103 protein-coding genes, 3 tRNA genes and 1 pseudogene (1 of these 107 only partly in view) are annotated in these 113,550 nt (G+C 64.9%); 46 read left to right on the forward strand and 61 right to left on the reverse strand.

Annotation, left to right across the window (positions count from 1 at the left end; all coding sequences use genetic code 11):
- Positions 1-7: 7 nt before the first annotated feature.
- The 9 genes from EV669_RS06860 to EV669_RS06900 all read right to left on the reverse strand — a co-directional run bounded on the left by EV669_RS06860 (position 8) and on the right by EV669_RS06900 (position 7,347).
- Complete coding sequence (locus EV669_RS06860; RefSeq protein WP_207913813.1) at positions 8-337, reverse strand: Arm DNA-binding domain-containing protein; 330 nt, start codon at positions 335-337, stop codon at positions 8-10.
- A 216-nt stretch (positions 338-553) separates the two neighbouring features.
- Positions 554-1,645 (reverse strand): redox-regulated ATPase YchF, encoded by a 1,092-nt coding sequence (gene ychF / locus EV669_RS06865; protein WP_132098239.1) that lies wholly within the window; start codon positions 1,643-1,645, stop codon positions 554-556.
- Positions 1,646-1,704: 59 nt separating this feature from the next.
- The gene (gene pth / locus EV669_RS06870; protein ID WP_132098240.1) at positions 1,705-2,286 is read right to left on the reverse strand and encodes an aminoacyl-tRNA hydrolase; all 582 of its coding nucleotides are present in this window, start codon (positions 2,284-2,286) and stop codon (positions 1,705-1,707) included.
- A 73-nt stretch (positions 2,287-2,359) separates the two neighbouring features.
- Positions 2,360-2,959: a 50S ribosomal protein L25/general stress protein Ctc gene (locus EV669_RS06875; protein ID WP_055433249.1), complete on the reverse strand. Its 600-nt coding sequence runs from the start codon at positions 2,957-2,959 to the stop codon at positions 2,360-2,362.
- Between the two features lie 58 nt (positions 2,960-3,017).
- Positions 3,018-4,001, reverse strand: a complete 984-nt coding sequence (locus tag EV669_RS06880; protein ID WP_054286521.1) for a ribose-phosphate pyrophosphokinase — start codon at positions 3,999-4,001, stop codon at positions 3,018-3,020.
- 76 nt (positions 4,002-4,077) lie between these two features.
- Positions 4,078-4,152, reverse strand: a tRNA-Gln gene (locus EV669_RS06885).
- A 14-nt stretch (positions 4,153-4,166) separates the two neighbouring features.
- Positions 4,167-5,018 (reverse strand): 4-(cytidine 5'-diphospho)-2-C-methyl-D-erythritol kinase, encoded by an 852-nt coding sequence (ispE, locus tag EV669_RS06890; protein WP_132098241.1) that lies wholly within the window; start codon positions 5,016-5,018, stop codon positions 4,167-4,169.
- Positions 5,019-5,029: 11 nt separating this feature from the next.
- On the reverse strand, positions 5,030-5,575 hold the full coding sequence (lolB, locus tag EV669_RS06895; protein WP_054286523.1) for a lipoprotein insertase outer membrane protein LolB: 546 nt from the start codon (positions 5,573-5,575) through the stop codon (positions 5,030-5,032).
- Positions 5,572-7,347, reverse strand: coding sequence for a tetratricopeptide repeat protein (locus EV669_RS06900; protein WP_245622673.1), 1,776 nt, complete (start codon positions 7,345-7,347; stop codon positions 5,572-5,574). The genes lolB and EV669_RS06900 overlap by 4 nt, the downstream gene beginning before the upstream one ends.
- A 111-nt stretch (positions 7,348-7,458) precedes the next feature.
- Here EV669_RS06900 and mutM point away from each other — a divergent pair, with 111 nt between their 5' ends.
- Together mutM and EV669_RS06910 are read left to right on the forward strand one after the other, a co-directional pair.
- The gene (mutM, locus tag EV669_RS06905) at positions 7,459-8,274 is read left to right on the forward strand and encodes a bifunctional DNA-formamidopyrimidine glycosylase/DNA-(apurinic or apyrimidinic site) lyase (protein WP_132098242.1); all 816 of its coding nucleotides are present in this window, start codon (positions 7,459-7,461) and stop codon (positions 8,272-8,274) included.
- 36 nt (positions 8,275-8,310) lie between these two features.
- Complete coding sequence (locus EV669_RS06910; RefSeq protein WP_318271350.1) at positions 8,311-9,159, forward strand: lysophospholipid acyltransferase family protein; 849 nt, start codon at positions 8,311-8,313, stop codon at positions 9,157-9,159.
- Here EV669_RS06910 and EV669_RS06915 read toward each other — a convergent pair.
- A complete protein-coding gene (locus tag EV669_RS06915) occupies positions 9,098-9,916 on the reverse strand; it encodes a symmetrical bis(5'-nucleosyl)-tetraphosphatase (RefSeq protein WP_054286526.1) in 819 nt (272 codons plus the stop codon). The genes EV669_RS06910 and EV669_RS06915 overlap by 62 nt on opposite strands.
- A 135-nt stretch (positions 9,917-10,051) precedes the next feature.
- Between EV669_RS06915 and EV669_RS06920 the strand changes: the two genes are divergently transcribed.
- Entirely contained in the window at positions 10,052-12,085 is a 2,034-nt protein-coding gene (locus EV669_RS06920; RefSeq protein ID WP_054286527.1) for a UvrD-helicase domain-containing protein, read from the forward strand.
- A gap of 219 nt (positions 12,086-12,304) precedes the next feature.
- Here the strand turns inward: EV669_RS06920 and EV669_RS06925 are convergent, their stop codons facing one another.
- Positions 12,305-13,036, reverse strand: coding sequence for a c-type cytochrome (locus EV669_RS06925; protein ID WP_245622675.1), 732 nt, complete (start codon positions 13,034-13,036; stop codon positions 12,305-12,307).
- A gap of 145 nt (positions 13,037-13,181) precedes the next feature.
- Between EV669_RS06925 and EV669_RS06930 the strand changes: the two genes are divergently transcribed.
- Positions 13,182-13,258, forward strand: a tRNA-Arg gene (locus tag EV669_RS06930).
- Positions 13,259-13,552: 294 nt separating this feature from the next.
- On the opposite strand, the gene EV669_RS06935 is transcribed toward EV669_RS06930, so the two are convergent.
- The 5 genes from EV669_RS06935 to recC form a co-directional block, all read right to left on the reverse strand.
- Positions 13,553-14,437: an NUDIX hydrolase gene (locus EV669_RS06935; protein WP_054286529.1), complete on the reverse strand. Its 885-nt coding sequence runs from the start codon at positions 14,435-14,437 to the stop codon at positions 13,553-13,555.
- 92 nt (positions 14,438-14,529) lie between these two features.
- Positions 14,530-16,230, reverse strand: a complete 1,701-nt coding sequence (gene recD / locus EV669_RS06940; protein WP_132098243.1) for an exodeoxyribonuclease V subunit alpha — start codon at positions 16,228-16,230, stop codon at positions 14,530-14,532.
- Positions 16,227-17,717, reverse strand: a complete 1,491-nt coding sequence (gene pap, locus EV669_RS06945; protein ID WP_055433257.1) for a polyphosphate:AMP phosphotransferase — start codon at positions 17,715-17,717, stop codon at positions 16,227-16,229. The genes recD and pap overlap by 4 nt, the downstream gene beginning before the upstream one ends.
- 24 nt (positions 17,718-17,741) lie before the next feature.
- Positions 17,742-21,329 (reverse strand): exodeoxyribonuclease V subunit beta, encoded by a 3,588-nt coding sequence (gene recB / locus EV669_RS06950; protein WP_132098244.1) that lies wholly within the window; start codon positions 21,327-21,329, stop codon positions 17,742-17,744.
- Complete coding sequence (gene recC / locus EV669_RS06955; protein WP_132098245.1) at positions 21,326-24,562, reverse strand: exodeoxyribonuclease V subunit gamma; 3,237 nt, start codon at positions 24,560-24,562, stop codon at positions 21,326-21,328. The genes recB and recC overlap by 4 nt, the downstream gene beginning before the upstream one ends.
- A gap of 98 nt (positions 24,563-24,660) precedes the next feature.
- Between recC and EV669_RS06960 the strand changes: the two genes are divergently transcribed.
- The 5 genes from EV669_RS06960 to EV669_RS06980 all read left to right on the forward strand — a co-directional run bounded on the left by EV669_RS06960 (position 24,661) and on the right by EV669_RS06980 (position 27,892).
- Positions 24,661-25,035, forward strand: coding sequence for a SirB2 family protein (locus tag EV669_RS06960; protein ID WP_132098403.1), 375 nt, complete (start codon positions 24,661-24,663; stop codon positions 25,033-25,035).
- 92 nt (positions 25,036-25,127) lie between these two features.
- Positions 25,128-26,135: a ubiquinone anaerobic biosynthesis protein UbiU gene (gene ubiU, locus EV669_RS06965; protein WP_054286534.1), complete on the forward strand. Its 1,008-nt coding sequence runs from the start codon at positions 25,128-25,130 to the stop codon at positions 26,133-26,135.
- 44 nt (positions 26,136-26,179) lie between these two features.
- Positions 26,180-27,085 (forward strand): U32 family peptidase, encoded by a 906-nt coding sequence (locus EV669_RS06970; protein ID WP_054286568.1) that lies wholly within the window; start codon positions 26,180-26,182, stop codon positions 27,083-27,085.
- 1 nt (position 27,086) lies between these two features.
- On the forward strand, positions 27,087-27,518 hold the full coding sequence (gene ubiT, locus EV669_RS06975; protein ID WP_054286535.1) for a ubiquinone anaerobic biosynthesis accessory factor UbiT: 432 nt from the start codon (positions 27,087-27,089) through the stop codon (positions 27,516-27,518).
- An 86-nt stretch (positions 27,519-27,604) separates the two neighbouring features.
- Entirely contained in the window at positions 27,605-27,892 is a 288-nt protein-coding gene (locus tag EV669_RS06980; RefSeq protein ID WP_054286536.1) for a hypothetical protein, read from the forward strand.
- Positions 27,893-27,935: 43 nt separating this feature from the next.
- Here the strand turns inward: EV669_RS06980 and EV669_RS06985 are convergent, their stop codons facing one another.
- A complete protein-coding gene (locus EV669_RS06985; RefSeq protein ID WP_132098246.1) occupies positions 27,936-29,222 on the reverse strand; it encodes an NAD(P)/FAD-dependent oxidoreductase in 1,287 nt (428 codons plus the stop codon).
- A gap of 147 nt (positions 29,223-29,369) precedes the next feature.
- Positions 29,370-30,335, reverse strand: coding sequence for a LysR family transcriptional regulator (locus tag EV669_RS06990; RefSeq protein WP_054286538.1), 966 nt, complete (start codon positions 30,333-30,335; stop codon positions 29,370-29,372).
- Positions 30,336-30,640: 305 nt separating this feature from the next.
- Here EV669_RS06990 and EV669_RS06995 point away from each other — a divergent pair, with 305 nt between their 5' ends.
- The 9 genes and pseudogenes from EV669_RS06995 (at position 30,641) to EV669_RS07040 (ending at position 40,301) form a co-directional block, all read left to right on the forward strand.
- Positions 30,641-31,813, forward strand: coding sequence for an NAD(P)H-dependent flavin oxidoreductase (locus EV669_RS06995; RefSeq protein WP_132098247.1), 1,173 nt, complete (start codon positions 30,641-30,643; stop codon positions 31,811-31,813).
- Positions 31,814-31,966: 153 nt separating this feature from the next.
- Positions 31,967-33,904 (forward strand): annotated as a pseudogene (locus EV669_RS07000) (ribonucleoside triphosphate reductase).
- Positions 33,885-34,592, forward strand: a complete 708-nt coding sequence (locus tag EV669_RS07010; protein ID WP_132098249.1) for an anaerobic ribonucleoside-triphosphate reductase activating protein — start codon at positions 33,885-33,887, stop codon at positions 34,590-34,592. The pseudogene EV669_RS07000 and the gene EV669_RS07010 overlap by 20 nt, the downstream one beginning before the upstream one ends.
- A 49-nt stretch (positions 34,593-34,641) precedes the next feature.
- Positions 34,642-35,997: an aldehyde dehydrogenase family protein gene (locus EV669_RS07015; protein ID WP_055433262.1), complete on the forward strand. Its 1,356-nt coding sequence runs from the start codon at positions 34,642-34,644 to the stop codon at positions 35,995-35,997.
- Positions 35,998-36,038: 41 nt separating this feature from the next.
- Positions 36,039-36,254 carry a DUF485 domain-containing protein gene (locus EV669_RS07020; RefSeq protein WP_054286543.1) on the forward strand — a complete coding sequence of 72 codons (216 nt, stop codon included), beginning with the start codon at positions 36,039-36,041 and terminating at the stop codon, positions 36,252-36,254.
- Positions 36,251-37,747: a sodium:solute symporter family transporter gene (locus EV669_RS07025; protein ID WP_132098250.1), complete on the forward strand. Its 1,497-nt coding sequence runs from the start codon at positions 36,251-36,253 to the stop codon at positions 37,745-37,747. Before EV669_RS07020 ends, EV669_RS07025 begins: the two co-directional genes overlap by 4 nt.
- Positions 37,748-37,756: 9 nt before the next feature.
- Positions 37,757-38,380: a glutathione S-transferase family protein gene (locus tag EV669_RS07030; protein WP_132098251.1), complete on the forward strand. Its 624-nt coding sequence runs from the start codon at positions 37,757-37,759 to the stop codon at positions 38,378-38,380.
- Between the two features lie 18 nt (positions 38,381-38,398).
- Complete coding sequence (locus EV669_RS07035) at positions 38,399-38,911, forward strand: cupin domain-containing protein (protein ID WP_132098252.1); 513 nt, start codon at positions 38,399-38,401, stop codon at positions 38,909-38,911.
- A 1-nt stretch (position 38,912) separates the two neighbouring features.
- Positions 38,913-40,301: an FAD-binding oxidoreductase gene (locus EV669_RS07040; RefSeq protein WP_132098253.1), complete on the forward strand. Its 1,389-nt coding sequence runs from the start codon at positions 38,913-38,915 to the stop codon at positions 40,299-40,301.
- A gap of 81 nt (positions 40,302-40,382) precedes the next feature.
- On the opposite strand, the gene EV669_RS07045 is transcribed toward EV669_RS07040, so the two are convergent.
- From EV669_RS07045 to EV669_RS07080, 8 genes are all read right to left on the reverse strand, one after another.
- On the reverse strand, positions 40,383-42,260 hold the full coding sequence (locus EV669_RS07045) for a methyl-accepting chemotaxis protein (protein ID WP_054286548.1): 1,878 nt from the start codon (positions 42,258-42,260) through the stop codon (positions 40,383-40,385).
- Between the two features lie 677 nt (positions 42,261-42,937).
- Complete coding sequence (locus tag EV669_RS07050; RefSeq protein ID WP_054286549.1) at positions 42,938-44,569, reverse strand: 3-(methylthio)propionyl-CoA ligase; 1,632 nt, start codon at positions 44,567-44,569, stop codon at positions 42,938-42,940.
- A gap of 120 nt (positions 44,570-44,689) precedes the next feature.
- On the reverse strand, positions 44,690-45,217 hold the full coding sequence (locus EV669_RS07055; RefSeq protein WP_132098254.1) for a response regulator transcription factor: 528 nt from the start codon (positions 45,215-45,217) through the stop codon (positions 44,690-44,692).
- Complete coding sequence (locus tag EV669_RS07060) at positions 45,214-46,482, reverse strand: ATP-binding protein (RefSeq protein WP_318271353.1); 1,269 nt, start codon at positions 46,480-46,482, stop codon at positions 45,214-45,216. Before EV669_RS07060 ends, EV669_RS07055 begins: the two co-directional genes overlap by 4 nt.
- A 118-nt stretch (positions 46,483-46,600) precedes the next feature.
- The gene (locus EV669_RS07065) at positions 46,601-47,992 is read right to left on the reverse strand and encodes an ATP-binding protein (RefSeq protein ID WP_318271354.1); all 1,392 of its coding nucleotides are present in this window, start codon (positions 47,990-47,992) and stop codon (positions 46,601-46,603) included.
- Positions 47,989-48,651: a response regulator gene (locus EV669_RS07070; protein WP_055433268.1), complete on the reverse strand. Its 663-nt coding sequence runs from the start codon at positions 48,649-48,651 to the stop codon at positions 47,989-47,991. The genes EV669_RS07065 and EV669_RS07070 overlap by 4 nt, the downstream gene beginning before the upstream one ends.
- Before the next feature lie 33 nt (positions 48,652-48,684).
- A complete protein-coding gene (locus tag EV669_RS07075) occupies positions 48,685-49,242 on the reverse strand; it encodes a cytochrome b/b6 domain-containing protein (RefSeq protein ID WP_132098406.1) in 558 nt (185 codons plus the stop codon).
- 46 nt (positions 49,243-49,288) lie between these two features.
- A complete protein-coding gene (locus tag EV669_RS07080; RefSeq protein WP_054286553.1) occupies positions 49,289-49,555 on the reverse strand; it encodes a PepSY domain-containing protein in 267 nt (88 codons plus the stop codon).
- A gap of 195 nt (positions 49,556-49,750) precedes the next feature.
- On the opposite strand from EV669_RS07080, the gene EV669_RS07085 reads away from it, so the two are divergent.
- Both EV669_RS07085 and EV669_RS07090 read left to right on the forward strand, forming a co-directional pair.
- Positions 49,751-50,590 carry a UDP-2,3-diacylglucosamine diphosphatase gene (locus EV669_RS07085; protein WP_083460584.1) on the forward strand — a complete coding sequence of 280 codons (840 nt, stop codon included), beginning with the start codon at positions 49,751-49,753 and terminating at the stop codon, positions 50,588-50,590.
- Positions 50,578-51,612, forward strand: a complete 1,035-nt coding sequence (locus EV669_RS07090) for a glycosyltransferase family 4 protein (protein WP_054286554.1) — start codon at positions 50,578-50,580, stop codon at positions 51,610-51,612. Before EV669_RS07085 ends, EV669_RS07090 begins: the two co-directional genes overlap by 13 nt.
- A gap of 636 nt (positions 51,613-52,248) precedes the next feature.
- Here EV669_RS07090 and xth read toward each other — a convergent pair.
- Positions 52,249-53,022 (reverse strand): exodeoxyribonuclease III, encoded by a 774-nt coding sequence (gene xth, locus EV669_RS07095; RefSeq protein WP_054286555.1) that lies wholly within the window; start codon positions 53,020-53,022, stop codon positions 52,249-52,251.
- A 608-nt stretch (positions 53,023-53,630) separates the two neighbouring features.
- Positions 53,631-55,673, reverse strand: a complete 2,043-nt coding sequence (locus tag EV669_RS07100) for a M3 family metallopeptidase (RefSeq protein ID WP_132098255.1) — start codon at positions 55,671-55,673, stop codon at positions 53,631-53,633.
- Between the two features lie 72 nt (positions 55,674-55,745).
- On the opposite strand from EV669_RS07100, the gene EV669_RS07105 reads away from it, so the two are divergent.
- Both EV669_RS07105 and EV669_RS07110 read left to right on the forward strand, forming a co-directional pair.
- Positions 55,746-56,297, forward strand: a complete 552-nt coding sequence (locus tag EV669_RS07105; RefSeq protein WP_055433272.1) for a gamma carbonic anhydrase family protein — start codon at positions 55,746-55,748, stop codon at positions 56,295-56,297.
- A gap of 84 nt (positions 56,298-56,381) precedes the next feature.
- Positions 56,382-58,049 carry a methyl-accepting chemotaxis protein gene (locus EV669_RS07110; RefSeq protein WP_132098256.1) on the forward strand — a complete coding sequence of 556 codons (1,668 nt, stop codon included), beginning with the start codon at positions 56,382-56,384 and terminating at the stop codon, positions 58,047-58,049.
- A 63-nt stretch (positions 58,050-58,112) separates the two neighbouring features.
- Here EV669_RS07110 and tpx read toward each other — a convergent pair whose 3' ends face one another.
- The 7 genes from tpx to rplU form a co-directional block, all read right to left on the reverse strand.
- Complete coding sequence (gene tpx, locus EV669_RS07115; protein WP_054286560.1) at positions 58,113-58,610, reverse strand: thiol peroxidase; 498 nt, start codon at positions 58,608-58,610, stop codon at positions 58,113-58,115.
- Between the two features lie 77 nt (positions 58,611-58,687).
- Complete coding sequence (locus EV669_RS07120) at positions 58,688-59,089, reverse strand: carboxymuconolactone decarboxylase family protein (protein WP_054286561.1); 402 nt, start codon at positions 59,087-59,089, stop codon at positions 58,688-58,690.
- A gap of 18 nt (positions 59,090-59,107) precedes the next feature.
- A complete protein-coding gene (locus EV669_RS07125) occupies positions 59,108-60,004 on the reverse strand; it encodes a DMT family transporter (RefSeq protein ID WP_082446358.1) in 897 nt (298 codons plus the stop codon).
- Between the two features lie 66 nt (positions 60,005-60,070).
- On the reverse strand, positions 60,071-61,282 hold the full coding sequence (locus EV669_RS07130; protein ID WP_132098257.1) for a hypothetical protein: 1,212 nt from the start codon (positions 61,280-61,282) through the stop codon (positions 60,071-60,073).
- A gap of 131 nt (positions 61,283-61,413) precedes the next feature.
- Positions 61,414-62,592: a GTPase ObgE gene (obgE, locus tag EV669_RS07135; protein WP_055433276.1), complete on the reverse strand. Its 1,179-nt coding sequence runs from the start codon at positions 62,590-62,592 to the stop codon at positions 61,414-61,416.
- Positions 62,593-62,717: 125 nt separating this feature from the next.
- Positions 62,718-62,993 (reverse strand): 50S ribosomal protein L27, encoded by a 276-nt coding sequence (gene rpmA / locus EV669_RS07140; protein ID WP_054286912.1) that lies wholly within the window; start codon positions 62,991-62,993, stop codon positions 62,718-62,720.
- A 13-nt stretch (positions 62,994-63,006) separates the two neighbouring features.
- Positions 63,007-63,318: a 50S ribosomal protein L21 gene (gene rplU / locus EV669_RS07145; protein ID WP_054286911.1), complete on the reverse strand. Its 312-nt coding sequence runs from the start codon at positions 63,316-63,318 to the stop codon at positions 63,007-63,009.
- A gap of 239 nt (positions 63,319-63,557) precedes the next feature.
- On the opposite strand from rplU, the gene ispB reads away from it, so the two are divergent.
- The 4 genes from ispB (at position 63,558) to EV669_RS07165 (ending at position 66,469) form a co-directional block, all read left to right on the forward strand.
- On the forward strand, positions 63,558-64,529 hold the full coding sequence (ispB, locus tag EV669_RS07150) for an octaprenyl diphosphate synthase (protein ID WP_318271355.1): 972 nt from the start codon (positions 63,558-63,560) through the stop codon (positions 64,527-64,529).
- A gap of 103 nt (positions 64,530-64,632) precedes the next feature.
- Positions 64,633-64,707: transfer RNA gene (locus EV669_RS07155), tRNA-Arg, on the forward strand.
- A 176-nt stretch (positions 64,708-64,883) separates the two neighbouring features.
- Positions 64,884-65,981, forward strand: coding sequence for a catalase family protein (locus EV669_RS07160; RefSeq protein WP_055433277.1), 1,098 nt, complete (start codon positions 64,884-64,886; stop codon positions 65,979-65,981).
- 8 nt (positions 65,982-65,989) lie between these two features.
- On the forward strand, positions 65,990-66,469 hold the full coding sequence (locus EV669_RS07165) for an MgtC/SapB family protein (protein ID WP_207913814.1): 480 nt from the start codon (positions 65,990-65,992) through the stop codon (positions 66,467-66,469).
- A 69-nt stretch (positions 66,470-66,538) separates the two neighbouring features.
- On the opposite strand, the gene EV669_RS07170 is transcribed toward EV669_RS07165, so the two are convergent.
- A complete protein-coding gene (locus EV669_RS07170; RefSeq protein WP_082446335.1) occupies positions 66,539-68,914 on the reverse strand; it encodes a penicillin-binding protein 1A in 2,376 nt (791 codons plus the stop codon).
- Between the two features lie 110 nt (positions 68,915-69,024).
- On the opposite strand from EV669_RS07170, the gene EV669_RS07175 reads away from it, so the two are divergent.
- The 8 genes from EV669_RS07175 to EV669_RS07210 all read left to right on the forward strand — a co-directional run bounded on the left by EV669_RS07175 (position 69,025) and on the right by EV669_RS07210 (position 76,212).
- Positions 69,025-70,137, forward strand: a complete 1,113-nt coding sequence (locus tag EV669_RS07175) for a pilus assembly protein PilM (protein ID WP_083460612.1) — start codon at positions 69,025-69,027, stop codon at positions 70,135-70,137.
- Positions 70,137-70,724: a PilN domain-containing protein gene (locus EV669_RS07180; protein WP_054286908.1), complete on the forward strand. Its 588-nt coding sequence runs from the start codon at positions 70,137-70,139 to the stop codon at positions 70,722-70,724. The genes EV669_RS07175 and EV669_RS07180 overlap by 1 nt, the downstream gene beginning before the upstream one ends.
- Positions 70,721-71,338, forward strand: a complete 618-nt coding sequence (pilO, locus tag EV669_RS07185) for a type IV pilus inner membrane component PilO (RefSeq protein ID WP_054286907.1) — start codon at positions 70,721-70,723, stop codon at positions 71,336-71,338. The genes EV669_RS07180 and pilO overlap by 4 nt, the downstream gene beginning before the upstream one ends.
- A 10-nt stretch (positions 71,339-71,348) precedes the next feature.
- Positions 71,349-71,864 (forward strand): pilus assembly protein PilP, encoded by a 516-nt coding sequence (locus EV669_RS07190; protein WP_054286906.1) that lies wholly within the window; start codon positions 71,349-71,351, stop codon positions 71,862-71,864.
- Entirely contained in the window at positions 71,861-74,062 is a 2,202-nt protein-coding gene (gene pilQ, locus EV669_RS07195) for a type IV pilus secretin PilQ (RefSeq protein ID WP_132098259.1), read from the forward strand. The genes EV669_RS07190 and pilQ overlap by 4 nt, the downstream gene beginning before the upstream one ends.
- Positions 74,063-74,097: 35 nt before the next feature.
- Positions 74,098-74,652, forward strand: coding sequence for a shikimate kinase AroK (gene aroK / locus EV669_RS07200; protein ID WP_132098260.1), 555 nt, complete (start codon positions 74,098-74,100; stop codon positions 74,650-74,652).
- The gene (gene aroB / locus EV669_RS07205) at positions 74,649-75,758 is read left to right on the forward strand and encodes a 3-dehydroquinate synthase (RefSeq protein WP_132098261.1); all 1,110 of its coding nucleotides are present in this window, start codon (positions 74,649-74,651) and stop codon (positions 75,756-75,758) included. Before aroK ends, aroB begins: the two co-directional genes overlap by 4 nt.
- A 76-nt stretch (positions 75,759-75,834) precedes the next feature.
- Positions 75,835-76,212 (forward strand): type IV pilus assembly protein FimV, encoded by a 378-nt coding sequence (locus EV669_RS07210; protein WP_318271356.1) that lies wholly within the window; start codon positions 75,835-75,837, stop codon positions 76,210-76,212.
- Between the two features lie 27 nt (positions 76,213-76,239).
- Here EV669_RS07210 and EV669_RS07215 read toward each other — a convergent pair whose 3' ends face one another.
- From EV669_RS07215 to cysG, 14 genes are all read right to left on the reverse strand, one after another.
- Positions 76,240-77,307: a glycosyltransferase family 9 protein gene (locus EV669_RS07215; RefSeq protein WP_132098262.1), complete on the reverse strand. Its 1,068-nt coding sequence runs from the start codon at positions 77,305-77,307 to the stop codon at positions 76,240-76,242.
- Entirely contained in the window at positions 77,285-78,466 is a 1,182-nt protein-coding gene (locus EV669_RS07220; RefSeq protein WP_132098263.1) for an O-antigen ligase family protein, read from the reverse strand. The genes EV669_RS07215 and EV669_RS07220 overlap by 23 nt, the downstream gene beginning before the upstream one ends.
- 139 nt (positions 78,467-78,605) lie before the next feature.
- On the reverse strand, positions 78,606-79,715 hold the full coding sequence (locus tag EV669_RS07225; protein WP_132098264.1) for a glycosyltransferase family 9 protein: 1,110 nt from the start codon (positions 79,713-79,715) through the stop codon (positions 78,606-78,608).
- Position 79,716: 1 nt separating this feature from the next.
- Positions 79,717-80,922: a glycosyltransferase gene (locus EV669_RS07230; RefSeq protein WP_132098265.1), complete on the reverse strand. Its 1,206-nt coding sequence runs from the start codon at positions 80,920-80,922 to the stop codon at positions 79,717-79,719.
- The gene (locus tag EV669_RS07235; RefSeq protein WP_132098266.1) at positions 80,919-82,067 is read right to left on the reverse strand and encodes a glycosyltransferase family 9 protein; all 1,149 of its coding nucleotides are present in this window, start codon (positions 82,065-82,067) and stop codon (positions 80,919-80,921) included. Before EV669_RS07235 ends, EV669_RS07230 begins: the two co-directional genes overlap by 4 nt.
- Entirely contained in the window at positions 82,067-82,888 is an 822-nt protein-coding gene (locus tag EV669_RS07240) for a polysaccharide deacetylase family protein (RefSeq protein WP_132098267.1), read from the reverse strand. The genes EV669_RS07235 and EV669_RS07240 overlap by 1 nt, the downstream gene beginning before the upstream one ends.
- Positions 82,885-83,985, reverse strand: a complete 1,101-nt coding sequence (locus EV669_RS07245) for a glycosyltransferase family 4 protein (protein WP_132098268.1) — start codon at positions 83,983-83,985, stop codon at positions 82,885-82,887. The genes EV669_RS07240 and EV669_RS07245 overlap by 4 nt, the downstream gene beginning before the upstream one ends.
- The gene (msbA, locus tag EV669_RS07250; RefSeq protein ID WP_132098269.1) at positions 83,978-85,738 is read right to left on the reverse strand and encodes a lipid A export permease/ATP-binding protein MsbA; all 1,761 of its coding nucleotides are present in this window, start codon (positions 85,736-85,738) and stop codon (positions 83,978-83,980) included. The genes EV669_RS07245 and msbA overlap by 8 nt, the downstream gene beginning before the upstream one ends.
- A 60-nt stretch (positions 85,739-85,798) precedes the next feature.
- Complete coding sequence (locus EV669_RS07255) at positions 85,799-86,920, reverse strand: glycosyltransferase family 4 protein (protein WP_235445704.1); 1,122 nt, start codon at positions 86,918-86,920, stop codon at positions 85,799-85,801.
- The gene (gene rfaQ, locus EV669_RS07260; protein WP_054286913.1) at positions 86,920-88,008 is read right to left on the reverse strand and encodes a putative lipopolysaccharide heptosyltransferase III; all 1,089 of its coding nucleotides are present in this window, start codon (positions 88,006-88,008) and stop codon (positions 86,920-86,922) included. Before rfaQ ends, EV669_RS07255 begins: the two co-directional genes overlap by 1 nt.
- 16 nt (positions 88,009-88,024) lie before the next feature.
- Entirely contained in the window at positions 88,025-89,764 is a 1,740-nt protein-coding gene (ptsP, locus tag EV669_RS07265) for a phosphoenolpyruvate--protein phosphotransferase (RefSeq protein ID WP_132098270.1), read from the reverse strand.
- Positions 89,765-89,806: 42 nt separating this feature from the next.
- Complete coding sequence (locus tag EV669_RS07270) at positions 89,807-90,076, reverse strand: HPr family phosphocarrier protein (protein ID WP_132098271.1); 270 nt, start codon at positions 90,074-90,076, stop codon at positions 89,807-89,809.
- Positions 90,069-90,473, reverse strand: a complete 405-nt coding sequence (locus EV669_RS07275) for a PTS sugar transporter subunit IIA (RefSeq protein WP_054286892.1) — start codon at positions 90,471-90,473, stop codon at positions 90,069-90,071. Before EV669_RS07275 ends, EV669_RS07270 begins: the two co-directional genes overlap by 8 nt.
- Positions 90,474-90,547: 74 nt before the next feature.
- A complete protein-coding gene (gene cysG / locus EV669_RS07280; RefSeq protein WP_132098272.1) occupies positions 90,548-91,942 on the reverse strand; it encodes a siroheme synthase CysG in 1,395 nt (464 codons plus the stop codon).
- A gap of 162 nt (positions 91,943-92,104) precedes the next feature.
- Here cysG and EV669_RS07285 point away from each other — a divergent pair, with 162 nt between their 5' ends.
- Together EV669_RS07285 and EV669_RS07290 are read left to right on the forward strand one after the other, a co-directional pair.
- Positions 92,105-94,255: a sensor domain-containing diguanylate cyclase gene (locus EV669_RS07285; RefSeq protein WP_165922720.1), complete on the forward strand. Its 2,151-nt coding sequence runs from the start codon at positions 92,105-92,107 to the stop codon at positions 94,253-94,255.
- Positions 94,256-94,288: 33 nt separating this feature from the next.
- Positions 94,289-95,140 (forward strand): DUF3025 domain-containing protein, encoded by an 852-nt coding sequence (locus tag EV669_RS07290; protein WP_318271360.1) that lies wholly within the window; start codon positions 94,289-94,291, stop codon positions 95,138-95,140.
- Here EV669_RS07290 and EV669_RS07295 read toward each other — a convergent pair.
- On the reverse strand, positions 95,053-96,255 hold the full coding sequence (locus EV669_RS07295) for a YihY family inner membrane protein (protein WP_054286888.1): 1,203 nt from the start codon (positions 96,253-96,255) through the stop codon (positions 95,053-95,055). The two genes, EV669_RS07290 and EV669_RS07295, sit on opposite strands and share 88 nt — an antisense overlap.
- A 94-nt stretch (positions 96,256-96,349) precedes the next feature.
- On the opposite strand from EV669_RS07295, the gene wrbA reads away from it, so the two are divergent.
- On the forward strand, positions 96,350-96,952 hold the full coding sequence (gene wrbA, locus EV669_RS07300) for an NAD(P)H:quinone oxidoreductase (RefSeq protein WP_054286887.1): 603 nt from the start codon (positions 96,350-96,352) through the stop codon (positions 96,950-96,952).
- A 148-nt stretch (positions 96,953-97,100) separates the two neighbouring features.
- Here the strand turns inward: wrbA and EV669_RS07305 are convergent, their stop codons facing one another.
- The 3 genes from EV669_RS07305 to metX all read right to left on the reverse strand — a co-directional run bounded on the left by EV669_RS07305 (position 97,101) and on the right by metX (position 100,198).
- On the reverse strand, positions 97,101-98,378 hold the full coding sequence (locus EV669_RS07305; RefSeq protein ID WP_055433293.1) for an AmpG family muropeptide MFS transporter: 1,278 nt from the start codon (positions 98,376-98,378) through the stop codon (positions 97,101-97,103).
- Positions 98,379-98,441: 63 nt separating this feature from the next.
- Complete coding sequence (gene metW, locus EV669_RS07310) at positions 98,442-99,059, reverse strand: methionine biosynthesis protein MetW (RefSeq protein ID WP_054286885.1); 618 nt, start codon at positions 99,057-99,059, stop codon at positions 98,442-98,444.
- Positions 99,056-100,198: a homoserine O-succinyltransferase MetX gene (metX, locus tag EV669_RS07315; RefSeq protein WP_132098274.1), complete on the reverse strand. Its 1,143-nt coding sequence runs from the start codon at positions 100,196-100,198 to the stop codon at positions 99,056-99,058. Before metX ends, metW begins: the two co-directional genes overlap by 4 nt.
- A 162-nt stretch (positions 100,199-100,360) precedes the next feature.
- On the opposite strand from metX, the gene EV669_RS07320 reads away from it, so the two are divergent.
- From EV669_RS07320 to EV669_RS07330, 3 genes are all read left to right on the forward strand, one after another.
- A complete protein-coding gene (locus EV669_RS07320) occupies positions 100,361-100,540 on the forward strand; it encodes a protein MIGRI (RefSeq protein WP_055433295.1) in 180 nt (59 codons plus the stop codon).
- Positions 100,541-100,620: 80 nt separating this feature from the next.
- A complete protein-coding gene (gene msrP / locus EV669_RS07325) occupies positions 100,621-101,532 on the forward strand; it encodes a protein-methionine-sulfoxide reductase catalytic subunit MsrP (protein ID WP_132098275.1) in 912 nt (303 codons plus the stop codon).
- On the forward strand, positions 101,532-102,158 hold the full coding sequence (locus EV669_RS07330) for a protein-methionine-sulfoxide reductase heme-binding subunit MsrQ (protein ID WP_082446340.1): 627 nt from the start codon (positions 101,532-101,534) through the stop codon (positions 102,156-102,158). The genes msrP and EV669_RS07330 overlap by 1 nt, the downstream gene beginning before the upstream one ends.
- A 70-nt stretch (positions 102,159-102,228) precedes the next feature.
- Here EV669_RS07330 and EV669_RS07335 read toward each other — a convergent pair whose 3' ends face one another.
- The gene (locus EV669_RS07335; protein WP_055433297.1) at positions 102,229-102,657 is read right to left on the reverse strand and encodes an Hsp20/alpha crystallin family protein; all 429 of its coding nucleotides are present in this window, start codon (positions 102,655-102,657) and stop codon (positions 102,229-102,231) included.
- 188 nt (positions 102,658-102,845) lie between these two features.
- On the opposite strand from EV669_RS07335, the gene ybaK reads away from it, so the two are divergent.
- Positions 102,846-103,328, forward strand: coding sequence for a Cys-tRNA(Pro) deacylase (gene ybaK / locus EV669_RS07340; protein WP_132098276.1), 483 nt, complete (start codon positions 102,846-102,848; stop codon positions 103,326-103,328).
- 78 nt (positions 103,329-103,406) lie between these two features.
- Here ybaK and EV669_RS07345 read toward each other — a convergent pair whose 3' ends face one another.
- The 5 genes from EV669_RS07345 to EV669_RS07365 form a co-directional block, all read right to left on the reverse strand.
- Complete coding sequence (locus EV669_RS07345) at positions 103,407-104,780, reverse strand: 4Fe-4S binding protein (RefSeq protein WP_132098277.1); 1,374 nt, start codon at positions 104,778-104,780, stop codon at positions 103,407-103,409.
- Entirely contained in the window at positions 104,777-105,595 is an 819-nt protein-coding gene (locus EV669_RS07350; RefSeq protein ID WP_054286720.1) for an FTR1 family iron permease, read from the reverse strand. Before EV669_RS07350 ends, EV669_RS07345 begins: the two co-directional genes overlap by 4 nt.
- Positions 105,596-105,607: 12 nt before the next feature.
- A complete protein-coding gene (locus tag EV669_RS07355; protein ID WP_054286719.1) occupies positions 105,608-105,931 on the reverse strand; it encodes a cupredoxin domain-containing protein in 324 nt (107 codons plus the stop codon).
- A 96-nt stretch (positions 105,932-106,027) separates the two neighbouring features.
- Positions 106,028-106,564 carry an iron transporter gene (locus EV669_RS07360; RefSeq protein ID WP_054286718.1) on the reverse strand — a complete coding sequence of 179 codons (537 nt, stop codon included), beginning with the start codon at positions 106,562-106,564 and terminating at the stop codon, positions 106,028-106,030.
- 115 nt (positions 106,565-106,679) lie between these two features.
- Positions 106,680-107,882, reverse strand: coding sequence for a multidrug effflux MFS transporter (locus tag EV669_RS07365; protein WP_132098278.1), 1,203 nt, complete (start codon positions 107,880-107,882; stop codon positions 106,680-106,682).
- 146 nt (positions 107,883-108,028) lie between these two features.
- On the opposite strand from EV669_RS07365, the gene arsC reads away from it, so the two are divergent.
- From arsC to EV669_RS07390, 5 genes are all read left to right on the forward strand, one after another.
- Entirely contained in the window at positions 108,029-108,394 is a 366-nt protein-coding gene (gene arsC, locus EV669_RS07370; RefSeq protein WP_132098409.1) for an arsenate reductase (glutaredoxin), read from the forward strand.
- 44 nt (positions 108,395-108,438) lie between these two features.
- The gene (gene mprA / locus EV669_RS07375) at positions 108,439-108,933 is read left to right on the forward strand and encodes a transcriptional repressor MprA (RefSeq protein WP_054286717.1); all 495 of its coding nucleotides are present in this window, start codon (positions 108,439-108,441) and stop codon (positions 108,931-108,933) included.
- A gap of 111 nt (positions 108,934-109,044) precedes the next feature.
- Entirely contained in the window at positions 109,045-110,487 is a 1,443-nt protein-coding gene (locus EV669_RS07380) for an efflux transporter outer membrane subunit (protein WP_318271363.1), read from the forward strand.
- A gap of 1 nt (position 110,488) precedes the next feature.
- A complete protein-coding gene (locus EV669_RS07385; RefSeq protein ID WP_132098279.1) occupies positions 110,489-111,634 on the forward strand; it encodes an efflux RND transporter periplasmic adaptor subunit in 1,146 nt (381 codons plus the stop codon).
- 18 nt (positions 111,635-111,652) lie between these two features.
- Positions 111,653-113,197, forward strand: coding sequence for a DHA2 family efflux MFS transporter permease subunit (locus EV669_RS07390; RefSeq protein ID WP_054286715.1), 1,545 nt, complete (start codon positions 111,653-111,655; stop codon positions 113,195-113,197).
- Positions 113,198-113,256: 59 nt separating this feature from the next.
- On the opposite strand, the gene EV669_RS07395 is transcribed toward EV669_RS07390, so the two are convergent.
- Positions 113,257-113,550: the 3' portion of a type IV pilin protein gene (locus EV669_RS07395; protein ID WP_132098280.1), read on the reverse strand. Its footprint extends 156 nt past the window's final position; 294 of the gene's 450 nt are visible here — the last part of the coding sequence; the start codon falls outside the window, past its right edge — the gene reads right to left on this strand; its stop codon occupies positions 113,257-113,259.

The raw sequence follows: 113,550 nt of genomic DNA on the forward strand, positions 1-113,550 counted from the left end.
ACCAGTCCTATTTCTGAAGCCAATCATTTTCGACGAAATAGAATGTGTTCTTTGATTCGCTGGCTTTCCTTATTATGTCTAGCTGCCTTAGCTGGGCGGGATTGATGCCTTGCTTGACCAGTTTGCGTGCGGCCTCGCTGCGTTCCCTGGCTTCAGAGAGCGTAACAGCAGGGTATTCGCCAAGCGCAAACATGCTGGCCTTGCCATTCAGTGTGAAGCGGTATCGCCAAGCCTTGACTCCGTTGGGCTTGACTTCGAGGTAGAGCCCGCGCTGGTCATTCAAGCGGTAGAGCTTTTCCCTGGGCTTGGCGTTGCGGCAGTGCGTGTCGGTAAGCATGTGGCTGACTCCTTGTCATGGCGACAGCGGCACTATACTCACTTATTCGCACATACTCCAAGAGCTGTACTCGCTAGCGTACTCAGGCATGCATTGACTGCTCGGGAAACTTGAAGCAGCGCTATGAAACAATAAAACCGCGCAACTGCGCGGTTTTATTGAGGTTTTCATGCTTTCCTGGTGTTTCATGAAACATCAGGAAAACGGCTTGGCGACTCAGACGTTGAACAGGAAGTTCATCACATCTCCATCCTGCACAACGTATTCCTTGCCTTCTGAGCGCATCTTTCCAGCCTCTTTCGCTTTGGCTTCGCCACCGTAGGTGATGAAATCGTCGAAAGAGATGGTCTGCGCACGGATGAAGCCGCGCTCAAAGTCGGTATGGATGACGCCGGCCGCTTGCGGGGCGGTGTCGCCGACATGAATGGTCCAGGCCCGCACTTCCTTCACTCCTGCCGTAAAGTAGGTCTGCAGGCCGAGAAGCTTGTAGGCGGCACGGATCAGGCGGTTCAAACCGGGCTCTTCCAGGCCCATTTCTGCCAGGAACTCGGCCTTGTCCGCATCGTCCAGATCTGCAATCTCGGATTCGATGGCGGCACACAGGGCCACGACCGGGGCGCCTTCGGCTTCGGCCAAGGCCTGGAGTCGCGCCAGGTGCGGGTTGTCACCGAAGCCATCCTCGGCCACGTTGGCGACGTACATCGCAGGCTTGACCGTCAGCAGGCAAAGCGGCTTGAGCAGGGCTCTGTCATCGTCGGACAGTGCGGCGCTGCGTACCGGCTTGCCTTCGTTGAGGTGCGGCATCAGCTTTTCCAGCAGTGCAACAAGCTTCTGTGCCTCCTTATCACCGGACTTGGCTTTTTTGTTCTCGCGGGCGATGGCCTTTTCCACCGAGGCGAGGTCGGCCAGGGCCAGCTCGGTGCCGATGGTCTCGAGGTCGGCGATCGGATCCACCTTTCCGGCCACATGGACGATGTTCTCGTCGTCAAAGCAGCGCACTACGTTCACGATGGCATCGGTCTCGCGGATGTTGGCGAGAAACTGGTTGCCGAGGCCTTCGCCTTTGGAGGCGCCGGCCACCAGGCCGGCGATGTCCACGAACTCCACGATGGCGGGTTGAACCTTCTGCGGGTTAACGATCTTGGCCAGTGCATCCAGGCGCGGGTCCGGCACTTCCACGATCCCGACGTTGGGTTCGATGGTGCAGAAGGGATAGTTGGCGGCCTCGATGCCGGCCTTGGTCAGCGCGTTGAACAGGGTCGACTTGCCCACATTGGGCAGGCCGACAATGCCGCATTTGAGACTCATGTCCGCGTTCCTTCAAAAACGAAAAGGTTGGCCGAAGCAGGCGCTTGCGGCGGGGTCATTCATTTGGCTGCGGTATGCAGCGTTTTCATGGCGCCGGCCATGTCACCGGCCAGCACAGCCGGAAAGACCGACTGGGCCGCACGGATGGCATCCTCGATGGCCTGCATCTCCTCGGCCCGGGGCTTCTTCAGCACGAAGTTGACCACTTCGTTGCGATCCCCGGGGTGACCGATACCCAGCCGCAGTCGCCAAAAGTTGGGCGTGCCCAGCCGGGCGATGATGTCCTTGAGGCCATTGTGGCCCCCATGGCCGCCACCCTGCTTGAACCGTGCCACACCAGGCGGCAGATCGAGTTCATCGTGCACTACGAGGATCTCCTCGGGGGCAATCTTGTAAAACCGGGCCAAGGCGGCAACAGCCTGCCCAGAAAGGTTCATGTAGGTCATCGGCTTGAGCAGCCAGATATCCTGCCCGTTCACCGAGGCACGGCCGGCCTCACCAGAGAACTTCGTCTCTGGGCGCAGACTGGCCTTCCACGTCCAGGCCAGTTCATCCACCAGCCAGAAGCCGGCGTTGTGCCGGGTTTTCTCGTAATCCGGGCCGGGGTTGCCCAAGCCCACAATCAGTCGCATACCAGACATGACGGCTTTCCAATGAAAAAGCCCGCTGCGACCCGCTCAAGGCGCGCAACGGGCTTTCAGGTCGAAGGGCTGCTTATTCTGCAGCAGCTTCTTCTTCACCGGCCGGGCCGTGGCCGCTGGCGGCAGCTACGGTCGAGTTCTCGCCACGCAGCAGCGCGGTGATCTCTACGCCTTCCGGCAGTTTCAGGTCGGACAGGTGCAGCGACTGGCCAGCCTTCAGGCCGGACAGGTCCACTTCGATGAAGGACGGCAGCTGACCCGGCAGGGCACGCACGTCCACTTCGGTCATCACGTGCGAAACCAGGCCACCTTGCAGCTTGACGGCCGGGGATACGTCGGCGTTCACGAAGTGCAGCGGCACCTTGACGTGCATCTTCTCGTTAGCGTCCACGCGCTGGAAGTCGATGTGCATCACTTGCTGCTTGTACGGGTGCATCTGGAAGTCACGCAGCAGGACCGGCTGCTTGGCACCATCGATCACCAGGGTCAGGATACCGGTGTGAAACCCTTCTTCCTTCAGTGCATAGAACACCGGGTTGTGCTCCAGTACAATAGACTGGGCGTCTTGGTTGGCACCATAGATCACGCCCGGCAGTTTGCCAGCGCGACGCAGGCGGCGGCTCGCACCAGTACCCATCTCTTCGCGCTTGGCGGCATTGAGTTCGTAGGCCATTGAAATTACTCCATCAAGTTTAAAGGCACCGCGCCCACCGCGACCAGCGGGCACGATGTTACGGCAGGCAAGCGCCTGTCGAAACCAGGTCCTCGTTAAAGAGGTAAGAAACCGATTCTTCGTTGTTGATCCGGCGCAGCGTCTCGGCGATCAGGCCGGCGATCGAGGCGACCCGAATGTTAGGACAGGCCTTGGCCTGTGCCGAAAGCGGAATGGTGTCGGTCACGACCACCTGGTCGATGTCCGAATTGGCAATGCGGTCCACAGCCTGGCCGGAGAACACGGCATGCGTTGCATAAGCCAGCACGCGCTGGGCACCGCGCTCTTTCAGCGCCGAAGCAGCCTTGCACAGGGTGTTGGCGGTGTCGATCATGTCGTCCACGATCAGGCAGGTACGACCCGACACATCGCCGATGATGTTCATCACTTCGGCCACGTTAGCCTTCGGCCGACGCTTGTCGATGATGGCCAGGTCGGTATTTAGCGCCTTGGCCACCGCACGGGCCCGCACCACGCCGCCCACGTCCGGGCTGACGACGATCAGGTCTTCGATACGCTGGGCGCGGATGTCCTTGAGCAGCACGGGGGTCGCGTAGACGTTGTCCACCGGCATGTCGAAGAAACCCTGGATCTGGTCCGCATGCAGGTCCACCGTTAGCACCCGGTCGATCCCGGCCGAGGTCAACATGTTGGCAACCAGCTTGGCGGTAATGGGAACACGCGCCGAACGCGGACGACGGTCCTGTCGGGCATAGCCGAAGTACGGGATCGCAGCGGTGATCCGGCCGGCCGAGGCACGCTTGAGCGCATCGGCCATGGTCAGGATTTCCATCAGGTTGTCGTTGGTGGGATTGCAGGTGGACTGCAGGATGAACACGTCACGGCCCCGGACGTTTTCCAGCAGTTCGACGGCCACCTCGCCGTCGCTGAAACGCCCCACGTCGGCTCGGCCGAGGGAGATATCCAGGTGTTTGACAACGTTTTGTGCGAGCTCCGGGTTGGCTGTCCCGGTAAAGACCATCAGACTGTCGTAAGCCGCCATGGGTAGAACTGCCTATCGTTGGATAAAGAAAAAGCGTGTAAGTACGAGTCTTACACGCTTGTTTTCTTGAAAACGGTGGCTGGGGAGGTAGGGATCGAACCTACGAATGCCGGAATCAAAATCCGGTGCCTTACCACTTGGCGACTCCCCAGTAAAACCTGCTTGTCAGACCCTGTCGTACAGCGGATGCACATTCAGCCCACGGGCAACGAAACCATCCCACCTACCGGACAAGGCCGTCAAAATTCTGTTTGACTGGTCTTGCGTCTCGCACGCCAGAAACACGCAACTTCCGGACCCTGTCATCAGGGGGGCGCCGTAATTTTTCAGGCTTTTCAGCGCCTCGGCAACCACCGGAAACATTTCGCAGACCGCGTCTTGCAGATCGTTTCGCGATCGCTGCGTCGTTTCGAGGGTTTGCATTATGTCGACCCCGCTTTCGCGCGTCAAGCCCTTCCTCGAAAAAAATTTGAATGCATCCACTGTGGGGACATGTACCGGTGGCCGCAATACCACATACCAGGCTGCAGGGGCTGGCAGATCGCCAAGAATTTCGCCGATACCGGTTGCCCGTGCACTGCGGCCGAAGATGAAGAAAGGCACATCCGCGCCCAGACCGACAGCCAGTTCCATCAGCGCCCGCCGGTCCAGCCCGGTCTCCCAAAGACGGTTGAGTGCCATCAGCACGGTTGCGGCGTCCGAACTGCCACCGCCCAGGCCAGCGCCCATGGGGATGCGTTTGGTCAGCCGCAGGCTCGCTCCGAGCCGGGTACCAGTGGCTGCCTGCAAGCAGCGGGCCGCACGCACGACCAAATCGTCCTCGGGCGCAACACCGGGGGTGGGGGTTTCCAGTTCGATGTGGCCGTCGTCACGCACGGCCACCTCCACCGTGTCTGCCAGGTCGATGAGGCGGAAGTGACTGTCGAGCAGGTGGTAACCGTCGGGACGGCGCCCCACGATATGAAGGTAAAGATTGAGCTTGGCGGGTGCGGGGAAAGCCAGGAAGTTGCGCGACATCGGAGCGATCCTTACTGCCAGGCGTGGACCACGAGCCGCATCGACAGACGATCGCGGCTAAGCTCGACCCGCCGGGGATACGGGCCCGGCGCTTCGGCATCGCTGACGAAGCGGATGGTCCAGCCTTCCTGACGCACACTGCCGTCTGGCAGGCGCTCCACAGCCAGCCCGGGAGCGGTCTGGCCGCGTATCCACCAGACCAGGTTGGACAGCGGCAGCCGCCACCCCAGGGTTTCCTCGGTGAGAGCCTCCACATCCGTCGCGGTGCGGCGCTTGCCGTCCGCTTCCAGCGTTACCCCGGCTGCATCGCGCGTGAGCCGGGCGACCGTGCTGCCCACGGGCGTAGTAACCGAAAGCGTATCTCGCTCCGGGGCGTGCTGCCAGTCGAAATTGGCCACGTGCCCCTTGCCGTCCACGTTGACCGAGAGGCGCCCCGCGGCAGTGAAAGGCTGGTCTGCCACGGCCTGAACCGCGGGCTGGAACGGTACGTCGCGTGTGGCACACGCTCCCAGTAGCAGGGAGGAGGCCAAGAGAACGGGGGTCAGGAATCGTTTCATTGCGGGATCAGGCGTCTGAGAGTTTCCGTAAGGACGGGATTGCCAGCTTCTCTGGCAGCCCCGGCGTCAAAAATGCGGCGCGCTTCGTCGGTTCGGCCGAGGGTCCACAGCACTTCGCCGTAATGGGCAGCCACCTCGGCGTCCGGCAGGGCACGCCAGGCACGCTCCAGATACGGAAGAGCGGCCTGGGCCCGCCCCATGCGGAACAGCACCCAGCCCATGCTGTCGAGCACCATTGGGCTATCCGGCTCCTGCTTGAGAGCACGCTCGATCAGGGCCAAGGCTTCGGCATGGCGCGCGGTGCGATTGGCGAGGATGTACCCCAAGGCGTTGAGGCCTTGGGCATCGTCCGGTTTGAGCCGCAGAAAGCGGCGCAGATCGGCCTCCGCCTTCTCTACCTGGCCGAGATGGTCGGCTACGAGCGCACGCTCGTAGAGCAGTTCCGGCGCTTCCGGGTCGGAAAGCAGGGCATTGTCCAGCACCTGCATGGCTAGGTCGTAGCGACCGGCATCGCGTGCAATCTGGGCCTGTGCCAGTACCGCCTCGCTCTTTTCCTGCGGGTTGGCCGAAGCTGCGTCACCCAGCCCAGAGAGGCGGGCCATGCCGGCTTCGAGGTGCCCTTCCCTGGCGTCGAGCAGGGCCAGCCGGGTCTGGGCGGAGACATATTGCGGTCCCGGGCCGATGCGCTCGTACCACTGGCGGGCGACCGCAGGCGTCTTGCGCAGTTCGCCCATCTGGCCCAGCGTCAGGCGAATGAAGTCGCTTTCGGGATGGTTGCGGGCGATGGCCGCTTGCAGGTAGCGGTCGGCCGCTGGGTAATCCTGCTGCTGGAAGGCCAGAAGGCCGGCCCCGTACAACAGGTCGGGCACGCCCGGATTGGCGGCCAGCAGGGTCTCGTAGGCATTCCGGGCCTCCGCGAAGCGATGCGCCGAAACCAGCAGACGCGGATAGGCGGTCTGCAGTTCCAGACTCAGTCCCGGGCGGCGGTCCAGCTCGCGCCGCAGGAAAGCTGCGGCGACCGCAGCACTCTGACGGCGAAGACGGTCCGTCTGCCAGGCGACCGGCAGCTCCCACTGTGGCGCCAGCACCGCGAGACGGTCGAAGGCAGTGTTGACCGTGGCCTCGTCGCCGGTCTCGGCCGCTATGGCGGCCAGGGCAAAATGCGCCTCGGGCAGGTCGGGGAAACGTGCAGCCAACTGGCTGACCACGCGATAGGCCCCTGCCTTGTCGGGCTGGTTGGCGCTCAGACGCGCCAGCTGGAGGAACAGGGCGCGTGCTCGTGCTGGCTGGTTGTGCAGCAGCGAATCCACCAGTGGCAGGCTTTCGGCCAACCTGCCGGTGCGCAAGTAGGCAAGGAACAGCTGCTCGCGCGCGGTGTCCGAAGCAGGGTTCAACTCCGTCCACAGACGCAGTGCCGCGAGTGCCGCGTCGGTCTGGCCGGTATAGAAGGCCAGCTCCGCAGCACGACGGGCCAGGCGGGGGTCGCGGGTCTTGCGCGCCAGGTCCATGAAGGTGGCCACCGAGGCCCCCCCCGAGCCGCGCTGGGCAGCGACCTCCGCTGCCACGATGCCGTAGAGCAGTTCGGGCGTCAGGGGCACCTCGGGGGCAGCCGCCTCGTCCTCATCGGGCCGCGGGGCCGGGGCGTCGTCGTCGCCTTCATCGGGGGCGGCCTGTGCCACGGGCGTGGCCGGGACGGCGGCTGAGGGTCGCAGGCTGCCGCACGCGGCGAGGAGGAGCGTCAGGAGCAGGGGAAATAAGGGAGTGGGCTTCATTGCCATAGGGTTCGCACCGGTTGAAGGCGTAGAATAGCACGCCCGCCGCCCGTGGCGTGCTGAGCCGGCCACGGCGCCTCCGGCGCCCGTTTTCTGTCAGGAAATCTGTGCATGCCCGAATTACCCGAAGTAGAAACCACCCGTCGGGGCGTGGCCCCGACACTGGAAAATGCCGTGATCGAAACAGTGACGGTGCGGCACACCGGCCTGCGCTGGCCGATTTCTGAGACGCTGGCGGCCGTGCTGGCCGACCGTCGCGTCCGCAAGGTAGAGCGACGGGCCAAGTATCTGCTGGTGCGCTTCGACCACGGAACGCTGCTGATCCATCTGGGAATGTCCGGCAGCCTGCGCTTCGTGCCCCCGGGCACTCCGCCCACAAAGCATGACCATGTGGACCTGCACCTGCACGATACCGTGCTGCGCTATCGCGATCCGCGGCGCTTTGGCGCCCTACTGTGGCACGAGGGCGACCCGGCCACGCATCCCCTGCTGGCCCGACTGGGGCCGGAACCGCTGGAAGACGCGTTCGACGGCGACTACCTGTACCGCGCCACGCGCACACGCCGGCAGGCGATCAAGCAGGTACTGATGGATAACCACATGGTGGTGGGGGTGGGCAACATTTATGCCAACGAGGCACTGTTCCTGGCAGGCATACGGCCAGACCGTCCCGCCTGCCGTCTTGGCACCGAGGAGACCACAAGGTTGGCCGAAGCCATCCGTGGCGTGCTGGCCCGGGCCATCGACGCGGGAGGAAGCACGCTGCGCGACTTTGTGGGAGCGGGCGGCGAGCCGGGCTACTTCCAGCAGACCTATGCGGTGTACGCCCGGGCAGGCGAACCCTGCCGGGTCTGCGGCACACCGGTAGTACAGATCCGCCAAGGGCAGCGCAGCAGCTTCTATTGCCCCGGTTGCCAGCCGTGCTAGAGTGTCCCGCTGTTTCTACGCCGCACTGACCTGCCCGTGTCCCTGAAGCCCACCGACCGCCCCGTTCCGCCCCTGACCCCCGCCCCCTGGCCTGTCCGCCTCCTGCGGCTGGGCCGTCTGGCCCTGCATCTCGTGCGCGGCCTGTGGCTGGTGGGCACCCGTTACCATCGCCTGTCGCTGGCTGGCCGGGCCGTAATCACCCAGCGCTGGTCCTGTCACCTGATGAAAATCCTGGGAATGGAAGTGCGCATCGTCGGCACCCCGCCGTCGGATGTATTCCCCCCCAATACCCTGCTGGTGGCCAACCATGTGTCGTGGCTGGACATCTTCGCGCTCAACAGTGTGACGGTATCGCGCTTTGTAGCCAAGAAGGAGATCCGTGACTGGCCGGTGGTGGGCTGGCTGGCCAAGAACGCCGGCACCATCTTCATCGACCGCAGCAACCGTCGCGACGCCAGCAGGGTGAACACCCAGCTGGCCCGTGCCCTGGAAAGCGGCGGATGCATGGCAGTGTTTCCGGAAGGCACCACCAGCGACGGCAGCGGCCTGCTGCCCTTCAAGGCTTCGCTGTTCGAGTCGGTGCGCCTCTCCCGCGGCATGGTACAACCGGTGGCGATCCGCTATTTCGACGCCGCCGAACGCTTCACCACCGCCGCGGCCTACGCCGGCGACCTGAGCTTCATCGCCAGCCTGGGCAACGTGCTGCGGATGCGCCACATGACGGTGGAACTGGCCTTCGGCCAACCCCTGCAGGCCGGCAGCAGCCGCTACGACAGCCGCTTTGCACTGTCCGAGGCTGCCCGCGGCGAAGTGGCACGCCGGCTCATGTTATTGCCCGCTCCGCCGGACATGGCAGAGACGTTACCGCCCTGTCCTCCAGTCTGAAAGCTGTAAGGCTGCCGCCCCACAGGCAGCCCGAATCGATCATCGCCACATCCTCCGTCAGATGCAGCCCTAGGGCAGACCAGTGCCCGCACACCAGTGGCGTGCCGGCGCTGCGTCGACCCGGCGCCTCGAACCAAGGCACCAGGCTGGACGGGGCATTGTCGCGCTCGCCCTTGTAGGAAAGGTCCAACTCACCCTCACGGGTCAGAAAGCGCATCCGCGTCATTGCGTTCACCACCAGGCGCAGACGATCGATACCCTTGAGCTCGTCGCTCCAGCGTGCCGGCTTGTTGCCGTAGAGCCGCCCCAGAAAGCGGCGGTGATCGCGCCCCGACAGTTCTGCCTCCACTTCTTCGGCCAGATCCAGCGCCCGGTCGATCGTCCACTCTGGCATCAGCCCGGCATGCACCATGGCGTAGTGCCGGTCGGCGATCATCAACGGCTGACAGCGCAGCCAGTCCAGCAGCAGCTTGCCGTCGGCGGCGTGGATCACATCAAGCAGGGTGTCATCCGGATTGACCTTGCCGAAACCTTCGGCCACCGCCAGAAGATGAATGTCGTGATTGCCCAGTACGATCTGCACGCTGTCCTGATGACGGAACACCCAGCGCAGCACTCCGAGCGAGTCCGGCCCGCGGTTGACGAGGTCCCCCGTCAGCCACAGGGTATCGCGGCCAGGATTGAAGCCGATCAGTTCCAGAAGACGCTGAAACGGGCCGAAACAGCCCTGAATGTCGCCGATTGCGTAGGTGGCCATGGTTGTTCCTTGTTCTCGTTCGGGCACCGCGCCGCCCGTGGCTGGGCGCCCATGATACCGCAGCGCCCGTGATACAATGCATCGCCCCTGTGACAGGTCGGCGCTCCCCTTGCCGGCCACCTTGCCCCCATGCCCATGTCCGCTCCGCAACTCAATCCGCCGCAGCGCGCGGCCATCCACTATCTTGACGGCCCCTTGCTGGTCCTGGCGGGCGCCGGCTCTGGCAAGACGCGCGTGATCACGCACAAGATCGCCCACCTCATCCGCGAGGGGGGCATATCCGCCCGCAACATCGCCGCCATCACCTTCACCAACAAGGCCGCACGCGAAATGATGGAGCGTGTGGGCAAGCTGCTGACGCCGGGCGAGCTGCGCGGCCTTACGGTCAGCACCTTTCACTCGCTGGGAATGCAAATGCTGCGCCTGGAGGCCCCCCACCTCGGCTACAAGCCCCAGTTCTCCATTCTGGACGCGTTCGATGCTGGCAAGATCATCGCCGACACGCTCGGTACCACCGCACGCGACGAGATCCGCAAAGTGCAAAGCCGCATCTCGCTGTGGAAGAACGATTTCAAGAGCCCGCAGCAAACGCTCACCGAAGCGGACAACGACTGGGACCATGTCTGCGCACGCACCTATCTGGCCTATCAGGATACGCTGACCGCCTACCAGGCGATGGACTTCGACGACCTGATCCGCCTGCCGGTCGAGCTGTTCCGGCGTGAGCCTGAAGTACTGGAGCGCTGGCAGAACCGGCTGCGCTACCTGCTGATCGACGAATATCAGGACACCAACACCTGTCAGTACCAGCTGGTGAAGATGCTGACCGGTGTGCGCGGCATGTTCACCGCCGTGGGCGACGACGACCAGAGCATCTATGCCTGGCGCGGTGCCAACATGGACAACCTGCGGCTGCTGCAGGAAGACTTCCCGCGCCTGAACATCATCAAGCTGGAACAGAACTACCGTTCTACGGTGCGCATTCTGCGTGCCGCCAATGCGGTCATTTCCAACAACCCAAAGCTGTTCGAGAAGCAGCTTTGGAGCGAGCTGGGGCTGGGCGAGCCCATCCATGCGGTGCAGTGCAAGGATGACGAACACGAAGCCGAAGTGGTAGTGCAGCGGCTGCTGGCACACAAGTTCGAGCATCGCACCGCCTTTAAGGACTACGCCATCCTCTACCGCGGCAACTATCAGTCACGCATCTTCGAGCAGGCACTGCGCAACCAGAAGATTCCGTACCAGATGGCAGGAGGGCAGAGCTTCTTCGACAAACCGGAGATCAAGGACGTGCTGGCCTACCTGCGCCTTCTGGCCAACCCGAATGACGACCCGGCCTTCATCCGCGCGGTCACTACGCCCAAGCGGGGCGTGGGGGCAGGTACGCTGGAAAAGCTGGGCGCCTGGGCGGGAGAACGCAAGAAGAGCCTGTTCGCCGCCGCGCATGAGGAAGGCTTCCGCATGCAGGTGCAAGCCGCCCAACTCGAGCCCTTGGGCCAGTTCTGCGACTTTCTCTCGGCCCTGCAGGCTCGAGCGCCGCGTGAACCGGCCGGAGAGCTGGTGGAGGAACTGCTCAAAGCCATCGGTTTCGAGGCTTGGCTGTATGACAGCGAGGACAGCCCACGCATTGCCGAGACCAAATGGAAGAATGTGCAGGAACTGGTGGCCTGGCTGGCGCGCAAGGCCGAGGCCGATGGCAAGAACCTGCTGGAGCTGACCCAGACCATCGCGCTGATCACGATGCTGGAAGGCCGCGAGGAGGGCGAGGTCGATGCGGTGAAGATGTCGACGTTGCACGCCTCCAAGGGCCTGGAGTATCCACATGTTTTCCTGGTGGGGTGTGAAGAAGGCATTCTGCCGCACAGCGAATCCGTGGACAACGGCATGGTGGAGGAAGAGCGGCGCCTGATGTATGTCGGCATCACCCGGGCCCAACGCAGCCTGACGCTCTCTTACTGCGTGAAGCGCAAGCGGGCCGGCGAGTGGCAGTTCGTGGAGCCATCGCGCTTCCTCGACGAGATCGGCGGCGAGGACATCCGGCACTTCGGTCGTCCCGGTGCCGAACCGATCGTCAGCAAGAGTGAGGGCAAGTCGCGCTTGGCCAACCTGAGCGCCATGCTCGGCGAGAAGGGCAAGGCACGCGCGGCAGGGCTGTCCGACCCAGACTGACTCTCCCCCGCCCGGGCCAGCGACCTAGCCGGGTCCATCGCGCCGACTCTTCGGCCAAGCGGCGCCCGGTCGGAATACCGGAATTTCCCGGCGCCTCCCTGCCCTGGCACCGATACGCCCCACGCACCTTGTACCCCACTTGGGCCGGCCTTTGGTGTAGGGCGGACATGAAAAAGCGCCACCCTCAGGTGGCGCTTCTCACAGGACCGGGCGACCGGATTACTTGCCCGAATTGCTCAGGTATTCCACGGCCGCATGGAACTCGGCGTCGGAGCCGGTATACCCCCCCTTGGGCGGCATGGCATTCAGGCCCTTGGTCGCCGAAGCCACCAAGCCTTCCAGCCCTTTGGACAGGCGCGGCCCCCAGGCAGCCTTGTCGCCGAACTTGGGTGCGCCTGCTGCGCCCGAGCCGTGGCAGGCCACGCAAACGCTTTCGTAGACTTTCTTGCCCGCAACGTTCGGATCGAGTGCCGCGCCGGCATCGCCGCCAGCACCGCCACCGACGGCCGGCTCGGTGAATTTGGCACCGCCCGCGTTGCCCATGTAGGCCACTGCGCGCTTCACCTCGTCGTCGGTCAGATCGGCAGCGCCACCCTTGGCGGGCATGGCGTTGAAGCCCTGCAGCGCATGGGTGACCAAGGTATCGTAGCCCTTGGCGATGCGCGGCGCCCAAGCGCCTGCGTCACCGAACTTCGGCGAACCGGCCAGGCCGGCACCATGACAGGACAGGCAGATTGCCTTGTACACCTGCTCGCCGGTGCGCTGTCCCGGCGGCGCATCGCTGGCCACCGCTTCACCAACCGGCTTCAGGCGGGCCGCGACAGCTTCCTTGCTCATGACCTGGGCGTCCACGTTAAAGCCACTGGTTGCGAGCCTAGCCAGAAGCCAGATCGCCACCACCAGAAAAACTACGGCGCCCACCAGGAATTTAGCCACCTGGACCGGCGCCATACCGTTCTCCTTACTCATTCGAGCCTCGCCTGAAATTAACGACAATCAAAATAGGGTGATTATACGAGAACCCCTGCGCCAAGGCAAAAGCGCATGCTGGACGACACCCACTTCTTGCGCTATCATCCGCCAGCACTTGAGGCATGCACCCGTAGCTCAGTTGGATAGAGTGTCAGTTTCCGAAGCTGAAGGTCACAGGTTCGATCCCTGTCGGGTGCGCCACCCTCCCCGCCTCGTGTTCTCCCCCCCTCCAGGCGCCCTAGCGCTGACTGCAGTTCCTCCCGATTTTTCCAGCACTATTTCTTCCAGCACTATACCGTCCACGCCTGGCATGCGCGATATCAATGCCGCGTGCGCCAAAAAGAAAACAGACCGGCAGGGGCCGGTCTGAAGGCTAGAGCAATGACGCAGGCGAAACGACCGTCTGCCGGGCGGATGCGCGGGGGAAGCCTTCCCGGGCCCTCCGGCAGACACGACGGATTCTAGCCGTTCGCGCCCCCGCAGCCTTGATAAAGGTCAAACGCCGCCAGCCGTGTCGGCCAGCGCTGCGGGGGCCATCAGCGGCGCCAGCGCACTGCGGATGCGATCCCCGGCCTCGCCCCAATAATTCAGGCGGCACAGGCAGTCGATGGTGACGAGCGCGGCATCGATCATGAAGCGCTCTTCCACGATCAGGGCCTCCACTTCCGGCAGCGTCAGGCAGACGTGCTCGGCCACTTCGCCATCTTGGTTGGCCGGCCGTTCGTGCGCCTGCAGCCATAGATCGAATACGTACAGCCATTCGCGGTGCAGGCCGCGCTGCACAGGCCGCTGCGCCAGGATGCGGCCGACGGGCTGGAGCAGTTCCAGCCGCTCGGCGGGAATGCCGGCCTCCTCCCACCCTTCGCGCTCCAGCGCCACCTCCAGCGTTTCGCCGGCTGCGATGCCCCCGCCCATGAGGTTGTCCATGCGGTTTGGATCCACCGCCTTGTCAGGACTGCGGCGGCCCACCCACATGCGCACCGACCCGTCCCCCGCCCGGGTCAGGCCGTTGAGATGCACCGCACGACTCAGCAGGCCCAGCGGCCGGAAGGCAGCCCGCTCCAGTTCGAAAAGCGGCGTGCCGTCTGCTCCGAAGGCGGTGAAGTTCTCGTTGCGCCAGCCATTAAGCCAGCCGGCGTCCCGCCAGCCCACGGCCATCTCATGCAGGGTACGGCTGAGTGTGGCGTAGTCACCCCCTGCGGTACAGGCCAGGCCGTCCGGGGTCTCTTGGAACAGCCCTGCCGGGTCGGCCAGGAGACGCGCGCGCCAGGTGGCGTTGACCAGGCCGAGCGTTTGGCCCCGAATGGAAAGCGGCGTGAAGGCTGCGCGGTCATAGCCGCTCACCTTCGCCAGATACTGCACCACGGCGTCGATACTCATTGCGGTGTTCCTGTCGCGGTTTTTTGCGAAGGCGCCATCTTAAGGGGTTTGCCACGGTTTGCCCATCGACGGCAACGGGTGGGCGTACCGCCTCAGGCAAGCCGGTCCGCAAGCCCTGAAAAACGTGCCGGGCGACTCTCGATCGCAGCACGCAGCACCTCGGGCGCCCCCAAAACGCGGAAGTGACGACGTGCCCGGGTGAGCGCGGTATAGACAAGCGCCCGGTCGAGTTGCGCCCCAGCCGTTTCCGGCAGCACCAGCAAAACGGCATCGAACTCCGAGCCCTGACTCTTGTGCACCGTCATGGCAAAGACCGTCTCGTGCGCTGGCAGACGACCCGGGGCAATCTCGCGCCAGGCAGGGCCGTCCGCAAAGGCGACGCGCAGCCCTTCGGGGCGCTGCACCACGAAGCCGATGTCACCATTGAACAGGCCGACGCCATAGTCATTTTCGGTGATCATGACCGGTCGACCAGGGTAATGATCGCTGTCGGTCCGCTTGTGTCCGTCGCCCTCCAGCCGCGCCTCGATGGCCCGATTGAAGGCAGCCACCTCACGCCGCTCGGCCGCCAGCACCATGAACCGCGACAAAGCCTGGGCCAGAGCCGCCGGATCGGTGCCCTGCGCGAGCGCCGCCCAGTATGGTGCGTGCGCCTGCCAGGCCACCTCGAGCGGCACGGCGCGCTCCCAGCCGATGTCATCCCCCGGGGGATGGACCAACAGGTCGAGCACACCGGCGCCATCGCCCTCGTTGACCCGACGCGCCATCTCGCCGATGCCGCTGCCGGCAGCGAAACGGTGACTGTGCGTCAGCAGCATGACTGCATCGGTCAGTCGCCCGGTGTCGGTAGCGTCGAGCGCGGGCAGCGGTCCGGCCACCCGCTCCAGCCAGGCCAGTGTTTCCGGGCGGAAAGCGACACGCTGGCACAGGTCGCCCAGCACGGCCCCTGCTTCCACCGAGGCCAGCTGGTCGCGGTCCCCGAGCAGGATCAGCCGGGCATGCGCCGGCAGGGCATCGAGGGTGCGCGCCATCAGGGAGAGGTCGATCATCGAGGCTTCGTCGATCACCAGCACATCAACCGGCAGCGGGTTGCCCGCGTGGTGCCGCGGACGTCCGGCGCCCGGAAACAGACCGATCAGTCGGTGCAGAGTCTGGGCCGTGGCAGGCAGGCTACGGCGCACGCTGTCGCTGACCGGCAGCCGGTCGCGGGCGGCCGAGACCGACTCGCTGAGACGAGCGGCCGCCTTGCCGGTGGGTGCAGCCATGGCCATGACCAGCGGCCGCGACGACAGCGAGGCCAGCACCGCCATCAGGCGCACCACGGTGGTGGTCTTGCCAGTGCCTGGGCCGCCAGAAAGGATCAACAGGCGCTGGCGGGCGGCCAGCGCGGCGGCCAGTTTCTGACGGTCGGGCTGTGGCTGCGGCGAGGCCTGCGGGAAGAGCGCGTCCAGAAGAGGAATGAGGGCAGCCTCATTCACCGGCCACTGGTGGCGGGCGAGCTGGGCCAGTCTTTCGGCCAACCTTGCCTCGTCGTACCAGTGCCGGGCCAGATACAGCCGGCCGGCCTCGTCGAGTACCAGGGGGGCATAGCCGCCCGGCCGGCAGACAAGCGGCGAAGCGCGCAGCGCTGGCCGCTCCGGGCGATGGGCAAACGGCAGGCAGACATGGCCGGCCTGGCTGGCGGCCACCAGCTCATGCAGCACGGCAAGCACCGTGTCAGACACTGCCGGGTCCAGCCGCAGGGCAAGTTCGGCCAGTGCATCGGCCAGGCTGGGCACCGGAGGGGTGCTCATGCGCCCGCCTCCAGCCGGGCTTCCAGTGCATTGCAGACCGTGGCCAGGATCTTGAGCCGCGCATAGTGCTTGTTGTTGGCCTCCACCATCGTCCACGGTACCGCGGAGGTGCTGGTTCGGTCGATCATGTCGCACACCGCCAGCTTGTAGTCCTCCCACTTCTCGCGATTGCGCCAGTCCTCCTCGGTGATCTTGAAGCGCTTGAAGCCGGTTTCCTCGCGCAGCTTGAAGCGCTGCAGCTGCTCGTCCTTGCTGATGGCCAGCCAGAACTTGACCACGATGGCCCCGTTTTCCACCAACTGATGCTCGAAGTCGTTGATCTCGTAATAGGCCCGCATCCAGTCGCCCTCGCTGGCGAAGCCTTCCACCCGCTCTACCAACACCCGCCCGTACCAGGAGCGGTCGAAGATGGCCACCTTGCCCTTGCCCGGCACATGGCGCCAGAACCGCCACAGCCAAGGCTGGGCGCGCTCCTCCTCGGTGGGGGCCGCCACCGGCACGATACGGTAGCGGCGGACGTCCAGCGCTTGGGTGATGCGACGGATGGCGCCGCCCTTGCCCGCCGCATCGTTGCCCTCGAACACCAACACCAACGAACGCTGCGCGAAGCGCGGGTCGCGCGTCAGACCGTTGAGCCGCCCCTGCAGCCGGTCCAGCTCGGTCCGGTAGTGTTCCTTGTCCACCGTCTGGTCCAGCGTCAAGGTGTCGAGCAGCAGCTTCTCGTCGATCGGCCGCGCCAGCAGCGGGGTGTCGCTGCGCGCCACGAAGACATGGTCGCGCGCCTGCCGGTTGCGGATCGCCTCCAGAAGGGCCTTGCCCACGGCCAGGCTGCGGTAATGCGCATCGCTGCCATCCACCACGATCCACGGCGAGAAGGCGGTGTTGGTCAGACGCATCATGTGCTCGGCATTCTTGCGGATCTTGTCGTAGAGCTCGTAGTGCTGCCAGTCCTTCTCGGTCACGCGCCAAGCGTTGGCCGAATCCTTTTCCAGCGCCTTGAGCCGCTTCTTCTGCCCTTCGCGCGAGAGGTGGAACCAGAACTTCAGGATCAGCACGCCGTCGTTGGCCAACATGCGCTCCAGACGAAGGATGTCGTGGATGCGTGCATCGAAGTCGTTGCGCTCGGTTTCGCCGTACACCCGGCTGAACAGCACGTCCGAATAGTACGAGCCGAAGAACATGCCAATGCGGCCCTTCTGCGGCAGTTCACGCCAGTACCGCCACATCCAGGGACGCTCGCGTGCCTCATCGTTGATGTCGCCGAACGCCACCGCCCGCACCAGACGCGGATCCAGCCATGCGTTGAGCAGGTTCATCGTCTCGCCCCGACCGGCCCCATCGAAGCCGTGGATGAGGATCAGCACCGGAAAGTCCGGCTTCTGCTTGAGTTCGTACTGCGCATCCAGTAAGGCCTCGCGCAGTGGCGGTACCGCCTTGCGGTAGGTTTCCTTGTCAATGCTGTGACCGATTTCTGCCGATTCGAACATGGCTTCTCCCTTCTTTTCTCGTTGTCAGGCCTGGCCACCCAGGCAGGCGTCGATGGCATCGAGCAGGTCCGGCGCGGGCAGGTCCGCCCACACGCCCTCGCCCGTCGATGACACGCCGCGCAGGAACAGGTAGCGCACCCCGCCGAACACCGCGGCAAAGTCCAGGCCGCGTGCGCTCAGGTAGCGCCGCAGCGCTACCGTGTAAAGCAGGTACTGCAGATAGTAATGCGCACTGGCCACGGCATCGGCCAGGCGGTCGGAGCTGTAGTCTGTGGGCTGATTGCCAAGATGGTTGGACTTGTAGTCCACCAGATAGAAGCGCCCGTCGATGCGGCAGACCAGGTCGATGAAACCCTTGAGGTAGCCACGCACCGTGGAAAAGTCGAGTGCCGCCGCAGCCCGGCGCAAGGGCGCCGCAAGCCCACTCTCCGGCCGGGACAGTATGCGCACCAGCGCAGCCACATCCAGACGGCCCACCGGCAGCGTAAATTCCAGCTCGATCAGCCGCGCTGTGGCCGCCACCTGCCCGAGGCAGGCCCCGGTGTCCGACAGCGGAACAGCCAGCGTGCGTGCCACCATGTCGCAGGCGGCGTCTTCCCAGCGGGCGTCAAAACCGTGACGCGCCAGCTGCTCGCGCACCACCTCGCGGTGCCGCTGCGGCGGGTCGGTGAAATCGATGCGCTCGAAGATAGCATGCAGGCAGGTGCCCGCCCGGGCACCGCGCGGAAAGGCAAAACGGTCCGGCACCAAGGGCGCGCCATCGGCGGCGACGGGCTCGGTCACCGCCGCTACCACCGCGGCATCGTGGTCCGGGGCTTCGGCCAACGGTGCCGGCAGATGACCGCTGCGGGTCAGCGAGGTGAAGCTGGCCACCCGCCACGGAGTGTACAGCGCGCGCTCGAAGCGCCGCGCGGACAGGGTACGCGCATCCAGCAGAGAGCGCGGCACCGGCTCGACCGCCGTCTGCAGTGCCAGCCTGCCGGCACAGTCATGGGCGTCGCCCAGGAAACGCTCCAGGTCGGCCTCGACACAACCGGCGTCCAGCGTGCGCTTTTCCAGTGCCTCCAGCGTGTTGATGCCTTCGCCATGGAGCAGCCAGGCAAGCGCCGCGGTCTCCATACCCTGCACATGCCCCCAGGCGATGTACTGCCTGAATCGTGCCCGGGTGAGTGCCACGTAGAGCAGGCGCAGCTTCTCGGCCAGGATCTCGCTGCGCGACAGCAGTTGCACCCGCTCGTCCGCCAGCGGGGCGGGCGTCAGCCAGGCGGTGTCGGCCTCACGATAGCGCCAGAAGGCGGTGTCGCGCCGCTCGAGGCGGCCATCCCATAGGAAAGGACAGAACACCAGAGGGTACTCCAGTCCCTTGGAAGCATGCACGGTGACGATCTGTACCAGCGCCGCGTCACTCTCCAGCCGCAGCACGGCGTCCTCGCCCTGAGGCGGGTCGGCCACTCGGCCTTCGAACCATGCCAGAAGCGGAGCGATGCCTGGCCGATGCTCGCTCTCGTTCTGGATCAGCTCGGCCAGATGCGCGAGGTTGGTCAGGCGCCGTTCGCCATCCGGCAGCGGCAGCAACCGTGCCGCCAGCTGTTCACGGGCGAAGTAAGCACGCCAGGCTGCCATGAAACCGCGCGCCTGCCAGCGGGCATGGTCCGCATGGTTGGCCGAAAGGCGTTCTTCCCAGGCGGTATCATCGTTGACCAGCGTCGTCAGCTGGCGCGCGTCGAAGCCACCCAGCTCGGTGGCTAACGCCGCCCGCAGCCGCGATTCCGAGGCCGGCTCGGCCCAAGCCCGCAGCAATGCCAGGAGTTCGCCGGCTTCGCGACTGGCGAACACGCTCTCCTGTGTCAGCGCTACGCTGGCCACACCCCGGACGGACAGCGCCTGCCGGATACGGTCGCCCTGACTGTGGGTGGCCACCAGCACGGCGATGTCTCCGCCGTTCAGGGGCCGGCTGCCGCCCGGGCCTTCGATGCGCGCCCCGCCCTCGGCGGACAGCCGCAGCAGCCGAGCGATCTCGTGTGCCGCACCCTCGGCAGCCAGGTCGGTAGCGGCCAGCCGGGCGTGCCCTTTGGCGCTGGTCACGGGCAGCCACTGAAACGATACGGCACAGCGGTCATCGTCCACCACCAGGGTTTCGCCGCTGGCGGGACTGGCCTTGACCGGCTGATAGTCGATACCGGACAGCACAAAGGGCAGGGGCCGGGCGAACAGGCGGTTCACGAGGCGGACCAGTTCCGGCTGCGAGCGCCGGTTGGTGTCCAGCGTGTAGTGGTGCTGGGCATCGCGCCGGGCATCGAGATAAGCAAAGATATCGGCCCCGCGGAAGCTGTAGATAGCCTGCTTGGGGTCGCCCACCAGAAACACCGGCCGCCCCTGATGCACGAAGCCATCCCGGAAGATGGCGTACTGTACCGGGTCGGTATCCTGGAATTCGTCGATCAGGGCAACATGGAAGCTGCGCGCCATGTGCGCCGCCAGCATCGGCCCGGTGGCGGGGTCGGCCAGCGCCCGCGCCAGATCGGTGAGCAGGTCGTCGAAGCTGCGGGTACGCTCACGCTGGCGGCGTCGGGCCAGCTCCGCGTTTACCCATTCGATCAGGTCGATTTTCAGGCCGGCGAGGTGATGCACCACCTCGCGCAGGTAGACATCCCACGCCGCCAGCCAGGCGTCCACGGCCGCAAAGACCGGGTGCGTCGGCGGCTCGCCACCCTTCTTGGTGCCACGCACCAGCTCGGCCGGCGTGAGACGACCCAGCAGCTTGCGCGCCTCCCCATCGAGCACCGGCAGGCGCCCCGGCGTCTGCAGAAGCCGTGTCAGCAAGCGTCGCAACCGGACCATGCCGGAAGCGGTATAAATGTTGCCCTTGAGCGTGCCTGCGCCTTCCATCCGTTCCAGTCCCTCGAACAGCGCCGCCGGGGTGGCGGAGAGTGCCTGCCAGGCTGCCTCGACCGCTGCCCGGGCGGTGTGCAGCGCCTCGCTCTCTGGACGGCGGGCCTGCAGGTAGGGTTTGGAGAGGTAAGGACGGATCTCTCTTAGCCATACGTCCGGCGTTTCCTGATTTTCCGCCAGCACCCGCGAGAGCACCGGATCGGGTACCACCTCGCGGCGCCAGAAGTCGTCCACCACCTCGGTAAGGCGTTCGATGTCGTCCGATACCAGTTCAGCGGTGAAGGTTTGACCCGATTCGAACGCGGCATCGGTCAGCACCCGCTGGCAAAAGCCGTGAATCGTATAAATGGCAGCCGCATCGAAACCGCTCAGTGCGGCCTTCAGGCGGCGCCGCGCATCGCGTCGGGCAGGGCCTTCCGGAAAGCGTGCCGCCAGTGCAGCCAGGAAAGGATCCCCCGCGGGCTCGCCCTCGAACACGCGCGCCATCTGGCTCAGCCGTGCACGCAGCCGGTCGCGCAGCTCGGCGGTGGCCGCCTTGGTGTAGGTCACCACCAGCACCTGGTCCACGGTTGGCGGCGGCAGGCCGTCCCGGCTTTCGAGCAGCAGTCGCGTGAACAGGGCGGCAATCGTCCAGGTCTTGCCGGTCCCGGCCGAAGCCTCGATCAGGTTGACACCGGTCAGCGGGCAGGCCAGCGCATCCAGCGGCAGGGCGGTGCTCATGCTTCGTCTCCTGGGCGTGCGATTTCGATCCGCTCAGCCAAGGGCACCAGCAGCGAGCGCGCAAGCTCGGCAAAGGCCGGATCGGCCAGCGGGTCTGCATGGCGGAAGGCGAGAGCAATGGCGGGCTCATCCCGCTGCGGCACCTTGCCATTGCCGGAGAAGGACGGTGCCCACTCCTTGAGGGCTGCGGCCAGCGCCGCAGCGGGCGCCTCGGGTTCGCGCGTCCAGGCCCGCGCCCAAGCAAGACTGGTGCGTGCGAAGAAAGGAAGCGGCGCACGTTGCCCGGCCTGCCAGGCTTCCGCCCAGGGCGCCAGCAGGGACAGGGGATCCTCCACCGGCTGCAGGTGCAGGATCAGGTCCTCGCTGAAGTAGCGACTGACCGGGTCCACCCCGGCAGGCCGCACCGCGCACAGCACCAGATGCGACAGCCACAGGTCGATTAGCTCGCCGGCACGCGCGCGGCGCGGCAGGGCACGCATCAGCCCCCCAGGCCGCAGGTCGTTAAGCGCTCCGGCCAGGGTCAGCCCGGCCACGTCCAGCCGAACCGGCTGCGGCGGCAGTGCCGGCGTGGCCAGCTCCGGCGGCAGCACCACGGCCCACTGGCGCACTCTCCTTTCCTCATCCTCGAGCCAGGCGGTGCCCAGTTCGGCGGGAGGAATCACGCCTTCGGCGGCCAGCTGGGCACGCACCGCGGCCATCGGCCGCCGCGTCAGGATGGCCTCCAGCACCGGCTGCCGCACGGCGAAGCGGCTTTCTCCCGCGAGCGCAAAAGGCTCGCGTACCGGCACATCCTCCTCGCTGTCGCTCAGGCGCAGCCCCAGCCGGTCACGCAACCAGGCGCGCACCGGATTGCGCCAGAAGCGTACGAAATCCGACAGATGTACCACCTCCGGCAGGGCCAGGTCCTCAAGAGGTTGGCCGAAAGGCCGTGGCTGAACAGGACCGCTTGCCAGCGCGGTGGCATAGCTCGGCTCGAAGCTGGCACCACCCGGCAGGTCCGCCCGGTAGCATTCGGGCGAAAAGGGCTGCAGTGGATGACGGGTCACCAGCCGCGCCACCAACGCCTCACGACTGAGCGGAGCATCGGCGGTATGTGTCATCAGGTGCAGGGTGTCGATCAGCTCGGAGACCAGCGGCGAGGGCGGCAATGGTTCGTTGGTGCGGGCCGACAGGCCTACATAGGACAGGTAAAGCCGCTCGCGCGCCGACAGCAGGGCCTCCAAAAACAGGTAGCGGTCGTCGAAGCGGCGCGAGCGATCGCCCCGCCGCGGGTGCCGCGCCACCAGGTCGAAGCTGACCGGACGTTCATCGCGCGGGTAGGCACCGTCGTTCATGCCGATCAGGCAGATGACGCGAAAGGGGATCGACCGCATCGGTACCATGGCACAGAAGGTGACGCCTCCGGTCAGGAAACCGGCCGAGGAGGCGCTGGCCAGCCGGCAATCGAACCAGTCGCGTGCCACCGCCAGCGGCACCGGCGCGTTGAAGCCGGCCAAGGCCGTGTCCTCCGTCAGGCACACTGCTGCGCGACGGATCACATCCAGCGCTGCCTCGCCGGCATCGTCCACCCAGAAGAGTGCGTCAGCCGCCTCGATGAAGCGCTCTCCCCAGGTTCGGGGCGAGGCTGGCTCGGCCCAGGTGTCCGCCAGGCGCTCCAAGGTGGCGAAGAGTGCGGCGAACCGTGCCAGGATGTCTGCCATCTGCCCGTCGGCACCGCCTGCAGGCATCAGCGTGCCGAAGAGCGGCGAGCCTTGGCCAGCCATGCCGGCGGGCAGCACCGTGCCCAGCAGCAGGCGGTCCAGCCCCCAGCGCCAGGTGAAGCGGGCATCGCCCGGCAGGCCCAGCGTCGCCTTGTGGCGGGCATCACGCCCCCAACGGATGCCGGCCTCACGCACCCAGGCATGGATGAAAGGCACGTCGGTCTCGGCAAGGTTGAACCGCGCCAGCAGCGCCGGACAGTCCAGCAGCCCCAGCACAGCGTCTGCGGCAAACCGCGAGTCGGCCAGCGCCAACACAGCGGAAAAGGTAGTCAGCAGCGGCTCTTCCCGCTCCACCCGCCGGTCGGCGATCGAATAAGGGACGTTCGGCGCGTCCTCACGTTGGCCGAAGACCGCATCGACATAGGGTGCATAGGCGTTGATGTCCGGGGTCAGCACTGCCACGTCGGCCGGGGTGAGCGTGCGGTCGTCAGCGAACAGTGCCAGGAGGCGGTCCTTGAGGACCTCCAGTTCGCGCATGGGTCCATGGGTGGCGTGGATCTCGATCGAGCCGTCATCCTGCGCCAGTGGGCAGGCCCGGCTGGCCGGCGAGGACAGATCAAGGATGTCGCGCTGCAGCCGGGCCAGCAGGCGGTCATGCCCGGGCTCGATGAAAAAGGGATGGGTATGCGGCAGCTCCTCGGCCACCTGATCGAAGAAGTCACGCCCCTGCTTGCCCAGCGAGGCGAGCAGCGGATGATCCGGCAGGGCCTCATCTTCCTCCAGGCCGCCTTGGAACAGCTTGAGCTGGCCACGCGCATCGACGATGTTGCCCCAGTATTCGCGGCTGGGATTGAGAAGGAAGACGCCGACCTCGGTATGCGTGGCCAGACGTTGCAGGAGATGCAGATACATCGGCGCCAGGCTGGCGATGCCAAACACGCTGATGCGTTCCGGCAGCCGCGCGCTGCCCAGCCGGGCAAGCAGATGATCGAAGAGCCGAACGCGGTGTGTGCCGGGGTCCTGCTGCGCCAGGCGCTGCCACAGAGCGGCCTGCCAGGCTTCGTCGGGACCCAGGCCCAACTGCTCTCCCGCCTCCCACGCACGGATCCAGTCCGGCCGGAACACCAGATACTGGTCGAAGACGTCCGCCACCTTCCCCGCCAGCTCGAAGGCGGCCGCCTCGCCCCCTTCCAGATAGCGCTGCAGCGGCTCGAAAGGCGGTTCGGTCAGCCCTGGCAGCATCGCCATCAGCCGCCAGCTCATGATCTCGGGCGCAAAGCGCGAGCGTTCGGGCAAGTGCCCGAGCACCTCCCGCATCAGCCGCCAAGCGAACGAAGCCGGCAACACGTAGTCCAGATGGGCAGCGATGCCGGTATGCCGTGCCAGCTCGAGCGTCAGCCAGCGGCCCATGCCTTGGCTCTGCACGATGACGGTTTCCGGGCGGAACGGATCCGCCAGCGGCGGGTCGTTGAGGGTATTGGCCAGCACGATGGCCAGCGCCTCGAGCCGGTTGGATTCGTAAAGATGCAGCATGGCGGCCATAGGGGGCGACAGACGAAAGCCAGTGTACCATTAGCAGCCGCGCCGGCCCCATGCGCCGGCATGCTTCTTACATGAAACGGAACGATGCCATGTATCTTGCCCTCAAGCATGCCCATGCAGGGTTTGCCTACCTCTCCATCCTGTTCTTCTTCGCCCGTGGCGGCATGATGCTGCTGCGGCCGGCCTGGCTGCAGGCACGACCGGTACGTATCCTGCCGCACGTGATCGACACATTCCTGCTGGCGCTGGGTGTGAGCGTGGCGGTGCTGATGCACTACAGCCCGCTCTCCCAGCCGTGGCTGATGGCCAAGATCATTGCCCTCTTCTTCTACGTGGGCTTCGGCACCCTGGCGCTGCGCCGAGGCCGTACGCCAGCCGTGCGCGCCACCGCCTTTGCCGCGGCGCTCGGCACCGTGATGTACATCGTGGTGGTAGCCAAGACCAAGCTAGTCTGGCCCTTCTGAGGACGGCGCTGCACAAGGCTTGATGCAGGGCAATTTGTGGTCGGGCCGGCTCTGCTAGTGTTGCGCGGTTTTCCGTTCAACCGAGCGACACGATGGCCCGATTACCCGAACTCGTCTGCCCGGCCGGCAGCCTGCCCGCCCTCAAGGCCGCGGTCGACAACGGGGCCGATACCGTTTACTTCGGCCTGAAAAACGAGACCAATGCCCGCAACTTCGCCGGGCTCAACTTTGACGACAGCACCGCCCGTATGGGCATCCGCTATGCGCACGAACGCGGCCGCAAGGTGCTGATGGCCATCAACACCTACGCCCAGGGACACGACATCAGCCGCTGGCAGCGGGCCGTGGACGAAGCCGCCGATCTGGGTGTGGATGCGGTCATCCTGGCCGATCTGGGCCTGATGGATTACGCCTGCCGCCGTCACCCGTCGCTGCGCCTGCACCTGTCGGTGCAGGGGTCGGCCACCAACTACGAAGCCATCAACCTGGCACGCGACCTCTTCGGCGTGCGACGCGCGGTGCTGCCGCGAGTGCTGACGCTCGACCAGGTCAAGCATGTGATCGACCACACCGACGTGGAGATCGAGGTCTTCGGTTTCGGCAGCCTGTGCGTGATGGTGGAGGGGCGCTGCCTGCTCTCTAGCTACGCCACCGGCGAATCCCCCAATACTCATGGTGTCTGTTCGCCGGCCAAGCATGTACGCTGGGAACATGGCAAACAGCACCTCAACGCCCGCTTGGGCGGCATCCTGATCGACCAGTATGGCCGGGACGAGCCAGCCGGCTACCCTACCCTGTGCAAGGGCCGCTTCGAGGTCAACGGCGTGACCGACTATGCACTCGAGGAGCCAACCAGCCTCAACGTCATCGAGATGCTGCCGGACATCCTGGCCATCGGCGTGGCTGCCATCAAGGTAGAAGGCCGCCAGCGCAGTCCGGCCTATGTGGCGCAGGTGACGCGCACGCTGCGCGAAGCACTGGATGCAGCGGGGCGCGAACACCTGCGATTCTCGGTCAAGCCGGCCTGGCAGCAGGCGCTATCCAAGGTGGCCGAAGGACAGCAGCAGACGCTGGGCGCCTACAGCCGCCCCTGGAAATGACCGGACCGGGCGGACCGGCCGCCCTCCGCACGACTGGACACCGCATGACTCAGCTCCCCCTCAAGCTCGCGCTCGGCCCCATTCTTTATTTCTGGCCGCGCCAGAGCGTGTTTGATTTCTACGCCGAAGCCGCCGGCTGGCTGGTGGATACCTTCTATCTGGGCGAGGTGGTGTGTTCGCGCCGCCAGCAGCTGCGTACGCAGGACTGGATTGCCCTCGCGCATGACCTGGCCGATACCGGCAAGGAAGTGGTGCTGTCGTGCCAGGCCCTGCTGGAAAGCGAATCGGATCTCAAGCGGCTGCGGCGTCTGGTGGAAAACGGCCGGGTGCGGATCGAGGCCAACGACCTTGGTGCCGCACGGCTGGCCCATTCCGCCGGACTGCCCTTTGTGGCTGGCCCCCACCTCAATGTCTACAACAGCGAGACGCTGGCGCTGATGAAGCGGCTGGGGGCATGGCGCTGGGTGCCGCCCGTGGAAATGCCCGCCGACGTGTTGGGTACCATCCTTTCGGCCAACCCCGACATCGAGACCGAAGTATTCGCCTGGGGCCGCCTGCCGCTCGCCTTCTCGGCGCGCTGCTTTACAGCCCGGCATTACCATCTCAACAAGGACGATTGCCAGTTCCGGTGTCTGGAACACCCGGACGGGCTGACGCTGGCCACCCGCGAGGCGCAGGGCTTCCTCACCATCAACGGCATCCAGACGATGTCCGACGGCTGTCAGGCGCTACTGCCCCACCTGAGCGACATGACGGCCATGGGGGTGACCGGCGTGCGCATCAGCCCGCAGTCGCAAGGCACGGCCCAGGTTGTGGCCGCCTTTGCAGACGTTGTGGCAGGCCGGCTCAGCCCGGTCGACTCATTGTCCGCACTGCCCGGCTTTACCACCGGCCCGCTGGTGGACGGCTATTGGCGCGGCATGGCCGGCATCGCCGCCCTGGAGGTTTGACATGCAGATTCCGGAATTCACCGTTCCTTCCGCGCTGGCGCACATTGCCCGTCGCCTGCCGGCCACCCCGCCAGCCTGGGTACTGGTCCAGGGGCTCAACCAGCTGGTACGGCGGGGCGTACTGCCTGCCGACATGAGCCTGCTTGCCGGGCACACCTTCGAAGTGGAAGTGCGCGATGCGGGGCTGACGCTGCGGTTTGCCGCCGACGCCCGCGGTTTTACCACTGCCGGCAGCGGCAGTGCCGACCTGCGCTTTTCGGCCAACCTTGCCGACTTCATGCGTATGATGCTGCGCGAGGAAGACCCGGACACGCTGTTCTTCAACCGCAAGCTGGTGATCGAAGGTGACACCGAGCTTGGGCTGGTGGTCAAGAACCTGCTCGACAGCGTGGACTGGAGCAGCACCCCGCTCGCCCGGTTCATGGCAGCGTGAGCGTGGCGCAGGCCGGCTGCGCGACCGGCGCTGCCATGGCGTAGCGATCTACCGTAGAATGACCGCTCGCCCCCACTCCGCCCGCCATGTACCAGACGGTCCATCTCCACCGCCAGGCGCCCGCCAAGCCTGCCTTCGGCCAACCCTGCAATGGCTGCGGCGTCTGCTGCGCGGCCGAGCCTTGCCCGCTGGGCATGCTCCTCAGTCTCAGACGTTACGGCCCTTGCCGTCTGCTGCGCTGGCAGCCGGATGGTAAGGCCCGCTGTGGTCTGATCCCGTCGGAAGGCCCCCGCCACGCTGGCCATCGCTGGCTGCTGCAGCGCATTGGTGCCGGCCGCGGCTGCGACTCGGATGCCCGGGTCGAGGACGCATGAAAAACGCCGGCAATTGCCGGCGTCCGGTTTTCTTTCCTTCCCTTCAGATACCCAGACGGTCACGCATCCCGTACCACCACGCCCCCATCGTCAGCATCGGCACCCGGAAGGTACGCCCGCCCGGGAAGTCGTAATGTGGCAGGGCCGCGAAAGCATCGAAGCGGCCGGCCTGGTTGTCGATGGCTTCGGCCATCAGGCGCCCCGCCAGATGGGTGTAGGTCACGCCGTGGCCACTGCAGCCTTGTGAGTAGTAAAGGTTGGCGCCGATCCGGCCCGCTTGCGGCAGGCGGGTCAGGGTCAGCGAAAAGTTGCCTGTCCAGGCAAACTCGATGCGCGCATGCGCCAGCTGCGGAAAGGTCTTGAGCATCTTCGGCCGGATCAGGGATTCGATCTGGCCGGGGTCGCGTGCCCCGTACACCGTGCCACCCCCATAGAGCAGGCGGTGGTCCGCAGTGAGCCGGTAATAGTCGAGTAGGTAGTTGCAGTCCTCGATGCAGTGGTCGGTGGGCAGCAGACTGCGCGCCAGCGCCGGATCCAGCCGCTCGGTGGTAATCACCTGAGTGCCGCAGGGCAGCGTCTTTTCCGCCAAGGCCGGAATCAGGCTCCCCAGATAGGCGTTGCCGGCCATCACGACAAAGCGCGCCTTGACCGAGCCTTCGGCGGTATGCACCACTGCAGGGTCACCCTGCTCCACCCGCACCACCGGCGAGTGCTCGTGGATGCGTCCGCCACGGCTTTCGAACGCTGCCGCCTCGCCCAGCGCCAGGTTGAGCGGATGGATATGGCCACCCCAGTGGTCCAGAAGCGCACCGACATAGCGTTTGCTGTCGACGATGCGCGGCATGCCGGCCGCGTCCACCATCTCCAGCGCAGTGTGTCCGAAGCGCTCCCACAGGGCCTTCTTGTGCTCCAGTTCGGCCAGTTGCTTGCCCGTCAGTGCGGCAAAGACGTTGCCTTCCTTGAAATCGCAGTCAATCCCATACTGCTGGATGCGCTCGCGGATGATGCGACTGCCCTCGAAGGCCATGCCGCCGAGTGCCTCGGCTGCGGTCCGGCCGTGGCGGGCTTCGATCACGTCCATATCCCGGCTGTAGCTGTTGACGATCTGGCCGCCGTTGCGTCCGGAGGCTCCCCAACCCACCATCACTGCTTCCAGGAGGATGACCGAAAAGCCGCGCTCTGCCAGTGACAGCGCCACCGACAGGCCGGTGAAGCCCCCGCCGACCACGCACACGTCCGCAACATGCGCACCTTTCAGGGGCGGGCGCGGCGGGGAGGGATGACGGGTGGCGGCGTAATATGACGGGGCATGTTCGGATGGGTAGTGCATGTTCTCTCTCCTCGGGCCATAGGTGCGGGCAAGGGTCGTTATTCATATGATTATGGACACTTACACTACACACGTTTAATTTTTTAGACAACTTTGCCCATGAAAAACCCGGCACGCGGCCGGGCGGATGTGTCGGGGCAGCCGGGCTCAGGCGAGTGCAGGCTGGGCCGCCAGCCGTTTGGAAGCCAAATCCAGCCCCGGCAGATCGGCCATGATGTCCGGATGATGGGCCAGGCGCTCGGTGATGAAGTCCACGAACACGCGGGTGCGGGGCGCCACATGCTCCCGGTGGGGGAAACAGATGTAGATCGAGCGCTCCAACGATACATACTGGGTCAGCACTGCTTCCAGTTCGCCACGGCGAATGTAGGGCATCACCTCATGGCCGGGCAGCTGCGCCACGCCCATGCCAAGGCGTGCCAGCTCGCACACCGCCTCCATCTCGTTGAGGGTGTAGGTGCCCTGAACGTCCACCGGTGTACGCTCGCCGTCCTTGTCGAATTCCCACTTGAACAGCCGGCCTGAGGTGGGAAACTGAAAGTTGATGCAGTCGTGGGCGGTCAGATCCTCCGGCACGGTCGGCCGCCCATGCCGGTCCCAGTACTCGGGCGAAGCCACCACATACAGCGGGATCTGGGCCAGATGGCGCGCCACCATGCGACTGTCGGGCATCATACCCACACGGATGCCTACGTCGTAGCCATCCTCGATCAGGTCGCTGAAGTGATCGTCCAGGCCGAAGAAGATGCGCACCTTGGGGTAGAGCGAGCAGAACTCATCCATCAGCGGCAGGATGAAACGTCGGCCGAAGGAGTTGGGCATGCTCACCCGCAGGTGGCCTGCCGGCTCGTCACGGCTGGCCTTGAGCTGGCTGATGGCGGTGTCCAGGTTGTTGACCGGCCCCCGGCACTGGGCATAAAAGCGCCGGCCGTCCTCGGTCAGCGTCAGCTGGCGCGTGGTGCGGTTGAAGAGGCGCACTTCCAGTTCCTGCTCCAGACGGGCAATGCTCTGGCTGATTGCGGCGGGCGACACCCCCAGCTTCCGGGCAGCATCGGAAAAGCTGCCGTTCTCGGCCGTGGTGAGGAACACCATCAAGGCTTTCAAAGTATCCATACAGAGTCGAGCGGATGGCCCTTGGGCCGGAGCCAGAGGGCACTGATATTAGAAAGAAAAACTTAAAAAAGGGTACAGCATTATCTTAAAGCGCGGTAGCCGAATCTGGTACAGGTTTAATCTATGTCATATGCCAATGGCGTTTAGCCATGCATTTTTGCCACAGCAGCTGTAGAAATGCTGAGTCCGCCTAGAAGAGCCGCCTCTTTAAAGCACAGGCGAATTTGCCCGTTGTTGACTCAGGTCAACAACGTTTCGGTTCAGGGTGCCGAAAATAGGTGTTTTACTCGAAGACCCCCACCTGTATGACCACCCTATCCCAGTTTTCCCCGCTGACCATCCGCGGCCGCACTCTCCTGCCTATCGTGCAGGGCGGCATGGGGGTCGGCATCTCTGCCAAGCGCCTTGCCGGCGCCGTGGCTGCCACCGGAGCCGTCGGCACAGTGGCCAGCGTCGACCTGCGTCATCTGCACGAAGACCTGATGGCCGAGTCCGAACATGCTCGCGGTCAGGACGACCTGAACCGCCTCAACCTGATCGCCCTGGACCGCGAGGTGAAGGGCGCGCTGGAAAATGCCCACGGCAACGGCTTGGTCGCCGTCAATGTGATGAAAGCGGTGGATTCTCATGCTGCGCTGGTGCGCCAAGCCTGCGAATCGGGCGCTCACGCCGTCGTCATGGGCGCGGGCCTGCCGCTGGACCTGCCCGAGATGACGGCCGACCACCCCGGCGTGGCGCTGATTCCTATCCTGTCCGAGTCGCGCGGCATCAGCATCGTGCTCAAGCGCTGGATGAAGAAGAACCGCCTGCCGGACGCCATCGTGATCGAACATCCGAATCACGCCGGTGGCCATCTGGGCGCTGCCCGTATCGAAGACCTGGGTGACAGCAAGTTCGATTTCCGGCGGGTACTGGAGGAAACCTTCGATGTGTTCAAATCGCTGGGGCTGGAACGGGAAAAGATCCCGCTCATCGTCGCCGGTGGCGTGAATACCTTCGAGAAGGTGAAGACCTACCTTACCGAGTTCGGTGCTTCGGCCGTGCAGATCGGCACCGCCTTCGCTGTCACCCGTGAGGGCGACGCGCACGAGAACTTCAAGCGTACCTTGGCCGAAGCCCGTCCGGAGGACATCGTCGAGTTCATGAGCGTAGCCGGTCTGCCCGCTCGCGGCGTACTGACGCCGTTTCTGAAAAGCTACCTCAAGCGCGAGTCCAAGCTGCAAGCCAATGCCAAGGCCGATCCGGCACGCTGCACGCAGGGGCTGAACTGCCTGTCGGTATGCGGACTGCGCGATGGCCTGGCCAAGGTAGGCCAGTTCTGCATCGACCTCAAGCTGTCGGCGGCCTTCCGGGGCGAGACGAGCAAGGGCCTGTTCTTCCGCGGTGCGGATCCCCTGCCCTTCGGCCCGGCGATGCGCAGCGTGCGGGAGACCATCCACTACTTCATGACGGGCGAGAAACCGCTGGACCTGGCCTGAGGCCACACCCGCCCGCGCCCTACACCCCGCCGCTGGCGGGGTTTTTCTTGTCCGGCACGGCACCGCCTGATTTGCATCAAGCTTTCCTGTGCTGACTCACCCGGCTCAACAGACACCATATATAGTGCCAGAAAAACAAACAGGCACCATATCATGGAAGAAAAACCGTATAGCCGCCCCGTCGCGGCAGTCGATGCCGTCAGCACGCTAGAGGAATACCTGAGCCGGGAAGACTGGCGGGTGCGGGCCAATGCCAACCAGGGCTATAGCTTGGGCGGCCTGATCCTCAATGCTGCAGGCAAACTGACGGCCGAGTATTGGCTGACCCGGGTCTTCCCGGCCGAAGCCGCGATTGCGCATCGTCAGGGAGACCTGCACATCCACGATCTGGACATGCTTTCCGGTTATTGCGCCGGCTGGTCGCTGCGCACGCTGCTGCAGACAGGGTTCAACGGCATTCCCGGGCAGGTGGAGTCCGCAGCCCCCCGGCATCTCTCCAGCGCCTGCGGACAGATCGTCAACTTCCTCGGCACGCTGCAGAACGAATGGGCGGGGGCCCAAGCCTTTTCCAGCTTCGACACCTATCTGGCACCGTTCGTGAAGAAGGACGGTCTTGCGTATGCCCAGGTGAAGCAGTGCGTTCAGGAACTGATCCATAACCTCAACGTCCCCAGCCGATGGGGCACGCAAACGCCCTTCACCAACCTGACGTTCGACTGGGTGTGCCCGCCGGATGTAGCCACGCAGATTCCGGTGATCGGCGGCGAGGAAATGCCCTTCACCTATGGCGACTGCGCTGCGGAGATGGCGCTGATCAACCGCGCCTACATCGAGGTGATGCTGGAAGGCGATGCCCGGGGTCGCGCCTTTACCTTCCCCATCCCCACTTACAACATCACGCGCGACTTCGACTGGCACGGCGAGAACACCGATCTGCTGTTCGAGATGACGGCCCGCTACGGGCTGCCGTACTTCCAGAACTTCGTGAACTCTGATCTCGAACCCCACATGGTGCGCAGCATGTGCTGCCGCCTGCAGCTGGACCTGCGCGAACTCGTCAAGCGGGGCAACGGACTCTTCGGCAGTGCCGAGCAGACCGGCTCGGTGGGGGTGGTCACGCTCAACTGCGCGCGACTGGGGCACCGCTTTGCCGGCGACGAAGCGGGTTTGCTGGCCGAAACCGACCGCCTGCTGGCCCTGGGCCGGGACATTCTGGAAAAACGCCGCACCGAAGTGCAGAAACACATCGACGGCGGACTCTACCCCTACACCCGGCACTTCCTTGGCAGTCTACGCAACCACTTCTCCACCCTGGGCGTGAACGGCATCAACGAGATGCTGCGCAACTTCAGCGCAGACCGGTGGGACATCACCCATGCCCAGGGCCATACGTTTGCCTGCCGGTACCTAGACCACATCCGTGCGCGACTGGTGGCCTTTCAGGAGGAAACCGGCCACCTGTACAACCTGGAAGCCACACCGGCCGAAGGCACAACCTACCGCTTTGCCCGCGAAGACCGTAAGCGTTATCCCGGCATCCTGCAGGCAGGCAGTGCGGAGCAGCCTTACTACACCAACTCCAGCCAGCTGCCCGTGGGCTTCACCGACGACCCCTTCGAAGCCTTGGCACGGCAGGAGACCCTGCAGCGCAAGTACACCGGTGGCACGGTGCTGCACCTGTACATGTCCGAGGCGGTCTCGAGCGCCGAAGCCTGCCGCCGGCTGGTGCGCCGTGCCTTGGAACGCTTCCGTCTGCCCTACATCACCGTTACCCCCACCTTCTCGGTCTGCCCGGTGCATGGCTACCTGAGCGGGCGCCATGACTTCTGCCCCAAATGCGATGCCCTGCTGATCGAGAAAAAACGCCAGGCCGCGGCCTGAATCCCAACCTCTTCACTCAGGAGAACCGTCATGTCCGTCCCACCGTCCCATCCGTCTACCTCCAGCCCGACGCTGGCCGACCACGAGCGCACACGCTGCGAAGTCTGGACCCGGGTGATGGGCTACCACCGCCCGGTAGCGTCATTCAATACTGGCAAACAGGGGGAGTTTGCCGAGCGTACCTGGTTCGATGAACGCTGCACCGGCTGAACAGGCCCGCATTGGCGGTTTCGTGCCCTTCTCCGCCTGCGACTGGCCTGGACAACTGGTCGCGACGGTATTTCTGGCCGGCTGCCCCTGGCGTTGCGGCTATTGTCACAACCCGCATCTGCTGGAACGCCGGTCGGGCCGCCCCCTGTGGCCCGAGGTCGCCCGCCACTTGGCCAGCCGGCAGGGTCTGCTCGACGGCGTGGTGTTTTCAGGCGGAGAGCCGCTAACCGAGCCAGCGCTGGGCAGCCTGCTGGAGGCTGCACGTACCCTGGGGCTGGCAACCGGGCTGCACACCGGCGGCGCCCTACCCGACCGGCTGAGGACGCATCTGGCCCAGGTCGACTGGGCCGGCTTCGACTTCAAGACCGCGTGGGACGCCTACGGCGGCCTGACCGGGCAGGGCACCAGCGGGCAAAACGCTCGTCGCGCGCTGGAGCTGCTGCTGGCCCACGGCACGCCGCTGGAGGTACGCACCACCCTGCATCCACGCTGGCATGATGGGCCCACGCTGGAGCGCATGGCCCGCCAGCTGGCTGCGCTTGGCATCCGCCAGTGGACCTGTCAGCTGGCACGCAGTCAGCCGGCGACGCTGCACCCCCTCTCGCCCCCCCCGGCGGGCTGGCCTGATGCGGCGCTACTTGAAGGGCTGCGCGCGCATGTGCCCGGCTTGGTGCTTCGGCCAAGCTGACCTGGCAGGCGCTGCCGACCTGCGCCAGTTTTTGCTAGAGTGTCGGCCTATGACAGCTTTTACCAGTTGCAACCCTGCCACCGGCGAGGTGGTGTTCACCCGCCCCGTCTGGCCAGCCGGCCGGCTCTCCGAAACCGCAGCGCGTCTTCGCGAAGCCCAGAAAGCCTGGGCGCGCCAGAGCGTGGCCGAGCGTGCCACCCGAATGATGGGGCTGGCCGACGTGCTGACCGCCGATCGCGAAGCACTGGCTGCCTGCGTTACGCTGGAGGTGGGCAAACTCACCGGTGAGTGCTTGGCCGAAATCGACAAATCGGTGCAGCTGATCCGCTATTACGCTGATCTGGCGCCCCAGCTCCTGGCGCCGGTGGACATTCCAACCCAGGCCAGCAAGAGCGGCGTGGCGTTCGAGGCCCTCGGGACGGTACTGGCGGTGATGCCGTGGAATTACCCGGTCTGGCAGGTACTGCGCTTCGCAGTGCCCGCGCTGATGGCCGGCAATGCCTGCCTGGTAAAGCCGGCCCCGTCGGTGCCCCAGAGCAGTGCCCGTCTTCTGGAAAGTGTGCGCAAGGCCGGACTGGACGTGCTCGAAATGGCATGGATCGCTCACGAGGAAGTGGAGGACGCCATTCGACTGAGCGATGCGGTGGCCTTCACCGGCTCCACCTCCACCGGGCGCGTCATCGCCTCGCTGGCGGGCCGGCACATCAAGAAAACCGTGCTCGAACTCGGAGGCAGCAATCCCTTCATCGTGCTGGCCGATGCCGACGTGGAAGCGGCTGCCCGGGATGCCTGTCACTCACGCTTTCGCGATGCCGGGCAGAGCTGCAATGCGGCCAAACGCATGATCGTGGTGCCCGAGGTGGCCGAAGCCTTCATCGAGGCGTTCCTGGCAGAAGCCCGACGGCTGGTGCCAGGGGACCCGCGCGATGCCGCCACCACACTGGCCCCGCTCACCCGCGCCGACCTGCGCGAGCACCTGCATGCCCAGGTGCTGGATGCTACGGCCCACGGCGCCCGGCTGCTGCTGGGCGGGCAGATGCCGACTTCGTCCGGGTTCTTCTATCCGGCCACCGTACTGGACGCTGTCACGCCGGCTTGTCGCGTCTACCACGAGGAAGTCTTCGGCCCAGTGGCGGCCATCCTGCGCGCGCGCGACGAGGACGATGCGCTGCGCCTGGCCAACGATACCCCCTTCGGACTGGGGGCCTCGCTCTACAGCGCCGACACCGAGCGCGCCTGGGACCTGGCCGCACGGCTGGAAGCCGGCAGCGTCTTCATCAATCGTCACACCAGCTCCGACCTGCGTCTGCCCTTTGGGGGAGTGAAGGCTTCCGGCTACGGCAGGGAGCTGTCTGAGTTCGGTCTGTACGAGTTCGTTAACGTCAAAACCTACTGGCAAAAGTGAGCCCAGCCGCCACGCGGCGGGCGCTCTGCCCGGAATGCCCAATGTCCTACCGTCTGCTTCTTGTGATGCTGCTGCTGGTTCCGGTGGCGCTCTATTACGGTGTGGTGGCCTTTGCCCCCGCTCTGCTGGCCGGCACCGTCGGCCCTTGGCCCCGTTCGCTGTGCGTGGGGCTGGGCCTGTTTGTCTGGTGTGTGGCCGTCACCTTCGCCTACTGCCTGAAGGCTCCGGCTGACGCGCCGGCAGGAGAGCGTGCATGAGTCCCGCTCTGCTGTTCTTTCTGTTGTTCGTGGTGATGACGCTTTCCATTACCGCCTGGGCGGCACGCCGCACGCGCTCGGCCGGTGACTTCTACACCGCCGGCGGCCGCGTGCCGGGCTGGCAGAACGGGCTGGCACTGGCCGGTGACTACCTGTCGGCCGCAGCCTTCCTGGGGGCCGCCGGCATGTATTTCGGCCAAGGTTACGATTCGCTGGTGTATGCAGTGGGTACGCTGGCAGGGTGGCCACTACTGCTGCTCCTGCTGGCCGAGAAGCTGCGCGCACTGGGCCGTTACACCGTGGCCGACGTGCTGGCCAGCCGCTTCGACGACACCCGCCTGCGTCTGACGAGCACCGGTAGTGCACTGGCAGTGACGCTGTTCTACCTGATTGTGCAGATGGTGGGGGCGGGTAAGCTGGTGGAACTGCTCTTCGGCCTGCCCTACCTGCTGTCGGTGCTGATCGTGGGCGGACTGATGGTGGTGTATGTCAGCATAGGTGGCATGCTGGCCACCACCTGGGTACAGATGATCAAGGCCACGCTGATGTTTGCCTGTGCCTTGGGGCTGGGCATGGGGGTACTGGCACAGTTCGACCATTCGCCCGCAGCCCTATTCAAGGCCGCAGCGGCGGCACACCCGGCAGGCTCGGCCCTTTTCCTGCCCAGCCCGGCACTGTCCGACCCGGTCGAGGTGCTGTCGCTGGGGGTAGGCCTGACCTTGGGTCTGCTTGGGCTACCGCATGTGCTGATGCGTTTCTTCACGGTGCGCGATGCCCGCGCGGCCCGCCAGTCGGCGGCCTGGGCAACACTTCTGGTCGCGCTGTTCTTTGCGCTCAACATCGTGATTGGGTATGGGGCCGTGGCGCTGGTCGGACCGGAGCCGGCCTTTCATGATGCGACGGGCAAGCTGGTGGGAGGGGGCAATATGGCCGCCATCCATCTGGCGGGGCTCGTCGGAGGAGAGGGCCTCAAGGGATTCGTGTCAGCGGTGGCGTTTGCCACCATCCTGGCGGTGGTCGCCGGGCTGACGATGGCGGGCGCCAGCGCCGTCAGCCATGACCTGTACGCCGGCTGGCTGCGTCGCGGCCGGGTGGACGAAAAACGCGAACTGGCGGTCTCGCGTGCCGCCACGCTGGGGCTGGGCCTGATGGCCATCGCCCTGTCCACCCTGTTCCAGAACCAAAACATCGCCTTTCTCATGGGCCTGGCGTTCGCGCTGGCAGCTTCGGCCAACTTCCCCGTACTGGTACTGACGCTGTTCTGGAAGCGCCTGACCGCACGCGGCGCTCGCTGGGGCGCCCTCTCGGGTATTCTGGCGGCACTGGCAGCCATCCTTACCGGCCCGGCCGTCTGGACGGGCGTGCTGGCCCTGGGGCCGGCGCCCTTCCCCTATGCCAACCCGGCACTCTGCACTGTACCCTTGGCCTTTGCCGCAGCGTGGCTGGGCACCCTCACCGACCCGACGGCCAAGCGCGCCTTGGCCCAAAGCTGAAGGACGACCATGGCTTCGCTCACGCTCTACGGCAACCGCAACTCCGGGCACAGCTACAAGGTAAGGCTAGCCCTCGTCCTGGCCGACCTGACCCACGACTACATCCACGTGGACCTCTCTCTCCCGCGCGCCCAGCGGCCGGAGGCCTTCCGGGCCGTCAGCCGCTTCGGTGAAGTGCCGGTGCTGGTGGTGGACGGCGAGCCCCTGTGTCAGTCCAATGCCATCCTGCAGTGGCTGGCCGACAGCTACGGCCATCTGGACGGCACTGGCGGTGAGCGCCAGCACATCCGCGAATGGCTGAGCTGGGAAACCAACCGCATCGGCTTCTCGGTGCCCAACCTGCGCTTTTACCGCCGCTTCGCACCGGCAGAGCCTGCAGTGCTGGCCTGGCTGACCGAACGGGCGCGGGCCGATCTGGACACACTGCAGGCCACGCTGACCGGGTGCGACTGGCTGGCCGGCAGCCGCGCCACCATCGCCGACGTGTCCGTCAGCGCCTATCTGTGGTGGTTGGCCGAAGCCGGCCTCGACATCCGGCACTGGCCTGCGGTAGAGGCTTGGCTGGCGCGCCTCGCCGCTCTGCCGGGCTGGGAACACCCGGACACGCTAATGGCCTCCGAAATCCCGGACTGAGCCGCCCAAGGATCCCTGATGAGCCACCACCCCGCCACCCTCCACCGGCAGGACATTCGTCAGGCTGACCACGCCTGCTACCCCGGTAGTACCGAACGACGGTCCCTCGGTTCGCCGCTGGGTCAGCACTCCGGCTTTGCCCGCCTCGGCATCCATCACGAACTGCTGCCCCCGGGGCGCCGCACCAGCTGGCCACACGCGGAAGAGACAGACGACGAATTCGTGCATGTGCTGGAGGGCACGCCGGACGTCTGGCTGAACGGCGTGCTGTACCGGCTGCAACCGGGCGGTTCAGTGGGGTTTCCCGCAGGCCGTGGTCTGGCCCACACCTTCATCAACAATACCGAGCGCGATGTGCGATTGCTGTGCGTGGGCGACCGCGACCGGGACGACAACCGCATTCATTATCCGCAGCACCCGGCGCGCAATGCCCTCATCGGCGCGCATCACTGGCACGACTGCCCCTGCACGCCGCAAGGCGGGCACGACGGGCGGCCAAACGTGCAACGGACTGAAAGAAAGGCGGGCTGAAATGGAACAGCTGCTGCATGAGCTTGCGGCCTTGATCGGCCCCACCCACCTGCTGACCGACCCTGCCGACACCGAGCCGCATGCGGTGGACTGGCGCGGTCGCTACCATGGCCGTCCGCTGGCGGTGGCGCTGCCGGGCAGCACCGCCGAGGTGGCAGCGCTGGTGGCGCTGTGCAGGGACAGAGGAGTCGCCATCGTTCCTCAGGGCGGCAACACTTCCACCTGTGGTGGCGCAACGCCCGATGGCTCCGGCCGACAGTTAGTGGTCAACCTTCGCCGGCTGCGCGCCGTGCGGCGGCTGGACCCGGACAATAACAGCCTGACCGTGGAAGCCGGCCTCACGCTGGCGGAAGTGCAGGCCCTGGCCGAAGGCGCGGGCCGGCTGTTTCCGTTATCGCTGGCCAGTGAGGGCAGCTGTCAGATCGGGGGCAACCTCTCGACCAACGCCGGTGGACTGGCGGTGCTGCGCTACGGCACGATGCGCGATCTGACGCTGGGCCTGGAAGTGGTCTTGCCCGATGGACAGGTACTGAATGCATTGCGGGGGCTGCGCAAGGACACCAGCGGGCTGGACGTCAAGCAGCTCTTCATCGGTGCTGAAGGACAGCTCGGCCTGATCACCGCCGCAACCCTGAAGCTCTTTCCGCTGCCGACGGCGCGCGCGACCGCCTGGGTAGGCGTGGACAGCGCCCGAACCGCGATTGCCTGGCTGGCGGCGTTGCAGGCCGCCTTTGGCGACCGGCTCACCACCTTCGAACTGATCTCGGAGGTCTGCCAGAAGCTGCTGGACCACCACCATCCGGGGCAGCTGCCTTTCGTCGCCCCTTGGGCACTGCTGATCGAACTCTCCGACAGCGGAGAAACTGCCGCGCTCGAAGAGCGGCTGGTGAACTGGCTCTCCGAACAAGCGATGGTGGACGGCGTAATGGCCCAGTCCGAGAGCGAGCGGCAACGTCTGTGGCAACTGCGCGAAGCCCTGTCAGAAACACAGAAGCGCGACGGCCCCAGCATCAAACACGATATCGGCGTGCCCACCTCGATGATTCCCGCGTTTCTCGAGCAGTGCGGCCAAGCGCTAAAGACAGCCTTTCCCGGGGTACGCATCGTCGCCTTCGGCCATGCGGGCGACGGCAATCTGCACTACAACGTCAGCCGCACCCGGCCCGACCCTGCTGCCCTGTTCGATGACGAGCCGGCGGTCAACGCCATCGTCTATGAATGGGTCGACCGCTTCGGCGGCACGCTCGCGGCCGAGCATGGCGTAGGCCAGCTCAAGACGCCTTGGCTGGAGCGTTACAAAGACCCGGCGGCACTGGCGCTGATGCGCGGCATCAAGCAGTTGCTGGACCCGCGCGGCCTGATGAACCCGGGCAAGTGGCTGGCCCCCTGAGCCCCAACAGAAAAGCGCACCGTATGGTGCGCTTTTTCGCAGGCAGGGCGGAGGTCTTCGGCCAACCCCTGCCAGACCACTCTAGAGCTTGAACCGCGAAAAGGCGGTATCCATATTGCCCGCCGAGCCCGATAGCTGCTGCAGCGTACTGCTGACGGTGTGCAGCGCCTCGTCGTTTTCGATCACGCGGTTGTTGATCGCCTCGGTACTCTGGGCAATCAGCGTGGTGGCATTGTGCTGCTCGGTGGTGGAGTGGGCGATCTCGTGCATCTTGTCCACCACGGCCTGCATCGAAGCGCGGATGCGACCGATGTTCTCCACCGCGCTGCGCGTCAATTCCACGCCCTGATCCACCGCTCCCACCGTCTGGTTGACGTCGCCCACCGCACGCGATGTCTCGTCCCGGATGGCGTTGACCATGCCGGAAATCTCCAGCGTGGCCTGTGCCGTACGTTCGGCCAGCTTGCGCACCTCGTCGGCCACCACCGCAAAGCCGCGGCCCTGCTCGCCGGCGCGCGCGGCCTCGATGGCGGCATTGAGTGCCAGCAGGTTGGTCTGGTCCGCAATGTCTCGGATCACGTTGGTGATGCCCGAAATCTCCTGGGAGCGCTTATCCAGCACGCCGAGCATGCTCTCCAGGCCCCGTACTGCGCCCACAGTGCTTTCCATGCCTTCGGCCAAGCGCTGCATATTGCTGGCGCTCGATTCCAGCTCGCGTCCGGTGTCCTGCACCAGTTGGTCTGCCTCGCGCGAATTGTCGGCAATGTGTGAGATGCTGACGGTAATTTCCTCCAGCGTGGCGGCATTGGAAGAGGACACGTCCGCCATCTGGCGCGAACTGTCCGCCACCTGTCCCACCAGGCTGCTGGCCGACTGCACACCACGGATCACTCCGCCCGCCTCATCGCGCAAACCGCGGAACAGCGTGTTGAGCTGTGCCACGAACTGGTTGAATGCCCGGGCGGTGTCGGCGATCTCGTCCTGCCCGCGCGCCTCCAGCTGCCGCGTCAGGTCGCCCGCGCCCCGGGCGATGTCCTCCATCGCGCTCTTGAGCACAACCAGCCCCTTGAGCATGCGTCCGATGATCGCGCCGGCAAACGGCACCATCAGCGCGAACACCAGCAGCGACAGCCCCACCAGGGTGTAGAGCAGTGTCCGCAGCGGCGCCATGATCTCGTCCTTGTCGGCCACCAGACCCACGTACCAGTCGCTGCCGGCAATCGGCTTGAGCGACAGCAGCATCGGCGTGCCATTGAACTCCATGTCCGCCAGCGTGTTGTCCTGGGCCAGCGCTGCAATGCGCTCCGCAGTCAGCGCCGGGGCGACCGACGAGACCGGCTTGAGCGTGAGCTTGGCGTCGGGGTGGGCGATCAGGCGACCGCTGCGATTAACCAGGAAGGCATAGCCGCTGCCGCGGACCTTCAGCGACAGCACATTGCGAACCAGTTCGTCCACGAACACGTCCCCGGCCGCCACCCCAGCTGTGGCCCCTGCGGCGGTGAACGGCACGGCGACCGTCACCGTCAGGCGCTTCGAGGCCTCGTCGACATAGGGCTCGGTTACGATGGCCTTGCCGGCACCAATGGCCGCCTTGTACCAGTCGCGCTCGGTAATGCGGTAGTCGGCCGGGGCCTGCCAGTCATCCGAAAACAGCGAACGGTTGTCGGCATAGCCGATGTAGTTGACGAAGAAGCGGCCGGCGCGCGCACCCTGCTTGAGGAAGCGGATCGCATCCGGCTGCAGGGCCGTTTCGGCCTGCGCGCTGATCTGCTGCTTCTTCTCATCCATCCAGGTACGCACCACGGCCGCCTGACCTTCCAGTGCGGAGCCGAATTCGTACTTCAGATCCAGAAGGATCTGCTGGCGCATCTGGGTGAAGGTCAACACCACCAGCACCAGACCGAAGAGCGCCATCATCAGCACATTGAAGGCAATCAGTCGGCTTCGTAACGATTTCATGCATCCCCCTTGAAAATACAGCGACATGACACACGGCATTTGATGCCGAATGCTAACACCTCACCTTGATTTGAGGCAGAGTGCGTTACCTTCGGGTGAAAAAAGCACACCTCGACAGGCCCGACCGTCGTTTTCCTGTTCCCGGACCAGCCCCTCACCGCCCCCCCTGCCTGGCGCACGTCCCGCGAGGTTAACCACCTCTGGGCGGCGCTTCGGCCACGGTACGGCCAAGGTTGGCCGAAGCGGTGCCCGCCCCGCCTCCCGAATAGCCCAGCACATGCGCAGACATCCGGGCGCACCACCGACAACGGTGGCCGTTGGGTGTTTGCATTGCCTGAAGGTTAAGAGGCGGCAGAGTGAGACGGCCTCAGGCTGTCAGCCACGTGGCCGGGATGCCCCCTTCTGGCCTCTCGGGCGGGGCCAGGAAACCGGGCCGAGCCCCTGGCTGGCGAGCAGGCAAAAAAAATCCCCGGGCGGGTAACCGCCAGGGGCCAACACGAGGAAGAAACACCTCGCCGGTTGACCGGCTTGATGCTTCGAGGGGCTAACACCACAAAAACCTTTCGGTTTTCAGTGCGCTGCACAATTTAGCGCAAAAGCTCTATTCTGTCCAATTTATCTACAAACGTGCGCTTGTTCGGCCTCCCGCAGGGGGCTTACCGCCTCTGTTTCGGGGCTCACTCCGGCCAGCGGAAGTCGCGAAACTGCTCGCGCAGCTTCATCTTCTGCAGCTTGCCGGTGGCGGTATGCGGCAGTTCTTCCACAAATACCACCTCATCCGGCGTCCACCACTTGGCGATCTTGCCTTCGTAGAAACCGATCAGCTCGTCGCGGGTGGCCGAAGCGCCCGGCTTGAGCACTACTACCATCAGTGGCCGCTCGTCCCACTTGGGATGGGTGATGCCGATGGCGGCGGCCTCGGCGACCGCCGGGTGGCCCACCAGGATGTTTTCCAGCTCGATCGAGCTGATCCACTCGCCGCCGGACTTGATTACATCCTTGGTGCGGTCGGTGATCTTCATGTAGCCATCCGGATCAATGGTGACCACGTCCCCGGTGTTGAACCAGCCGTCCTCGGTATGGCTGGCATCCAGGTCGCGGCGGAAGTACTGGCTGAGCACCCAGGGCCCCTTCACCTGCAGGTTGCCGAAGGCCACGCCGTCGTGCGGCAGCGGCTCGCCGGCATCATCAACGATGCGAATCTGCACACCATAGATGGGGCGGCCCTGCTTGGTCTGCAGGCTGCGCAGTACCGCCGTGGCGCTGTCGCGGTGCTTGAACTTGGGGGTGCTGGTGGTGCCGCAGGGAGAAAGCTCGGTCATGCCCCATAGCTGGCGTAGTTCGGCACCGTGTTCGGCCAGCTGGTCGATCATGCTTTCCGGTGCCGCGGAGCCCCCAACGATGACGCGCTTGAGGCTGTGGATGCGCAGGCGGTTCTTCTCGCAGTGCTGCAGCAGCATCATCCACACCGTGGGCACGCCCGCGGTCATCGTCACCCCCTCGCTTTCGATCAGTTCGTAGAGGCTGATGGCATCCATCTTCGGCCCGGGCAGCACCAGTTTGGCCCCATTCATGGTGCAGCTGTAGGGCAGGCCCCAGGCATTGACGTGAAACATCGGCACAACCGGCATCACACAGCTTTCGGCGGAAATGTCGAGGCTGTCCGGCAGTGAGCTGGCAAAGGCATGCAGCACGGTGGAGCGATGCGAGTAGAGCACCCCCTTGGGGTTACCGGTGGTACCCGAGGTGTAACAGAGACTGGAGGCCGTCTCCTCGTCGAACTCGGGCCAGGCGTAGCGGTCGCTGTGGCTGTTGACGAGGTCTTCGTAGCACAGCAGGTCGGGAATGGCGGTATGGGCCGGCATGTGGGCCCGGTCGGTCAGCAGCACGAAATGGCGCACGCTCTTGAGGTGGGCGGCCAACTGCTCGACGACGGGCAGGAAGGTCAGGTCAAAGAGCAGAACGGTGTCTTCGGCATGCTCAATGATGTAGGCGATCTGCTCGGCAAACAGGCGCGGATTGACGGTGTGACACACCGCGCCCATGCCCGACACTGCGTAGTAGATCTCGTAGTGACGATAGCCGTTCCAGGCCAGGGTGCCGACGCGGTCACCCGGACGCACCCCGAGGGAGATCAGGCCGTTGGCAAGCTGACGGGCACGCTTGGCCGCGTCCCGGTAGGTGTAGCGATGAATCGGCCCCTCCACAGTGCGCGACACGATCTCGGTGTCACCGTGGTAGGTCTCGGCATGCGTGAGCAGGGCCGAGATCAGCAGGGGTTGGGTCATCATCTGTCCGCGTAGCATCATCGTTGTTTTCCCCTCTATGTTGGTTGCGGCGGTGGCAGCCTCCAAGCGTAGGAAAACTGGAGCATAAGCTCCAATCAATTTTATTGATGCAATGCGGCAAGTTTTGCTGATGGCATAAGGCTATTCGCGCACGGGGCGCTTGGCGAGCATGCGCTGCAGGGTGCGCCGGTGCATGTTGAGTGCGCGCGCGGTGGCCGAGATATTGCCGCCGTGCTCGGCCAGCACCCGCTGCAGATGCTCCCAGGTGATCCGCCGTAGCGACATCGGCTGCGGGTTGACTGGCAGTGCAGGGTTGGCCGAAACCTGGCCGAAGGCCGCCATCAGCTCGTCGACGGTCGCTGGCTTGGCCAGATACTGCACCGCCCCCAGTTTGACTGCCTCCACTGCGGTGGCAATGCTGGCGTAGCCCGTCAGCACCACAATGGCTGCGTCTGGGAAGCGGGCGCGCAGAGCGGGGAGCAGGCGCAGGCCGCTTTCGCCCTCCAGATTGAGGTCGAGCACGATGCGGACCGGCAACATGGGTGCCTCGGCCAGGGCCTGGGCTGCATCGTGCGCTACCGTTACTGTGTGGCCCCGCCGGCCAAGGGCACGCGCCAGAACGGCACAGAAGGCCGCATCGTCATCCACGATCAGGTAGTGTTCGGTCATTCTTGCCTCCGCTCAGGCAAGGGCAGGCGCACACGGGCCACCACGCCGCCCTCGGGCCGGTTCACCAAGGCCAGGTGCCCGCCCAGGCGGCTGAGCGTTGCATGGGTCAGCAGCACACCCAGCCCCAGCCCGGCGGGCTTGCTGGACTCCAGCGGCGTGAGGCCGGCCCGCGCCAGCCGGGCCGGATCAAAGCTGCCGTGGGTGTTGGTGATGTCCAGGGTCAGCCAGCCTGCCTGCCAGGCGGCGTCCACCACCACCGGCGCGGTACCTGCGGCCTCGGCTGCATTGTTGAGCAGGTTGTAGAAGGCGGGCCAGAAAGCGGGAGGCACCGATACCGCCGGGCCTTCTCCGGCAGGCAGGGTCGTCTCCAGCGCCACCTCCGGCCGCAGGGCACGCCAGGCCGCCAGCCGCAGTTGAAGCAACCCGTGCAGGTCCGCGGGGCGGGCCTCGGTTTCTGCGCCTTCCTTGAGGCGAGAAAGCGCGGTGCGGCAGGTGGCAAGCTGCGTACGCATCACGTTCAGGTCAGCGGCCTGTTCGGGGGCAGGCGCTGCTGGGTCCCACTCGTCCACCAGCAGCGTCAGCGTGTTGAGCGGGGTGGAGAGCGCGTGCGCGGCCGCGGCCGCCTGCACGCCGAGCGCCACCAATTGCTCATCCCGCAGCAACGCCTCACGCGCCGACGCGAGGGCTGCGCGCTCTTCGGCCAACTGTTGCGCCAGCCGTGAGACAAAGCCCGCCAGCAGGAAGGCAGAGACGGCGAAGGTAAGCCACATGCCGCCCAGATGAAGGGAGAAGGCGTAGGCCGCATCGCCTCCGGCGGTGGGCCAGGGCAAATGCCAGAAGAAGAGCAGACCGTAGAGGCTGGCAGCCAGCCCGGCCAGCAGCCAGGCAAATCCACCACCAGGCACGAGCAGTGCGGCGAACAGTACCGGCAGCAGGTACAGCGTGGCCATCGGATTGGCCGCCCCGCCGGTTAGCGCCAGCAGTTCGCTCAGCACCACGACATCCGCCAACAGACCGACACGCACCAGTCGCTGCGGTGGCTGCCCCCGGCGTGCGCCCCATTCCAGCACGCCGTTGACCAGCGCCAGCGTCAAGAGGGCCTGCAGCACCCCAAGCCAGGGCAAGGCCACGCCGGCCACGGCACAGGCCGCCAGCACCAGCAGGGCAAGCAGCAGCGCCCCCCAGCGCAGCCTGCCCAGCCTTGCCAGAGCGTGCATCGGCGAAGAGGTGGCCAGGGCATCGGTAACGGACATCGGCAGCAACATGCGCACACTCTAGCACCTGCCGCAGCCGCACGAGGGACGGACCAAGGCAGGGAGGACAAAAAAAGGCCCGTGACCGGCACGGGCGCAACCTTGGAAAGCAATTCGATGAGTGTACAGCCTAGCGCGTGCTGCCTTTGGGGGGAATGCGACCAATTGTCGCAGCCTGCGCGAGCCGCGCCGTCAAACCGCCCTCGGGCCGGTTGGCCAGCGTCAGGCAGAGTCCATGCAGCTCGGCCACGCGCAGGCTGATGGAGAGGCCCAGTCCGCTGCCAGGCGCCTCCTGCCCCGGTGGGCGGAAGAAGCGCTCGCCCAGACGCGCCAGGTGATCCGACGTCATCCCGGGACCATCGTCCTGCACCTCCACGGCGTCTTCGGCCAACACCAGCTTCACGGTAGCGCCTGGTGGCGCATAGCGCACGGCATTGTCCAACAGGTTGCGCAGCAGCAGTCCGAGCAGCAGTTCGTCCCCCGCCAGCGGCAATACCCGGCCGGGCACGCCGTGCAGCTGGGTCTCCACCGTGATGCCGCGCTCCGCCGCGCTGTCGGCCACCTCCTGCGTCGCAGCGGCCGCCACCCGCTGCCAGTCCACCGTCTGGACGGAGGGCAAGGCGTCCATCGGGTCCAGCCGCGACAGGGCCAGCAGCTGGTCCACCAGACGGGTGGCGCGGTCGATGCCGTGCTCGAGGCGCTCCAGCGCGTGGCTGCGCACGGCCGCATCAGTGGTCAGTTGGGCCACCTCCGCCTGCACTCGCAACCCGGCCAGAGGCGTGCGCAATTCGTGCGCCGCATCGGCGGTAAAGCGACGCTCGTGTTGCAATGTCTCGCTGACCCGCTGCATCAGCCGGTTGAACGCGGCCACGAGCGGGGCAATCTCGGCGGGCACCGGCGCGGTCAGCGCACGCGCGTCATCGGGGCGACGCGTGGCGATCTCGTCGGAGAGCGCTTTCAGCGGCTTCAGGCCACGGCGCACGCCCCACACCAAAGCCAGCATCAGTAGCGGTAGCGTCAGCAGCCAAGGCAACTGCTGCGCGCCTACTACTTCCCACATCGCCTCGCGGCGCAGCTCCTCGCGCTGGCCGACCGCCACCAGACGGCTGCCGTCCGGAGCCGGCAGATAAAACATCCGCCACACGTCGTGTCGCCCGTGCTCGTCCAGCGTCATCTGGTAAAAGCCGCGCTTGTCCTCGAAGGTGAAGTGGTCGCCGTCGCCGTCGCTCTGCAGCAGCCGGCCCTGTCCGTCCCATACCGCCACGCCCAGGTCGTGGTCTTCGAGGTCGGCATGCGCCCCGCCGTGAATCAGGTCCTTCACCGGGGGCAGCGGCGTGGCCGGGCCGCCGCTCAGGCTGAGCGACAGGAGCTGGCGCGCAAAGATGGAAAGTTGGGTGTCGTAGAGTTCGCCCAGTTCGTGATGCGTCTGGTAGATCGCCACGGCGGACGAGGCGGCCCACAGCAGGGGCGACACCACCAGCAGGATCAGCACCAGCCGGCGCTGCAGGCTGCCACCGTTCACAAGGGTTCTCCCAAGGTGTAACCGATGCCGCGTACGGTGCGGATCGCCTCGCTGCCCAGCTTGCGGCGCAGGTGGTGGACATGCACTTCGATGGTGTTGCTTTCCACTTCCTGGCCCCAGCCGTACAGCTTTTCCTCGATCAGGGTCTTGGGCAGGATACGCCCGCGTGCATTGAGCAGCAGTTCCAGCAGGCCCAGCTCGCGGGCGGTCAGGTCAAGCGGCTGCCCGTTCAGGGTGGCGCTACGTCCCACTGGGTCCAGTTCCAGTGTGCCGTGTTTCAGCCGGTTGGCCATCTGCCCGTGACGCCGCCGGATCAGCGCCCGAAGGCGGGCAGCCACTTCGGCCAAAGCAAATGGCTTGACGAGATAATCGTCGGCCCCGGTGTCGAGCCCGGTCAGGCGATCTGGCAGGGCATCGCGGGCCGTGAGCACCAATACGGGTTCGCTGCGGCCGGTACGCCGCCAGCCAGCCAGGATGTCCAGCCCGTCGATGCCAGGCAAGCCCAGGTCCAGTACCACCGCATCGTAGGGTGCGGCGTCGATGGCCGCCTGGCCCTGGCGTCCGTCGCGCACCCAGTCCACGGCAAATCCCAGCGCCGTCAGCCCGCTCTTCAGGCCATCGCCGATCAGCGTGTCGTCTTCAATCACCAGTATGCGCATCGAAGCACACCCCGTTTCTTTGACGCCAGCACTTCAGTGCGGCGTGCGGTTCGCGGGATAGCGTTTGACCCCGGTGATCATGGCGCGCACCAGGTTCACCCGCTCCAATCGGCCCATCATCACGGCCGCGAGGACATGCATGCCAGCCAGACCCATCAGCGTATTGGCGAGCCCCTCGTGCAGCGATTCCAGCCATTCCTCACCCCAGTAGGCGTCGGTGCCCATCAGCCAGCCGGTGAAGCCCAGCGCCAGAACCAGCGCCATCAGGGCCAGCATCATCAATGCGCCCATCGGGTTGTGCCCGGGCGATGGATCGGCCTGATGGGCTCGCAGCCGTGCCAGATGGGCTCGCAGGCGACGGCGGGTTGGCCAGAAGTCTGCAAAGCGCGCGTGGTGCGTGCCGATAAAGCCCCATACGATGCGGGCCAGCACCAGCGCGGTGGCCACATACCCTACCCAGCGGTGTGGCGGATCCCCTTCTTCCAGCACGAACAGGTTGGCCGAAACGCCTGCCACCAGCAGCCAGTGGAACAGGCGCACGAAGGGGTCCCAGACCCGGACCTCTACGGTAGGTGCGTGCACGGTACTCATCATGTCCTCCCTGCAGCCGGGGCCAAGTGGCCCCGGCCTTGGCGCATCAGTCCTCGATCTCGCTCTTCACCGGCTTGCCGCTGACGGTGTCGAAGTAGATTTCCACTTTCTTGCCGTCCTTGTTCTTGCCGTAGATCTCGTAGCAGTTGCCGTCCACCTTGAACTTCTTGATCTTGTAGCCTTGGCCTTCCAGCTGCTTCTTGAAGTCGGCTTCCTTGATCCACTTGTCCTTGGGGTGCGGCTCGCACTTGGCGGCGGCAAAGGCAGACCCGGCAAACGAAGCCATCAAAACGAGCGCGGCAAATTTTTTCATCGTGCATCTCCTTGTGAAGTAAGCCCGGGCCATCCCGGTACGGTGCATGAAAACACGCTGCCATTAAGGCAGGCTTAAATCCAGGCAGCAAGCCTGCCCCTGTGCCCATCTGTCACCGGCCGGTCATCAAAACCACATTGCCCTGTCATCGAACCCCCGCAGCATGGGCGCGTCGCCCTATTGCGGAGATCTGCGATGCCCCACGAGACCGCCCCGCCCCGGTACTACCCGGCCATCTGGATATCCGATGTACATTTGGGTACCCGGGGCTGCCGTGCCGAAGCCCTGCTGGACTTCCTGCGCCACCACGAATCGGACTACCTCTACCTGGTGGGCGACATCGTCGACGGCTGGCAGATGAAGAAAAGCTGGTTCTGGACGCAAAGCCACAACGATGTGGTGCAGAAGATACTGCGCAAGGCACGCAAGGGCACCCGGGTAATCTACGTGCCGGGCAACCATGACGAGGCCGCACGGCCCTACTGCGGGCTCGACTTCGGAGGCATCGCCATCCGCAGCGAGGCCGAACACACCGCCCGCGACGGGCGACGCTATCTGGTGGTACATGGGGACGCCTTCGACGGGGTCATCCAGCATGCCAAGTGGCTGGCCTATCTCGGGGATTCACTCTACACCTTGGCGCTATCGCTCAATCGTGCCTTCAACGCGGTGCGCCACCGGATGGGCCTGCCATACTGGTCGCTGTCGCAGTACCTCAAGCACAAAGTGAAAAATGCCGTCAGCTTCATCAGCCGTTTCGAGACGCTGATGGCCGACGAGGCACGGCGGCGTGGCTTCGACGGTGTGATCTGCGGTCACATCCACAAGCCGGAGGTGCGTGACATCGACGGCATCCGCTACGGCAACAGCGGTGATTGGGTGGAAAGCCTCTCGGCCTTGGTGGAGCAGGCGGACGGTTCTCTGCAAGTCGTCTATTGGACCCACCATCCCCGGGCGCGCCACGCCTCCACCGAGCCGGACCTGCCGAACACGGCGCCTGCCCCGGCGGCCAAGGAAGAAGCATGCGCATCCTGATCGTCACCGACGCCTGGCAGCCGCAGGTCAACGGCGTGGTCCGCACCCTGACCGAAACCTGCCGCGAGCTGACCGGCTTCGGGCATGAGGTGGATCTGCTCACCCCGCAGGAATTCCGTACCTTCCCCTGCCCCACCTACCCAGACATCCGTCTGTCGGTACTGCCCTACCGTAAAGTGGCCGCCCGCATCCGCAGCACCCGCCCCGAGGCGATCCACATCGCCACCGAAGGCCCTCTGGGGCTGGCCACCCGTCGTTACTGCCTAGAGCACGGCCTGCCGTTCACCACCGCCTATCACACCCGCTTTCCGGAATACATCCATGCCAGGGTCCGGCTACCCGTCGCGGTCAGCTATGCCTGGATGCGACGCTTCCACAACCGGGCCCGCGCCATCATGGCCCCCACCCGCTCGATCGTACGCGACCTGACCGCGCGCGGCTTTTGCAATGTGGTCCTGTGGAGCCGCGGCGTGGACACCGCACTGTTCACCCCGGGCGAGCGCGACAGGTTGGCCGAAAGCGCCCCACCCCGGTTCGTCTACATCGGTCGGGTGGCAGTGGAAAAGAACATCGAGGCCTTCCTCAAGCTGGATCTGCCGGGCAGCAAGTGGGTGGTGGGAGACGGCCCACTCCTGCCCCGCCTGCGGCGCGAATACCCGGACGTACACTTTGCCGGCGTCTTCCCCCAGCACGAATTGGCCCGCTTCTACCGTGCGGCGGATGTCTTCGTCTTTCCCAGCCTGACCGACACTTTCGGGCTGGTGCTGCTCGAGGCGATGGCCTGCGGCACACCCGTAGCGGCCTATCCTGTGGCAGGCCCCCTGGACGTGGTGGGCGACAGTGGCGCAGGCGTGCTGGACTGGGATCTGCGCAGCGCCTGTCTGCAGGCACTCAGCCTAGATCGTGTACGCGTGCGCCAAGTGGCCGAAGGCTTTTCGTGGCGTATGGCCGCACGCCAGTTCGAAGCCCACCTGTGCCCGCAGACCTTGCCGGCTGGGACTTCGCTGCAATGCGCCAACTGAAAAACTTGCCTTTTGCGCAACAGCGGCTACGCTAGAAACATGACATTGAAGGGAGGGCACGCAATGCACCAGCGGTTGTATATTGGCCAGCCTCCGTTCACGCAATCAGGCGCCTGCCCGACGGATCCTTATTTGCGGTTCTGACACCAAGGCCCGGAGTCTTCATCCCGAAGACAGACGGAGTATGGCCGACAACCAGGCTGACCCTTGCTTTTCACCAGCCATTCACGTACGCGGTCCGGATGCCCCTTTCGCAACGGCTACATGCCGTCAGTCGCGCCGACCAACGGCAGGTGTCTTCATCGCGGTGTTATATGTGCGAAGGAAAGCAAGGCTGACTTAAAGACCAGAGACGCGATCAACTTTCTCCGCCATCCGGCGCAGCAAGGGTGGTTCCAGATGAGGCCATGTCCACACGGGACCGTTTCGTAGTTGAACACTCAAGACTCTCGTTCTTTACAGCTTGTTGCAGTAGATCGACAACGTTTGTTGCAGTAAACGAGTTCAGACCGTTTCCTCCTCAACCCGTCCGGGGCCAAGCTTTCGCTTGGCCCCGTTTCGCATCCAGCTTCAGCCGTAAAAAAGGCAGCCGCATGGCTGCCCGGTCTACCTCTGCATTGCCCAGGCTTGGGGCGCTCACTGGGACAGCGTCAGCACCACCGGCGTATGGTCGGAAGGGCGTTCCCACTTGCGCGGCGTGCGGTCAATCTCGCACCCGGCGGCGCGCGCCTTCAGGGCCTCGGTGATCAGGATGTGATCGATGCGCAATCCCAGATTGCGCCGGAACATCATCGCCCGGTAGTCCCACCAGCTGTACTGCTTATCCTCTTGGTTGAAGAGCCGGAAGGCATCGCTCAGTCCCAGCGCGCACAGGCGCTGGAAGGCGGCCCGCTCGGGGGTAGAACACAGCACCTTTTCGTGCCATGCCTCCGGGTCGTATACGTCCCGGTCTTCCGGAGCGATGTTGTAGTCCCCGAGCAGCGCCAGTGCCGGGTGGCGGGCAAGCTCCTCGGCCACGTACCGCTCCAGCGCCGCCAGCCAGGCCATCTTGTATTCGAACTTGGCCGAACCCACCGCTTCGCCGTTGACCACGTATGCGCAGATCACCCGCACCCCATTGACGGTGGCAGCGATCACCCGCCGCTGCTCGTCCTCGAAACCCGGGATACCCGTCACCACTGCCTCTCCTTCCAGCGGGGCGCGGGTGAGGATGGCCACACCGTTGTAGGTCTTCTGGCCATACCACACCGCACGGTAGCCAGCGGCTTCGATCTCGGCCAAAGGGAAGACCGGATGATCCATCTTCAGCTCCTGCAGGCAGAGCACATCCACCGGATTTTCGGCCAACCAGGCCAGTACGTGCGGCAGGCGCACCTTGAGCGAATTGACGTTCCAGGTGGCAAGTTTCATCGTAAGAACCAATCCATTAAACAGTTATGTTTAAGCAAATAAACAACAGTCGTGACTGCGGCGATTTGGCAAAGTACGCAGGTACTGACTAGAATCAAAATGTGTTCATCACCGGAGCAACATAAATGTTCAGTAAAAACAAGATCATCGGCAGCGGCAATCCGCCGTTGTGCCCGACGCGAAACCCGCATCGTAACACCCTGGCCCCGATCGTACCTTCCTTCACTGTCGGCACGCCTCGCCTCTCGAAGTCCTCCGCCCGCTCTTCGCAGTCCTCCGGCACCGACCTGCCGCCTCCCGACAAATAACCGTTACCCCGCCTGCCTTGCTGGCCGCTTTCGCCTGCGTGCACGATGCGCGTACGCGAAGCGACCGGCGTGCCGTGTCCTCTTCTGTACACCATCCCCCAGCCCGTCCGCATCGCCCGGCCATAAAAAAACCCCCGGGAGTCCCCGAGGGTCGAAAGGACACATCGCTGAACACCGTGGCCCTCCACGGCGAACTGATGCGTCTGGCTCGCTTGCTGCCGGACCACATGGCCCAGCACTGATTCGAACCAGACCTGCGCGAATGGTTCCGGAAGCACCGCTTTATTTTGGGGCGTGTGCTCAGGCGTCAGCCGTCTCCACCATGCCGGAGTGCCGCAACAGCGCGTCGATCTGCGGATCGCGGCCGCGGAAGGCACGAAACGACTCCAGCGCCGGACGGCTACCGCCCACGGCCAGGATTTCGTCCCAGAAGCGGCGGCCAATGTCGGCATTGGCCCCCCCGGCTTCCTCGAAGGCTGCGTAGGCGTCGGCCGACAGCACCTCAGCCCATTTGTAGCTGTAGTAGCCCGCGGCATACCCTCCGGCAAAGATGTGGCTGAAGCTGTTGGGGAAACGGTTGTAGGGCGGTGGAAAGTTGACGGCCACTTCCTGGCGCACGGCATCCAGCAGCGCCATCCAGTCGCCGTTATCCGGATCCAGCTCGCTGTAGACACGCAGGTCGAACAACGCGAACTCCAGCTGACGTACCGTCATCATCCCGCTCTGGAAGTTCTTGGCGGCCAGCATCTTGTCGAAGAGCGTGCGCGGCAGCGGTTCGCCGGTATCGACGTGTGCGCTCATGCCTTGCACCACGTCCCACTCCCAGCAGAAGTTTTCCATGAACTGGCTGGGCAGCTCCACCGCGTCCCACTCCACACCGTTGATACCGGACACCCCCAACTCGTCCACTCGAGTGAGCATGTGGTGCAGGCCGTGGCCGAACTCGTGGAAAAGCGTGATCACCTCGTCATGGGTGAACAGGGCTGGCTTGCCGCCCACCGGACGGGTGAAGTTGCAGGTAAGGTAAGCTACCGGCGTCTGCACCGTGCTGCCCTTGAGGCGTCGGCCACGGGCGTCGTCCATCCAGGCACCGGAGCGTTTGCCTTCCCGCGCGTAGAGGTCGAAGTAGAAGCTGCCGATCACCGTGCCGTCCTTGCACAGCTCGTAGTACCGCACGTCCGGATGCCATACGGGCGCATCGGTTTGGCGTACCGTCACGCCGTACAACGTCTGCACCACGCCGAACAGGCCTGGCAGCACGCGGCTTTCGGGGAAGTACTGCTTCACCTCCTGCTCGGAGAAGGCATAGCGCGCCACCCGCAGCTTTTCGGCGGCATAACCGATGTCCCACGCCTCCAGCGTGTCGATACCCAGTTCAGAGCGGGCAAAGGCTTCGAGTGCCTCCCGGTCGCGACGGGCAAAAGGTTTGGCGCGCGCGGCCAGATCCCGCAGGAAGTCGATTACCTGCGCCGGGCTTTCGGCCATCTTGGTGTACAACGACAGCTCGGCATAGTCGGCAAAGCCCAGTAGCTGCGCCTCCTCACGGGCCAGCTGCAGCTTCTCGCGGATGAGTGGGGTGTTGTCGAGTTCGGCCGGGCCGAACTCCGAGGCCCGCTTCACGTAGCTTTCGTAGAGCTTCTGGCGCAGCGGCCGGTTGGCGGCGTACTGCATCACCGGCAGATAGAACGGTGCCTGCAGGGTGATCTTGTACCCGCTCCGCCCATCGGCCTGGGCCGCTGCGGCGAACAGGGCCAGCGCATCCTCGGGGACCCCCTCCAGTTCGGCGACGTCGTCAATATAGAGGCTGAAGGCATCGGTGGCATCCAGCAGGTTCTGCTCGAACTTGGCCGAAACCTCGGCCAGCCGGCTCTGCACTTCGGCAAACCGTGCCTTTTGTGCATCGGGCAGCTCGGCGCCCGACAGCCGGAAGTCACGCAAATTGTTCTCGACGATACGCTTACGGGCGGCGCTGGCGGCGTCGAAGCCCGGGTCAGCCGCCAAGGCCTTGAAACGCTCGTACAACGCCAGGTTCTGTCCCAACTCGGTCCAGAAAGCGGAAATCTTGGGAATGTTGGCGTTGTAGGCTTCCCGCAGTTCCGGCGTGTTGACCACCGCGTTCAGGTGCCCCACCACACCCCAGGCGCGTGACAGCCGTTCAGTGGCATCGGTCAGCGGCTCGACCAGGGTCTCCCAGTGGACAGGCACGTCCCTGGCGCCCGTCAGGGTGTCCACCGTGGCGCGCGCTTCGGCCAGAAGGGTATCGATGGCGGGCGTGATGTGGGCGGGCGTGATGTCGGCGAAGCGGGGCAGGCCGGAGAAATCAAGAAGCGGGTTCTGGCTCATGGTTTGGCATCCTGTCGGGGCGGTTGGGTATGATTATCGACCAACTGAACCCACTAGATAAGGACGCGTACCATGAATCGCAATATCCGCCCCTTCGACGGCATCGTGCCTCAGGTGCCCGAAAGCTGCTTCGTCGACCCCGCTGCCGTGGTGGTGGGCGAAGTGGTGCTGGGCGAGCACGCCTCGGTCTGGCCGTGTGCGGTGGTGCGCGGCGACGTGAACCGCATCACCATCGGCGAGGGCAGCAACGTGCAGGACTTTGCGATGCTGCACGTCAGCCACAAGCGCGAATCGGACCCGGAGGGCGCGCCGCTCTCGATCGGTCGGCACGTCACCATCGGCCACCATGTGACCCTGCATGGCTGTACCATCGGCGACGAGGTGCTGGTCGGGATCGGCTCTACCATCCTGGACCGCGCGGTGGTGGAGCCGCGGGTGCTGATCGGTGCGGGCACACTGGTGCCACCCGGCAAGCGCCTGGAGTCGGGCTGGCTGTACTTGGGCAATCCGGCCAAGCCGGTGCGACGGCTGAGCGAGGAGGAACTGGCTTACTTCCGCTACTCGGCCGAGCATTACGTACGTCTGGCGGCACGCCACAAGGCCAGTCTGGCTGCGATGGACTAAGCCTTCGCGCTTTATGTCCTGTCATCAGCCGGTCATGATGGCTGCCTAGACTGCGGGGCGTTCCAACCGCCCCGTACCTGAGCCATGACCCTGGTAACCCGCCTGCGCCTGACGGTGGTGCTCACCGTCACCAGCCTCATCGTCGTCTTCTTTCTTACCGGTTTTCAGCTCTTCCGCCTCACCGATGGTTTTGATGCCTACCGGCAGCGACAGACGCTTTCGGCCAACCTGTATGCCTTGAAGGCAGCCGTGCTGTCGCTTGCGCGCGCCGATCCGTTGCTGGCGGATACCGCGCCCCGGCTGGCCGCCACCGACAGGGCAGTAGGCAGCCTGCTAGAGGCCATCGGGCCGGCCCTGCCTGCGGACCGCGCGCAGGCCTTCGACAAGGCGGTGCGTGCGCCCTGGCAGGAGTTCGCCCGGCAGCTGAAGAGTGCGCTGCGCATCGCCGAGACCGCCCCGCAGGATGCGCTCTCCATCCCCGAGCAGGCCTACGCGCTGCACATCGCTCCGCTGGTGGCCACGCTGGACCAACAGATTGCCGAAGAGGCCCGCGCGCAGCAGGCCGCCGAGCAGGCGATGCACGCACGCATGCGCACACTGGCGTTATCGGTGCTGGGCCCGCTGGGGCTGGCCAGCCTGCTGCTGATCGTGGCGCAGTCCAGCCTGGCCCGCAGGGTCCGGCTGCAGATGCGAACCATGCTGGAGGCGGTCGACCGCCTCGGCGAAGGTGACCTGACCATCCGCCTGCCGGAAGCGGGCCACGATGAGCTGGCCCAGATGGCCACCCGCTTCAACCGATTTCTGGAGCGCTTGGGCGGGCTACTGGAGGCGGTACGGCGTACCGCGGCCGAGGCCGGAGAGGAAAGCCGCCAGATGCTGCAACTGACCAGCCAGGTGTTGGGGGTGACCCGGGCGCAAGCAGAGACGAGCGCCCGCAGCAACGACGCCGCCGGCGAAGTGGCCGAAGCTGCAGCCGAAATCGCCCGCCACGTGAGCCGGGCCCAGACCGGGACGGGGGAGGCCAGTCGGCGCACCGAGCACGCCCACCATTTGGGCGAGGACAGTCGCCGCACCATGCAGGCCCTGGCCGGGCGCATCGACGGTGCAATGCTGGAAATGCGTGCACTGGAGGACGCCATCGGCGACATTTCCTCCATCAGCACCCTGATCCGCGACATCGCCGACCAGACCAACCTGCTTGCGCTCAATGCCGCCATCGAGGCTGCCCGAGCCGGCGAGACCGGCCGTGGCTTTGCGGTGGTGGCAGACGAGGTGCGCAAGCTGTCGGAGCGGACAGCCGGAGCCACCACCCGCATCTTCGAGGCCTTGGGCCATGTGGGGCACGCCACCGACGGGATGGCCGCGGCGATGGAGGCCGCGCGCGAGGCCAGTGGCAGCAGCGTGACGGCGCAGGCAACGTTGGCCGAAGCGCTGGAGGGAATCGACGGGACCCTGTCGGCCCTGACCGAATGGATGGCAGAGATCGGTGCCGCCACCGAGGCCCAACGCACCAGCGGCGAGCAGATCCGCGCCTTTAGCAGTGAGGTGTCCACCCTGGCCACCGACATCTTTGGCCGCATGCAGGGCATCGAACCGTCGATGCATCACTTGGCCGAAGCCGCCGCTGCACTCAACCAACGGCTGGCGTGGTTCCGCCTGCCAGAGGCGGGCGCTGCCCTGCCTCCGGCACCCACACCGGCCGCACCGCGTGCTGCGCCCGGTCTGCCGCAGGGGGCGCTGGCTGCTGCCTGAAATCTTGGGCCGTACATGAAAAAACCGGCACACAGGTGCCGGTTTTTTGCAGCGTGACGCGCCTTACAGGGCAGCCAGTGCGGCCTGATAGTCTGGTTCGTCGGCGATCTCGCCTACCAGCTCGCTGTGCAGCACCCGGTTCTCCTCGTCCAACACCACCACCGCACGGGCGTTGAGCCCGGCGAGCGGGCCGCTGGCGATCTTTACCCCCAGCGCTTCGGAGAACTCCGGATGGCGGAAAGAGGAAAGCATCTTCACGTTTTCGATGCCCTCTGCGCCGCAGAAACGCTTCTGCGCGAATGGCAGGTCGGCCGAAATGCACAGCACCACGGCATTTTCGAGCGCGGCGGCCTTCTCGTTGAACTTGCGGACCGACATGGCGCAGGTGCCGGTGTCCACGCTCGGGAAAATGTTGAGAACCTTCTTCTTGCCGGCCAGATCGCTTAGCGCAACCTCCGACAGATCGCCGCCAGTCAGGATGAAGTCCGGTGCCTGGCTGCCCTTGGCGGGCAGTGCTCCGGCTACTTCCACCGGATTGCCTTGCAGGGTAACGCTTGCCATATGAGCTCCTACGTCAGGGAAAGATGGATCCCAGTGTGCCGCAACGGTCGGCAAATTCAACCCCGGACGCTTCAGGGTCAGGCCTCGTCATCGTCGGGCAGTGGCACGCCCATCTCCGCCAGCACCTCCCGTGCGCAGCGGAAGGCCTCGACCGCAGCCGGGGCGCCGGCATACACCGCCACATGCAACAGCACCTCGCGCAATTCCGTTACGCTGGCGCCGTTGTTAAGCGCCCCGCGCACATGCCCCTTGAGTTCGTTACTGCGTCCCAGGGCGGCCAGCATGGCACAGGTGACCAGGCTGCGGGTGCGCAAGTCGATGCCTTCGCGCTGCCAGGTACTGCCCCAGGCATGCGCGTTGAGCCAGTTCTGCAGTGGCCGGGAAAAGCCGTCGAGGTTGTCCATGGCGCGGCTGACGAACGCCTCTCCCATCACGCGGGTACGCATTGCCTGGCCCTGTTCGCGGTCTTCGGTACTCATGGTTTCTCCTTTATCAGACTATTTCCCGCCGCGCGCAGCCAGGGCCACGCCCGCCAGGATCAGCAGGATGCCTACCAGATGGTAGGCATGGATGGCCTCGCCGAGAAACAGCCAGGCCAGCAGCGCACCAAACGCCGGCATCAAGTGGATGAAGCTGCCGGCCCGCGCCGCGCCCACGCGCGCCACGCCAAGGTTGTAGAAGTGATAGGCTGCCACCGAGGGCAGCGTGCCCACATAGGCGAAGGTGGCCAGGGTGGCGGCGTTCAGCGGCGCGATGCGGCCATGCGCCAGTTCCAGCAGGAAAAAAGGCAGGATACCCACGAGGCCCACGGCGACCAGCACCGTCAATAGGCCGATACGGTCCAGTCCGGCAGGCAGGCCCCGCAACAGCAGGGTGTAGAAGGCCCAGGCCACCATCGCCAGAAAGACGATGGCGTCCCCCTGGTTGATATCCAGCGCCAGCAGGCGGGCCGGCTCGCCATGTGCCACGATCGCCAGCACCCCGGCAAAGGAGATAGCGATCGCCACCATCTGGCGTGCGCCAAGGCGCAGGCCGAAGAACAGAGCGCCGAACAGCGCGATCAGGATGGGAATGAACGAATTGAGCAGTACCGCGTTGGTGGCTGCGGTGTACTGCAGCCCCCAGTAGGCCAGCGAGTTGAAGGCGGTCACGCCCAAGAGCGCCAGCAGCAGGATACGTCGCCAGTGCGGCAGCCACAGCGCCCGCTGTGCCAGCGCAGGACGCAGGCCGAAGGGCAAAAGCAGCAGCAGGGCGATGGTCCAGCGCGCGAAGGAGAGCGTCATGGGGGGCACGCTGGCGTGCATCGCACGCGCCAGGACAAAGTTGCCGGACCAGAACAGAGCGGTCAACACCAGAAGGACAGTGGCCAGGGTGGCCGGGCGAGTGGGAAGCATGGGGGATGTCATGCTGCCAACATGCCATGCGGTGGCCAGACACGGCAAGCACCGGGCGCGGTCGGTTCAGTCTTCCGGGGTCGGAAACAGGCTTTCCACGTCCAGCTTGTGTCCGGCTTCTGCAATGTTTTCGGCCAACCTTGCGAGCGGGGCCGGCAGGGTCGCCCGTTGCAGGGCGGCCAGCGCGGCGCGGTCGATCTCGTCAAGCGGGCTGCCACCCTGTGCCAGCGCCACTGCCTCCACCTCCATCCGCCACGGCTGCCAGCTGCAGCCGGCCGTTGCGGCCACCTCCCCTGCGTCCAGTGCGGTGCGAATACCCACGGGCGAGGCCGCACACACCACCTGAACCGGCGCAGCCGCCAGACGGAACAGGCGCTCAGCCGCCCGTCGCCAGGCGAGCGAGGGCCGACCATCCAGACGCAGCAGCAACATCGGCAGGCCTTCGGCCACCAGATGCTCGAATACTGGGGCTCCTTCCACGACGCGCACTGCCCTTACCGTCCCCAGCATCTGGCGCACGCCCGCCAGCACTTCCGGTCGCAGCGCCAGGCCGCCGCGCAGCAGCGAAGCCGGCAGCACCGAGCCATCCGCACACTGCAGCGTCACCGGGCCCGACAGGTAAAGCTGGGGCGCGGCATCGCTTACGCCCGCTGCGCCCAAGTCCACACCGGCCACCGCCAGCCAGTGCCGGTCGGCTTCAGTGAACGCCCGTTCCCGCCCCAAGGCAAAGCGGGAGAACTGGCGCACCGACCCCTGCCGTTCGGCGGTGATCCAGGCATCCAGCGCCTGGGCGATTTTGAGGCGACGCTCAAGCGGCGCACCGGGCTGACCGGCACACAGGCTTTCGGCCAACCCCGCCAGTATCGGCGAGGCCGGTTGCCATCCGCGCCAGACCGCTACAGGTGGTACGGGCTCTCGTGGCCGGGCTTCGCTGGCGAGCGCACGCAGGCGGTACATGTCGCGCCAGGTCACCCACACCGGCTCGGGAATGGCCTCTGCACCGGTCGGCTGCAGCTCCACCTCGCACCAGCCACACTCCACCAGACGGCGCAGCAGGTCGTCCGCCAGCGTCACACGCTCTGCCTGGGACCGCAGCAGCGACCAGCGCATGCGGCTGCTGCGCGGCGCCAGCCAGGCATGCACCAGCGTCTTCTCATCATCGGAAAGGTCGAACGGAACAGCCCCACCGGCCGGAGTCACGGCCAGGTTGTGGCCGCGTACCCCCAGTGGCGTGGCGCGTATCTTGCGGGCATCGAGCGAAGCCAGCCAGCGGGACATGCCGCATCTCCTTCAAGCCGGGCAGGCTACATGATTCCTGCCGAAAACGGTCGGGGCCGGACGATGCCGGCCCCGCTGGTTGCCGGGCTCAGGCTCCGGCAAGGCTGGCCCGCATTCTCGGGCCCGGCCGTTTACTCGTCAACGCTGGCAGGCGGTGCCGGCGGCGCCACCGGAGTGATGACGGTCTGGCGCTTGGCCGAGTCCGCCAGCGTCTTCTGACGCTCCGCCTCGGCTTCGGCCGCTTCCCGCTCCTGCTTACGACGCACGTCCAGGTAGCCCATGATCGCGTACACCAGATCGCGCGTGCCCTCGCCGGTCAGTGCCGAGATGGTGAAGACGCGCGGCGCATCCATGTCGAAGCCGTAACGGTCGTCCGGCTCAGTCTTCGGCCAACCATAGGCTTCCAAGAACGCCGATACCGTCAGCGCCCGCTCCTCTTCCGGCAGCATGTCCAGCTTGTTGAGCACCAGCCAGCGCGGCTTGTTGTAGAGGCCTTCATCAAACTTGCGCAGCTCCTCCACGATGGCGTGCGCCTCACGGACCGGGTCCACCTCAGGATCGAACGGAGCCACATCCACCAGATGCAGCAGCAGGCCGGTGCGCTGCAGGTGCTTGAGGAAGCGGTGGCCCAGCCCGGCACCCTCGGCCGCCCCCTCGATCAGGCCGGGAATGTCGGCAATCACAAAGCTGCGGGTATCGTCCAGCCGTACCACCCCCAGGTTGGGATGCAGCGTCGTGAACGGGTAGTCCGCCACCTTCGGCCGTGCGGCGGAAACCGAGCGGATGAAGGTGGACTTGCCCGCGTTGGGCATGCCAAGCAGGCCCACGTCGGCCAGTACCTTCAATTCGAGCTTCAGCGTGCGCTGCTCGCCCGGCTCGCCCGGCGTGCTCTGGCGCGGCGCACGGTTGGTGGAAGACTTGAAGTGGATGTTGCCCAGCCCGCCCCGCCCGCCCTTGGCCAGCACAATGCGCTGGCCGTGGTGGGTGAGGTCGGCCACCAGTTCGCCGGTGACGGCATCGGTGATCACCGTCCCCACGGGCATCCGCAGCTCGATGTCATCCCCGCCCTTGCCGTAGCAGTCCGCACCACGGCCGCGCTCGCCGTTCTGCGCCAGGTATTTCTTGACGAAACGGTATTCGACCAGGGTATTCACGTTTTCGTCGGCGACCGCGAACACGCTGCCACCCCGGCCACCGTCGCCGCCATCAGGACCGCCGAACGGCACGAACTTCTCGCGGCGGAAGCTTGACGCCCCGTTGCCGCCCTTGCCCGCCATGACTTCGATGCGGGCCTCATCGATAAATTTCATTGCTCTCCTCCGTAGCAGTGAGGAATCAGACGCAAACAGGCGCGCACGCCCCCGCTTGCGTCTGACACCCCAAAAATAAAAAAAAGCCCCATCCGAGGACAGGGCTTCCTTCGGCAGAAGGCGAATTACTCGCCGTCTACGCCGGTATACGGAACCACGTTCACGGTCTTGCGGTTCTGTGCACCCTTAACGGTGAACTCAACATAACCGTCAACCTTGGCGAACAGGGTGTGGTCCTTGCCCATGCCGACGTTCTCGCCAGCGTGGAACTTGGTACCGCGCTGACGCACGATGATCGAACCGGCCGGAATCAGTTCGCTGCCGTAAACCTTAACGCCAAGGCGTTTGGCTTCGGAGTCACGACCGTTGCGGGAGCTACCGCCTGCTTTCTTGTGTGCCATGACTGTTTACTCCTTACTTCGAAATCTCGTCGATGCGGATTTCGGTAAAGTTCTGACGGTGACCCTGGTGTTTCTGGTAGTGCTTACGGCGGCGCATCTTGAAGATGCGTACCTTTTCGCCGCGACCGTGGGCTACGACGGTAGCCTTGACGGTGGCACCAGCAACGCGCGGGGCGCCCACAACAACCTGTTCACCGTCAGCGATCATCAGCACTTCTTCAAGTACGATCTGGCTGTCGATGTCTGCAGGTATCTGTTCTACTTTAAGTTTTTCGCCGACGGCAACTTTGTACTGCTTGCCGCCAGTTTTTACGACCGCATACATTCGCTTAGCTCCTAATAAAACTTCCGTATTGGAAAACGGAAGACCGGCCACTATACGCACGTACCGGAAAGTTGTCAATTTTCATTGACTTAGCCCGCTACCCTGCCAGCATGCACGCCACACTCCCGCACCCGGCGCACCCTTCCCCGCGGCGGAGCCCGCGTGCGCCCCGAGGCCTTTCTCTGCTAATATTCGCGGGTTTACACACCGACCAACTCCAACGAACGCTGGCCTGCACTGTGTCCAACACCCCGCTCTTCCGCACCCTGATTGCCGATGACATGCTCTCTGTCGACCGTGTGATTCGGTCGCGCCTGCACTCCGACGTGGTGCTGATCCGCCAGGTGGCGGAGTACATCATCTCCGCCGGGGGCAAGCGTTTGCGCCCGGCACTGACGCTGCTTGCGGGCAAGGCGCTCGGCTTCGAGGGCCCGATCCTGCACGAGCAGGCCGCCATGGTCGAATTCATCCACACCGCCACCCTGCTTCACGACGACGTGGTGGACGAGTCGGGCATGCGCCGTGGCCGGCAGACCGCCAATGCCCTGTTCGGTAATGCCGCCAGCGTTCTGGTCGGGGACTTTCTCTACACCCGCGCCTTCCAGATGATGGTGACGACGCAGAACATGCGTGTGCTGGAGGTCATGGCCGAGGCCACCAACATCATCGCCGAGGGCGAGGTGCTGCAACTGCTCAACATCGGCAACACCGATGTGTCCGAAGAACAGTACCTCCAGGTCATCCAGTACAAGACGGCCAAGCTCTTCGAGGCAGCCGCCCGCGTGGGCGCCCTGATTGCCGGCGCCACCGAGGCCGAGGAGGCCGCCCTTGCCCGCTACGGCATGTATCTGGGTACGGCCTTCCAGATCATTGACGACGTGCTGGATTACTCCGGCGATGCCGAAACCATCGGCAAGGCGCTGGGAGACGATCTTGCGGAAGGCAAGCCCACCCTGCCGCTCATCTACACCATGCGCCAGGGGCCCGAGGCTTCGGCCAAGGTGGTCCGTGAGGCGCTGGAGCAGGCCAGCCGCGACCGTTTCCCGGCCGTACTGACCGCGGTACAATCCTGCGGCGCACTCGACTATGCCCGTAGTGAGGCTGAAAAAGCCGCCGAACAGGCCGCTGCTGCGCTTGCACCGCTTCCGGACACGCCGGTCCGTGCCGCACTGGCAGAGCTTGCGCGACTGTCTGTCGAACGCGACGCCTGACAATTCCGTCCCTGTAGTTAATAGGGCGTATTAAGAGAAAAAATGAAGTAGATTCACTATACTATGCAACGCAAAAAATGTTGCGTAGCACTTTTGTACCACTGCTGCCGTAGTTCAACGGATAGAACGGCCGCCTCCTAAGCGGCAGATGCAGGTTCGATTCCTGCCGGGAGCGCCATTCTTTCCCTCTTCATGGGACTTTCTGCGCCTGCACCCGCGGGCAACCCTGACCGCACCGGTTAAGCCGCCTGCTGCCTGGCAGTTTTCCTATCCCCTTAACCTAACGCTCTGTCCGGGCGCCTTTCTTGCTGCACGGTTGCGCACGCCAACCGGCCGTTGGCCGAAAGGAGGGATATGAGCGCCACAACGCAGTATGTCCGTTACCGGGACGACATCGAAGTGATCCAGCCGGATGAAGAGCACATCATCCGGCAGATCGTGGAATCCATGGGCCGGGTCAACCGCAAGGTGTACGACCGTCACCGGCATGCCATCCGTGATGCGCACGCCAAGAGCCATGGCATCGTCACCGGCACACTGGAAGTTTACGACGGCCTGCCGGCCCATCTGCGGCAAGGAGTGTTCGCCGTGCCGCGCCGGTACCCGGTGATCGTGCGTTTTTCTACGGCACCAGGCGACATCCACAGCGACAGCATTCCGGCGCCGCGGGGCATGGCCATCAAGATGCTGGACGTGCCCGGCCCCAAGCTTCTAGAGGGCCAGGAGACGGCAAGCACCCAGGACTGGCTGCTGGTGAATCACCCCACCTTGCCGTTCGGCGACATTCAGCGCTACCTGAAACTGCAGGCGGCCCTGGAAAAGCACGCCGACGATTCGGAAACCGTGCTGAAGATTGCCAGCAGCCTGGCTCAGGGGGCGCACAAGGCCCTGCAGGCGGTAGGACTGGACTACCCCAAGGGCGAGATCTTGGGCGCGGGTTTCACCCATATCCTGGGAGAAACCTTTCACAGCATGGCAGCCGTCCGGTACGGCGAATACATCGCCAAGCTGAGCGCGGCTCCGCTTTCGGCCAACGTGCGGGCGCTGACCGGACAGGCGATCGAGTCGGACCAGCACTCCGCCCTGCGTGATCTGGTAGTGGCATTCTTCTCCGGTGAAACAGCGGAGTACGAATTGCGAGTACAGCTGTGCACCGACCTTGAGCGCATGCCGGTGGAGGATGCGTCGGTAAAGTGGCCGGAAGAGGCTTCGCCGCACCAGCCCGTCGCACGGCTGGTGCTACCGCCTCAGGACGCCTACAGCGCGGCACGTCAGGTATACGGCGACGACATCCTCAGCTTCACCCCTTGGCACACTGTGGCTGCACACCGCCCGCTCGGCTCCATCATGCGCGTACGCAAGGCAGCCTACGAGCGGTCCTCGCTTTACCGGCACACCATGAACCAGCAGCCTCGCATCGAGCCCGCCAGCCTAGACGAGGTTCCGCAATGAGCAGCAACATGGCTCTGGACATCTGGTATACGCTGCAGCAGGAATTCGGGGACCTGCCCACGGTGGCCGAGGCCACGCGCGTGGGTGTCCGGCTATTCATGGCGGTGCTTTTGGGTGGACTGATCGGTTACGAGCGCGAGCGGCGTGCCATGGCGGCTGGCCTGCGTACCCACATGCTGGTCGCACTGGGTGCGGCGTTGTTCATGGTGGCCCCGATGCAGGCGGGAACCCCGATCAACGACATGAGCCGGGTGTTACAGGGTGTGGTGGCCGGGATCGGGTTTCTCGGCGCCGGCGCCATCATCAAGCTACGCGAGGAAGAGCAGGTGATCGGCCTGACCACGGCCGCCAGCATCTGGCTGACGGCGGCCATCGGCATCACCGCTGGCATGGGGCGGCTGGCCACTGCCATCGGCGTCACCGTACTGGCCCTGACCATCCTGGTTCCTCTGCGTCGCCTCTCCCGCGCAATCAACCCCAAAGGCTAGGCCAGCCCTTGGTTCTGGCAAAGAAAAAGCCCCGCCAAGCGGGGCTTTGATTCATCTTTATAAAACAGATCAGAACAGCAGTTCCTTCACATCCTCCACCACATCGGCCGGTGGTGGCTGGTCGGGGTCGGTGTTCTCTTCATCCCCAGCACTAGTGCCCGAGCCGCCTCCCGGCCGCGAGCCGCTGTTGTTGATCCGCAACTCCGGATTGGTGCGCTGGAACTCTTGATAATAGTACTCGTCGTTGCCGCGCAGCCCAGCGCCCTGGCGCACCACCAGGCCTGCCGGCAGCGGGGTGTCGACTTCCGGCACACCCTTGAGCGCGTTGGCCATATAGTTGATCCAGATAGGCAGGGCCGCCGTGCCGCCATAGCCGTAGCGTCCAAGGCTCTTGGGCTTGTCGTAGCCGACCCAGGTAATGGCCACCAGCCCCGGGTTGAAGCCGGCAAACCAAGCATCTCGGAACTCGTTGGTGGTCCCCGTCTTGCCCGCCAGATCCTGGCGGCCCAGCGACATCGCCCGGTTGGCCGTACCGTAGCGCACCACATCACGCAGCATGCTGCTCATGATGTAGGCGTTGCGCGGATCGATCACCTGCGGAGCATTCTTGCCCGCCTGCGCCGGAGCGGTGCGGGCAATCAGGCGACCGTTGGCATCCTCGATGCGGTCGATGAAATAGGCACGTACCCTGGCCCCGCCGTTGGCGAACACCGCATAACCCTCCGCCATCTGGAGTGGTGTGACCGAGCCTGCGCCCAGCGCCATCGTCAGGTATGCCGGATGTTGCTTGGGCGAGAAGCCGAAGCGCTGGATGTACTGCTGGGCATAATCCGTCCCGATGGCCATCAGAACCCGGATCGACACCAAGTTCTTCGACAAGACCAGGGCGCGCCGCATCGTCATCATGCCGTAGAACTTGCCGTCGTCGTTCTTCGGCTCCCACTTCTGCCCGGAGATCGCCTGCGGATCAATGGCCAGCGGCGCATCGTTGACCATCGTCGACGGAGTGAAGCCACGCTCGATGCCGGCCGAATAGATGAACGGCTTAAAGGTGGAGCCAGGCTGGCGCCACGCTTGGGTAACGTGATTGAAGCTGGTGCGGTTGAAGTCGAAGCCGCCAATCAAGGAGCGGATGGCCCCGGTCTGTGTGTCCAGCGACACGAAGGCACCTTCCACCTCCGGCATCTGGACAATTTCCCAGTAACCCTTAGGGTTGGCCCGCACGCGGATCACTGAGCCCACCCGGATGCGCTGGGCGGGCGTCAGTCGAGGGTTGAGTCCGCTGCGTGCAAAGGAGAGTCCGGTGCCCTTGATCACGGCCATCTTGCCCCCCCGCAGATAGGCCTTCACTTCATCCGGCTTGGCCGAAAGCACCACTGCCGGCTGCATGTCGCCGCTGTCCCGAATCTCCGACAGTGCATCGTCGAGCGCCTCGCCCCGTTCATCCTCATTAATGGCGGAAATGTCGATGAAGCTCTCCGGCCCGCGATACCCATGCCTGCGGTCGAAGTCGATCAGGCCAGCACGCAGGGCATCGAAAGCCCACTGCTGATGACGCGCATCGATCGTGGTGTACACGCGGTAGCCTTCGGTATAGGCCTTGTCCTTGTAGCGTTCGTACATCGCCTGGCGCACCATTTCCGCAACATACTGCGCGGGCAGGCCGCCGCTTTCCTGCACTTGGCTGGCCAGTACCATCTTCTCGGCCTTGGCCGCTTCGTACTGTTCGGGCGTGATGAAGTTCAGCTCGCGCATGCGGCGCAGCACATACAGCTGGCGCAACCGCGCCCGGTCAGGGTTCACGACAGGGTTATAAGCCGAAGGTGCCTTGGGCAAGCCGGCCAGCATGGCCATTTCCGCGATGGACAGGTCCTTCACCGGTTTGCCGTAATACGCCTGGGCTGCCGCTGCGAAGCCATAGGCCCGCTGCCCCAGATAAATCTGGTTGAAGTACAGTTCGAGGATCTGGTCCTTCGAAAGCGTGTGTTCGATTTTGAAAGCGAGCAGCGCTTCGTTAAACTTGCGCGTGAAAGTCTTTTCACTGGAAAGGAAGAAGTTCTTCGCTACCTGCATCGTGATGGTGCTGGCACCGGACCGGGCGTGGCCCGAGACCAGGTTTCCCGCGGCGGCACGCATTACCCCGACGTAGTCGACCCCACTGTGCTGGTAGAAGCGTTCGTCCTCTGCGGCCAGCACCGCCTGCTTCATCAGCAGGGGAACGTCCTGGATGCGCACGAAGGAACGACGCTCCTCGCCGAATTCGCCGATCACCTGACCATCGGAAGAGAAAACGCGCAAGGGGATTTTCGGACGATAATCCGTAAGTACATCAAGACTTGGCAATCTGGGGTAGGTTATGATGATGGCAATTGCGAGCGCACCGGCCACGAGCACGGCCCCACCCACCACCAGGCCAGCCAGAATTGCAAGGAATCGTTTGAGCATGGTCGCTTAAGACTTTCGCAGAAGTGCGGATTATACCGCCTTGTCCGCAGGCACACGGCAAACTTTGAACAGGCAGCCGAGACTGCCAGACATCCGGACGTGGAAAACTGATGCTATCCGACAAACTGGGAATGCCGGCCGGCTGGCTCGCCCGACTGGGCATGGGCGGCAGCGGCGGCGGGAGCCTGCTGGGGCTCGATATCAGCACGACCTCGGTCAAGTTCGTGGAACTGTCCCGTGCAGGGAAGAACATCCAGATCGACCGCTACCTGATCGAACCCCTCCCCAAGGATGCGGTCTCCGACGGGAACTTGGTCGACATCGACGCAGTAGCCGCCACCATTCGGCGCGGATGGAAGCGCCTCGGCAGCCCGGTCCGGCACGTCGCCCTGGCGCTACCCACGCCAATGGCCATCTACAAGAAGATCCTGATTCCGGCTTTGCAAGCGGACGACATGGAGGGCATGGTCGAATCCGAAGCCAGTCAGATCATCCCCTTCCCGCTGGACGAAGTGAACCTCGATTATCAGGTGCTCGGCCCGTCTCCAGCCAGTGCTGACGACCTGGAGGTGCTCCTGTGCGCCGCACGCAAGGAGAAGGTGGACGAGCGGGTCGCCTCGGTGGAGATGGCGGGTCTGTCGGCACGGGTGGTGGATGTGGACTCGTTCGCCATGATGACCGCCTTCGAGCAGATTCAGTACCAGCTGCCTGACCAGGGCATGAACCAAACCTTCGCGCTGTTTGACATCGGTGCGAGCAAAACGCACTGCAGCGTGATCCGTAACGGCCAGCAGCTCTACTACCGTGAGCAGGCGATCGGCGGCCACCAGCTCACTCGGGACATTCAGCGGCGCTACGGCATCTCGCTGGACGAGGCCGAGTCCGGCAAGCGGATGATGACGCTGCCAGACGGCTACGAATCCGAGCTGCTGCATCCCTTCGTGGACGCACTGGCGCAGGAAATCCAGCGGGCGCTGCAGTTCTTCTACACCACGGTCAGCGTGTCGCAGTACTTGCGGGTGGACTACATCCTTCTTGCCGGCGGGTCGAGCATGCTTTCCGGGCTGGATGATGCAGTGGCGGCCCGCACGCAGATCAGTACGATGATTGCCAACCCCTTCACCAGCATGGTGCAGTCCCCTTCCATCCGGCTCAAGGAACTCCTGCTCGACGCACCCTCGCTGTTCGTCGCCTGCGGCCTGGCCCTGCGGAGGTTCGACTGATGATCCGGATCAACCTGCTTCCACACCGTGAACAGCGCAAGGCGGCCCACCGCCGCCGCTTCCAACTGCTGCTCGTGCTCTTCATGGCAGGCAGCCTGCTGCTCTTGGGCCTGGCGTACTTCTATGTCACTGGGCAGACCGAAAGGCAAAACCTGCGCAACGAGCACCTGCAGGGAGCGATCAACGGCCTCAACCAGCAGCTCAAGGACATCGAAACGCTCCGCAACGAGCGCGACACCCTTCTTGCCCGCAAGCAGCTGGTGGAACGGCTGCAGCAGGGCCGAAACGATGCCGTCAAGCTCTTCGACCAGCTGATCCGCCTGACCCCGGACGGCGTCTACCTGCGCGAAATGCGCCAGAGTGGCACCACCCTCACCCTCTCTGGATATGCGCTGTCCGGTGCCCGGGTGTCCGGCTACATGCGGGCCCTGGCCGCATCGCCTCTGTTCCTCGAACCGGTTCTCATCGAGGTGAAGGCAGGGCAGGTCAACAACCAGCGTGTCAATGAATTCAGCCTGAACGTTGGCCAGCGCCCGCCCGAGACAGCGCCTTCGGCCAACCCTGCCGCGCAAGGACAGCCGCAATGACTCTCGACGAATTCCGTACCCTTGACCCGAAGGACATGCCGAACTGGCCCTTGCCGGCCCAGCTGGTGGGGTTGGCCTTCCTTGCCGGTGTGCTGCTCTTTCTGGGCTACTTTCTGCTCCTTAAGGGTGAGCTGGAGGTCCTTGATCAGGCACAGCAGCAGGAAGCCGTCCTCAAGCAGACCTATGTCGACAAAAAGCGTCAGGCGGTCAACCTGGAGGCCTTGCAGCTTCAGCTGAAGGAAATCCAGCAATCGACAGGGGCGCTGCTCAAGCAGCTGCCCACCCGCTCGGAGATGGAAGCGCTGCTGACGGAAATCAACCAAGCAGGGATCGGACGCGGGTTACAGTTCGAACTCTTCCGCCCCGCTGGCGAGGTCAAGAACGCCGAAATGGCCGAAGTTCCGATCAGCATCCGCCTCAACGGTACTTTCGAGGAACTGGCAGCCTTTACCAGCGATGTGGCCCAGCTGTCGCGCATCGTCACCCTGGGCGATATCACGCTGACCCCGGTGGACGGCAAGTCGAACCGCCTGACGATGCAGGCTACCGCCAAGACCTACCGCGCGCTGGACCCCGAGGAACGGGCAGCGATGCAGCAGCCCCCGGCAAAGTGAGCCCCGCACGATGAAACCTTATCTTGCACTCCTGCTGCTGGCTCTGGCCGGATGCAGCAGCAACGACACCGAGGACCTTGACCAGTGGATGAAGGAGGCGAGCCAGAACCTGCGTGGCCAGGTGGAGCCCGTGCCGCAGGTTCAACCCTACACGCCGTTCGTCTACAACGCGTCAGGCCTGCTGGATCCCTTCAATCCGCAGAAGCTACAGGTGGCGCGCAGGCAGAACAGTGCGAGCGCGCCGGACCTTTCCCGCCCGCGCGAGCTGCTTGAGAACTTCGAACTGGAAAAACTCAGCATGGTGGGGATCCTGCGGCGCAACGGCACCACGTACGCACTGGTACGTACGCCGGATGGCGCGATCTACCGCGTTCAGCCGGGCAACTTCATGGGCACCAACTACGGCCTGATCAAACGTATTACCGAAACCGAGATCGAGCTTGCGGAAACGGTGGAAGACCTGAACGGAGAATGGGTGCAGCGCACGACCAGCCTGTACCTTTTGGAGCAAGGGCAAAAACAATGAAGCATCTATCGATCAAACTGCTGTCCGCCCTCGGTCTCATGATGGCCTACAGTGCCGGCTGGGCTGGGCCGGCACTGACCGGCATCGAGGTGGCCCGCCTCAGCGGCGATGAGGAAGTGTTGCGGCTCAACTTCGACGGGCCGGTCACCCGGCCCAACAGTTTCGCCATCGCCAATCCGCCCCGGATCGCGCTGGACTTCCCGGGGGCAAGCGTGCGTCTGCCTTCCCCAGCCGTCGACCTGGGGAACAACCTGGTCCGCTCCGCCACGGCAGTCGAGGCGGGTGGGCGCGCGCGCGTAGTGCTCAACCTGCTGCGCAATGCGTCCTATAGCACAACGCCCTCGGGCAACACGGTCACCATCAGCCTGAATGGCAATGCCCAGGCAGCCCGCGAGGCCACCCCCGCCGAGTCCGTTCCTGCCCCCCGAACGGCAGTGACCGATCCGGCGGGCGCTGTGGACCTCGGCCCGGTCAGCCTGGACTTCAAGCGTGGCCGCAACGGAGAGGGCCGCCTCGAGCTGGTGCTGCCCTCCAGCACAGTTTCGGCCAACGTTCGCCGCGAGGGGCGCGCCATCGTGGTGGACCTGCCCGGCGTCACACTCAGCCGCGCACAGCAACGCAAGCTGGATGTGACCGACTTCGGCACGCCAGTGCGCAGCATCGATGCCAGTAATCAGGGACGCGGCAGCCGCTTGGTAATCGAACCTCAGGGTGACTGGGACTTCTCCTCCTATCAGACGGACAACCGGCTGACCGTTGAAGTGCGCCGCCCGGTAGTCGATACGGCCAATCCCCAGGGGGCGGACGTCAAGCCGGTCTACAAGGGCGACAAGCTCTCGCTCAACTTCCAGAACATTGAGGTGCGCACGGTGCTCCAGGTGATCGCCGAGTTCACCGGCCTGAACATCGTTACCAGCGATTCGGTCACCGGCAACATCACCCTGCGGCTGAAGGATGTACCGTGGGATCAGGCGCTGGACCTCATCCTCCAGACCAAAGGGCTGGACCAACGTCGCAGCGGCAACATCATCCATGTGGCGCCGCGTCAGGAACTCCTCGATCGGGACAAGCAGGTTCTGGAGGCCCGGCAGCAGCTGACCGCGCTCGAACCGATCCGCTCCGAAACCTTCCTGCTGCGCTACAAGAGCGTGGAAGAGTTCAAGAACGTGCTGGACACGCCGGTGGGCGACAATGGCGGCCGCCGGCAGACCCTGCTGTCCGACCGCGGCAGCGCCCTGATCGACAGCAAGACCAACACGCTGATCATCAATGACACCCCCACGGTGATCGAAAAGATCCGCACGTTGGTGGACAAGCTCGACGTGCCCATCAAGCAGGTGCTGATCGAGGCACGCATCGTCGAGGCCAGTGACAACTTCAGCCGCGACCTTGGGGTGAAGCTGAATTTTGCCCGGGTGGGCCGCAACGTCTATGGCGGCAATCTGGAAAACGTTATCAAGAACAGCAACACGCGCAACACCAACAGCCTGAACGAGGCCAACCGGGCGATCGCAGCCACCAACGCCTACAATAGCTGGCTGGCCAATCCCACGGGAGCGCCTCCAGCAATTCCGCCCCTGACGGCCTCACTTCCCTACGAGTTGGCGCCGGGCGTGAACCTGCCGATCAGCAATGCGGCCGGGTCGATCGCGGCCCTGTTCAAGGCCGGGGCCAGCAGCCTGATCGGTTTGGAGCTACAGGCCATGCAGGCCGAAGACAAGGGCAAGGTGGTGGCCAGCCCGCGCGTGATGACCTCAGACCGGACCGAAGCCTCCATCGAAGAAGGGGCGGAAATTCCATATCAGGAGGCATCGTCGAGTGGGGCCACGTCCGTGTCCTTCAAGAAGGCGGTGATGAGCCTGCGCGTGAAGCCGCAGATCACCCCGGACGACAACATCCTGATGGACATTCAGGTCAACAAGGACACGCCCAACTTCAAGCAGCTGGTAGGGGGGACACCGGCACTGGACACCAAGAAGATCAACACCCAGGTGCTGGTGGAGAACGGTGGCACGGTGGTCATTGGCGGCATCTACGTGCAGGAGCAGAGCAACGTCGTGAACAAGGTGCCTCTATTGGGGGATATTCCCTATCTGGGCGCACTGTTCCGCAGCAAGCAGGAGCGTAACGACCGCCGGGAACTGCTGGTGTTCATCACCCCGCGGATTGTCGACAATCTACGCATAACGACGCCCTGAGCGCTCACAGACACCAGCGCCAAGCATCAGTTACAATGCCTGCCATGGAGAACCTGGCAGGCAATTTTTTTCTCGTCGGTCTGATGGGCGCTGGCAAGACCACGGTGGGGCGGGCCCTTGCACGACGCAGTGGCAAGACCTTCTATGACTCCGACCACGAAATCGAACGGCGTACCGGCGTCAAGGTGGCCACCATCTTTGACATCGAAGGCGAGACACGCTTCCGGGACCGAGAAAGCGCAGTGATCGCCGACCTCGTCCGCCTGAACGATATCGTGCTGGCCACGGGGGGAGGGGCCGTGCTGCGCCCGCAGAACCGCGAGGCCTTACGTGCGCACGGCACGGTGATCTACCTGCGCGCCAACATCGAAGACCTGCTGGCCCGCACCCAGCACGACAAAAACCGGCCTCTGCTGCAAACAGCCAACCCTCGCGCCAAACTCGAGTCCCTGTTTGCCGAACGCGACCCCTTGTACCGCGAGATTGCCGACATCGTTGTCGACACCACCCAGCAGAACGTCAATCTGCTGGTCTCACGCCTGGAACAGCAGCTCCAGAAGCGCCAGCGCCGTACCGAAAGCCTGTCATGATCACGCTCGACCTCGTCCTGCCCGACACCGCCTATCCGATCCACATCGGACGGCACCTGCTGACACGCACTGACTTGCTGTGCCCTCACCTGCCCATCCACGATGCCGTCATCGTCACCAATACCACCGTGGCTCCGCTGTACCTGGCCCCGCTTCAGAGCGCACTGGAGGCCAACGGTGTACGGGTGACCCCGGTCATCCTGCCTGATGGAGAGGCCTACAAGACCAGCGAGACCCTGAACCTGATTTACGATGCACTGCTGCAACGGCACTGTGAACGCAAGACCACGCTGATTGCGCTGGGCGGTGGGGTGGTCGGCGACATGACGGGGTTTGCTGCCGCCACCTATCAGCGGGGCGCGCCCTTCATCCAGATTCCCACCACGCTGCTCGCCCAGGTGGACTCTTCCGTGGGGGGCAAGACCGCCATCAACCACCCGCTCGGCAAGAACATGATCGGCGCCTTCTATCAGCCACGAGTGGTGCTGGCCGACCTGGCACTGCTAGACACTTTACCGGAACGCGAGCTGTCGGCAGGGTTGGCCGAAGTCATCAAGTACGGACTGCTGGGCAATGCCGAATTCTTCCAGTGGCTTGAGACACACATGCCGGCCCTGCGTACCCGTGACATGGGGGCTTTGCAGGAAGCGGTGCGCGTAGCCTGCCGTATGAAAGCAGATATCGTCGCGGCGGACGAACGGGAAACTGGCCAGCGTGCCCTGCTGAACTTGGGGCACACCTTCGGACACGCCATCGAAGCCGGGCTTGGCTATGGTGCGTGGTTGCATGGCGAAGCCGTGGCCGCCGGCATGGTATTGGCCGCAGAGACTTCTGCCGCGCTCGGCTGGCTTTCACCTCGGGAGGTAGACCGCATCACCGCCCTGATTGCTGCGGCCGGCCTCCCCGTCACTGCGCCTGACCTTGGGGTGAACACTTGGCTGGAACTGATGGCGCATGACAAGAAGGTGGAGGCCGGCAAACTGCGCTTCGTGCTACTGCATGGAATCGGGGATGCCCGGATCGAAAGCGGTGTACCGACAAGCGTGCTGGAGGCAGTGCTCACCGGCCGGCGCATTACTGGAAGGGGCAGGACGACGCCCGCCTAAGGATTTCTACGGATGCGGGCTGCCCCTGAAGCCAGAATAATGGGTGGCAAACAACAGCCAAGCGGGAGAGGTTTTCATGGAAGTGTTTGCAGCATTCGCAGCCAGCCTGGGACTGATGGTGAGCTACTACCTCATGCGCCGTCTCTGGCGCCAGCTCCGTTACGTCAAGCCGCGCGACCGCGGCATCGACCCGGTGGGAGAGGCAGAGGTCTTTCTCGCCTACGGTAAGGTCAGTGAAGCAGTGCGGGTACTGAAGGCCACCGTCCGCGAGGAGCCGGACAACCTGCCGGCAAAGATCACCCTGCTGCGGGCCTACTCGCATAGCGGAGACAGCAAGGCCTACAGCCTGCTCGCACGTGATGTGGAGAGCCGGCTACAGGGTCAGCCGGTGTGGAAAACCATCCAGCAACATGGAAGGGAACTGGACCCGGCCAACCCTCTTTTCAACCGCTGACCTCACCGTCCAGCCGGCCGTGCCTTCTCAGGCACGGCCTTTTGCCGTCCAGGCATCGCTCTCCTCAAGCAGAGCGAGGCAGCCCTGCAGCACGCTGTCCAAGGAAATATGGGCCACCTGCCAGGCCGAGCGGTCCTGCGAGGTGAGGACACGCTTCGGAACGCCCCAGGGATACCAGTGCAGGTACTTCTTTTCCAAGTGCTCGAAGAGCCCGACGACCGGTGTACCCGCCGCCGCGGCCAAGTGCAGCCCACCACCATCGGAGCAGACGGCCACATCTACGGCGGCGAACGCCCCCAATAACTTGCCGAGCCCGTTGGTGGGACAAGCAATGGCGTCGGTTTGCCCAAGAATGTGATGCGCCTTCTCGTCATCCCCAGGGTGCCTGGGGTCCTCCTGACTACCTGGGGCCCATAGCAGCAAAGTCTGCACCCCGCGGGCTGCCAAAGCCTGGATGAGGGCAATGTGGAGGGCCACCGGCCAGACCCGGGAAACCTCACGGGCACTGATGTGCAGCCCGATCACAGGCCGGTTCCCGGGCAGCAAGGCGGCCACCGCCGCCCGCTCACGGGAGGGAATGGTCACCGACAGCGGGCCCGGTGGTGACGTCACCCCCAACGGTCGCAGCAACTGTTGCAGCACTTCAACCTCATGGCACTGCGTGCCTTTGGCATGGGGCGGAGCCGGATGCGTGATGCGTGGGTCGGCAGGAGCATTGTTCGGCTGGAAGCCGATGAGCGCGCGCGGCCGCGCAGCCATTGCCAGGCGCACCGCATTGCGGGCATAGCCGGACGACGCAACGATGGCGTAATCGAACCGCTCCCGGCGCAGGGCCCGGTACATGCACAGCCGCTGCCAGACGGTTGCCATCAAGGACTGCCCAGGCCTCCGGTGCTTGAGCTTGGTGTAGACGTAGACCCGATTCACCGCAGGGTGCTCATCAAGGACCTGGGCATTGTAACTGTTGACCACGACCGCAATGCGGCTGCCGGGAAAATGCTGCCTCAGCGCATCCAACAAAGGGGTAGTGCAGACGAGGTCCCCGATGTTGTCGCGCCGGATGACAAGAATGCTAGGAGGGGTACGTGGTTTCATTTTCTTTCCGTGCCAAGGCGCCCGCCACCAGAATCAGCAACCAGCCAGCCGGCCATAATCCGTTTGTGAGTCCTATGGCAAGCTGGGCTGTGGCCAGCGCCAGGGTCAACAACCACCACATTTCCCCGTGGAGGGGCAGACGCGCACGCCACCCCGACCTGAAAAAGCTGCCCATGAAGGCAAGATAAGCGAGTAGGCCCAAGAAGCCTGCCTCCAGCAACCAGTTCAGGTAGAGATTGTGGGGATTGGCCTTGCCATAGGTAGCGCGCCGGTGAAAGTAATCATAGGCCAGCTGCCGCACCCGATCTGGATGTTGTCTCGCCTCGTCCATCAGCCCGCTCTCTAGCGCCAGCGGCGAAAGCTTGCGCCATCCTGGCCCATAGCCCAGCCATGGTTGTCGCTCCACCAACCTGAGGGTCACCCACCAGATCGCCCGCCGTTCTACCACAGAAAAATCCTGCGCATAGGTCTGCTCGTCAAAAATGGTTTCATAGCGATCAAAGATCTGAGGTCGGGAAAGCGCCAGGCCAGCAAGCAAAGCCGCCAAGGCAAGTACGCCTCCCAAGAGTAGCCGCCAACGCCGGGCTGCCACGACGGCCAACCCCACGGCTAACAGGATCACAAGCAGCGGCGAGCGGCTACCGTGCAGGAGGAGAGGCACCACCTGCACCGCCAGTGCCGCCCCCAGCAATATTCTGCTGCGCCTGGAAAGGCCTCGGTCGAGCAAGAAAAGGAGCAGTCCGGCGGAGAAGCAATAGATGGCATCCAGGGCAAAGCCCTTGCGGTAGCTCTCGAGCACAGCCCAGTCGGAAAGATAGAACCCCAGCACCAGCAGCGCCCGGAGCGTGAAACCGGCTACCGCAGCCAGAAGGAGCCTGCGTACGTCTTGGTAGTCTCGGCAGACCCAGAAAGCCAACGGAAAGAGCAGGAACAGCCGTAGATGATCCTTGCGAAATTCGGTCAGGTTGTTTGACCACCAGCCCGGATTGACGAGCCAGGCAGCCGCGAGGACCAGCAGCAACATGCCCAAACAGGCTGTCAGGGGCCGCCAGTTAAATAGTCGCAATATCGCACAAGGCGCCCGCAAAAATGTCACTATTCCAAGGAGCACGGCGCTCCAGTACGACAACTGGGCGGCAGCCGTCAGGGCATCCGACATCTGTGCAAAGAAAAAGAGTGTCAGGCAGAGTAGCCCCCAAGACCGCAACCGGACAAGCGCATCCGTGGAGCCTGATACAATAACGCTCGCTGTTTTATCCCTTCTCAATCCAGTCTCCACGGGTCTGCAGCCAACAGCCTCACCACTTCACCTCCAGCGCATCCGCCTCTCGCAGGATGTCTTCGGCAGAAACGGTATCAATGCAGGCGCGCGTCCCAGTGTGGCAGCCGTAAGGAGCATTGAAGACAAAGGCACAGGGATAACAGGGCAGACGCTTGATAACAAAACGCACCTGCGGCCCCATGGGGCGTTGCTCACGTGGATCGGTAGGACCCACGACGGACACTAGCGGCACGTTGAAAGTGTCGGCCATGTAGGTCAGTCCGGAGTCCACGCCGATGAACAACTTACAACGGCGCATCAGGGCCGGCAGCTCATCGAGACGGAAGGCGCCGGCGCTGTTGACGAGTCCGGGCACAGACGGGAGCCGTGCGACGATGGCGTCGGCCACCGGTCGGTCTTCGGGCCCACCCACCAGCACGATAGGCGAAGCAGTACGCTGACGCAGTCCGAGGATCAGGGACACAAGCTTGTCCTCGCCCAGTTCCTTGAGTTTGTTGGCACTTGAGATCGCCAACCCGACGCAACGGGGGCTGGCAGGCAACCCTAGCGCATCGCAGAGCAACTCGCCCTGCGGAGATTCGGCCATGATCTTGACGTAGCGCAGGACAATGTCGTGCCGTCCCAGCAAGCGCGCGGTAGTGTCAAGAACCAGTTCCCCATGACGGTGCGGCTCGCTGTCGGCAAGAAGGGGGCTGATCCAGCGAAACGTTCGGCCAACCCGTGTCGGCAGCAGTGACCAGCGTATCGGCACCCCCGCCCATACCAGGGCCAACAGCACCGGGAGCGACGGAGAAAGAACGACCGCAAGATCATGTCGGCCGCTGCGCACACGCCGGGCGAGCGCCAGCTTCCCACGCAAACCTTTCCAACCGGCCGACTGCACTGGCAATCGTGCATCGACTTCGGGCAGACCCTCGATGATGGGGGCCGTGACGGGCGCATGCATAACGGTGATCCGGGCTGCGGGAAAGGCCTGGCGCAAGGCGCGCAGCACCGGCGTGGCGCACAGCATGTCACCGATCTTGGCTGTCTGGATCAGCAGGATACGCTGCGGTTGCGTCCGTCTGCGCCCTTGCAGCAAGAGCAGGACCGGATAGAGGAGCCAAGTTATGAGAAGGTAGGCCATCTCAGCGCGCGGCCTTTTCCAGAATGGCCTCGACCCCACGCACGTAGCGGTCGATGGTGTAATGCTCCAGAACGCGCGCCCGCCCCGCCTGGCCCATACGCTGCCGCAGGGCCGGATCGCGGCACAAGACGGTCATGGCCTCGGCCAACCCGACCGGATCAGCAAAAGGTACGAGCCGTCCGGTTATCCCTTCGTCGACCAGTTCGCGCGAACCGACCACCCGTGTGGCGATAACGGGTTTGCCCAGAAGCATGGCTTCCAGCAGAACGCGCGGCAGTCCCTCGCTCTGAGAAGCCAATACGCATACATCCATGGCCGCAGTATAAGGCAACGGCTGGGTCTGGAATCCGGTAAACACCACATGCGACTGCAGACCCAGCCGTGTAGTCAGCGCCTCCAGCTCCGCACGCTGGGGGCCGTCGCCAACCAGAAGCAGGCGCACCGGCAGCCCCTGCTCCACCAGTCGTGCGGTGGCCTGCAGCAGATAGCGCAGGCCCTTGCGCTCGGTCAGTTGCCCTACGGCGCCGAACACCACGTCACGGTCGGCCAGACCGAGGCCTTCGCGGGTGGGCGCGCCGTCGGGCAGTGGCTGGGTCGGGTCGATGCCGTTGAGCACCGCCATGCATTTCTCTGGCTGGACCCCGGCCCGCACGAGCGCCTCTACCACACCATTTGAAACACCGATGACCTTGCGAGCTACGCGGTTGACCAAGGCCACATCCTGTGGATCCATAACCGGTTCGATGCGGCAGTGCTGAACGACCGGAACCCCTGTCCGATCGGCAGCCAGATACCCCTCCAGATTGGACCGAGGCTGGTTGTTCATGTAGAGAAGATCGAAACCGCCATCCTGCAGGTACTGCATCAGGCGCTGTGCATTGGGGCGTACCCGCCAGCCCTGTTCGATGCTTCGCACGGCGGCAGTGCGCAGATCCGGGTGCCACGCCAACACACCCCGTGCCAGTTCCTTGGCAAGTTTGGCCCAAAGCGGCTGCCGGCGCTGCGGCATCAGCACCAGCGGGATGCCGATAGCAGCCAGTTCGGCGGAAAGGCAGCTGTCGCGGCCTTTCGGATAATCGCGGTAGAACAGGCAGGTGACGTCGAAACGGCTACGGTCGATCCGCTTGAGCAGCTCGAACATGCTGTTGGTGCCGCCACCCCACTCGTTACCGGTATCAAGGAGCAGGATGCGTTTGGGTCGGGTCATGCCTGAGGCTCCGGATGAGCGCGAAGCTGCCGCTGGCAGGCGTCGAACACCTCATCGGTAAGGATATTGTCCATGCAGAGGGGGGCCGCGTACGGGCAGCGCTTGCCAAGGCAGGGGTCACAGGTACGGTGCTTTTGCAGAATGATGTGGCGGTCCAGGTCCACCGTAGGGCCGGAGCGGCTCCAGTGTGCCGCCGCGAACAGCGCCACCACCGGGGTGCGCACCGCTACCGCCATGTGCATGATGCCGGTATCGGGTGTCACCAGGCAGAGCATGCGAGCCACTAGCGCAGGCAGGTCCGCCAGACCGAGCCTACCTGCGGTCACGATGACGCGAGGGCTGTCGATGCCCTGGGCTACCGCTTCGGCCAACCCTTGCTCCTGAGGGGAGCCGGTGATCACCAGTACCAGATCGGGGTGAGCCGCCAGAAGGCGTCGCCCCAGTTCGGCATAGCGTTCAGGACGCCAGCGCCGGCTGGCGGTGGAGGCGCCCACCTGAAATCCCAAGAGGGGCTGCGCCACCGTGATGCCCCAAACCTCGGCCAAGCGCGCATCTACACGCTGACGGCGCTCGGCGCTGACGGGCAGCACCATCCGGCGCGGTGCACCGGGCACAGCGCCGGCACTCTCGGCCACGGCCAGACGCTGGTCGATGCCGTGGGCAAAATCGTCCCAGCGTTTGACGGGCTGGTCATTGCTCAGCAAGTAACGAAAGCGGTTGTCGTTGGGCCACTTGAAGCGCCAGCGGGCCCCGCAGAGATAGGCGAGCGGTGTGGCTTGCGGTTCATTGCCGTGCAGGATGGCCACCAGATCGAAGGTTTCGCGGCGGGCGTCGCACAGCGCACGCAGAAACCCCTTCCAGCGGCCGTCATAAGAAATCTGGCCGTCGGTGTCGGGATTGTCGGCAAACAGGGCCGCATAGGCCGGGTGCACCATCAGCACGATTCGCGCATCAGGATAGGTACGGCGCAGGCTGGCGAGCGCGGCCGTGGACATCAGGGTGTCGCCGATGGCGGTGCACGAGATCGCGAGGATGCGCCGGATGGCAGACGTGCCCAGTTCGGACACGTCCGGCTGGCGGCGGTCCAGACGGTGGCGTACCCATACCCAGGTCGCCAGCAGGGTCTCGCGTAACCGGGTACCCATCATTTTCCCCGCAACGTCAGATACAGCGCACCGATGCGCGGCCGGCTGTAGACCCACAGGCGTTGGCCGAACCACCCATCACGCCGGTCTTTGGTGACGATGCGGCCGATCTGCTCGGGGTCGGTGGTGGGCGTGTTGATGTGCTTGTCCACGGTGTAGAAATGCCGGAATCCGGCAGCGCGGGCCACGGCACGGTAGTCGTCGTCGAAATAGCCTTGGGGCCAGCACAGGTGGTCGCTCACCTCGCCCAGCCGCGCCTGCAGCGTAGCCCGGGAAGCGAACAGGTCTTCGGCCAACCTTTCGCGCTTTTCGGCCGCGGTCTGGCACAGTTTGTCCCAGCGGGCATGCTGGTGGGTGTGGCTATGGAACTCGAACGTCCCGGCCGCGCGCGCGGCCTCCACCTCGCTCCAGCGCATCATCACCTGGTCGTGGTCCCCTTCCGCCACGGCTCGCTTGCAGCCATTGTGGTCCGGCGTGGCAGGCAGCGCCATGCCGCTGTCGCTCACCGGACGCACGGGGCCTTCCCCCAGCCAGCCGGTGATGGCGAACAGCACGGCCCGCTGGCCATGCCGGGCCAGCACCGGATGGGCATACACCCAGTTGTCGAGATAGCCATCGTCGAAGGTGACGAGCACGCTTTTGGCCGGCAGCGACTGTCCGGCCAGGAAGGCGGCCGCCTCGCGGCACCCCACAGTGGTCCAGCCGTGCTCGGCCAGCCAGCGCATGTGTGCTGCGAAGGTGGCGGGCGCCACCGTCACCAGCCCCGGCGAGGGGGAGACATGGTGGTACATCAGCACTGGCAGGGCACGCGCCGCCTTCATCGTGCGCCCCGCTCGGCCAAAAGACGCCGGTACAGCATCAGCATGGCCGCACACATCGTTTCCACATGGAATACCGACGACACGAGCGCCCGGCTACGCTGGCCCATAGCAAGCCGCAGCGCATCGTCGCTCAGCAGGCGGATCACCGCCTCGGCCAGACTGTCGGCATCACCCGGGCGGATCAGAAGGCCGTTCTCGCCTTGACGCACTACTTCGGGCACGCCGTCGACATCCGTGCCCACCACCGGCAGCCCCATGGCCATCGCCTCGATGTACGAGGTGCCGAGCGCTTCCTGCTCGGTGGGCAGGAGAAAGAGGTCACAGGCGGCCAGCACGTTGGCGATGTCGCGTCGCAGACCCAGCAGGTGGATGCGCGCCGTCAGGCCGGCCGCGGCAATCTGTGCCCGCAGGTTTTCCATCTGCGGCCCGTCTCCGGCAAAAACGAAATGGGTATCGGGGCAGGCGGCCAGAATGCGCGGAGCAGCCTCCACGATGAAGCGGTGGCCCTTCTTCATGCGCAGGATGGCCACGGTGCCCACCAGCGGTACATCGGCCGGGAGGTCCAACTCGGCCCGGAGGGTGGAGGGGCCGTCAAGCTGCATCGCCGCCGGATCAATGCCGGTGTAGATGGTGGATACACGGTCGGCTGGTACCCCTTCGCTCATCAGGTAACGCCGCACATGCTCGCTCACGCTCACCACATGGTGTGGCAGCGTGGTGTAGGTAAAGCGGGAGGTCAGCGGCAGTGCCAGATGACGGGTGCGCACCACCAGCCGACCGGAGAGGCGCCCGGCCAGCCCGCCAAGGATGCTGTCACGCCCGCTATGGGTGTTCACCACATCGACCTGCTCGCGGCGGAACAGGGATGCCATGCGGGCCACGGCCGCCAGATCGACGCCGTTGCGCATGCGCACCTCGAACACCTCCAGTCCGGCTTCGCGGGCACGTGCGGCAAACTTGGCCCCTGGCTGGCAGACCAGCATCATGCGGTGGCCCAACTTGGCCAGACCGACCATTTCCTTGAAGGTGCGGTGCTCCTGTCCGCCCCAGCCGAGCGAGGACTCGGTGTGCGCGATGGTCAGCAGGCGCTCAGTCATGCTGCGGCTCCTTGAACTGCAATCGGTGCAGGTTGGCATACAAGCCCTCCTGCGCCAGCAGTTCGGCATGGGTGCCGACTTCGGCAATCCGGCCCTGATGCATCACCACGATCCGGTCGGCGTTCTCGATGGTGGAAAGCCGGTGGGCGATCACGATGGTGGTACGGTTGCGCATCAGGCGCTCCAGTGCGGCCTGCACCAAGCGCTCGGACTGAGTGTCGAGCGCACTGGTGGCCTCGTCCAGGATCAGGATCGGCGCATTCTTGAGCAAAGCCCGGGCAATCGCCAGACGCTGGCGCTGCCCCCCCGAAAGCCGCGTCCCGTTCTCGCCGATCAGTGTGTCGAAACCTTCCGGCATCGCCTCGATGAACTCCAGCGCGTTTGCCGCGCGTGCGGCCTCGACGATGGCCTCGCGGCCGACCTCACCGATACGGCCATAGGCAATATTGGCGGCGATAGTGTCGTTGAACAGCACCACGTCCTGACTCACGAGGGCGATGTGGCTGCGCAGGCTGGCCAGGCGGATATCCGGCAGGGGCAAGCCATCCAAGAGGACCGTGCCTTCGGTCGGGGCATAAAACCGCGGAATCAGACTGACCAGTGTGGTCTTGCCACTGCCGGACGAGCCGACCAGCGCAACGGTCTCACCGGGTCGCACCTCGAAGTCGATGTCGGTCAGTGCCTTGCGCTCGCCACCCGGATAGGCAAATGACACCTTGCGGAACACCAGATGCCCCTGCGGCGAGGTCAGCCGGTGCTGGCCCTCGTCGGTCTCGCCCGGTTCGTCGAGAAAGGAGAACACACTCTCGGCCGCCGCCAGACCCTTCTGCAGCGACTGCGAAATGCTGGTGATACGCTTGACCGGCGCGAACAGCATCAGCATTGCGGTGAGGAAGGACATGAAGTCGCCCGCGGTAAAGGCGCCGGCATGGGCACGCATGGCCGCGAAGTAGAGGATCAGGGCCAGCGCGCAAGCAATGATGAGCTGGGTCAGTCCGGTGTTGGCCGAAGAGGCCGCGCTCTGCTTGACGGCATTGTGGCGGATGGCCTCCGCCGCACGCCCGAACCGTCCCGATTCGTAGTGCTCGCCACCATAGACCTTCACCACCCGCTGGCAGTCGATCGTCTCGCCCAAGATCTGCGTCATCTGGGCGATGTTCTGTTGGTTCTGGCGCGAAAGACCGCGCAACCGACGGCTGACCGAGCGCACGCACAGACTGACGATGGGCAACACAGCGAGGCAGATCATCGTCAATTGCCAGTCGGTATAGAGCAGCAGGCCCAGCAGCCCCAGCGCAGTGATGCCATCCTTCACGGTCACGGTAATCACGTTGAAGCCCGCCTCGGTCACCAAGTTGACGTCGAAGGCGATGCGGGACAGAAGCCGGCCCGAGGCATTGTCATCGTAGTAATGCACTGGCAGACGCACCAGCTTGGCAAACATCTCCTCGCGCAGCGTCTGGACCAGATGGCCCGTCAGCCAGCTGGAAGTGTACTCGTTGATGAAGCTGGTAATGCCGCGCACCAGGAACAGGCCTACGATCGCCAGCGGGGTCCACACGATGGCAGAGGTATCCTTGTTGACGAAGCCGCCGTCGATCAGCGGCTTCATCAGCCGGGCAAAAGCAGGCTCGGTGGCGGCCGCGATGCTCATCGACACCAGCGAGACCAAGAATACCTTCCAGTACGGCCTCAGATAGCGCAACAGGCGCCGGTAGAGCGCAAAGCCGCTCATATCGGGTGAATGAACCATTGGGATTGTCTTGAAGCAAACGGTGAATTGTACCTTACAAGTCGAGGCGGTTTGCCACGGCTACAAGAGGGTACGGTAACAGTCCAGCAACGCCTCGGCCATGGCCTCCAGCGTCAATGGTTCGGCGGTGGCGCGGGCCGCTTCGGCCAACCTTGGCCAATCGGCACGGCTTTGGCTCCACCGCGCCACCTGTGTGCCCAGCTTCGTCACGTCCAAGGCATCGCAGATCCAGCCGTTTTCGTCGTCCCGGATCAGCTCGGCCGCACCGCACTGCACGGTGGTAAAGACGGGCAGGCCGCAGGCAAGCGCCTCCACGCACACATTGGGGAAAGGGTCGTACAGCGTGGGCAGGATAAAGGCATCGGCCATGCCGTAGAAGGGCCGCACATCCTTCTGCGCCCCAGCAAAGCGCACGCGTCCCGCCACACCCAGGCTTTCGGCCAACCCCTGATAGCGGCCCGCATGCTTGTCATGGCCGACCACGACCAGCCAGGCCTGTGGTGCGGCCACCAGCGCCTGCAGGGCTCGCGCCACGCCCTTGCGTTCGAAACCGGAGCCCACGTATACCAGGAGCGCGGCCTCTTCTGGCACCCTCAGGGCTTGCCGCTGCGCCTGACGATGCAGGGCACGCAGGCTCGGATGGAAACGCACGGTATCCACCCCGTTGTAGATCACCACGCTCTTGTGTGCGGGCAGGCCGAAGTACTGCTCCAGCTCGGTCTGCACCATGCGCGAATTGCAGATCACCCGTTTGAGGTTCGGATGCAGGAACATTCGCCGCTCGGCCCACTGCACATAAGCATGGTAAGGGTTGAGTGCCAGCGCCCAGCGCCCGGCCGCCGTGAGCGTGCGGCGGCGCAGCGCCAGCCAGTGCCGGTGCACCCCGTCACCCGCGCGATAGACATGGCACCCGGGAATGCGTTCGTGCGACTGCACCAGATCGAACCCTGCCCTTTCCCAAAGGCGCCGGGCGGCCAGGGCAAAGCCCCAGTCACGCCACACATTACCCAGATAGAAGGGGTCGGCCTTCAGTGCCCGGATGCCTTCGAGCGTCTCCCACCGGCGGGCGATCAGGCTCACCTCCACCGAGCCGGTAGCCGACAGGGCGGTGAGCGCCCGGCTGACAAAGCGTTCCGCGCCGCCGGCCGGGTTGTACTTTTGCCGCACGATGGCCAGCCGCATCACGCCTCCTCTCCGTCCGGCCACAGCGCCTCGCAGGCGGCCAGCACCGCTTCGGGCACGATGGTGTCGATGCACTCGCTGCGCTTGCCCCCGCCACAGCCATCCTTGCCGCATGGCCGACAGCTGAAGGGCTGGGTGAGGATGCGATGCGGCACTTGCCACGGCCCCCACTCCACCTCGCCCGAAGGTCCGAAGAGCGCCACGGTCGGCACGCCGGTGGCTGCCGCCAGATGCATCGGCACCGAGTCCATGCCCACGAACAGGCGAGCCGAGGCAATGGCAGCCCCCAGCTCCTTCAGGCTGAGCTGTCCGGCCAGGCTGACGACCGGGCGGGCCAGGCGGGCGAGGATGCCTTCCACGCATTGCATCTCCTCGGCCGACGGCGCAGCGGTCAGCACTACCGGAATGCCGCGAGCGGTGAGCAGATCGATGAAAGCGGCCATCCGTTCGGTCGGCCAGGTCTTGAACATCCAGCGCGAGGTGGGATGTACGAGCAGGTAGCCACCCGGCCAGACGCCCTGGGCCTGCAACAGCCCCTCCACCCGGCTGCGGGCTGCGGCATCGGCCACGAAGACCAGGCGCCGTTCCTGTGGCAAGGGCTGCAGGCCCAGCCGACGCAAGGCGTCCAGATGGGTCTCTACCGTGTGGCGACGGTTTCCGCCCACCACGGCATAGCGATGCGTGAAGCTGCGCGCGAAAAACTTGCCGAAGGGGCCAGCAGGCGCCACGGCCCAGCGCGGACGCAACCAGCGGGTCAGCCAGGCACCGCGTTTATGGTTGGTCAGATGGATGACCAGATCGTACTGTCGGGCACGCAGTGCGCGCAGCACGGCCCACTCCGCCCGCAGCTGACCGACCGGGCCCAGCGCCTTCCAGCGCCGGTCGATGGTGAACAGGCGGTCAAGCGCCGGATGGTCCGACAGCATCTCGCGCGTATCGTGGTAGACGAGCGCATCCACCTCGATACCGGGCACATGGTTTTTCAGGACCGTCAGCACCGGCGAGGTCAGCAGCACATCGCCGTGATGGCGCAGCTTGATGACCAACACACGGCGCACGGCGGAAAAGTCGATGGCGTCCTTGAGCATGAAGAAAAAAGCCGGGTCAGGTACCCGGCAGTGCATTCAGTTGGTTCAGCAGGTCGGCAATTCTATCAGGGTCTTCGGTGCGCAGCATGCGCGCCGCCAGCGGGCTGACCTCGTCCAGATGCGTAGCCAGCACCTGCTGCTTGACCGCCAGGATATTGGCCGGGTGCATGGAAAAGCGCCGCAGGCCAATGCCGAGCAGCATGCGGGTCAGCTTCGGGTCCCCCGCCATCTCGCCACACACCGAGACGGGGATGTTGGCCTTGTTAGCGGTCTTGATCGTGTGGCCGATGAGCTTGAGGACCGCCGGATGCACGGGATCGTACAGATGGCTGACCGCGTCGTCGTTGCGGTCGATCGCCAGGGTGTACTGGATCAAATCGTTGGTGCCGATCGACAGAAAGTCGACATGCCGCACGAAGCTGCCCACCACCAGCGCCGCCGAGGGAATCTCAATCATGGCGCCCACCTCCACCTTGGGGGCCATCGGCACGTTCTCCGCAGCAAGCTCCTCGCGCGCCAGTGCAAGCTGGGCCAGTGACTGGCGCAGTTCGGGCAGGCAGTTGACCATGGGGAACAGGATGCGGATCTGACCATAGGCCGAGGCACGCAGCAATGCCCGCAATTGGGCACGGAACATCAACGGTTCGGCCAGGCACAGCCGGATACCGGTGAGGCCCAAGGCCGGATTGTCGGCCACGCCATGGTTGAGCCATTTGGGATTCTTGTCCGCCCCCAGATCCATGGTGCGCACCGTCACCGGCTGTCCCTTCAGGGCCTCGGCCACCGTGCGGTAGGCTTCGAACTGCTCGTCCTCCGAAGGCAAGGTGTCGCGCCCCAAGAACAGGAACTCGCTACGGAAAAGTCCCACGCCCATCGCCCCCGAGCGCTTCACATCCTCGACATCCTTGGGCAGCTCGATGTTGGCCACCAGCTCGATCGGCGTGCCGTCGCGTGTCTTGGCCACCCCCTTGCGCAGCGAGGACAGCTTGCGCCGCGCATCCCGCCATGCCCGCTGGCGGCGGCGGTACTCGCTCAGCACGGTTTCCTCGGGGTTGATGATCACCACCCCCTGCTGACCGTCGACGATCACCATTTCGTCCTGGCGCATCAGCTCGCGCGCATGATGCAGGGCGATGACCGAAGGCATGTCTAGACTACGGCCGAGGATGGCGGTGTGGCTGGTGGCGCCGCCCACGTCGGTGACGAAGGCAGCGAAGTTGGAATCTTTGAAATAGACCATGTCGGCCGGGGACAGGTCGTGCGCCACCAGGATCACGTCCTCGAGCAGACTGGTCACGGGCGGCAGGTCGGACGCACTGCCGTCCAGGTTCTTGAACACCCGTTCCACCACCTGCAGGATGTCGTGCTTGCGCTCGCGCAGGTAGGTTTCCTCGATGGCATCGAACTGGGCCACCAGCGCATCGCACTGGGTCTTGAGAGCCCACTCGGCATTGCAGCGCTGGCTGGCGATGATGTCGCGCGGCTCGCGTGTCAGAGTAATGTCCGAGAGCAGCATGATGTGCAGCGAGAGGAAGGCGCCCAGCTCCGCCGGCGCGTTCTCGGGAATGCTGCCCCACAGCATTTCCAGCTCCTTGCGCGTGGCCCGAATCGCCTCGTCGAAGCGTGCGACCTCGGCCGGCACGTCCTCCTCGTCGATGCTGTAATGGACCACGTCCTCCATGCTGTGCAGCACCAGATGGGCCCGGCCGATGGCGATGCCGCCACCGATCGGCACGCCGTGCAGGATGATGCTCAACGCGCTGTTCCTCCCTCGTGGGCCGCTTCGCTGCGGCCTTGCTTATTCTGCTTCGTCGAAACGGTTGGCGATCAGTTCCACCAGGGCGGCCATCGCCTCTTCTTCGTCCGGCCCGTTCACTTCCAGTTCGATGGTGGCCCCCTTGCCGGCCGCCAGCATCATCACCCCCATGATGCTCTTGCCGTTGACCCGGCGTCCGTTGCGGGTGATCCAGATCTCGCTCTTGAAGCGGCTGGAGAGTTGCGTGAACTTGCTCGACGCACGAGCGTGCAGCCCGAGCTTGTTGATGATGTCTACCTGTCTGTTAAGCATGGTCCGTGGTTCCGGGAAGAATATAGAACACCCCTTCGAGGCCGCCGGTGATCGCCTTGCTGACCACCAGGTCCAACGTGTAGCTGCTGTAGCACAGCGCGCGCACCAGCATCGGCAGACTGGCTCCGGCCACGGCCTCCACGCGGCCGGCGTCGATCAGCCGACTGGCAATGTTGGACGGCGTGCCACCGTACATGTCGGTGAGCACCAGCACGCCGCTGCCGTCGTCCAGCCGGCCGACCAAGTCACGTGCCTCGGCCAGCTTGCAGTCGGGGTCCTCGTGTTTTTCGATGCCGAGCACGGCAAGGTTTTCGGGCTGTCGCCCCAGAATGTGTTGTGCGCCCTCGGCCAGGCTCTCTCCGAGCCGGCCGTGGGAAATGACGAGTACACCCACCATGGGAATTCGCTCTCTTACCGTCCGCAAGTCTAGACTGGCGCCCTGCCGCCTCTTCCGGGTGCGGCCGCGCCGATTCAGGCATCCTCGGCCGCCGGTCGATACCACGCCAGCTTTTCGGCCAACCCGACCACTTCCCCGACGATGATCAGGGCGGGTGATGCCACACCATGCCGCGCGATCAGTCCGGGCAGCGTGGCCAGCGTTCCGGTCACCGTGCGCTGGCGTTCGGTGGTGGCCCACTCTACCACTGCTGCAGGCGTTGTGGCGGGTTTGCCGTGGGTGACGAAGGCCTCACACAGTTCGGCGGCCATCGCCAGGCCCATGTACACCACCACCGTCTGCCCCGACCGGGTGAGTGCCGGCCAATCCAGGTCCAGCACGCCATCCTTGCGGTGGCCGGTGACGAATACCACCGATTGCGCATGGTCCCGGTGGGTGAGCGGGATACCAGCGTAGGCCGCCGCCCCACTGGCCGAAGTGATACCGGGCACCACTTCGAACGGGATGCGGTGCGCGGCCAGGGTCTCGATCTCCTCGCCGCCGCGCCCGAAAGTGAAGGGATCCCCCCCCTTGAGGCGCAGCACGCGCTTGCCTTCCTGCGCCAGCCGTACCATCAGGGCGTTGATGTCCTCCTGCGGCAGAGTGTGTTTCGCACGCGCCTTGCCCACGTCGATGCGTTCTGCATCACGCCGTACCAGTTCCAGAAGCTCGGGCGCCACCAACCGGTCATACAGCACCACATCCGACTGCTGCATCAGTCGCAGGGCACGGAAGGTGAGCAGATCGGGATTGCCGGGCCCGGCACCCACCAGGTACACCGCGCCCTCGGGCCGGTCGGAGGCACTGGCGAGCCGTTCCAGGAAGGCCGCCTCGGCACGCTGCTCGTTGCCGGCCATCACGTCTTCGGCCAACGGCCCCTCCAGCACCGATTCCCAGAACATCCGCCGCGCTTCCACCTCGGCAAACCGGGCCTTCACCACATCACGGAAGCGTGCCGCAAATCGGGCCAGGCGGCCGAACCCCGCGGGGATCAGGCTTTCCAGACGGGCACGCACCAGCCGTGCCAACACCGGTACACCGCCTCCGGTGGAGACGGCGATCACCAGGGGCGAGCGGTCGATGATAGCCGGCGTGATGTAGGTGGATAGCGCCGGATCGTCCACGACGTTGACCGGAATGCCGGCGGTCTGGGCTGCCTCCGAGACGGTGCGGTTGACCTCGCGCAGGTTGGTGGCGGCCACAACCAGACGTTGCCCGGACACCAACGCGTCCGCGAACGGCTGACACAGGTGGGCACAGGCCCCCTCCTCTACCAGCGCGGCCAGCTCGGGCACGACGTCGGGCGCCACCACGGTCAGGCGCGCCCCGGCGGCCAGCAGCAGCCTTACCTTGCGCAGCGCCACCTCACCGCCGCCCACCACCAGACAAGGCGCCCCGCGTAAATCAAGAAAAATCGGGAAATAATCCATGACAGCCCGTGTCCGCTACGATGCGGCAAGCATACTGGATTTGCCCGGCAAAAACGAAGCGCAAATCGGTCTAAGCTTAGAGAAGGAGCGGCCTCTGCCGGGCACACTGTGTGTCGGCAGATGACCGGATGCGTTCGATCCCTACCGTTACGGAGAGTCCCGTTGGGCCGACCTACGCCTTGCCTGCCTGCAGATCCACGCACGCCGCGCGCTGCCAGCCGTGGACAGGCCCCGTATCACCCGCGCCTGCCCGCGCGGCCGGCAGGCGCGCTGGTCCGCTTGGCCGAAGCGCTGCCCCTGCTGCTCTATGTGGTGGAAACCGACGGCCGGGTGCGCTTTTCTAGCCGTATGGCAAGGGCCCTGCATCCGCAAGGGCTGCCCGAGGTGGTAAAACGCTGGCTGGAGAACCCGCAGGCCTGCGGCGCTCCGCTGGAGACCGGCCCGATCCCACTGCCGATGGTATGGCAGCGCCTGCAGCCTGCAGGCCTCTCCTGCGCGCTGGTAGTGGCCCGGCCGGCCCCGCTGCTGTCTGCTGATGGCCTAGGGAGCCATCCGTGGCAGATCGCCCTGGAGACCGGGCGCTTCGGGTTTCTGGAGTTTGACGGCAGCACCCAACGGATTTGTGCCACGCCTCATACGCTGTCGCACCTGCTGGGCCTGCCTGTCACACAGTTGTCGCTGCCCTACGAGGCCTGGCTGGAGTGCCTGCACCCGGACGACCGTCCGCTGGTGGCACCGCTGCTGTCGGACCCGCAGGGCTGGCTGCAGGGTACCGCCAGCCTGGAGTACCGCGTACGCCATGCAAACGGGCACTGGGAGTGGGTGGAGCAGCGCAGCCTGCTGGTGGCCGCCACGCCTGAGGCCCCACGCATCCTGGGACTATGCCAGCTTGTCACCTCGCGCAAGTATGCCGAGATCGAGCTGATCCGGCGCGAGAAGCAGTTCCGCACCCTGGCCGAAAACACCAGCGACATCATCGCCCGTTACGACCTGAACCTGCGCTGCCTCTACATCAATCGTAGCGTGGCCCACTATCTGGCCTTGCGCCGCGAAGACCACCTGGGCAAACGGGCCGGGGAGAAGGGTTGGCCGAAGAAAGTGGCCGAGCGCTTCGAACAGGAGTGCCGAGCCCTGGTGGCCACTGGCCAACCCCGCCAGTATGAGCACGAAATCGAACTGAACGACCGCCGGTACGTCTTCGAGACACGTCTGTTTCCGGAGTACGACCGTAGCGGCATGCTTACCTCCATCCTGTCCATCGACCGCGAGGTCACCGAAACCCGCCTGGCACTGACGCTGCTGGCGGAGGAAAACCGAGTGATGGAAATGATCCCCGGCAACCAGTCGCTGGCCGAAACGCTGGAGCAGGTATGCCAGATGATCCGTTCGCAGTTGCCGCACAGCCGGGTGGCAGTGCTATTGGCAAACGAAGCCACACTGCAGCTGACCCTGATCGCCCAAGCGGGGCTCTCCACTGCCCTGGAAGGCGCGCTGCGCGTGCTGCCGCTGTCGACGGAGGATGGTGTAGGCGCTGCCGCGGCCAACCGGCAGACAGTGGTGGTCGAGGACGTGGCGGCCAGCCCGCTGTGGCAGGCCCGACAGACGTTGGCCGCAGCGGAGGGCGTGTGCTCCAGCTGGGCGGTGCCGGTCATGACGAGCGAGCGGGGCCTTCTGGGCGTGGTGGCACTCTTTCATGGCGAGCGGCTGACGCCGGGCGCCAGCGAAAACCGGCTGCTGTTCCGCTCCAACCACCTCTGCGCCATCGCCATCCAGCACGACCTGCAGCAGCGGCAGCTTTACGCGCTGGCTACGCTGGACGGCATGACCGGGCTGTTCAACCGGCGGCACTTCTTCGAGACCGCCGAGCGCGAGATCCAGCGGGTGCGGCGCAACGGCATGCCTGCCTGCGCCATGATGATGGACCTTGACCACTTCAAGGCGGTCAACGACAACTTCGGCCATGCCTGCGGCGACTTGGTGCTCCGCGCCTTTGCCGACGAATGCCGCCGCCAGCTGCGCGCTACCGACCTCATCGGCCGCCTGGGTGGCGAGGAGTTCGCGGTGCTACTGCCCGACACCGGGCTGGAGGCGGCGCGCGAGGTGGCTGAGCGGCTACGTCAGCGCGTGGAACGGCAACCGCTCTCCACCCCGCGGGGGCCACTGCATTACACCGTCAGCGCAGGGGTGAGCGCGCTGATGCCAGGGGACACCTCGCTGGAAACGCTGCTGCACCGTACCGATGGCCTGCTCTACGAAGCCAAGCGCCACGGACGCAATCAGGTAGTGGCCGACCCGCCACCCCGGCTCAGGTAGAATGGCACCCCTCCTTTCCTTTCAGACGCTGCCATGCTGCCCGACTGGCACACTGCCTATCTCGATCATCCGCTCTATGCGCTGCTGCGTCCCTTCGTTAGCCAGGCATTGCCGCCGACTTGGCCGGACCAGGCCGCCTACGACCGCCTGATGACAGTGGCCCGCGCCGCTGGCGTGGCCTTGCCGGACGGACTGCGCTTCGTGTGCGACCTGACGCCCGAGGCCTACTACGAGACGCACGTGGGGAAGACAGGCGAAGTGCCCACCCGCTACCGCAACTGGCATGACTGGTTCAATGCGCTGGCGTGGCTGGCCTGGCCGCGTGCCAAGGCCGCCCTGAACCGCAGGCACGTGCGCGCCATCGCCCGGGGCGAGGTACGGCGTGGACCGCTGCGCGATGCCGCCACCCTGCTGGATGAGTGCGGAGTGCTGGTGCCAGTGGGCGAGCGGGCGCTGGCCGAGGCCCTGACGGGCATGCAGTGGAAGACGCTGTTCATTGCCCACCGCTCGGCCTGGGGCACGGACATCGACGTGATGCCGATCGGCCATGCGCTGTGGGAGACAGGCTTGGCCCCCCACATCGGCTGGTGCGCCAAGGCCCTGCCCGTGGCGGTGCCGTCCGGCTTCTTCGGCCAACCCCTTCTGGCCCGGCTCGCCTGGCTGGACGACTGGCTGGCCCGCTCCTTGGAGGACGATACCTTCCTGCCACGGCCGCGCACGCTCTGCCCGCTACCCCTTCTGGGCATCCCCGGCTACTGGCCGGCCAACGAGGAGGCGACGTTCTATGACAATGCCGCTTACTTCCGCTCCACGCGGCGCGCGAATGCCTCCAGCGAGACGTCCAGCGTGTCCGTCATCGGCGAGAGCAGCCCTTCGAGCGCCTGACCGATCTCGTCGTCGCGTTCGGGCTCGGCACGGAATACGAACAGGCGGAACACATCCAGCAGGCGGATGGTGGACAGCTTGCGCATCAGCACCCAGCTGTCACGCGGGCCGCGTTGCACCCAGCCCTGCGCAGCCAGCTTGTCCAGCACCATGCCCAGCTCGTCGTACCCCACCTTCACCTGGCGACGCAGGTCACGCGGCGTCAGTGCCCAGCCGTTTTCCTGCGCCTTGTCGAGCAGCAGTAACACCTCCACCGCATCCAGGAAGCGGCGCCGCGGCTCAAGCCGGCGCTTCCAGGCAGCCCCCTCCCAGTACGACAGCGAGGCCGTCAGCACGGCGCCGGCCAGCACCACCAGCCACAGGCAGTACACCCACAGCAGGAAGATCGGCAGGCTGGCGAAGGCGCCGTACACCAGTTGGTAGGAAGCGATGCGGCCGATATAGACGGCAAAGCCGAACTTGGTGGCCTCCAGGAGTACAGCTGTCACCACCCCGCCCCACACCGCATCGCGCATCGGCACGAAGCGGTTGGGCACCACACGGTAGAGGAAAATGAGCGCCAGCGCCGTCAGCGCCACCGTGCCGGCGGTCTGCAACAGCCCGTTGAGCAGCGGCGACACCCGTTCGAAGTCGGTAACGCGGAACAACCAGCGCCAGGCCCACAGGCCGCCACCGAGAATGGCCGGACCGAAGGACAGCACCGACCAGTACACCATGCTCTGCTGCATCCAAGGTCGGGCCCGCCACACGCCCCAGATGCTGTTGAAGGTGCGCTCGATGGTGGCCATCAGCATCAGCGAGGTCACCCCCAGCATCAGGATACCCACCGCAGTGAGCTTCTCTGCATTGTCGGCAAACTGGCGCATGTAGACACTGATGACGCGCCCAGCAAACTGGGGCACCAGATTGGACAGGATCAGCAGCTTGATGCGGTTGCTGTATTCGGCAAACACCGGAAACGCCGACATCACCGTCAGCATGATCGTCATCAGTGGCACCAGCGCCAGCAGCGTGGTGAAGGTGAGACTGCCGGCCACCTGCATCACGCGCTGGGACACCATGCGCCGGACCAGGAAGCGGCCAAAGCCGAAGTAGTTGCTCAGTTTGCTCTGCATCGCTCTGCGGTCACGGGCCGCGCGGCCCGGCCCCGGGGTTCGAATTGGATTAAGATGATGCCATCCCCTTGCAGCAAACGATACCGGAGACATCATGCACGACATTCTGGTGCTCTATTACACCCAGCACGGCGCCACGCGCGAGCTGGCCCGACTGATCGCCCGCGGCATCGAAAGTGTGCCTGGCTGCCGCGCCCGGCTGCGCACCGTTCCCAGGGTTTCGACCGTGTGCGAGCGCACCGAGCCGCCCGTACCGGACAGCGGGGCCCCCTATGTGGAAAAGGCCGACCTCGCCGAATGCATCGGCCTGGCGCTGGGCAGCCCCACCCGCTTCGGCAATATGGCGGCGCCGGTGAAGTACTTCCTGGATACCACCAGTCCCGAATGGATGCAGGGCGTGCTGGTGGGCAAGCCGGCATGCGTGTTCACCAGCAGTAGTACCCAGCACGGCGGACAGGAGTCCACGCTGCTGACGATGATGGTGCCGCTTCTGCATCATGGGATGGTGCTGCTGGGGTTGCCGTATGCCGAGGCGGCCCTCTCCAGCACGCAAAGCGGCGGCACTCCGTACGGGGTCAGCCATGTGGCTGGCGTTCAGAGCGACCGGCCGATCTCGGAAGAGGAAAAGACACTGGCGATCGCCCAAGGGCGCAGGTTGGCCGAAACCGCGCTGCGCCTGTTGCGGCCGGCGGTGTAAGGCGATTGCCCGGCCCCTCGGTAGCGAGGAGGACCGGGTCTTGGCGCCAAGCCTAACCCGGCCGGCACCGGAGGGTGCCCCATAGCCAGAGAGAATGCCCGCCTATCCTCGCCGGACGGAGCCCCTTCGGCCAACCCTGAAGCCAGCCTCAGCGCGACAGGGGTGCGTCTTCGCGCCCCCAGGGCGCCACTTTCAGCAGCAGCAGCATCCCCGGCAGCGCCAGCACGGTACACAGCAGGAAGAACGGCATCCAGCCCACTGCGTCCACCAGGTAGCCGGTACCGGCGTTGGCCAAGGTGCGCGGCACAGCCGACAGGCTGGTGAACAGTGCCAGCTGGGTAGCGGTATAGGCCGGATGCGTGGTCCGGGCAATATAGGCCACGAACGCGGCCGTGCCCAGCCCCACCCCCAGCGCCTCGAAACCGATGACCAGCGCCAGACTGGCCAGTGCCCCGGGCCCCACCACGGGGAAAGGCCCTACCGCCGCCAGCCAGGCGAACCCCAGAATGGACACCACCTGCACCACCCCGAACACCCACAGCGCCCGGTTGATCCCCAGCTTCAGCATCCACACCCCCCCGAGCAGACCACCGATCACTGCCGGCCACAGGCCGGCATGCTTGGCCACCAGCCCGATCTGTGACTTGCTGAAGCCCATGTCCATATAGAAGGGCGTGGCCAGCGCAGTGGCCATGCTGTCGCCCAACTTGTAGAGAAAGATGAATGCCAGGATCAGGAGGGCGGTGCGCACGCCCTGCCGGCTGATGAATTCATGGAAGGGCTCCACCACCGCTTCGCGCAGGGTACGCGGCGCAGCCGCAATCAGCGCGGGCTCGCGCACCATCAGCGTCATCAACACCCCCGGCAGCATGAATAGCGCGGTCAGGAAAAACACCGTCGGCCACGGAAGATGATCGGCCAAGATCAACGACAGCGACCCCGGCACCAGGCCGGCCAGACGGTAGGCATTGATGTGCAGCGTATTGCCCAGCCCGAGTTCGCGGTCGGAGAGGATCTCGCGCCGAAAGGCATCGAGCACGATGTCCTGGCTGGCAGAAAAGAAAGCCACCGCCAGCGCCAGCCCGGCGATCGACCACAGGTTCTGCTGCGGGGTGAAGCTGCCGAAGGCGGCCACGGTGGCCATCAGCCCCAGCTGGCTGATCAGCATCCAGCCACGCCGTCGCCCGAGGAAGGGTGGCACGTAGCGGTCCATGGCCGGCGACCAGAGGAACTTCCAGGTATATGGCAGCCCGATCAGCGCGAAGAGGCCGATGGCCTTGAGGTCCACGCCTTCGCTGCGCAGCCAGGCAGGAACCAGGTTGATGAGGGTGTATAGCGGCAGCCCAGAGGCAAAGCCGGTGAAGACACAGATGAGCATGGTGCGCGACAGAATGTCGCGTCGCCAGTCGGTAGCCGATGCGGTCATGAAAGCGGACGGGGTTGGCCGAAGGATGCGGGGGGCCATTGTGCCCCCCGCACGCCTGCCGGTTCAAGCCTTGGCTCTGCCCGGCGCGCGGGTCACCCGGTAAAAAGCCAGACTGCCCAGAAGATTGGGCAGCCAGTGCACCCGCCGCCCCTGGTCCATCACCACCCGTTCGGCCACCCGCACGCCATTCTTGGCGCACAGGTTCTCGAAATCGCCGAGCATGCACCAATGGATGTTGGGGGTGTTATACCACTCGAAGGGGATGGTCTCGGACACCGGCATGTGGCCTTTCAGGATCTGCAGCCGGTTCTGCCAGTAACCGAAATTGGGGAAGGTGACGATCGCCTCGCGCCCCACGCGCAGCATCTCGTTGAGAATCTCCTCGGTGTGGCGCATCGCCTGGATCGTCTGCGAGAGGATGACATGGTCGAAGGTGGCATCACCGAAGTCGGCCAGACCGGTTTCCAGGTCGCCTTGGATCGCGTCCACGCCGGCCGCGACGCAGGCCACGATGTTGGCCACCTCCAAGTCCACGCCATAACCCTTCACCTGCTTGTGCGTCTTCAGCCAGGCCAGCAGCTCGCCCTGGCCACAGCCCAGGTCCAGCACCCGGCTGCCAGGGGTGATCCAGTCGGCGATCAGCTGCAGGTCGGGCCGTAAGGCGGTATTGGGGGCACTCATGCGTTCACCTCCTCTGCCACGCGCGCAAGATAGGTGCGCATCAGGTCCACATAGGGCGGATCGGTCATCAGGAAGGCGTCGTGGCCATGGACGGATTCGATCTCTCCGTAGACCACATGCCGGTCGGCCGCGATCAGCGCCTTAACGAGCTCGCGCGAGCGTTCGGGCGAGAAGCGCCAATCACTGGTGAAGCTGGCCACCAGGAAGTTGGCCGTGGCGCGCTGCAAGGCAGCCACCAGGTCGCCGCCGTAATCCTTGGCCGGGTCGAAGTAGTCCAGCGCCTTGGTCATCAGCAGATAGGTATTGGCGTCGAAGTAGTCGGAAAACTTGTCGCCCTGATAGCGCAGGTAGCTCTCGATCTCGAACTCGACGTCGTAGCCGAACTTGTACTCGCCCGAGCGCAACATGCGGCCGAATTTCTCGCCCATGCCGTCGTCGGAGAGATAGGTGATGTGGCCCAGCATGCGTGCCAGCCGCAGCCCGCGCCGGGGCACCATGCCCTGTGCGTAGAAGTCGCCGCCGTGAAAGTCCGGGTCGGTCAGGATCGCCTGGCGGGCTACGTCGTTGAAGGCGATGTTCTGCGCCGAGAGTCTGGGCGCGGATGCGATCACCAGAGCGTGTGCCACCCGCTGAGGATGGTTGATCGCCCATTGCAGCGCCTGCATCCCGCCCAGGCTGCCGCCGATCACGGCGGCCCAGCGGTCGATGCCCAGTCGATCGGCCAGCCTGGCCTGTGCCGTCACCCAGTCCGGTACGGTGACCACCGGAAAGGACGAGCCCCACGGCACTCCGGTGGTGGGGTTGATGCTGGACGGGCCGGTAGAGCCGTGGCAGCCCCCCAGGTTGTTGACCCCCACCACAAAAAAGCGGCGGGTATCGATCGGCTTGCCCGGGCCGACCATGTTGTCCCACCAGCCGGCGACCTTGTCGTCCTCTCGGTAACGGCCGGCCACATGGTGATGGCCGGACAGTGCATGGCAGATGAGGATGGCATTGCGGCCATCCGGGTTGAGCGTGCCGTAGGTTTCGTACACCAGCGTGTACGCAGGCAGCTGTGATCCGCTCGCCAAGTCGAGCGGGGTCTCGAAGTCCGCGTGCTCGGCGCGGACCAGGCCGACGGAGGTATCGTTCGTGGACATGCTCAAAGTTGCCTCTTGAACTGTGCCGGCTGCAACCGGCGCTTTTTTTGTCGTGTCGGCATCAAGGCTTCTGGCTTCGCCGTCGATTATGCCGGATCGCCTTGCGCCGCGCCTACCCCGCCCCCGATAATCGCCCCACCCGCCACCGCCCGCCCGGATGCCATGCTCGGCCGTCTCTTCAAGCTGTTCGTCCTGTCCTTTCTCGCCTATCTGGTGGTCAGCCGGCTTTTCAGCCGCGGCCATCGCAAGACGCTGCGCGAGGTGTTCGAAGCCGTGGCCATCGGGCTGCTGGTCAGCTCGGTGGTGTTCGTCGGCTTCTACCTTGCTGGTCAGCGGCTGTAGCGGAACCAACATCCGCCCCCGGCAGTCGTATCGCGCAGCTGCGCCCCTTCGACCGGGCATGCCCACAAGAAAGAACGCCGATGCTGATCAAACGTCCGGACGACCTCCCGTCCTCCGAAATCACCCCAGAGGCCGTGTATCTCGACCGCCGCCGCTTCTTGGCCACCGGTGCGGTCGGGCTACTGCTGTCGGCGGATGCCCTGGCTGCGCTCTCGGGACGCAAGAGCGCCTTGTCCACCGGCGAAGCCCCAAACAGGCTCGACGAGATCAGCCGCTACAACAACTTCTACGAGTTCGGTACCAGCAAGGACGACCCGGCCCGTCATGCGACAGCACTCAAGACACACCCGTGGACGGTAACGGTGGAGGGCGAGGTGGAAAAGCCACGCATCTTCGACATCGATGCGCTGCTGCGCCGGCCGCTGGAGGAGCGCATCTACCGTCTGCGCTGTGTCGAGGGCTGGAGCATGGTCATTCCCTGGATGGGCTTCCCGCTGGCCACCCTGTTGCGCGAGGTGGTCCCCACTTCGCGGGCGAAGTATGTGGCGTTCGAAACCGCGCTGCGCCCGGCCGAGATGCCGGGGGTTGGCCGAAAGGTGCTCGACTGGCCCTACCGCGAAGGGCTGCGCATCGACGAGGCGATGCACCCGCTGACCCTGCTGGCTGTGGGCCTGTACGGCAATGTGCTGCCCAAACAGAACGGTGCGCCCATCCGCCTCGTGGTGCCTTGGAAGTACGGCTTCAAGAGCATCAAGTCGATTGTGCGCATCCGCCTGGTGGAAAAGCAGCCGCCCACCAGTTGGAACCTCGCCGCACCGAGTGAGTATGGCTTCTACTCAAACGTGAACCCCGCCGTGGACCACCCGCGCTGGAGCCAGGCCAGCGAGCGACGCATCGGCGAATTCTTCAAGCGCAAGACCCTGCCGTTCAACGGCTATGCCGAGCAGGTGGCCCAGCTCTACCGTGGCATGGACCTGAAGAAGAACTTCTGATGCGCAGCCGTCGTCTGCGTGGGCTGCCTACCGCTGCCCCGGCGTTTCCGGATGTGATGAAGGCATTGCTGTTCGTGGCCGCATTGCTCCCGCTGGTGCGCGCCGGCTTTGTGGTGATAACAGGCCAGGCCGTCAACCCCGTGGAGTTCGTGACCCATGTGACGGGCACTTGGGCGCTGGTGGGGTTGATGGTCACGCTGGCGGTCAGCCCGCTCAGGTGGCTGACCGGCCGCGGCTGGCTGCTGCGCCTGCGCCGGATGCTCGGACTGTTTGCCTTCTTCTACGCCTGCTTGCACCTGCTGACTTATCTCTGGCTGGATCAGTTTTTCGACTGGACGGCCATCGGCCACGACATCCTCAAGCGCCCCTTCATCACACTGGGCATGGCGGCCTTCGTACTCCTGGTGCCGCTGGCGGTTACCTCCACCGACGCCTGGATGCGCCGGCTCAAGCACAGCTGGGGGCGGCTGCACCGGCTGGTCTATCCGGCGTCGGTGCTGGCGGTAGTGCATTACTGCTGGCTGGTGAAGCGCGACCTCACCGTACCGCTGATCTACGCCGGCGTACTGGCACTGCTCCTAGGGCTGCGCCTGCTGCGGCGCTATCGCGAACGCACGGTGTGCTGAACGGCGAGCTTGGCCGAAGCGGATGCAAAAAAGCCCGTCACAGACGGGCTTTGCGTAGCAGACCGATGCACTACTCGATGGTGAGCTTGCGGGCGCTGGAGGCGGTTTTCTTCGGCAGCGTCAGCTCCAGCACGCCATCCCGGTAGCGGGCCGTGGCGCGGGCTTCGTCAACCTCCACCGGAAGCTGGAAGAGGCGGGCCACCTGACCGTAGTAGCGCTCGGACCGCAACACCTTCTCGCCATCCTTCTGCTCGCTGGCTTTCTTCACCTCGGCGGATATGGAAACACGGTTGCCGTCGATATCCACATGCAGGTCTTCCTTGTTCACCCCCGGCACCTCGGCGTGCACCGTGTAGGCCTCGCCGGTTTCCTTCACATCGATACGGATGGCACCGGCCATGTCGTTGCCGTTGTCCGTAGAGAAGGGCCGCACGAAGAAGCCCTTGAACATGTCATCGAACAGCGGTTCGAGTCGGTTGCGACGGGTCAGTTCGTTCATGGAAATACTCCTTCCGACATAGAACGGATCGGGGTTTTGGCGCCCCTCTGCTTTCCTATTTAGTGGCCGGCTCGCTTGTTATCAAGCGCGTTCGCGTCAGGTGTTTGACGCAGGGCAAACCTGCCGCGCGGGGCTTTACAGCTTGCGGGCACCGTTCTAACGTTGACCTTTTTCGCCATCCCGTTGCCATGTCCAAGGAAAAGATCCCGGTCACCCAGGCCATCCGCCAGTTGCGCGAGCACGGTGTGGCCTTCAGCGAGCACCTTTACAAATACGAAGAGCGCGGCGGCACCCGCGTGTCGGCGCGCGAACTGGGCGTGGACGAACACGCCGTGATCAAGACACTGATCATGGAAGATGAGCAGCACCACCCACTGATCGTGCTGATGCACGGTGACCGCGAAGTGGGCACAGGCATGCTGGCCCGGCAGATCGGTGTGAAGAAGGTCAGCCCCTGCGAGCCCAAGACGGCCGACCGGCACAGCGGTTATCAGGTGGGCGGCACCAGCCCCTTCGGCACCCGCCATCCGATGCCGGTATACATGCAGGCCTCCATCGCGACGCTGCCGCGCATCTACATCAACGGTGGCCGGCGCGGCTTTCTGGTGGGCATGGACCCGGCCGACCTGATGCGCGTGCTGACCCCCACGCTGGTGGAAGTAGCGGCCTGACTTCGGCCAACCGGGCCCATTGATGAAAAACGCCCCGGTTGCTGCGGGGCGTTTTCACGTGCACATACAGGAAGGCGGTCACCACCACCAGAACATATAGCCCCAGGCGGCATCCACCCATGCCAGCGCAGCGACGAACGCCAGCATGGCCAGTACCCAGCGCAGGCCCCGCGTCCAGCGCGCAACGATGCGTCCTGCCAGCCACAGCGACCACAGGTTGGCCGAACCGAGCAGTACGAGCCGTGCATCGTTCACCCAGTGCACCGGCACACCTTCGGCCTTGACCAGGGTGACGGTCAGGGCCGACAGCCCGAGAAACACGCCACATCCGGCCAGCGGGATCAGCCCCTGCGCCAGATGATGGAAGCGGCGGCGCTGCCAGCCCCCGGCCACGGCCACAGCGCCGGCCAACAGCAGCGACAGTACGCTACCCATCACCAGCGCGGTGGCCAGGATGTAGCCGATCAGCAGGCTGCCGTCCAGCCAGGAGAAGACATCATTCAGTTCGGGATAATGGGTGAACAGCCACCACGGCGCATCGGTGTCCAACGGCCACAGGATGTCGCGTTCGATCAGCCACTCGGCTACCGTCTGCTTCAGGGCGACGAACCACGGGCTGACGCTCCAGTGAAAGGCGCCAATGGCCACCCCCAGCAGGCCGAACAGGATCAGCAGCGTCTGCCATCCATCGGCTTCGCGCTCTGCCACTTCCACCACCTCGTGCGACGGCGAACGTAGGCTGAGCGTCACTGCGTCGCGGTGACTGCTGCAGCGGCCGCACATGTGACAGCCACTGCCGCCCTTCATGCTGCGGATCGGCTGCAGGGGTGCGCAGTCCACTGCCTGGATGCGGATCACCTGCCGCTTGTCCAGCGAGGCGCGCCAAGCGGCCTCCTCCACGCGGTAATGCATCGGGGCCAGCTTGGACAGCAGACCGAACACGCCGTTGACCGGACACAGATAACGACACCAAGCCCGCTTGCCACGGGTGTAAACCACCCCCACGGCCACTGCGGCCACAGTGGAACCTCCCAGTACCAGCAGCGCTGCCTTCGGATACTGGTAGACGCTGACCATCTGGCCGTAGATCGTGGTCAGCGCAAAGGCGACGAAAGGCCATCCACCCCAACGCATCCAGCGTGGAATCGTCCGGCCCATGCCCTTGCGCGCAGCCCATTCGGACAGGGCGCCTTCCGGACAGAGCACGCCACACCACAGCCGGCCGAACAGCACCATGCTCAGCAGCACGAAGGGCCACCAGATGCCCCAGAAGACGAACTGGGCGAACACCGTCAGGTTATCGAGCATGCGTGCGCTATCCGGCGGCAGCGGCATCACCGCCGGCACGATCAGCAGGAAGGCGTACACCAGCACCACCACCCACTGCAGGCGGCGAATCCAGTGGCCGTTGTCGCGCAGCCAGTCGCCCGACCGCGCCAGAAGGGTGTTCATCTCTGCGTCCCGCGGTTGCGCCAGGCCATCATCGCCCCCACCGCCAGCCAGAAACCGCCATAGGCAATCAGGCTGGTCAGGGCCGGATGCGCTCGGTAGCCGGTCAGCGAGGCCACCACGCCACCGGTTGGACTCATATCATCCAGCAGGCCGGAGCTGTCCCACACCGGATCCACCAGCGCCGGCAGCACGTCCATCGAGATCAGCTTTTCCACCCCGCTGATGAAGAGCGCGGCAGCCAACAGCAGCAGCAGGATTTCAGTCAGGCGGAAGAACAGGCGCCATGAGAGGACGCGCCCGCCCAGCTGCAGCAGGTAGAAGGTGCCCAGCGCCAGCACGAAGCCGGCCAGAGCGGCCGTGGCCATCGATACCAGCGTGCTGCCATCGGCACTGGCCAGCATGCCGTAAAGGAACACCACGGTTTCGCTGCCTTCACGCGCCACGGCGATGGCGGTCAGGATCAGTACTCCCCACCAGTTCGCCCGAGCCGCGTGTTCGGCCAACCCGCTCTCCAGATCGCGCTTGAGCGTGCGCCCGTGCTCACGCATCCACAGCACCATGTGCACGATCAGCGCCGAGGCGGTGAACACCAGTACTGTCTGGAAGATCTCCTGACCGTTCTCGAAGGCGCTGCTGACAGCGAACAGCCCGAAGGCCAGGGCCGCTGCCATCGCCAGCCCCACGCCCACGCCGCCCCACAGCCAGCGCTTGCCGGCGGCGCCTTCAGGATTCTTGTTGAGCCAGGCGTAAAGGATGCCGATTACCAGCATCGCTTCCACGCTCTCGCGCCAGACGATGAAAAGTACCTGCCCCATCTTCCGTCTCCCTTACTTGGCCACGATCACGCCTTGGGCGGTGGCCATGTGGAATTCGTCGAAAAACTTGTATTCACCCGGCGATAGGGGGTTGATCACCACAAAGGACTCTGCCCCCGGTGCCAGCACCTTCTCCTTACGCAGCTGGGTGCTTTCGAACTCCACCGGTGTCTTGCCGCTGTTGATCACTTCGATCTTGAACTTCTTGCCCGCCGGCACCATCAGCCGCGCCGGGTTCAATTTGCCGTCCTTCAGCTCCAGCCTTACGGTCGGAAGGTCTTCGGCCAAGGCCGGGGCAGCCGCCAGGGCCGCTGCCAAAATCCACCAGGTTCGCATGGATACTCGCTCCGAAAAGGAAAACAGCGCCCGCTTACGATGAACGGACGCTGTCGGATTCTAACGCATGAGAATGTTTACGGTTTACATTCTCTTTTAGTAGCCGCCCTTCTTGCCGATGCCGGCGTAGGCGAACTCGTAGTTGAGGTCGAACGGCTTGAACCAAGGACCAACACCGGTTTCCTTGTCGGTATGGCGGCCGAAATGCGCATGGGCGTTCATGGAAGGCGGCTGGATGGTGAGCTTGAGCTTGTACTTGCCCGGGCCCATCAGCTTGATGTTGTCGCCGTAATGCGGGCCGTCGGAGGCCACCATCGGCATGAAGTCACCCTTGATCGTCTGGGTGGAGCCGGCCTTGCTCAGCTCGTACTTGATCACCAGATAGGGCATCCAGTCGCCTTCGGCAAAGCCGTTCGGATTGTTCTTGGCGGCGTGAATGTCGGCCTCGAGGTGGATGTCGGACTCTTCTGCCTTGCGCATCATACCGTCCGGCTCCATCTTCACCGGCTGCAGATAGACTGCGGCCACTTCCATGCCGTTCTTGATCTGCGGTTTGCCGATCGGATACTCGGCAGCAAGTGCAAGGGAGGCCGTGCCGGCCAGGAGGGCGGCGAGCAACAGGGTTTTCTTCATCGGGCTTTTCCTTGGAAACGGGCGGATAGCAGCAGCGAGGAACCTGATTATATGATAATTACTCGCATTTGCAATAGCCTTGCCCTGCCCGTTTCCTTTTTGCCACAGCCCCGCATCAGCCAGCACGGCGGATACGGGCACGGTAGGCGCTCCGAAAGCAGAAGCCCAGCGCGAGGAACAGCGTCATGCCCAGCGCCAGCGTCAACGGACTGTCCCACAGCAGCGGGGAAACCACGCCTGCCACCACGCTGCCCAGCAGCGTCTGCGTGAAACCCTGCAACGAGGACACCGTGCCGCGCAGCGAAGGAAACTGGTCCATCAGGTTGAGCGTGATCGAGGGCGCCGCCAGCGACATGCCAGTGGTGTACAACGCCAGCGGCAGAACGCTCCAGGGCAGTGAAGGGGCGAAAAAGCTGCTGTGGATCAGGTTGAAAGCGGCGGCCAGGCCCATCAGCGCATAGGCCATGGTAACAATCTCGCGCGGGCTGCGCCGGCCGGCCATCCGGCCCGACAGATAAGCGCCCAGCATGATGCCGGACACCGCGGGGCCGAACATCCACAGGAACTCGCTGGGCCCCAGATGCAGGTGCTCCATCAGAAACACCGGCGCCGCCGGAATGTACAGGAAGAAGCCGGCGAAGTTGAAGGCCACCGCCAGGGACAGCAACTGGAACTCCCGCTTTCGACCAACCGTCACATAGTTGGACAGAAGGGCACCGAAGGCCAGCGGCTGCCGAGCGCTTGCAGGCAGCGTCTCCGGCAAGGCGACGAGCGCGAACACAAACAGCGACAGCCCAACCAGCCCCATGAACACGAAGATCGAGTGCCAGCCGAAGGCACCGAACAGCCAGCCCCCCACCACCGGCGCGATGGCCGGCGACACCGAGAACAGCATCGTCACCTGAGACATCAGTCGCTGCGCTTCAGCCCCTTCAAGCCGGTCGCGAATGATCGCCCGTCCCACTACCAGCCCGGCACCGCCACACAGCCCCTGCAGCCCGCGGAAGAACAGCAGGGCTGGCAGGCTGTTGGACAGGGCACAGCCCACCGAGGCCAGCCCGAACAGCAGCGTGGTGGCCAGCACCACACGGCGGCGGCCGATGGCATCCGAGATCGCTCCATGCCACAGCATCATGAAGGCGTAGCACAGGAGATAGACGGTAAGGGCCTGCTGGATTTCCAGAGGCCCCACCTCCAGCGAACGGCCGATAGCCGGCATTGCGGGCAGGAAGGTATCGATCGAGAAAGGACCGATGGTGGCCAGTGCGGCCAGAAGGAAGGCAAGCCTGCCGTGGGAAACAGGCGCTGATTTCGACATGGACATATTCCGGTAAACAGTTTGAAGCCCGGTCCGAAGACCGAAAAGTCGTTCGCCCGTCGGGCGGAGTTTGACGCACAATGCAGCAAGAACATCGCCTGTCTGGCAAGACAGGCGGATACAACGACACCAAGGAGGCTTGCCCGATGATCCGTCTTTACCACAATCCCCGCTGCTCGAAGTCCCGTCAGGCCCTGGCCTTGCTGGAGGAGGCCGGTGCCGAGGTGGAGGTGGTCGAATATCTGCGCACCCCACCCACGGCCGACGAGCTGGACCGGCTGCTGACCCTTCTTGATCTGGATGCCCGCGCCTTGCTGCGCACCAAGGAAGAAGAGTATGCCAGCCTGCACCTAGACGACGTGCCCCTGGAGCGGCGTCACCTGATCGAAGCGATGATCCAGCATCCGAGGCTGCTCGAGCGACCGATTGCCGTGTGTGGTGACCGAGCCGTGGTGGGCCGCCCACCAGAGCGGGTGCTGAGCCTGCTCGAAGGCAGGCCGGCACAGGGATGATTTGTTACTTGATAAATAATAACATATGTTACTAAAATAGCGCCATGACCAGATCCTTCACCCAGCTTGAACAGGCCATGGAGCGGGTCGAGACCTTGGCTCCGGGCGTGCCGCGCCAGGAAGTGATCCTGACCCGGCTCTACTACCACATCATGCCCCGTCTTTCTGGATATCTGAACGACATCCTGAAAGAGCACGGTGTCAACGAAACGGTATGGATGGCGTTGCTTACCCTGTACGCCTGTCCCAACCAAACGCTCAACCCATCCGATATCAGCGATACGCTGGATTCGTCGCGCACCAACGCCACGCGCATCTCCGACGAGCTGGTGCGGCACGGCTGGGCGGCGCGGGTGCCCTGCTGCGACGACCGCCGCAAGATCCGGCTGGACCTGACAGAAGAGGGCGTGCGCTTTATCGAGAGCGTGCTGCCGGTGTCCAGGGCAGCCCACCGCGACCTATGGAGCGCCTTCAGCACCGAGGAAAAAACGCAGCTAGAAACGCTGCTGCGCAAGCTGCTGACCCGCCTGGGCGGCTGACCCTTGAGCGTACCCTGCCGGCACGGCCTCTTGCCTGCCGGCTTTTATATGCGGATATAATCACCTGGGTGATTATTACATCGTGCAGTACTTGACCGAAGGTTTTGACTGATGCTTAAAGATGCCTTCCCTTCCGGCGCGGTGCCGCGCTGGCTGGCCGTGCTCGTGGCGGCCGCACTTGTGGCCGGCTGCGCCAGCCCGGGCGCCCACCGGGCACCGCCGGCCACGGTGGACCCGGCCACCCTGGGCCTGACGGATCAGGCCGGCTATGCCCCCGCAGCAGGCTGGTGGAAAGCGGCGGCCGACCCGGTACTCGACCGACTGATCGACACCGCCCTGGCGCAATCGCCCTCGCTGCGGGTGCTCGATGCAAGGTTGGCCGAAGCCCGTGCGCAAGCCGGGCTCGCCGAAAGCCGGCTGGGTCCGCAGGTGGATGCCACTGCCAGCGTGGACCGTGAGCGCTACTCGCTCTACGGGCTGACGCCTCCCCCGTTGGCCGGCAACTACGCCACCCTGTACCGCACGGCCCTGAATGCCAGCTGGGACCTTGATCTGTGGGGCCGCCGACGGGCCGAACTACAGGCAGCGCTTGGCGCCACGCAGGCACAGTCCCTGGAAAATGCCCAGGCCAGACTGAAGCTGGTACAGGCTGTCATGGCCCAGTACACCGCGTTGCAGCGGCAGGTGGCGCTGCGCGAGACGCTGCTGAACCGCCAGCGCCTGGCAGGCGAACGTGTGGCCTTGCTGGCCGCGCAGGCCCGCGCGGGCGTCACCAGCCCGAGCGAACGGCGGCCGGCCGAAATGCGAGCGGCCCAGCTGGGACAGCAGATCGCGGCCAACGACAGCGACATCGCACGCAGCCGGCATGCGCTGGCCGCGCTGACGGGCCAGCCGCCTGCGGCGCTGGCGGCACTGAAGCCGCTGCCGATGAGCGTGCCGCCTACCGTGAGCGAAGCACGCCTGAGTACTGCCCTGCTGGGTCAGCGCCCCGACATCATGGCCTTGCGCGCCCGCGCCGAAGCCGGGCGGCTGCGGGTCAAGGCCGCCCGAGCCGCCTTCTATCCCGATCTGAAGCTGAGTGCCTTCATCGGCCTGTCGGCCCAGGACATCGGCGACTTGCTCAAGCGCGATGCCAGCATCCTGGGCGTGCTGCCAGCCATCACCCTGCCGATCTTCAACAGCGGGGCACTGCGCTCCCAGCTGTCGCAGGAGGAAGCACGCTACGCCCAGGCCATTGAAAACTACAACCAGACCGTCTACGACGCGCTGCGCGACACCGCCGATGCCCTCTCCACCCTGCGCCTGAGTGCGGACCAGCTGCGCGAAGCCAATGCTGCCCAGGCCGCCGCTGCGCGCAGCGCCGATGCCGCAAGGCAACGCCAGCGGGCCGGGCTGACCAACGGCTTTGCCGTACTGGACGCCGCCGACCTGCGCGAGCAGGGCGCAGCCCAGGTGGCCGACGCACTGGCCGCACGCCGACTGGCCTGGATCCAACTGAACACGCAACTGGGCGGAGGCGTACCGCTTTCGGCCAACCTTGAGGAACGCTCCTGACATGACGCAGAAAACCCCTTCTTCCCGCCGGCGCCGCTCGCTGCTGACTGCTACCGCCGTTTTTGCCGTGGCCGCACTGGGCTACGGTGTGTACTGGGCCACTGTGCTGCGCCATCAGGAAAGCACCGAGGACGCTTATGTCGCTGGACATCTGGTGCAGATCACCCCGGAAGTGGCGGGCACCGTCACCCAGGTGACCGCCGAGGATACGATGCAGGTGAAGGCCGGCCAGCTGCTGGTGGCACTGGACGCCAACGATGCGCGGCTCGCGTTCGACCGGGCCGGACACGAACTGACCCAGGCCATCCGTGAAGCCCGCCAACTGACCACACAGACGCGTCAGCTGGGGGCGGTGGTGGCCCAGCGCCAGGCCGAACTGAACCGTGCCGAGGACGACCTGCGCCGTCGCCAGTCGCTTGCCGGTACCGAGGCTGTGTCGGCTGAAGAACTGGCCCACGCCCGCGATGCCGTGACAGCGGCGCGTGCGGCGCTGGCCGCAGCCCAGGAGCAGCAGGCGGCCAACCGGGCCCTGACCGGCCAGGACGACCTCGCACGTTTGCCCTCGGTCTCGCGCGCGATCACTCGCTACAAGGAGGCTTGGCTGACGCTGGCGCGCACCGAAATCCGCGCCCCGGTCAACGGTACCGTCGCCCGCCGCAATGTGCAGGTGGGCCAACGCGTGGCGGCCGGCACACCCATGATGACGGTGGTGCCGCTCGACAGTGTGTGGGTGGATGCCAACTTCAAGGAAAGCCAGCTGCGCCGCCTGCGCGTGGGGCAGCCGGTGAAGCTGGAAGCGGACGTCTATGGGAGCGATGTGGAATACACCGGACGCATCGCCGGCTTTGCTGCCGGAACCGGCAGCGCCTTCTCGCTGCTGCCGGCGCAGAACGCCACCGGCAACTGGATCAAGGTGGTGCAGCGTGTGCCAGTACGTATCGTGCTGGATCGCAACGACGCCCTGAAGGCCCATCCTTTGCAGGTGGGTCTGTCGATGCATGCCGTAGTCGATACCGGTGCCGAAGCAAAACCGGCCACCATGCCCGCCCTCTCCGCAGCGGCCCGCACCACCCCGGACCTCAAGGCAGCCGATGCGGAAGTGGCACGCATCCTGGCAGCGCAGGGGGTGCAGCCCCATGCGCAGTAACCCCGAGGAGGCCCTGCGATGGCACACCCTCCGCTGACCGGCGCCCGGCTGTTCTGGATCACGCTGGCGCTGTCGTTGTCCACCTTCATGCAGGTGCTGGACACCACCATCGCCAACGTGGCGCTCCCCACGATCTCGGGCAGCCTGGGCGCGGCCACGAGTCAGGGCACATGGGTGATCACCTCGTTTGGCGTGGCCAACGCGATCGCAGTGCCACTGACCGGCTGGCTGGCCAAGCGCGTGGGCGAGGTCAAGCTGTTCACCATCTCCACCGTGCTGTTCGTGCTTACCTCGTGGCTGTGCGGTCTGTCGCCCAACCTCGAGATGCTGATCTTCTTCCGCATCCTCCAGGGTGCGGTGGCCGGCCCGATGATCCCGCTGTCGCAAAGCCTGCTTCTGGCGAGCTACCCCCCGGAGAAGAAGGGCATGGCCCTGGCGCTGTGGAGCATGACGGTGATCGTGGCGCCGATCTTTGGCCCCATCCTTGGCGGCTGGATCAGCGACAACTGGCACTGGGCCTGGATCTTCTTCATCAATATCCCGGTTGGTCTAGTGGCGGCGTGGATCGCATGGCGCGAGCTGAAGGAGCGGGAGACACCGACCGTGGCGCTGCCGATCGACCGCATCGGGCTGGTACTCCTGGTACTGGGCGTGGGGGCGCTGCAGATGATGCTGGACCGCGGCAAGGAGCTGGACTGGTTCTCGTCCACCGAAATCGTGGTGCTGGCGATCGTAGCGGTGGTGGCGCTGACCTATCTCGTGCTGTGGGAACGGGACGAGGCGCACCCCATCATCGATATCTCGCTCTTTGCCAAACGCAACTTCACCGTTGGGGCGCTGGCCACCAGCCTCGGGTTCATGGTGTATTTCGGCACCATCGTGCTGCTGCCGCTGCTGCTGCAAACCCAGTTGGGCTACACCGCCACCTGGGCCGGGCTGGCTGCGGCACCGATCGGCATCCTGCCGGTGCTGCTCTCGCCGATCATCGGCAAGAACGCCCACCGGCTGGACATGCGCTGGCTGGTGACAGTGAGCTTTTCGATCTACGCCCTGTGCTTCTTCTGGCGCAGCACCTTCTCGCCAGACATGGACTTTGCCTACGTGGTGTGGCCGCAGGTGGTACAGGGAATCGGGGTGGCCTGCTTCTTCATGCCGCTGACGACGATCACGCTGTCCGGGCTGCGGCCTGACCAGATCGCCGGCGCCTCCAGCCTGTCAAACTTCATGCGCATCCTGGCCGGCAGTATCGGCGCTTCATTCACCACCACGCTGTGGGACCGCCGGGAAGCGGTCCACCACGCCACCCTCTCAAGCCAGGCCAGCCCCGGCTCGGCAGCGGCCGACCCTTGGTGGCAGATGCTGTCGGGCTTTGGGATCGGCGATGCGCAGCAGGCCGGGCTGACGGCCGGACAGATCACGCGCCAGGCCTACATCATGGCCTCCAACGAGATCTTCTGGGCATCGGGCTGGCTGTTCATTGCGCTGATCGCGCTGGTATGGATGGCCCGCCCCCCTTTCCGGCCGGGCGGAGGTGGCGCGCCCGTGGACAGCGGCGCGCATTGACGAAAGCGACAGCCGGCCTTCGGGCCGGCTGTCGCTTTCGGGAAGGTTGGCCGAAGCGCTCAGGGCAAGCGACAGCTGCGCCCGCCTGAGGCGTTGGGCTCGCAATACCGTATATTGCCGTCCTGGTCCAGCTGGATGCTGATGCCCCCCAGCCAGTCCTGCCCGCTGACCGGCATCGCTTCCAGCGTATACTCGCCCTCATCCACATTGATCGCCGATGCGGTAAAGCCGATCTGGTAAAGCGGCGTCTCGGGCGCGGGCGGTACGCGGCTGGCCGGCAGGGCCGGCCAGGCATTGGAGGAAGCCTTGAAACTGCCCTTTTCGCCGTACCAGCGCTCAAGAAAATGGGCGTT

It is taken from the genome of Gulbenkiania mobilis (assembly GCA_004346645.1).
GTDB lineage: Bacteria > Pseudomonadota > Gammaproteobacteria > Burkholderiales > Chromobacteriaceae > Gulbenkiania > Gulbenkiania mobilis.

Excerpts from the sequence above, each read along its gene's own strand:
- EV669_RS07290 (WP_318271360.1), top strand. The coding sequence starts at position 94,289 with ATGCTGCCCGACTGGCACACTGCCTATCTCGATCATCCGCTCTATGCG.
- EV669_RS06960 (WP_132098403.1), top strand. The coding sequence starts at position 24,661 with ATGTATCTTGCCCTCAAGCATGCCCATGCAGGGTTTGCCTACCTCTCC.
- ubiT (WP_054286535.1), top strand. The coding sequence starts at position 27,087 with ATGCAGATTCCGGAATTCACCGTTCCTTCCGCGCTGGCGCACATTGCC.
- EV669_RS06915 (WP_054286526.1), bottom strand. The coding sequence starts at position 9,916 with ATGGCCACCTACGCAATCGGCGACATTCAGGGCTGTTTCGGCCCGTTT.
- EV669_RS07240 (WP_132098267.1), bottom strand. The coding sequence starts at position 82,888 with ATGAAGGCGGCGCGTGCCCTGCCAGTGCTGATGTACCACCATGTCTCC.
- aroK (WP_132098260.1), top strand. The coding sequence starts at position 74,098 with ATGCCTGCCATGGAGAACCTGGCAGGCAATTTTTTTCTCGTCGGTCTG.
- aroB (WP_132098261.1), top strand. The coding sequence starts at position 74,649 with ATGATCACGCTCGACCTCGTCCTGCCCGACACCGCCTATCCGATCCAC.
- EV669_RS07060 (WP_318271353.1), bottom strand. The coding sequence starts at position 46,482 with ATGTTGCTGCCGATGTCCGTTACCGATGCCCTGGCCACCTCTTCGCCG.
- EV669_RS07020 (WP_054286543.1), top strand. The coding sequence starts at position 36,039 with ATGTCCTACCGTCTGCTTCTTGTGATGCTGCTGCTGGTTCCGGTGGCG.
- EV669_RS07225 (WP_132098264.1), bottom strand. The coding sequence starts at position 79,715 with ATGGCCTACCTTCTCATAACTTGGCTCCTCTATCCGGTCCTGCTCTTG.
- EV669_RS07350 (WP_054286720.1), bottom strand. The coding sequence starts at position 105,595 with ATGGGGCAGGTACTTTTCATCGTCTGGCGCGAGAGCGTGGAAGCGATG.
- metW (WP_054286885.1), bottom strand. The coding sequence starts at position 99,059 with ATGAGTGCCCCCAATACCGCCTTACGGCCCGACCTGCAGCTGATCGCC.
- ychF (WP_132098239.1), bottom strand. The coding sequence starts at position 1,645 with ATGAGTCTCAAATGCGGCATTGTCGGCCTGCCCAATGTGGGCAAGTCG.
- EV669_RS06980 (WP_054286536.1), top strand. The coding sequence starts at position 27,605 with ATGTACCAGACGGTCCATCTCCACCGCCAGGCGCCCGCCAAGCCTGCC.
- lolB (WP_054286523.1), bottom strand. The coding sequence starts at position 5,575 with ATGAAACGATTCCTGACCCCCGTTCTCTTGGCCTCCTCCCTGCTACTG.
- EV669_RS07165 (WP_207913814.1), top strand. The coding sequence starts at position 65,990 with ATGGCTCTGGACATCTGGTATACGCTGCAGCAGGAATTCGGGGACCTG.
- rplU (WP_054286911.1), bottom strand. The coding sequence starts at position 63,318 with ATGTATGCGGTCGTAAAAACTGGCGGCAAGCAGTACAAAGTTGCCGTC.
- EV669_RS07270 (WP_132098271.1), bottom strand. The coding sequence starts at position 90,076 with ATGCTTAACAGACAGGTAGACATCATCAACAAGCTCGGGCTGCACGCT.
- EV669_RS07380 (WP_318271363.1), top strand. The coding sequence starts at position 109,045 with ATGCTTAAAGATGCCTTCCCTTCCGGCGCGGTGCCGCGCTGGCTGGCC.
- EV669_RS06935 (WP_054286529.1), bottom strand. The coding sequence starts at position 14,437 with ATGAGTATCGACGCCGTGGTGCAGTATCTGGCGAAGGTGAGCGGCTAT.
- EV669_RS06920 (WP_054286527.1), top strand. The coding sequence starts at position 10,052 with ATGTCCGCTCCGCAACTCAATCCGCCGCAGCGCGCGGCCATCCACTAT.
- EV669_RS07055 (WP_132098254.1), bottom strand. The coding sequence starts at position 45,217 with ATGACCGAACACTACCTGATCGTGGATGACGATGCGGCCTTCTGTGCC.
- EV669_RS07070 (WP_055433268.1), bottom strand. The coding sequence starts at position 48,651 with ATGCGCATACTGGTGATTGAAGACGACACGCTGATCGGCGATGGCCTG.
- pilQ (WP_132098259.1), top strand. The coding sequence starts at position 71,861 with ATGAAGCATCTATCGATCAAACTGCTGTCCGCCCTCGGTCTCATGATG.
- EV669_RS06995 (WP_132098247.1), top strand. The coding sequence starts at position 30,641 with ATGACCACCCTATCCCAGTTTTCCCCGCTGACCATCCGCGGCCGCACT.
- EV669_RS07015 (WP_055433262.1), top strand. The coding sequence starts at position 34,642 with ATGACAGCTTTTACCAGTTGCAACCCTGCCACCGGCGAGGTGGTGTTC.
- EV669_RS07180 (WP_054286908.1), top strand. The coding sequence starts at position 70,137 with ATGATCCGGATCAACCTGCTTCCACACCGTGAACAGCGCAAGGCGGCC.
- EV669_RS07090 (WP_054286554.1), top strand. The coding sequence starts at position 50,578 with ATGCGCATCCTGATCGTCACCGACGCCTGGCAGCCGCAGGTCAACGGC.
- tpx (WP_054286560.1), bottom strand. The coding sequence starts at position 58,610 with ATGGCAAGCGTTACCCTGCAAGGCAATCCGGTGGAAGTAGCCGGAGCA.
- EV669_RS07305 (WP_055433293.1), bottom strand. The coding sequence starts at position 98,378 with ATGACCGCATCGGCTACCGACTGGCGACGCGACATTCTGTCGCGCACC.
- pap (WP_055433257.1), bottom strand. The coding sequence starts at position 17,717 with ATGTTCGAATCGGCAGAAATCGGTCACAGCATTGACAAGGAAACCTAC.
- EV669_RS07170 (WP_082446335.1), bottom strand. The coding sequence starts at position 68,914 with ATGCTCAAACGATTCCTTGCAATTCTGGCTGGCCTGGTGGTGGGTGGG.
- ybaK (WP_132098276.1), top strand. The coding sequence starts at position 102,846 with ATGTCCAAGGAAAAGATCCCGGTCACCCAGGCCATCCGCCAGTTGCGC.
- EV669_RS07125 (WP_082446358.1), bottom strand. The coding sequence starts at position 60,004 with ATGCTTCCCACTCGCCCGGCCACCCTGGCCACTGTCCTTCTGGTGTTG.
- obgE (WP_055433276.1), bottom strand. The coding sequence starts at position 62,592 with ATGAAATTTATCGATGAGGCCCGCATCGAAGTCATGGCGGGCAAGGGC.
- ispE (WP_132098241.1), bottom strand. The coding sequence starts at position 5,018 with ATGTCGCGCAACTTCCTGGCTTTCCCCGCACCCGCCAAGCTCAATCTT.
- EV669_RS07040 (WP_132098253.1), top strand. The coding sequence starts at position 38,913 with ATGGAACAGCTGCTGCATGAGCTTGCGGCCTTGATCGGCCCCACCCAC.
- recC (WP_132098245.1), bottom strand. The coding sequence starts at position 24,562 with ATGCTGCATCTTTACGAATCCAACCGGCTCGAGGCGCTGGCCATCGTG.
- EV669_RS06985 (WP_132098246.1), bottom strand. The coding sequence starts at position 29,222 with ATGCACTACCCATCCGAACATGCCCCGTCATATTACGCCGCCACCCGT.
- EV669_RS07295 (WP_054286888.1), bottom strand. The coding sequence starts at position 96,255 with ATGCAGAGCAAACTGAGCAACTACTTCGGCTTTGGCCGCTTCCTGGTC.
- EV669_RS07355 (WP_054286719.1), bottom strand. The coding sequence starts at position 105,931 with ATGCGAACCTGGTGGATTTTGGCAGCGGCCCTGGCGGCTGCCCCGGCC.
- EV669_RS06900 (WP_245622673.1), bottom strand. The coding sequence starts at position 7,347 with ATGAAGCCCACTCCCTTATTTCCCCTGCTCCTGACGCTCCTCCTCGCC.
- EV669_RS07220 (WP_132098263.1), bottom strand. The coding sequence starts at position 78,466 with ATGTCGGATGCCCTGACGGCTGCCGCCCAGTTGTCGTACTGGAGCGCC.
- EV669_RS07100 (WP_132098255.1), bottom strand. The coding sequence starts at position 55,673 with ATGAGCCAGAACCCGCTTCTTGATTTCTCCGGCCTGCCCCGCTTCGCC.
- EV669_RS07335 (WP_055433297.1), bottom strand. The coding sequence starts at position 102,657 with ATGAACGAACTGACCCGTCGCAACCGACTCGAACCGCTGTTCGATGAC.
- EV669_RS07235 (WP_132098266.1), bottom strand. The coding sequence starts at position 82,067 with ATGGGTACCCGGTTACGCGAGACCCTGCTGGCGACCTGGGTATGGGTA.
- cysG (WP_132098272.1), bottom strand. The coding sequence starts at position 91,942 with ATGGATTATTTCCCGATTTTTCTTGATTTACGCGGGGCGCCTTGTCTG.
- mprA (WP_054286717.1), top strand. The coding sequence starts at position 108,439 with ATGACCAGATCCTTCACCCAGCTTGAACAGGCCATGGAGCGGGTCGAG.
- EV669_RS07330 (WP_082446340.1), top strand. The coding sequence starts at position 101,532 with ATGCGCAGCCGTCGTCTGCGTGGGCTGCCTACCGCTGCCCCGGCGTTT.
- EV669_RS07275 (WP_054286892.1), bottom strand. The coding sequence starts at position 90,473 with ATGGTGGGTGTACTCGTCATTTCCCACGGCCGGCTCGGAGAGAGCCTG.
- EV669_RS07210 (WP_318271356.1), top strand. The coding sequence starts at position 75,835 with ATGGAAGTGTTTGCAGCATTCGCAGCCAGCCTGGGACTGATGGTGAGC.
- EV669_RS07215 (WP_132098262.1), bottom strand. The coding sequence starts at position 77,307 with ATGAAACCACGTACCCCTCCTAGCATTCTTGTCATCCGGCGCGACAAC.
- EV669_RS07050 (WP_054286549.1), bottom strand. The coding sequence starts at position 44,569 with ATGATGCTACGCGGACAGATGATGACCCAACCCCTGCTGATCTCGGCC.
- msbA (WP_132098269.1), bottom strand. The coding sequence starts at position 85,738 with ATGGTTCATTCACCCGATATGAGCGGCTTTGCGCTCTACCGGCGCCTG.
- EV669_RS07345 (WP_132098277.1), bottom strand. The coding sequence starts at position 104,780 with ATGAACACCCTTCTGGCGCGGTCGGGCGACTGGCTGCGCGACAACGGC.
- pth (WP_132098240.1), bottom strand. The coding sequence starts at position 2,286 with ATGTCTGGTATGCGACTGATTGTGGGCTTGGGCAACCCCGGCCCGGAT.
- EV669_RS07365 (WP_132098278.1), bottom strand. The coding sequence starts at position 107,882 with ATGTCGAAATCAGCGCCTGTTTCCCACGGCAGGCTTGCCTTCCTTCTG.
- arsC (WP_132098409.1), top strand. The coding sequence starts at position 108,029 with ATGATCCGTCTTTACCACAATCCCCGCTGCTCGAAGTCCCGTCAGGCC.
- pilO (WP_054286907.1), top strand. The coding sequence starts at position 70,721 with ATGACTCTCGACGAATTCCGTACCCTTGACCCGAAGGACATGCCGAAC.
- rpmA (WP_054286912.1), bottom strand. The coding sequence starts at position 62,993 with ATGGCACACAAGAAAGCAGGCGGTAGCTCCCGCAACGGTCGTGACTCC.
- EV669_RS07035 (WP_132098252.1), top strand. The coding sequence starts at position 38,399 with ATGAGCCACCACCCCGCCACCCTCCACCGGCAGGACATTCGTCAGGCT.
- EV669_RS07230 (WP_132098265.1), bottom strand. The coding sequence starts at position 80,922 with ATGACCCGACCCAAACGCATCCTGCTCCTTGATACCGGTAACGAGTGG.
- xth (WP_054286555.1), bottom strand. The coding sequence starts at position 53,022 with ATGAAACTTGCCACCTGGAACGTCAATTCGCTCAAGGTGCGCCTGCCG.
- EV669_RS07010 (WP_132098249.1), top strand. The coding sequence starts at position 33,885 with ATGAACGCTGCACCGGCTGAACAGGCCCGCATTGGCGGTTTCGTGCCC.
- EV669_RS07130 (WP_132098257.1), bottom strand. The coding sequence starts at position 61,282 with ATGTCCCGCTGGCTGGCTTCGCTCGATGCCCGCAAGATACGCGCCACG.
- EV669_RS07030 (WP_132098251.1), top strand. The coding sequence starts at position 37,757 with ATGGCTTCGCTCACGCTCTACGGCAACCGCAACTCCGGGCACAGCTAC.
- metX (WP_132098274.1), bottom strand. The coding sequence starts at position 100,198 with ATGTCCACGAACGATACCTCCGTCGGCCTGGTCCGCGCCGAGCACGCG.
- EV669_RS06925 (WP_245622675.1), bottom strand. The coding sequence starts at position 13,036 with ATGGCGCCGGTCCAGGTGGCTAAATTCCTGGTGGGCGCCGTAGTTTTT.
- EV669_RS06875 (WP_055433249.1), bottom strand. The coding sequence starts at position 2,959 with ATGGCCTACGAACTCAATGCCGCCAAGCGCGAAGAGATGGGTACTGGT.
- EV669_RS07175 (WP_083460612.1), top strand. The coding sequence starts at position 69,025 with ATGCTATCCGACAAACTGGGAATGCCGGCCGGCTGGCTCGCCCGACTG.
- EV669_RS07245 (WP_132098268.1), bottom strand. The coding sequence starts at position 83,985 with ATGACTGAGCGCCTGCTGACCATCGCGCACACCGAGTCCTCGCTCGGC.
- EV669_RS06970 (WP_054286568.1), top strand. The coding sequence starts at position 26,180 with ATGACTCAGCTCCCCCTCAAGCTCGCGCTCGGCCCCATTCTTTATTTC.
- msrP (WP_132098275.1), top strand. The coding sequence starts at position 100,621 with ATGCTGATCAAACGTCCGGACGACCTCCCGTCCTCCGAAATCACCCCA.
- EV669_RS07320 (WP_055433295.1), top strand. The coding sequence starts at position 100,361 with ATGCTCGGCCGTCTCTTCAAGCTGTTCGTCCTGTCCTTTCTCGCCTAT.
- EV669_RS06860 (WP_207913813.1), bottom strand. The coding sequence starts at position 337 with ATGCTTACCGACACGCACTGCCGCAACGCCAAGCCCAGGGAAAAGCTC.
- EV669_RS07190 (WP_054286906.1), top strand. The coding sequence starts at position 71,349 with ATGAAACCTTATCTTGCACTCCTGCTGCTGGCTCTGGCCGGATGCAGC.
- EV669_RS07390 (WP_054286715.1), top strand. The coding sequence starts at position 111,653 with ATGGCACACCCTCCGCTGACCGGCGCCCGGCTGTTCTGGATCACGCTG.
- EV669_RS07160 (WP_055433277.1), top strand. The coding sequence starts at position 64,884 with ATGAGCGCCACAACGCAGTATGTCCGTTACCGGGACGACATCGAAGTG.
- EV669_RS07255 (WP_235445704.1), bottom strand. The coding sequence starts at position 86,920 with ATGCGGCTGGCCATCGTGCGGCAAAAGTACAACCCGGCCGGCGGCGCG.
- EV669_RS07085 (WP_083460584.1), top strand. The coding sequence starts at position 49,751 with ATGCCCCACGAGACCGCCCCGCCCCGGTACTACCCGGCCATCTGGATA.
- recB (WP_132098244.1), bottom strand. The coding sequence starts at position 21,329 with ATGAGCACCGCCCTGCCGCTGGATGCGCTGGCCTGCCCGCTGACCGGT.
- EV669_RS07120 (WP_054286561.1), bottom strand. The coding sequence starts at position 59,089 with ATGAGTACCGAAGACCGCGAACAGGGCCAGGCAATGCGTACCCGCGTG.
- EV669_RS07385 (WP_132098279.1), top strand. The coding sequence starts at position 110,489 with ATGACGCAGAAAACCCCTTCTTCCCGCCGGCGCCGCTCGCTGCTGACT.
- EV669_RS06880 (WP_054286521.1), bottom strand. The coding sequence starts at position 4,001 with ATGGCGGCTTACGACAGTCTGATGGTCTTTACCGGGACAGCCAACCCG.
- EV669_RS07045 (WP_054286548.1), bottom strand. The coding sequence starts at position 42,260 with ATGAAATCGTTACGAAGCCGACTGATTGCCTTCAATGTGCTGATGATG.
- recD (WP_132098243.1), bottom strand. The coding sequence starts at position 16,230 with ATGAGCACCCCTCCGGTGCCCAGCCTGGCCGATGCACTGGCCGAACTT.
- wrbA (WP_054286887.1), top strand. The coding sequence starts at position 96,350 with ATGCACGACATTCTGGTGCTCTATTACACCCAGCACGGCGCCACGCGC.
- EV669_RS07025 (WP_132098250.1), top strand. The coding sequence starts at position 36,251 with ATGAGTCCCGCTCTGCTGTTCTTTCTGTTGTTCGTGGTGATGACGCTT.
- EV669_RS07105 (WP_055433272.1), top strand. The coding sequence starts at position 55,746 with ATGAATCGCAATATCCGCCCCTTCGACGGCATCGTGCCTCAGGTGCCC.
- EV669_RS07075 (WP_132098406.1), bottom strand. The coding sequence starts at position 49,242 with ATGAGTACCGTGCACGCACCTACCGTAGAGGTCCGGGTCTGGGACCCC.
- EV669_RS07110 (WP_132098256.1), top strand. The coding sequence starts at position 56,382 with ATGACCCTGGTAACCCGCCTGCGCCTGACGGTGGTGCTCACCGTCACC.
- EV669_RS07080 (WP_054286553.1), bottom strand. The coding sequence starts at position 49,555 with ATGAAAAAATTTGCCGCGCTCGTTTTGATGGCTTCGTTTGCCGGGTCT.
- ubiU (WP_054286534.1), top strand. The coding sequence starts at position 25,128 with ATGGCCCGATTACCCGAACTCGTCTGCCCGGCCGGCAGCCTGCCCGCC.
- EV669_RS07360 (WP_054286718.1), bottom strand. The coding sequence starts at position 106,564 with ATGAAGAAAACCCTGTTGCTCGCCGCCCTCCTGGCCGGCACGGCCTCC.
- mutM (WP_132098242.1), top strand. The coding sequence starts at position 7,459 with ATGCCCGAATTACCCGAAGTAGAAACCACCCGTCGGGGCGTGGCCCCG.
- rfaQ (WP_054286913.1), bottom strand. The coding sequence starts at position 88,008 with ATGCTCAAGGACGCCATCGACTTTTCCGCCGTGCGCCGTGTGTTGGTC.
- EV669_RS06990 (WP_054286538.1), bottom strand. The coding sequence starts at position 30,335 with ATGGATACTTTGAAAGCCTTGATGGTGTTCCTCACCACGGCCGAGAAC.